This is a genomic window from Corynebacterium sp. HMSC063G05 (genome assembly GCF_001810555.1).
In the GTDB taxonomy this organism is placed as follows: domain Bacteria; phylum Actinomycetota; class Actinomycetes; order Mycobacteriales; family Mycobacteriaceae; genus Corynebacterium; species Corynebacterium jeikeium_D.
The window spans coordinates 173,015-287,619 of sequence record NZ_KV801849.1; the positions used below are offsets into that span (position 1 = coordinate 173,015).

General features: G+C 57.8%; 92 protein-coding genes, 2 tRNA genes, 1 other RNA gene and 2 pseudogenes. 51 read left to right on the forward strand and 46 right to left on the reverse strand.

The genetic code is table 11. From position 1 onward, the window contains the following. Nucleotides 1–226: 226 nt before the first annotated feature. On the forward strand, nucleotides 227–1,816 hold the full coding sequence (locus HMPREF2751_RS05245) for a DEDD exonuclease domain-containing protein (protein ID WP_049170245.1): 1,590 nt from the start codon (nucleotides 227–229) through the stop codon (nucleotides 1,814–1,816). Here HMPREF2751_RS05245 and trpD read toward each other — a convergent pair. After that, nucleotides 1,813–2,880 (reverse strand): anthranilate phosphoribosyltransferase, encoded by a 1,068-nt coding sequence (trpD, locus tag HMPREF2751_RS05250; RefSeq protein ID WP_049170243.1) that lies wholly within the window; start codon nucleotides 2,878–2,880, stop codon nucleotides 1,813–1,815. The two genes, HMPREF2751_RS05245 and trpD, sit on opposite strands and share 4 nt — an antisense overlap. Before the next feature lie 537 nt (nucleotides 2,881–3,417). Between trpD and HMPREF2751_RS05255 the strand changes: the two genes are divergently transcribed. The 5 genes from HMPREF2751_RS05255 (at nucleotide 3,418) to HMPREF2751_RS05275 (ending at nucleotide 9,725) form a co-directional block, all read left to right on the forward strand. Continuing rightward, nucleotides 3,418–4,032, forward strand: a complete 615-nt coding sequence (locus tag HMPREF2751_RS05255) for an aa3-type cytochrome oxidase subunit III (RefSeq protein WP_088611596.1) — start codon at nucleotides 3,418–3,420, stop codon at nucleotides 4,030–4,032. Between the two features lie 75 nt (nucleotides 4,033–4,107). Further along, nucleotides 4,108–4,998 carry a cytochrome bc1 complex diheme cytochrome c subunit gene (locus tag HMPREF2751_RS05260; protein WP_016423027.1) on the forward strand — a complete coding sequence of 297 codons (891 nt, stop codon included), beginning with the start codon at nucleotides 4,108–4,110 and terminating at the stop codon, nucleotides 4,996–4,998. Next, the gene (locus HMPREF2751_RS05265; protein ID WP_049170241.1) at nucleotides 4,995–6,206 is read left to right on the forward strand and encodes a cytochrome bc1 complex Rieske iron-sulfur subunit; all 1,212 of its coding nucleotides are present in this window, start codon (nucleotides 4,995–4,997) and stop codon (nucleotides 6,204–6,206) included. Before HMPREF2751_RS05260 ends, HMPREF2751_RS05265 begins: the two co-directional genes overlap by 4 nt. Next, nucleotides 6,203–7,831 carry a cytochrome bc1 complex cytochrome b subunit gene (locus tag HMPREF2751_RS05270; protein WP_016423029.1) on the forward strand — a complete coding sequence of 543 codons (1,629 nt, stop codon included), beginning with the start codon at nucleotides 6,203–6,205 and terminating at the stop codon, nucleotides 7,829–7,831. Before HMPREF2751_RS05265 ends, HMPREF2751_RS05270 begins: the two co-directional genes overlap by 4 nt. Nucleotides 7,832–7,997: 166 nt before the next feature. After that, the gene (locus tag HMPREF2751_RS05275) at nucleotides 7,998–9,725 is read left to right on the forward strand and encodes an ABC-F family ATP-binding cassette domain-containing protein (RefSeq protein ID WP_049192933.1); all 1,728 of its coding nucleotides are present in this window, start codon (nucleotides 7,998–8,000) and stop codon (nucleotides 9,723–9,725) included. A 163-nt stretch (nucleotides 9,726–9,888) separates the two neighbouring features. On the opposite strand, the gene HMPREF2751_RS05280 is transcribed toward HMPREF2751_RS05275, so the two are convergent. Beyond that, nucleotides 9,889–10,335 carry an aa3-type cytochrome oxidase subunit IV gene (locus HMPREF2751_RS05280; RefSeq protein ID WP_016423031.1) on the reverse strand — a complete coding sequence of 149 codons (447 nt, stop codon included), beginning with the start codon at nucleotides 10,333–10,335 and terminating at the stop codon, nucleotides 9,889–9,891. A 35-nt stretch (nucleotides 10,336–10,370) separates the two neighbouring features. Further along, the gene (locus HMPREF2751_RS05285) at nucleotides 10,371–11,546 is read right to left on the reverse strand and encodes an aa3-type cytochrome oxidase subunit II (protein ID WP_049190506.1); all 1,176 of its coding nucleotides are present in this window, start codon (nucleotides 11,544–11,546) and stop codon (nucleotides 10,371–10,373) included. 500 nt (nucleotides 11,547–12,046) lie between these two features. On the opposite strand from HMPREF2751_RS05285, the gene asnB reads away from it, so the two are divergent. Continuing rightward, nucleotides 12,047–13,972 (forward strand): asparagine synthase (glutamine-hydrolyzing), encoded by a 1,926-nt coding sequence (asnB, locus tag HMPREF2751_RS05290; protein ID WP_049192931.1) that lies wholly within the window; start codon nucleotides 12,047–12,049, stop codon nucleotides 13,970–13,972. A 178-nt stretch (nucleotides 13,973–14,150) separates the two neighbouring features. On the opposite strand, the gene HMPREF2751_RS05295 is transcribed toward asnB, so the two are convergent. Then, on the reverse strand, nucleotides 14,151–14,492 hold the full coding sequence (locus tag HMPREF2751_RS05295; RefSeq protein ID WP_005512007.1) for a HesB/IscA family protein: 342 nt from the start codon (nucleotides 14,490–14,492) through the stop codon (nucleotides 14,151–14,153). 309 nt (nucleotides 14,493–14,801) lie between these two features. On the opposite strand from HMPREF2751_RS05295, the gene HMPREF2751_RS05300 reads away from it, so the two are divergent. From HMPREF2751_RS05300 to HMPREF2751_RS05315, 4 genes are all read left to right on the forward strand, one after another. Continuing rightward, nucleotides 14,802–15,566 (forward strand): DUF3043 domain-containing protein, encoded by a 765-nt coding sequence (locus tag HMPREF2751_RS05300; RefSeq protein WP_016423034.1) that lies wholly within the window; start codon nucleotides 14,802–14,804, stop codon nucleotides 15,564–15,566. 11 nt (nucleotides 15,567–15,577) lie between these two features. Then, entirely contained in the window at nucleotides 15,578–16,171 is a 594-nt protein-coding gene (locus tag HMPREF2751_RS05305; RefSeq protein ID WP_049190511.1) for a bifunctional adenosylcobinamide kinase/adenosylcobinamide-phosphate guanylyltransferase, read from the forward strand. Nucleotides 16,172–16,273: 102 nt separating this feature from the next. Next, nucleotides 16,274–17,311, forward strand: coding sequence for a nicotinate-nucleotide--dimethylbenzimidazole phosphoribosyltransferase (cobT, locus tag HMPREF2751_RS05310; protein WP_070595624.1), 1,038 nt, complete (start codon nucleotides 16,274–16,276; stop codon nucleotides 17,309–17,311). A 5-nt stretch (nucleotides 17,312–17,316) separates the two neighbouring features. After that, a complete protein-coding gene (locus tag HMPREF2751_RS05315) occupies nucleotides 17,317–18,189 on the forward strand; it encodes an adenosylcobinamide-GDP ribazoletransferase (RefSeq protein ID WP_070549814.1) in 873 nt (290 codons plus the stop codon). 569 nt (nucleotides 18,190–18,758) lie between these two features. Here the strand turns inward: HMPREF2751_RS05315 and HMPREF2751_RS05320 are convergent. Continuing rightward, nucleotides 18,759–20,636 carry a vWA domain-containing protein gene (locus HMPREF2751_RS05320; RefSeq protein WP_070566889.1) on the reverse strand — a complete coding sequence of 626 codons (1,878 nt, stop codon included), beginning with the start codon at nucleotides 20,634–20,636 and terminating at the stop codon, nucleotides 18,759–18,761. Between the two features lie 489 nt (nucleotides 20,637–21,125). Further along, nucleotides 21,126–22,241, reverse strand: a complete 1,116-nt coding sequence (locus HMPREF2751_RS05325; RefSeq protein WP_070595626.1) for a branched-chain amino acid aminotransferase — start codon at nucleotides 22,239–22,241, stop codon at nucleotides 21,126–21,128. 222 nt (nucleotides 22,242–22,463) lie between these two features. Between HMPREF2751_RS05325 and HMPREF2751_RS05330 the strand changes: the two genes are divergently transcribed. The 7 genes from HMPREF2751_RS05330 (at nucleotide 22,464) to HMPREF2751_RS05360 (ending at nucleotide 33,185) form a co-directional block, all read left to right on the forward strand. Beyond that, nucleotides 22,464–24,002: a leucyl aminopeptidase gene (locus HMPREF2751_RS05330; RefSeq protein WP_083304413.1), complete on the forward strand. Its 1,539-nt coding sequence runs from the start codon at nucleotides 22,464–22,466 to the stop codon at nucleotides 24,000–24,002. Nucleotides 24,003–24,175: 173 nt separating this feature from the next. Then, entirely contained in the window at nucleotides 24,176–26,206 is a 2,031-nt protein-coding gene (gene sucB / locus HMPREF2751_RS05335; RefSeq protein WP_070595627.1) for a 2-oxoglutarate dehydrogenase, E2 component, dihydrolipoamide succinyltransferase, read from the forward strand. A 569-nt stretch (nucleotides 26,207–26,775) separates the two neighbouring features. Further along, a complete protein-coding gene (locus HMPREF2751_RS05340; protein ID WP_070595628.1) occupies nucleotides 26,776–28,401 on the forward strand; it encodes an inorganic phosphate transporter in 1,626 nt (541 codons plus the stop codon). 152 nt (nucleotides 28,402–28,553) lie between these two features. Further along, nucleotides 28,554–29,357 (forward strand): lipoyl(octanoyl) transferase LipB, encoded by an 804-nt coding sequence (gene lipB / locus HMPREF2751_RS05345; protein ID WP_070595629.1) that lies wholly within the window; start codon nucleotides 28,554–28,556, stop codon nucleotides 29,355–29,357. A 9-nt stretch (nucleotides 29,358–29,366) separates the two neighbouring features. After that, nucleotides 29,367–30,425 (forward strand): lipoyl synthase, encoded by a 1,059-nt coding sequence (lipA, locus tag HMPREF2751_RS05350; RefSeq protein WP_049192902.1) that lies wholly within the window; start codon nucleotides 29,367–29,369, stop codon nucleotides 30,423–30,425. Nucleotides 30,426–30,518: 93 nt separating this feature from the next. Next, on the forward strand, nucleotides 30,519–31,298 hold the full coding sequence (locus tag HMPREF2751_RS05355) for a DUF4191 domain-containing protein (protein WP_005511046.1): 780 nt from the start codon (nucleotides 30,519–30,521) through the stop codon (nucleotides 31,296–31,298). Between the two features lie 267 nt (nucleotides 31,299–31,565). After that, nucleotides 31,566–33,185 (forward strand): aspartate:alanine exchanger family transporter, encoded by a 1,620-nt coding sequence (locus tag HMPREF2751_RS05360; RefSeq protein WP_180802898.1) that lies wholly within the window; start codon nucleotides 31,566–31,568, stop codon nucleotides 33,183–33,185. Nucleotides 33,186–33,187: 2 nt separating this feature from the next. On the opposite strand, the gene HMPREF2751_RS05365 is transcribed toward HMPREF2751_RS05360, so the two are convergent. After that, a complete protein-coding gene (locus HMPREF2751_RS05365; protein ID WP_049192901.1) occupies nucleotides 33,188–33,706 on the reverse strand; it encodes an RDD family protein in 519 nt (172 codons plus the stop codon). Between the two features lie 404 nt (nucleotides 33,707–34,110). On the opposite strand from HMPREF2751_RS05365, the gene glnA (HMPREF2751_RS05370) reads away from it, so the two are divergent. From glnA (HMPREF2751_RS05370) to glnA (HMPREF2751_RS05380), 3 genes are all read left to right on the forward strand, one after another. After that, entirely contained in the window at nucleotides 34,111–35,547 is a 1,437-nt protein-coding gene (gene glnA, locus HMPREF2751_RS05370; protein WP_048732575.1) for a type I glutamate--ammonia ligase, read from the forward strand. 937 nt (nucleotides 35,548–36,484) lie between these two features. Next, complete coding sequence (locus tag HMPREF2751_RS05375) at nucleotides 36,485–37,657, forward strand: ornithine cyclodeaminase family protein (protein WP_049170206.1); 1,173 nt, start codon at nucleotides 36,485–36,487, stop codon at nucleotides 37,655–37,657. 72 nt (nucleotides 37,658–37,729) lie between these two features. Continuing rightward, complete coding sequence (gene glnA / locus HMPREF2751_RS05380) at nucleotides 37,730–39,187, forward strand: type I glutamate--ammonia ligase (protein ID WP_048732579.1); 1,458 nt, start codon at nucleotides 37,730–37,732, stop codon at nucleotides 39,185–39,187. Between the two features lie 235 nt (nucleotides 39,188–39,422). Here the strand turns inward: glnA (HMPREF2751_RS05380) and HMPREF2751_RS05385 are convergent, their stop codons facing one another. From HMPREF2751_RS05385 to HMPREF2751_RS10745, 6 genes are all read right to left on the reverse strand, one after another. Beyond that, nucleotides 39,423–40,073, reverse strand: coding sequence for a hypothetical protein (locus tag HMPREF2751_RS05385; protein WP_141747438.1), 651 nt, complete (start codon nucleotides 40,071–40,073; stop codon nucleotides 39,423–39,425). Nucleotides 40,074–40,172: 99 nt separating this feature from the next. Continuing rightward, nucleotides 40,173–41,108 carry a hypothetical protein gene (locus tag HMPREF2751_RS05390; protein ID WP_070595631.1) on the reverse strand — a complete coding sequence of 312 codons (936 nt, stop codon included), beginning with the start codon at nucleotides 41,106–41,108 and terminating at the stop codon, nucleotides 40,173–40,175. Nucleotides 41,109–41,253: 145 nt separating this feature from the next. Then, on the reverse strand, nucleotides 41,254–41,445 hold the full coding sequence (locus tag HMPREF2751_RS10735) for a hypothetical protein (RefSeq protein WP_141747440.1): 192 nt from the start codon (nucleotides 41,443–41,445) through the stop codon (nucleotides 41,254–41,256). Further along, nucleotides 41,409–41,744, reverse strand: a complete 336-nt coding sequence (locus tag HMPREF2751_RS05395; RefSeq protein ID WP_168164775.1) for a hypothetical protein — start codon at nucleotides 41,742–41,744, stop codon at nucleotides 41,409–41,411. The genes HMPREF2751_RS10735 and HMPREF2751_RS05395 overlap by 37 nt, the downstream gene beginning before the upstream one ends. 209 nt (nucleotides 41,745–41,953) lie before the next feature. Beyond that, nucleotides 41,954–42,250: a hypothetical protein gene (locus HMPREF2751_RS10740; RefSeq protein ID WP_141747443.1), complete on the reverse strand. Its 297-nt coding sequence runs from the start codon at nucleotides 42,248–42,250 to the stop codon at nucleotides 41,954–41,956. Between the two features lie 506 nt (nucleotides 42,251–42,756). Further along, nucleotides 42,757–43,314 carry a hypothetical protein gene (locus HMPREF2751_RS10745; protein ID WP_141747445.1) on the reverse strand — a complete coding sequence of 186 codons (558 nt, stop codon included), beginning with the start codon at nucleotides 43,312–43,314 and terminating at the stop codon, nucleotides 42,757–42,759. A 191-nt stretch (nucleotides 43,315–43,505) separates the two neighbouring features. Here HMPREF2751_RS10745 and HMPREF2751_RS05410 point away from each other — a divergent pair, with 191 nt between their 5' ends. Further along, entirely contained in the window at nucleotides 43,506–43,832 is a 327-nt protein-coding gene (locus HMPREF2751_RS05410) for a helix-turn-helix domain-containing protein (protein WP_070595635.1), read from the forward strand. 489 nt (nucleotides 43,833–44,321) lie between these two features. Here HMPREF2751_RS05410 and HMPREF2751_RS05420 read toward each other — a convergent pair whose 3' ends face one another. Beyond that, nucleotides 44,322–45,452: a DNA cytosine methyltransferase gene (locus HMPREF2751_RS05420; protein WP_083304414.1), complete on the reverse strand. Its 1,131-nt coding sequence runs from the start codon at nucleotides 45,450–45,452 to the stop codon at nucleotides 44,322–44,324. A gap of 34 nt (nucleotides 45,453–45,486) precedes the next feature. Here HMPREF2751_RS05420 and HMPREF2751_RS05425 point away from each other — a divergent pair, with 34 nt between their 5' ends. Together HMPREF2751_RS05425 and HMPREF2751_RS05430 are read left to right on the forward strand one after the other, a co-directional pair. Next, nucleotides 45,487–45,780 carry a helix-turn-helix transcriptional regulator gene (locus HMPREF2751_RS05425; RefSeq protein ID WP_083304415.1) on the forward strand — a complete coding sequence of 98 codons (294 nt, stop codon included), beginning with the start codon at nucleotides 45,487–45,489 and terminating at the stop codon, nucleotides 45,778–45,780. Beyond that, nucleotides 45,767–47,428, forward strand: a complete 1,662-nt coding sequence (locus tag HMPREF2751_RS05430; protein WP_070595638.1) for a hypothetical protein — start codon at nucleotides 45,767–45,769, stop codon at nucleotides 47,426–47,428. The genes HMPREF2751_RS05425 and HMPREF2751_RS05430 overlap by 14 nt, the downstream gene beginning before the upstream one ends. 49 nt (nucleotides 47,429–47,477) lie before the next feature. Here the strand turns inward: HMPREF2751_RS05430 and HMPREF2751_RS05435 are convergent, their stop codons facing one another. After that, nucleotides 47,478–47,810 carry a hypothetical protein gene (locus HMPREF2751_RS05435; protein WP_070595639.1) on the reverse strand — a complete coding sequence of 111 codons (333 nt, stop codon included), beginning with the start codon at nucleotides 47,808–47,810 and terminating at the stop codon, nucleotides 47,478–47,480. A gap of 236 nt (nucleotides 47,811–48,046) precedes the next feature. On the opposite strand from HMPREF2751_RS05435, the gene HMPREF2751_RS05440 reads away from it, so the two are divergent. The 5 genes from HMPREF2751_RS05440 to HMPREF2751_RS05465 all read left to right on the forward strand — a co-directional run bounded on the left by HMPREF2751_RS05440 (nucleotide 48,047) and on the right by HMPREF2751_RS05465 (nucleotide 53,061). Then, entirely contained in the window at nucleotides 48,047–49,096 is a 1,050-nt protein-coding gene (locus tag HMPREF2751_RS05440) for a DNA cytosine methyltransferase (protein ID WP_070595640.1), read from the forward strand. A gap of 18 nt (nucleotides 49,097–49,114) precedes the next feature. Beyond that, nucleotides 49,115–51,211 (forward strand): ATP-binding protein, encoded by a 2,097-nt coding sequence (locus tag HMPREF2751_RS05445; RefSeq protein ID WP_141747447.1) that lies wholly within the window; start codon nucleotides 49,115–49,117, stop codon nucleotides 51,209–51,211. 378 nt (nucleotides 51,212–51,589) lie between these two features. Next, complete coding sequence (locus HMPREF2751_RS05455; protein ID WP_070595643.1) at nucleotides 51,590–51,784, forward strand: PspC domain-containing protein; 195 nt, start codon at nucleotides 51,590–51,592, stop codon at nucleotides 51,782–51,784. A 51-nt stretch (nucleotides 51,785–51,835) separates the two neighbouring features. After that, nucleotides 51,836–52,126 carry a PspC domain-containing protein gene (locus HMPREF2751_RS05460; protein WP_070595644.1) on the forward strand — a complete coding sequence of 97 codons (291 nt, stop codon included), beginning with the start codon at nucleotides 51,836–51,838 and terminating at the stop codon, nucleotides 52,124–52,126. A 308-nt stretch (nucleotides 52,127–52,434) separates the two neighbouring features. Continuing rightward, nucleotides 52,435–53,061, forward strand: a complete 627-nt coding sequence (locus tag HMPREF2751_RS05465; protein WP_070595645.1) for a hypothetical protein — start codon at nucleotides 52,435–52,437, stop codon at nucleotides 53,059–53,061. Nucleotides 53,062–53,162: 101 nt separating this feature from the next. Here the strand turns inward: HMPREF2751_RS05465 and HMPREF2751_RS05470 are convergent, their stop codons facing one another. Together HMPREF2751_RS05470 and HMPREF2751_RS05475 are read right to left on the reverse strand one after the other, a co-directional pair. Next, nucleotides 53,163–53,780: a DNA-3-methyladenine glycosylase I gene (locus tag HMPREF2751_RS05470; RefSeq protein WP_070595646.1), complete on the reverse strand. Its 618-nt coding sequence runs from the start codon at nucleotides 53,778–53,780 to the stop codon at nucleotides 53,163–53,165. 52 nt (nucleotides 53,781–53,832) lie between these two features. Next, the gene (locus HMPREF2751_RS05475) at nucleotides 53,833–54,750 is read right to left on the reverse strand and encodes a 2-dehydropantoate 2-reductase (RefSeq protein ID WP_070595660.1); all 918 of its coding nucleotides are present in this window, start codon (nucleotides 54,748–54,750) and stop codon (nucleotides 53,833–53,835) included. Between the two features lie 261 nt (nucleotides 54,751–55,011). Between HMPREF2751_RS05475 and HMPREF2751_RS05480 the strand changes: the two genes are divergently transcribed. The 9 genes and pseudogenes from HMPREF2751_RS05480 to HMPREF2751_RS05515 all read left to right on the forward strand — a co-directional run bounded on the left by HMPREF2751_RS05480 (nucleotide 55,012) and on the right by HMPREF2751_RS05515 (nucleotide 68,383). After that, complete coding sequence (locus tag HMPREF2751_RS05480) at nucleotides 55,012–57,132, forward strand: glucose PTS transporter subunit IIA (protein ID WP_049189584.1); 2,121 nt, start codon at nucleotides 55,012–55,014, stop codon at nucleotides 57,130–57,132. 65 nt (nucleotides 57,133–57,197) lie between these two features. Further along, a pseudogene (locus HMPREF2751_RS10905) lies at nucleotides 57,198–58,013 on the forward strand (PRD domain-containing protein); the annotation flags it as partial. Nucleotides 58,014–58,190: 177 nt separating this feature from the next. Beyond that, complete coding sequence (locus tag HMPREF2751_RS10910) at nucleotides 58,191–58,457, forward strand: HPr family phosphocarrier protein (RefSeq protein ID WP_224433282.1); 267 nt, start codon at nucleotides 58,191–58,193, stop codon at nucleotides 58,455–58,457. A gap of 88 nt (nucleotides 58,458–58,545) precedes the next feature. Continuing rightward, nucleotides 58,546–60,237 carry a phosphoenolpyruvate--protein phosphotransferase gene (gene ptsP / locus HMPREF2751_RS05490; protein WP_049189586.1) on the forward strand — a complete coding sequence of 564 codons (1,692 nt, stop codon included), beginning with the start codon at nucleotides 58,546–58,548 and terminating at the stop codon, nucleotides 60,235–60,237. Nucleotides 60,238–60,705: 468 nt separating this feature from the next. Continuing rightward, nucleotides 60,706–62,109, forward strand: a complete 1,404-nt coding sequence (gene brnQ / locus HMPREF2751_RS05495) for a branched-chain amino acid transport system II carrier protein (protein ID WP_070595648.1) — start codon at nucleotides 60,706–60,708, stop codon at nucleotides 62,107–62,109. A gap of 80 nt (nucleotides 62,110–62,189) precedes the next feature. Next, complete coding sequence (locus HMPREF2751_RS05500; protein ID WP_049189588.1) at nucleotides 62,190–63,434, forward strand: dicarboxylate/amino acid:cation symporter; 1,245 nt, start codon at nucleotides 62,190–62,192, stop codon at nucleotides 63,432–63,434. A gap of 123 nt (nucleotides 63,435–63,557) precedes the next feature. Then, complete coding sequence (gene thrC, locus HMPREF2751_RS05505; RefSeq protein ID WP_070595649.1) at nucleotides 63,558–65,006, forward strand: threonine synthase; 1,449 nt, start codon at nucleotides 63,558–63,560, stop codon at nucleotides 65,004–65,006. Between the two features lie 135 nt (nucleotides 65,007–65,141). After that, nucleotides 65,142–66,878: a thiamine pyrophosphate-binding protein gene (locus tag HMPREF2751_RS05510; protein ID WP_246823156.1), complete on the forward strand. Its 1,737-nt coding sequence runs from the start codon at nucleotides 65,142–65,144 to the stop codon at nucleotides 66,876–66,878. An 86-nt stretch (nucleotides 66,879–66,964) separates the two neighbouring features. Further along, the gene (locus HMPREF2751_RS05515) at nucleotides 66,965–68,383 is read left to right on the forward strand and encodes an MFS transporter (protein WP_371325899.1); all 1,419 of its coding nucleotides are present in this window, start codon (nucleotides 66,965–66,967) and stop codon (nucleotides 68,381–68,383) included. Between the two features lie 29 nt (nucleotides 68,384–68,412). On the opposite strand, the gene HMPREF2751_RS05520 is transcribed toward HMPREF2751_RS05515, so the two are convergent. The 3 genes from HMPREF2751_RS05520 to HMPREF2751_RS05530 form a co-directional block, all read right to left on the reverse strand. Continuing rightward, nucleotides 68,413–70,626, reverse strand: a complete 2,214-nt coding sequence (locus HMPREF2751_RS05520) for a hypothetical protein (protein WP_070595651.1) — start codon at nucleotides 70,624–70,626, stop codon at nucleotides 68,413–68,415. Between the two features lie 98 nt (nucleotides 70,627–70,724). Next, nucleotides 70,725–73,907 carry a bifunctional [glutamine synthetase] adenylyltransferase/[glutamine synthetase]-adenylyl-L-tyrosine phosphorylase gene (locus HMPREF2751_RS05525; protein WP_070595652.1) on the reverse strand — a complete coding sequence of 1,061 codons (3,183 nt, stop codon included), beginning with the start codon at nucleotides 73,905–73,907 and terminating at the stop codon, nucleotides 70,725–70,727. Nucleotides 73,908–73,971: 64 nt separating this feature from the next. Then, nucleotides 73,972–75,312, reverse strand: coding sequence for a glutamine synthetase family protein (locus HMPREF2751_RS05530; protein WP_005511085.1), 1,341 nt, complete (start codon nucleotides 75,310–75,312; stop codon nucleotides 73,972–73,974). Between the two features lie 140 nt (nucleotides 75,313–75,452). Between HMPREF2751_RS05530 and panB the strand changes: the two genes are divergently transcribed. Together panB and HMPREF2751_RS05540 are read left to right on the forward strand one after the other, a co-directional pair. Continuing rightward, entirely contained in the window at nucleotides 75,453–76,262 is an 810-nt protein-coding gene (gene panB / locus HMPREF2751_RS05535) for a 3-methyl-2-oxobutanoate hydroxymethyltransferase (RefSeq protein WP_224783789.1), read from the forward strand. A gap of 30 nt (nucleotides 76,263–76,292) precedes the next feature. Beyond that, nucleotides 76,293–78,116: a CYTH and CHAD domain-containing protein gene (locus HMPREF2751_RS05540; RefSeq protein WP_070595653.1), complete on the forward strand. Its 1,824-nt coding sequence runs from the start codon at nucleotides 76,293–76,295 to the stop codon at nucleotides 78,114–78,116. Between the two features lie 10 nt (nucleotides 78,117–78,126). Here the strand turns inward: HMPREF2751_RS05540 and HMPREF2751_RS05545 are convergent, their stop codons facing one another. Next, a complete protein-coding gene (locus HMPREF2751_RS05545) occupies nucleotides 78,127–78,330 on the reverse strand; it encodes an SPOR domain-containing protein (protein WP_016423068.1) in 204 nt (67 codons plus the stop codon). A gap of 263 nt (nucleotides 78,331–78,593) precedes the next feature. Between HMPREF2751_RS05545 and HMPREF2751_RS05550 the strand changes: the two genes are divergently transcribed. Further along, the gene (locus HMPREF2751_RS05550) at nucleotides 78,594–79,757 is read left to right on the forward strand and encodes a galactokinase family protein (protein ID WP_048732617.1); all 1,164 of its coding nucleotides are present in this window, start codon (nucleotides 78,594–78,596) and stop codon (nucleotides 79,755–79,757) included. 10 nt (nucleotides 79,758–79,767) lie between these two features. On the opposite strand, the gene rnpB is transcribed toward HMPREF2751_RS05550, so the two are convergent. From rnpB to cobC, 5 genes and pseudogenes are all read right to left on the reverse strand, one after another. Then, nucleotides 79,768–80,232: RNase P RNA component class A (rnpB, locus tag HMPREF2751_RS05555), an RNA gene on the reverse strand. Nucleotides 80,233–80,291: 59 nt separating this feature from the next. Further along, nucleotides 80,292–80,957, reverse strand: a pseudogene (locus HMPREF2751_RS05560) (histidine phosphatase family protein); the annotation flags it as partial. A 24-nt stretch (nucleotides 80,958–80,981) separates the two neighbouring features. After that, on the reverse strand, nucleotides 80,982–81,725 hold the full coding sequence (locus tag HMPREF2751_RS05565; protein WP_016423071.1) for a zinc ribbon domain-containing protein: 744 nt from the start codon (nucleotides 81,723–81,725) through the stop codon (nucleotides 80,982–80,984). Nucleotides 81,726–81,730: 5 nt separating this feature from the next. Next, complete coding sequence (locus tag HMPREF2751_RS05570; protein WP_049192886.1) at nucleotides 81,731–82,918, reverse strand: Nif3-like dinuclear metal center hexameric protein; 1,188 nt, start codon at nucleotides 82,916–82,918, stop codon at nucleotides 81,731–81,733. Nucleotides 82,919–82,987: 69 nt separating this feature from the next. Further along, nucleotides 82,988–84,121, reverse strand: a complete 1,134-nt coding sequence (gene cobC, locus HMPREF2751_RS05575; protein ID WP_070595654.1) for an aminotransferase class I/II-fold pyridoxal phosphate-dependent enzyme — start codon at nucleotides 84,119–84,121, stop codon at nucleotides 82,988–82,990. Between the two features lie 35 nt (nucleotides 84,122–84,156). On the opposite strand from cobC, the gene HMPREF2751_RS05580 reads away from it, so the two are divergent. Together HMPREF2751_RS05580 and HMPREF2751_RS05585 are read left to right on the forward strand one after the other, a co-directional pair. After that, nucleotides 84,157–84,837: an HAD hydrolase-like protein gene (locus tag HMPREF2751_RS05580; RefSeq protein WP_049192884.1), complete on the forward strand. Its 681-nt coding sequence runs from the start codon at nucleotides 84,157–84,159 to the stop codon at nucleotides 84,835–84,837. A gap of 68 nt (nucleotides 84,838–84,905) precedes the next feature. Beyond that, entirely contained in the window at nucleotides 84,906–85,409 is a 504-nt protein-coding gene (locus HMPREF2751_RS05585) for a low molecular weight protein-tyrosine-phosphatase (protein ID WP_369707166.1), read from the forward strand. Here the strand turns inward: HMPREF2751_RS05585 and HMPREF2751_RS05590 are convergent. Further along, nucleotides 85,406–85,987 carry a GtrA family protein gene (locus tag HMPREF2751_RS05590; RefSeq protein ID WP_042388795.1) on the reverse strand — a complete coding sequence of 194 codons (582 nt, stop codon included), beginning with the start codon at nucleotides 85,985–85,987 and terminating at the stop codon, nucleotides 85,406–85,408. The genes HMPREF2751_RS05585 and HMPREF2751_RS05590 overlap by 4 nt on opposite strands. 136 nt (nucleotides 85,988–86,123) lie before the next feature. Between HMPREF2751_RS05590 and HMPREF2751_RS05595 the strand changes: the two genes are divergently transcribed. Continuing rightward, complete coding sequence (locus tag HMPREF2751_RS05595; RefSeq protein ID WP_049170162.1) at nucleotides 86,124–87,110, forward strand: SURF1 family cytochrome oxidase biogenesis protein; 987 nt, start codon at nucleotides 86,124–86,126, stop codon at nucleotides 87,108–87,110. On the opposite strand, the gene HMPREF2751_RS05600 is transcribed toward HMPREF2751_RS05595, so the two are convergent. The 4 genes from HMPREF2751_RS05600 to HMPREF2751_RS05615 form a co-directional block, all read right to left on the reverse strand. Further along, nucleotides 87,107–88,066: a cobalamin biosynthesis protein gene (locus HMPREF2751_RS05600; protein ID WP_222865368.1), complete on the reverse strand. Its 960-nt coding sequence runs from the start codon at nucleotides 88,064–88,066 to the stop codon at nucleotides 87,107–87,109. The two genes, HMPREF2751_RS05595 and HMPREF2751_RS05600, sit on opposite strands and share 4 nt — an antisense overlap. Before the next feature lies 1 nt (nucleotide 88,067). Further along, nucleotides 88,068–88,673 (reverse strand): zinc metalloprotease, encoded by a 606-nt coding sequence (locus HMPREF2751_RS05605; RefSeq protein WP_141698021.1) that lies wholly within the window; start codon nucleotides 88,671–88,673, stop codon nucleotides 88,068–88,070. 72 nt (nucleotides 88,674–88,745) lie between these two features. Continuing rightward, a tRNA-Val gene (locus HMPREF2751_RS05610) sits at nucleotides 88,746–88,817 on the reverse strand. Between the two features lie 123 nt (nucleotides 88,818–88,940). Further along, nucleotides 88,941–89,351 carry a DUF3052 domain-containing protein gene (locus HMPREF2751_RS05615; RefSeq protein ID WP_070595655.1) on the reverse strand — a complete coding sequence of 137 codons (411 nt, stop codon included), beginning with the start codon at nucleotides 89,349–89,351 and terminating at the stop codon, nucleotides 88,941–88,943. A 276-nt stretch (nucleotides 89,352–89,627) separates the two neighbouring features. On the opposite strand from HMPREF2751_RS05615, the gene aceE reads away from it, so the two are divergent. Together aceE and HMPREF2751_RS10625 are read left to right on the forward strand one after the other, a co-directional pair. Then, nucleotides 89,628–92,384, forward strand: a complete 2,757-nt coding sequence (gene aceE / locus HMPREF2751_RS05620) for a pyruvate dehydrogenase (acetyl-transferring), homodimeric type (RefSeq protein WP_070546218.1) — start codon at nucleotides 89,628–89,630, stop codon at nucleotides 92,382–92,384. Beyond that, a complete protein-coding gene (locus HMPREF2751_RS10625; protein WP_083276308.1) occupies nucleotides 92,384–92,749 on the forward strand; it encodes an acyl carrier protein in 366 nt (121 codons plus the stop codon). The genes aceE and HMPREF2751_RS10625 overlap by 1 nt, the downstream gene beginning before the upstream one ends. On the opposite strand, the gene HMPREF2751_RS05630 is transcribed toward HMPREF2751_RS10625, so the two are convergent. The 4 genes from HMPREF2751_RS05630 to HMPREF2751_RS05645 form a co-directional block, all read right to left on the reverse strand. Further along, entirely contained in the window at nucleotides 92,725–93,348 is a 624-nt protein-coding gene (locus tag HMPREF2751_RS05630; RefSeq protein WP_070546216.1) for a DUF3145 family protein, read from the reverse strand. The two genes, HMPREF2751_RS10625 and HMPREF2751_RS05630, sit on opposite strands and share 25 nt — an antisense overlap. Before the next feature lie 267 nt (nucleotides 93,349–93,615). After that, nucleotides 93,616–94,470, reverse strand: coding sequence for a serine hydrolase domain-containing protein (locus HMPREF2751_RS05635; protein ID WP_070546250.1), 855 nt, complete (start codon nucleotides 94,468–94,470; stop codon nucleotides 93,616–93,618). Nucleotides 94,471–94,480: 10 nt separating this feature from the next. Then, nucleotides 94,481–95,863, reverse strand: coding sequence for a dicarboxylate/amino acid:cation symporter (locus tag HMPREF2751_RS05640; protein WP_048732641.1), 1,383 nt, complete (start codon nucleotides 95,861–95,863; stop codon nucleotides 94,481–94,483). A 317-nt stretch (nucleotides 95,864–96,180) separates the two neighbouring features. Beyond that, entirely contained in the window at nucleotides 96,181–97,824 is a 1,644-nt protein-coding gene (locus HMPREF2751_RS05645; protein WP_083295715.1) for a DHA2 family efflux MFS transporter permease subunit, read from the reverse strand. A 257-nt stretch (nucleotides 97,825–98,081) separates the two neighbouring features. Here HMPREF2751_RS05645 and HMPREF2751_RS05650 point away from each other — a divergent pair. After that, a tRNA-Ile gene (locus HMPREF2751_RS05650) sits at nucleotides 98,082–98,155 on the forward strand. A 20-nt stretch (nucleotides 98,156–98,175) separates the two neighbouring features. Here HMPREF2751_RS05650 and HMPREF2751_RS05655 read toward each other — a convergent pair. Then, a complete protein-coding gene (locus HMPREF2751_RS05655; protein ID WP_048732776.1) occupies nucleotides 98,176–98,742 on the reverse strand; it encodes a thymidine kinase in 567 nt (188 codons plus the stop codon). Between the two features lie 94 nt (nucleotides 98,743–98,836). On the opposite strand from HMPREF2751_RS05655, the gene HMPREF2751_RS05660 reads away from it, so the two are divergent. Next, nucleotides 98,837–99,841 carry a PfkB family carbohydrate kinase gene (locus HMPREF2751_RS05660; RefSeq protein WP_069359224.1) on the forward strand — a complete coding sequence of 335 codons (1,005 nt, stop codon included), beginning with the start codon at nucleotides 98,837–98,839 and terminating at the stop codon, nucleotides 99,839–99,841. A 78-nt stretch (nucleotides 99,842–99,919) separates the two neighbouring features. Here the strand turns inward: HMPREF2751_RS05660 and HMPREF2751_RS05665 are convergent, their stop codons facing one another. The 9 genes from HMPREF2751_RS05665 to HMPREF2751_RS05705 form a co-directional block, all read right to left on the reverse strand. Continuing rightward, nucleotides 99,920–100,552, reverse strand: a complete 633-nt coding sequence (locus tag HMPREF2751_RS05665; protein WP_070595656.1) for a MusI family membrane protein — start codon at nucleotides 100,550–100,552, stop codon at nucleotides 99,920–99,922. A gap of 115 nt (nucleotides 100,553–100,667) precedes the next feature. Next, nucleotides 100,668–101,564, reverse strand: coding sequence for a carbohydrate ABC transporter permease (locus HMPREF2751_RS05670; RefSeq protein WP_042389412.1), 897 nt, complete (start codon nucleotides 101,562–101,564; stop codon nucleotides 100,668–100,670). A gap of 18 nt (nucleotides 101,565–101,582) precedes the next feature. Then, complete coding sequence (locus HMPREF2751_RS05675) at nucleotides 101,583–102,428, reverse strand: carbohydrate ABC transporter permease (RefSeq protein ID WP_016423090.1); 846 nt, start codon at nucleotides 102,426–102,428, stop codon at nucleotides 101,583–101,585. 179 nt (nucleotides 102,429–102,607) lie between these two features. Continuing rightward, the gene (locus HMPREF2751_RS05680; protein WP_088611979.1) at nucleotides 102,608–103,891 is read right to left on the reverse strand and encodes an ABC transporter substrate-binding protein; all 1,284 of its coding nucleotides are present in this window, start codon (nucleotides 103,889–103,891) and stop codon (nucleotides 102,608–102,610) included. Between the two features lie 525 nt (nucleotides 103,892–104,416). Then, on the reverse strand, nucleotides 104,417–105,628 hold the full coding sequence (locus HMPREF2751_RS05685) for a DUF4032 domain-containing protein (RefSeq protein ID WP_172620277.1): 1,212 nt from the start codon (nucleotides 105,626–105,628) through the stop codon (nucleotides 104,417–104,419). 81 nt (nucleotides 105,629–105,709) lie between these two features. Next, on the reverse strand, nucleotides 105,710–106,846 hold the full coding sequence (locus HMPREF2751_RS05690; protein WP_069359226.1) for an ABC transporter ATP-binding protein: 1,137 nt from the start codon (nucleotides 106,844–106,846) through the stop codon (nucleotides 105,710–105,712). A 97-nt stretch (nucleotides 106,847–106,943) separates the two neighbouring features. Next, nucleotides 106,944–108,218, reverse strand: coding sequence for a PhoH family protein (locus HMPREF2751_RS05695; RefSeq protein ID WP_042388806.1), 1,275 nt, complete (start codon nucleotides 108,216–108,218; stop codon nucleotides 106,944–106,946). A gap of 169 nt (nucleotides 108,219–108,387) precedes the next feature. Beyond that, on the reverse strand, nucleotides 108,388–109,824 hold the full coding sequence (locus HMPREF2751_RS05700) for an FtsX-like permease family protein (RefSeq protein ID WP_070546208.1): 1,437 nt from the start codon (nucleotides 109,822–109,824) through the stop codon (nucleotides 108,388–108,390). After that, nucleotides 109,821–110,546, reverse strand: coding sequence for an ABC transporter ATP-binding protein (locus HMPREF2751_RS05705; RefSeq protein WP_070546206.1), 726 nt, complete (start codon nucleotides 110,544–110,546; stop codon nucleotides 109,821–109,823). Before HMPREF2751_RS05705 ends, HMPREF2751_RS05700 begins: the two co-directional genes overlap by 4 nt. 117 nt (nucleotides 110,547–110,663) lie before the next feature. Between HMPREF2751_RS05705 and HMPREF2751_RS05710 the strand changes: the two genes are divergently transcribed. The 3 genes from HMPREF2751_RS05710 to HMPREF2751_RS05720 all read left to right on the forward strand — a co-directional run bounded on the left by HMPREF2751_RS05710 (nucleotide 110,664) and on the right by HMPREF2751_RS05720 (nucleotide 113,810). After that, the gene (locus HMPREF2751_RS05710) at nucleotides 110,664–111,455 is read left to right on the forward strand and encodes a sensor histidine kinase (protein WP_083301589.1); all 792 of its coding nucleotides are present in this window, start codon (nucleotides 110,664–110,666) and stop codon (nucleotides 111,453–111,455) included. Then, nucleotides 111,455–112,168 carry a LuxR C-terminal-related transcriptional regulator gene (locus HMPREF2751_RS05715; RefSeq protein ID WP_049170138.1) on the forward strand — a complete coding sequence of 238 codons (714 nt, stop codon included), beginning with the start codon at nucleotides 111,455–111,457 and terminating at the stop codon, nucleotides 112,166–112,168. Before HMPREF2751_RS05710 ends, HMPREF2751_RS05715 begins: the two co-directional genes overlap by 1 nt. 121 nt (nucleotides 112,169–112,289) lie before the next feature. After that, complete coding sequence (locus HMPREF2751_RS05720; RefSeq protein ID WP_049170136.1) at nucleotides 112,290–113,810, forward strand: acetaldehyde dehydrogenase ExaC; 1,521 nt, start codon at nucleotides 112,290–112,292, stop codon at nucleotides 113,808–113,810. Between the two features lie 186 nt (nucleotides 113,811–113,996). Here the strand turns inward: HMPREF2751_RS05720 and HMPREF2751_RS05725 are convergent, their stop codons facing one another. Further along, nucleotides 113,997–114,434, reverse strand: coding sequence for a hypothetical protein (locus HMPREF2751_RS05725; RefSeq protein ID WP_049189609.1), 438 nt, complete (start codon nucleotides 114,432–114,434; stop codon nucleotides 113,997–113,999). Nucleotides 114,435–114,605 lie beyond the last annotated feature (171 nt).

Consider the following 114,605-nt stretch of genomic DNA (forward strand, 5'->3'; position numbering starts at 1 on the left):
CAACTAGACACTCCCCCTATAGCGGAATAATAACAGTTTGATAAACGTGTCACTACCTGGCATTTTGAAGTCCGCCGAGAACTTTACACTTAATGCCTTAAAGTCGACACATTTTTATCGCGGGCTCAAAACGTGTTTTATGTCACACTCCAGCTTGCAACAGCTCAATTTGCTCAAGTTTCACAGTTTTAACACCACTAGGAGCGCTCAGCATAGGATTATTGACGTGGATTCAGGACAACAGCACTTCCCTCTCGAAGGCACCGTCGATGATTCTCTTTTCAACACCACCTTTGTCGTCGTAGACCTGGAAACGACCGGATTGAAGGCCAAAAACGACCACATCATTGAAATTGGGGCCATCAAAACCCGTGGCGGTAAGACAATTGGCACCTTTTCCAGCTTCATCGACCCCGGTATGGAGATCCCTGACCACATCACATCTCTGACCGGCATCACTACCGCCGATGTTGAAACCGCCCCACAGCTCGGCACAGTTATTACTCAGTTCCTCGAATTTGCCCGGGGAAGCGTCTGGGTTGCGCATAATGCCAAGTTCGATATTGGATTCCTCCGCCAGGCTTGCACAGATTTGGGCCTAGATTGGCCGAGCCCCAGTGTCGTAGACACCCTCACGTTGGCGCGTCGCGTCCTCGACCGCTCACAAGTTGGCAGTTTCAAGCTCTCACAGCTCGCACGGTACGTCGGTTCTCCGAATCGCCCCACCCACCGGGCGCTTGACGACGCAATCGCAACCGTCGACGTCCTTCACTACCTCGTGGAGAGACTAGCTGGCGATGAAGTACAAACAGCGTCCGAGCTAGTGCACTACTCGCCCACCGTCGCTCCAGAGGTTCGTGCTAAACGGCACCTTGCCGATGGAGCTCCGCACACCCCTGGTGTCTATGTTTTTCGGTCAAGAAATGACGACCCCTTATATATAGGTACAGCTCTCGATTTGCGACGTAGACTTCTGCAGTATTTCAACGGTACTGATTCTCGTCGCAAGATTACGGAAATGGTCTCTCTAGCCGAACGCGTCGAGATCATCGAGTGCCCGCACGGCTTCGCTGCAGAAATTCGCGAGGCTCGTCTGATCTCTGCACTCCGTCCGCCCTACAACCGACAACGCACCGAACCAACCCGCGGCTGGTACATCGTCCCCACTAGCCCCGGTCGGCCTGCCAAGATTAGCCGGGCAGTCACCGACGCCCGCAGCCTAGGTCCTTTCCGCACGCGCGACACCGCTACTGCCATCCGCGACAGGTTCTCCGCGCTTAACGACGACTTTGCGATAACAACCGCTCAGATCTCCACCACCGGCGCAGACGAGATCGCAGACATGATTGCAGAGATATCAGCACTTGCCGAAGCACACCGCTTCCAACGCGCGGCAGTGCAACGTGACCGCGCCGCGGAGTTCATTATCAGCTTGGACAAGCAGCAGCGCCTGAGCATGCTTGCAGCCATCCCATCTCTGCAAGCCGCTTTCCCCGATGGCAATGGCGGCTGGCATCTAGCGGAAATTCGCTACGGCAGGTTGGCCGGCGCCAGCACCGCACCACGTGGCGCGGAAATGAACTACATCATCGAGCTCATGGAGAGTTCAGCCCAAACAGTCACTCCAGATGATTCCTTATATAAAGGAGCATCGATTGATGAACTCAGTATTATCTGGAAATGGCTGCAGCGCCCGGAGGTACGAATAAAGCCCACCGGAGGCGAGTATTCCTACCCTAGGTTAGGCGCAGGAAAATACCTTCAGTGGGCAATTGACGCGCAGCAAGCACGTCGTGAAGCGCGACGCGAACCTTAACCCTTCATCGCCGCGGTAAGGATGTCCAGGCACAGCCCCGACTGGAGCGTTTCCTTGACCTCTTCAATGGAGTCGGCCATAGCTTCCTTTAGTGGACGGCCACTCAGACCACGCGAAATGGCGATCGCGGCAGCGGAGTTAAGGATGACTGCATCGCGAATCGGACCTTCGAGTTCGCCAGCCCAAATGCGACGTGCAACATCAGCGTTGTAAGCGGGGTCACCGCCACGCAGCGCGTCAATTTCGGAGTACTCCATGCCATAGTCATGTGGATCGATGACATCTTCGGCAACTTCTCCGTTTTCCACAATAAAGACCTTGGTGGGACCAGTAACGGTAATCTCGTCGAGACCATCGCTTCCGCGAACCACCAAAGCGCGCTGACCACGGCGGGCGAAGGTGTCCGCCATCGTCTCCATCTGATCTTCGAAGGCACAGCCAATCAAGCTCGCCTGCGGGCGTGCTGGATTCGTCAGCGGCCCCAACAGGTTGAAGACTGTCGGAACCGCTAGCTCCTTACGCACCGGTCCAGCGAAGCGCATGGCCGGATGAAAGCGAGCGGCAAAGAGGAAGCGCACGTAGAAATCCGGATGTTCCGGAGAAGTAACGAGACCGTTCTCAATGTCGATGCCAAAGGCCTCCAGCATGTCAGCTCCGCCCGACTTCGAAGAAGCCGCGCGGTTACCGTGCTTGAGCACCGGCACACCACTGGCAGCGATAACAATCATGGACATCGTGGAGATGTTGACGGTATTTGCGCCATCACCACCGGTGCCGACGATATCGACTGCTCCACGCTCAATAACACCGGCGAGCTGTGGATCATGAACTGGGCGGGCAAATGAAAGCATGCCTTCAGCCGCAGCATCGAGCTCGGCAGCCGTAATCCCCTTGGCGAGGAGACCGAAAGCAAACGTTGCGGTCTGCACGTCTCCGGAAGCACCAGACATGATCTGATCCATGGCGAATCGAATGCCCTCACCGGAAACTTCGCGGCCAGCGCCAATCGTGGAGAGAACATGGCGCCAGTTCTCGACCGCCCTCTTATCGCCGATCTCGCTCATCGCCACTCCCTTCCACTAGATAGTCAAGTCTGTACCCGTACAGTATTAATACAACTGCACCTAGGTACTACTGGTTATCCGGTCCACCAGGTGCACCACATCACAGGGCTTTTGAAAAATCCCACCGTGATGTACGTAATAAGACAAGATACCTCCCCCATATATCCAGCGCATCACCAGGTCCACCTTTTGCGTTCGCCGAAAATCTCACCCCCATTGGGGCAACTGGAAAAATACGATATTAAATAGAGCCGAACCTGCGATAAACTAACCGACAGCTGATGCCGCAGTATCGCAAACCCAGGTTCACCGGAAGTGAACCTGGCAGTCCAGGGGGGATGGACACCGCGCACCTCGGCACAACAAAGCCCTCGAATTCACCCGCGTCGGATAAGGACACTGGAAAGTTCCCAACAGGGGGAAAAATTAGTGAAATTCTCAGAAACCTTTTCTCGCGACCTGGGATTTTAGGAATTTTTATACAAAAACGGGGGTTGCAACGTGACTACTCCTTAAGAACAGTACATACTGTTAGTTGTGACGAGCGCAGTTGAAAATCAAGGTATGACAGCACCACGTCGTGCTGCGACACTGAACCGACCGAATATGGTCAGTGTCGGCACGATTGTGTTCCTGTCTCAGGAATTAATGTTCTTCGCCGGTCTGTTCGCGATGTACTTCGTGTCACGCGCGAACGGCCAGGGCGATTCGTGGGATTGGGGTACCGGCCACCTCAATGTCCCGTACGCACTATTGATCACCGTGATCCTAGTGTCGTCTTCGTTCACTGCCCAGTGGGGCGTGTTCGCGGCCGAGCGTGGCGACGTTTTCGCACTCCGTAAGTGGTACGCACTGTCTACCGCCCTGGGTGCAATCTTCCTCGTCGGCCAGGCTTACGAGTACTTCACCCTGGTTAGCCACGGTCTGACCATTCAGAACTCCATTTACGGTTCGGTCTTCTTCATCACCACCGGATTCCACGCAGCCCACGTCCTCGCGGGTGTGCTGGCTTTCGTTGTGGTGCTTATCCGTACCTCCAAGGCGAAGTTCACCCCGGCACAGGCCACTGCTGCCATCGTGGTCTCGTACTACTGGCACTTCGTCGACGTCGTGTGGATTGGCCTGTTCATCACCATCTACTTCATCCAGTAGGCCGTATTGGCCGTCCTTTGTTTAGTACGGCCTACAGCCCATCCACTTTCCACGAACAGTCTTAAAGGGAAAAAGATGGAAAACACTACCTCCGAAACCAAGGACACCACGTCCTTGGCTGCGGCCCCGAAGTCAAAGGGCCGCCGCAAGATGCGCCGTACTGCCTCCGGCATTATGGCTATGGCTCTCGCCCTCACCGGCGCGGGCTTCCTCGCTAATGCTCTGACCCCTGATGCACAGACGGCTACTGCTCAGCAGGATGAAGCCGCAATGATTCAGCAGGGCAAGGAGCTTTACGACGTTGCTTGTATTACTTGTCACGGCGCCAACCTTCAGGGCGTTAAGGACCGCGGCAAGTCGCTGATTGGCGTCGGCGAAGGCTCGGTTTACTTCCAGGTTCACTCCGGTCGTATGCCGATGCTCCGCAACGAGGCTCAGGCAGCACGTAAGACCCCGCGTTACTCCGAAGAGCAGACGCTGGCTATCGCAGCCTACGTCCAGGCTAATGGTGGCGGCGCCGGCATCGTCCGCGACGAGGACGGCTCCATCGCTATGGAGTCGCTGCGCGGTAAGAACGCCGGCCCGAACGGTGAGCTTGACAAGGCTGACGTTGCTCGCGGTTCCGAGCTGTTCCGCCTGAACTGTGCATCCTGCCACAACTTCACCGGTCGTGGCGGCGCACTGTCCAGCGGTAAGTACGCACCGGTCCTGGATCCTGCAAATGAGCAGGAAATCTACCAGGCAATGCTGACCGGCCCGCAGAATATGCCGAAGTTCTCTGACCGCCAGCTGTCTGCTGACGAGAAGAAGGACATCATCGCCTACATCAAGAACGCCAAGGAAACTCCGACCCCGGGTGGTTGGGGCATTGGTGGCATCGGCCCAGTTGCTGAGGGCCTTGTCATGTGGATTGTAGGCATTGTCGCTCTCGTAGCGGCCGCTCTTTGGATTGGATCCCGCCGATGAGTAATAACGAAAACAAGAAGTACAGCTCCGAAGAGCTGTCGAAGATGAGCAATGCGGATCTCGCTCGTCTGGGTGCTGAACTCGATGACGTGACCATTGCTTACCGCAAGGAACGCTTCCCGATTGCCAACGACCCGGCTGAAAAGCGCGCGGCTCGTGGTGTCACCATCTGGCTGGCACTGTCGGTCATTCTTGGCCTGGCATTCATCGCCATCTACCTGTTCTACCCGTGGCACTACAAGGGTCACGGCGAAGAGGGTCTGTGGTTGTACACCATGTACACCCCGCTGCTGGGTATCACCATCGGTGGCTGCATCGTCACCCTGGGTATTGGTGCAGTTAAGTTCACCAAGCGCTTCATTCCGGAAGAAATTTCGGTTCAGCGCCGCCACGATGGTCCGTCCGAAGAGGTCGACCAGAAGACCATCGTTGCCCTGCTGAACGATTCTTGGCAGACCTCCACCCTGGGTCGTCGCTCCGCTATCAAGGGCCTCCTTGGTACCGGCGCCGTCCTGGCTGGTATCGGCATGATCCTTCCGCTTGGCGGCATGATTAAGAACCCGTGGAAGCCACGCCACGACGTTGACGTCACTGGTGACGGCACCCTGTGGACCACCGGCTGGACTCTCGTCGAGAAGGGCCACAAGGTTTACCTGGGTCGCGACACCGGCGCTATCGCTGAAGAGGGCGTACACGGCTACACCACTAAGGGCGTTTCCCGCCTGGTTCGCCTCCGCCCAGAGGACCTGTCCGCAGGTTCCATGGAGACCGTCTTCCCTCTTCCGGAGGAGGACGTCAACGACGGCGACAAGTACTCCAAGGATGCTGATGTCTACGAGGCACACATGCACTCGATTCACGGCTCCCGCAACTCGGTCATGCTGATCCGTCTGCGTTCCCAGGACGCTGAAAAGGCAATCCTGCGCAAGGGTCAGGAAGACTTCCACTACGGCGACTACTTCGCCTACTCGAAGATTTGTACACACATCGGTTGCCCGACTTCTCTGTACGAACAGCAGACGAACCGTATTCTCTGCCCATGCCACCAGTCGCAGTTCGATGCACTGCACTACGGCAAGCCAGTCTTCGGTCCAGCTGCTCGCGCTCTTCCAGAGCTGCCGATCAGCGTTGACGAAGAAGGCTACATGTACGCAGAGGGCAACTTCATTGAGCCCGTCGGTCCGGCATTCTGGGAGCGTCAGTCATGAGTAATCCAACGAAACTAGCAACCGCTGCTAAGAATATGGATGACCGCTACACCCTGTCTGGCGGCATGCGTAAGCAGCTCAATAAGGTATTCCCTACCCACTGGTCCTTCCTGCTGGGCGAGATTGCACTCTACTCCTTCGTAGTCCTGCTTTTCTCGGGTGTTTACCTGACTCTGTTCTTCGACCCGTCGATGTCGAAGGTCATTTACGACGGTGCCTACGCGCCGCTCAACGGTGTCGAGATGTCTCGCGCCTACGAGACCGCCCTGCAGATCTCCTTCGAGGTTCGCGGTGGCCTGTTCATTCGCCAGATTCACCACTGGGGTGCTCTGCTGTTCGCCGTGTCCATCATGGCGCACATGTTCCGCATCTTCTTCACCGGCGCATTCCGCAAGCCGCGTGAGGCTAACTGGGTCATCGGTTCCATCCTCCTGCTGCTGTCCGTGGCAGAGGGCTTCATGGGTTACTCCCTGCCGGACGACCTGCTATCCGGTGTTGGTCTGCGTATTATGTCCGCAATCATCATCGGTCTGCCGATTATCGGCACCTGGCTGCACTGGATGATGTTCAACGGCGACTTCCCGGGTGACATGATTATCCCGCGCCTGTACATTGCACACGTGCTGATTCTCCCGGCCCTGCTGCTGGGTCTGATTGCCGCTCACCTGGCTCTGGTCTGGTACCAGAAGCACACCCAGTTCCCTGGCGCAGGTCGTACCGAGAACAACGTCGTCGGCGTTCGTATTCTCCCGATCTTCGCAGTCAAGTCCGTTTCCTTCGGCCTGATTACGTTCGGCTTCCTGGCGCTATTCGCTGGTATCTTCCAGATCAACGCAATTTGGAACCTTGGCCCGTACAACCCGGCGCAGGTTTCCGCTGGTTCCCAGCCGGATATCTACATGCTGTGGACTGACGGTGCTGCCCGTGTCATGCCGCCGTGGGAGCTCTACTTGGGCTCTTACACGATCCCGGCAGTCTTCTGGGTCGCCCTGCTCTGTGGTGTTCTGGTTGTCCTGCTCTTCGCTTACCCGTTCATCGAGGCGAAGATCACCGGCGACAACGCCCACCACAACCTGCTGCAGCGTCCGCGCGACGTGCCGGTTCGCTCCGGCCTGGGTGCCATGGCTTTGGTCTTCTACACCCTGCTGACTCTGTCCGGTGGTAACGACCTGATCGCATACCACTTCCAGATCTCGCTGAACGTGATGACCTGGGTTGGCCGTATCGGTCTGATTATCCTGCCTCCGATCGCTTACTTCGTCACTTACCGAATCTGCATCGGCCTGCAGCGCTCTGACCGCGCTGTCCTGGAGCACGGCATCGAGACGGGCATCATCAACCAGCTGCCTGATGGTTCCTTCATCGAGGTCCATCAGCCACTGGGTCCGGTCGACGAGCACGGCCACGCCGTTCCGCTCGAGTACCAGGGTGCTTACGTCCCGAAGACCATGAACGAACTGGGTGCCGCTGGTAGCCCGGGTCGCGGTAGCTTCTTCAGCCCGGACTCCCCGGAGATCGCCGAAGAGGCAGCTCGTATCGAGCACGAGAACCACGAGCAGCAGGCTCAGATGTTCCGTGACCTCGAAGCTCAGAACGCTGAAGAGCGTCGCCAGCTCGAGCAGTAAAATTCCGCGGTAGGTTTTCTACTGCGCTCAAATAAGACCACCCCGGTCCGCATCCACTTCGGATGTCGACCGGGGTGGTTTTTGTTACCCAGATTCTTCCGATTTCGCCTTGACCCCACATATGTCGGATACCAAATCTGCTGTTTACCAGTACTAAAATGGACATATGTCTACCAGTCCCTCCCCCACCACCGATCTTTCGAGCAACGCCACACAGCTTGTCGCCAACGGTGTCAACTTCGACTACGAGGCCACGCCTGTTTTGCGCGATGTCTCGCTCACGCTTTCCGACGGCGATGTCCTCGGTCTGGTTGGAGACAACGGAGCCGGCAAGTCCACTCTTCTTTGGCTGCTGTCGGGTCGTCGTCGGCCCACGAGCGGTACGGTGACTCATATTGGCACGCGTGTACTCGGCTCTCAGGAACTGGAAGCTCCTTTCGACTCCACGGTGCAAATGCTTATCGATGAAGCCCTCGGCCCCTCGAAACGTCGTTTAGCGGAGTTAGAAGAGGCAGCTGAGGCGATGGCCTTAGCAGAGACCCCAGATGAGTCTAAGGCGGCAGAGAAGGCGTATTCGAAGGCCTTCTCGGACGTCATGGCTCACGATGACTGGAACGCCGAACATAATGCGGAGATTGTGCTCGACCATCTCGGCCTGACCGGTTCTGCTCCGGACGGCGCTCCCCTGACAGAGCAACTAACCACGGAGATTTCCGGCGGGCAGCGGGCGCGGTTGGGGCTCGCGATTACGCTCATTCGAAAGCCAGAGATTCTGCTTCTCGACGAGCCCACCAACCATCTCGATGAACGCGGTCGCCAGCTCGTGATTGACACCATCCAGAACCACCCTGGAGTGGTTGTGGTGGCAACACATGACCGCGACTTCCTGGATGCCGTTTGTACTGTAATTGGAGACTTGGTGCCGGGGCGCCCTGGTATTGGGCTGTTCCGTGGTAATTACTCCGACTACGCGAAGCACCGTCGCCACCAGCGTGAGCTATGGGAGCACCAGTGGCGCTCGGAGGAGCATGAACGCAATCGGTTGGAAGACACCATCGAGAATGGCGCTCGTGAGATCTCACCGGGTCGGGAAATGACGGACAATAACAAGATGGCTTATGACCGCCGTGGCGGTCGTGTAGAGCGGCAAATCGCCCGCCGCGTGCGTTCGGCTAAGCAGCGGCTGGAGGAACTCATTGAGGAAGGTGTGGAGCGTCCACCGGCACTACTGGGCTTTGATGCCCCGTTGACCGCACCCCTACCGACCAAGCGCGCTGCTTCGGGCAGCGATGAAGATTTTCACATCAAGATGCGCGGTGTGGTCGTCCCAGATCGAATTCGGGTTGGTTCACTGACTATTCGTCCCGGCGACAAGGTCGTGATCACCGGCCCTAATGGGGCCGGCAAATCTACTTTGTTTAAGACGATCATGGGGCAAGTTGAGACGCAGGCTGGCGAGGTGCGTATCGGCGAGAACTGTCGAGTAGCCATGCTGGCTCAGGAACAAGACTGGGAAAACCCAAAGAAGTCCGCCCGTGAGTTGTACGACCTTGCGCCCAATGCCCGCGTGCCTCTCGACGACTTTGGATTGCTTAGCCCTGAGGATGCCAATCGACCGGTAGGAAGCCTCTCCATCGGCCAGCAGCGCCGGGTGGCGTTAGCGTTGGTCGTAGCCAATCCGCCGGAGATCTTGCTGCTCGATGAGCCTACGAACCATCTGAGTGTGGATCTAATCGAGCAGGTCCAAGACGCGATCGCATCTGCAGAGGGCACAATTATTGTGATTACCCACGATCACCGCATGATCAACTCGCTCGAAGCGCGTCATCTGCAGGTGACTGACGGTGAGGTCATCGAACTACCTAAGGGGCAGAAACCCGTCGAATTCGCTTGATGCGGAATCATATATTGACTACAGATCCTAACCGACGAGGTAACACCAGTTAGGAATCCCCTCCCACTCGCCCAAACAAAAAAGTCTCTCCCACTAACGCCCTTGTTAGTGGGAGAGACTTTTCGGTTATCTACGACTGTGGTTCAGTCTGATTGCACTCGGACTAGTGCTTCTCCGGCGGAGTGATGTACTGAGTGTTGAGCTTGGTGCCGGAGACGATCAGAATTACCGCGCCAAGGACAATCAGCCAGTAGGCCATGAATGCGATGCCGTAGCCCATGAGGAGGATGCCCATGGTCATCACGAACGGCCAAATCGAGCTAGCGGAGAAGAAACCGAGGGTACCTGCACCGTCGGCAATCTCTGCCTCTTCGAAGTCGGCCGGGGTGATGTCGGAGCGGCGCTCAGTGAAGTGGAAGTATCCACCGAGCATCAGAGTCATCAGAGCTGCGAGGACCAGGCCGGTTGCGCCAGCCCACTCGAGGCGACCCTGGCTTTCGTTGATGACGTTACCGGTGTCCTGGAGGTACTGAGTGCCGAAGATGTAGACGACAGCCATGAACCCCAGGAACACGGTAAGTCCGTAGAAGAGCTTTGCTGCAGACTTCATTTGAGAACTTCCTTTAAGTAAGAATCTTGCTGGGTTTACTTGGCGGTCGCGTTCAGGTCAATGGTGTTAGCACCACGATCACCCATGTCGCGGGTGTCGACACGACCGGAGTTGAACGGCGAAGTGGAGACTGCGAATGCCGGCTCACCGATGTGCTTCAGAGCATCAGCGTTAGTAGCTTCTGGGTTCTCCTGGCGGAACTTGATGTACTCGGTGAATGCCTCACGGGAGACAGCACGAATCTCGAAGTTCATCATTGCGTGGTAGGTACCACACATCTCGGCACAACGGCCAACGAATGCGTTCTTGACCTTGTCGCTCGGGTTGTCCTCTGGTCGGTTGGCAATCTTGTCCGAGTCAATCTTTTCGATCTGGAAGACACGGTTGGACTTGTTAGCCTCCGGGTGCGGGAACACGTCGCGCTTGAAGAGGAACTCCGGAACCCAGAAGGAGTGAATCACGTCAGCGGACGCGAGGTCGAACTGGATTGCAGTGTCTTCCGGAACAACGAGGACCGGAACCTCTTCGGTGGTACCGAGGGTCTCAATCTCGTCGTAGTGCAGGTAGTCGAGGCTCTCCTTGGAGCGTCCGTGAACCGGGTGCTCCTTCTGCTTTGCGCGATCCTCAGCGGACGGAACCTCGTGGCCGCCCTCGGTGAAGAACTGCTCATCAGCCGGCTTCTCAATACGGCCGTTGTATTCCTCGCCGCCCATCAGGTCAGCGGAAATGTTGGCGTAACCGAACTTCCAGTTCCACTGGAAACCGGTGACGTCGACGGTAACTTCCGGATCCTTATCCAGGGCAGTGACCTTGTCCTGAGTCTGAACCGTGAAGAAGAACAGAGTCATCACGATCAGAATCGGGAGAATGGTCAGAGACAACTCAACCGGAACGTTGTATGCAGTCTGGCGCGGGAACTCGCCCTTGCCCTTCTTTTCAGCCTTCTTAGCTGTGAAGTTTGCCATCGAGTAAAGGGTAACGCCCCAAACGATGATGCCGATAATCCAAGCTGCAACCCAGGTCCAAACCCAGAAGTTACCCATGGACTGTGCTTCCGGGGTCACACCTTCCGGCCAACCAAAGCGGAGCAGCTTGAAGAAGCCGTTCTCCGGAGGATTAACATCGCAGCCGGCAAGCAAGGCTGCGCTACCGGTGGCAACGCCGAGGACGCCGAGCTTACGGGCGACTCCGAACTTTCTACGCTGATTCACGTGTGTCTGCCTTCCTGATCCACACAATTTTCGATAACCGATTAAGGTTTCGTCCTACCCAAGCAGAGTAGTCGATTCTTAAGCTTTCTCCACAATAAATATGGCTGTGGGGTGCCTTTGAGTATATCTGCCCTAATAAAATACTGAGAAAGACCCGCCTATCGGGGGTGGCATTCTCACCAGTTACACCCTGTTGACGCTCCTAAGTCTATGAATTTTTTAGTGTTTGTGCCACGCGCTGACGCACACACCGTCCCGCGCAACCTTGCCCCGAGCCCTAGACACGGCAAACTCAGACATTCTCGCTTTTCCCCAAAAGGCATTAAAGTAGGTGCAGCATTTCTATGTGGCGCCAATCTGGGGTTCAACCCAGCTACTCAGCCACGCGGCGGTCCTTCACGGCCACCGGTTAAGGCGACAACCAGTCGCGCTGAGCCGCTAGCTACGGAGCCGTCGAAAATCCATTAAGTGACACTAAGCGAAAGGTGCGCGCACGAAGCATGTGTGGTCTTCTCGGAATCCTGGCTGCAAATTCTGACGCAGCGGAGCTCGTTCCCGTTGTCGAAAGGGCCCTGCCCTGCATGCGGCACCGCGGCCCTGACGATGCAGGCACGTGGCACGATGAGGACGCAGTTTTCGGCTTCAACCGCCTATCCATTATTGATATTGCCCACAGCCACCAACCGCTGCAGTGGGGACCAGAGAATCAGCCGAATCGTTACTCCATGACCTTCAACGGCGAAATCTACAATTTCGTCGAACTTCGCGAGCAGCTGGAGAAGAAAGGCTATGCCTTTAATACCTCCGGCGATGGTGAACCTATCGTCGTTGGGTTCCACCACTGGGGAGCGGACGTCGTAAAGCACTTGCGCGGCATGTTCGGCATTGCCATTTGGGACAGCGTCGAGCGCAAGCTTTTCCTGGCGCGCGATCCGTTCGGCATTAAGCCGCTCTACTACGCCACCACAGAGCGTGGCACAATTTTCGGTTCTGAGAAGAAGTCCCTGCTCGAAGCTGCGCCGGAGATGGGCATCGATGCGAAGAAGCTGAATAAGCGCGCACTGGAGCACTACGTCGATCTGCAGTACGTTCCGGAGCCGGAGTCGCTGCACACTGACATTGTTCGTCTGGAGTCGGGTTGCACTGCCATCGTTACGCCTGGTGGCGAAGTTAAGCAGACCCGCTACTTCAAGCCGAATTTCCCGATTCAGCCAGTGGCTAAGGGCGCTGAACAGGATGTTTTTGACCGCATTGCCCGTGCGCTGGAGGACAGCGTCGAGAAGCATATGCGTGCCGACGTCACGGTGGGCTCGTTCCTGTCGGGCGGTATCGACTCCACTGCGATTGCAACTTTGGCTAAGCGCCACAACCCGAACCTGCTGACGTTTACCACTGGCTTCGAGCGCGAGGGCTTCTCCGAGGTCGATGTGGCTGCCGAGTCCGCCGCCGCCATTGGCGTCGAGCACATTGTGAAGGTCGTCTCGCCGGAGGAGTTCGCCGGGGCGATTCCGAAGATTATGTGGTACCTCGATGACCCGGTAGCTGACCCTGCACTGGTGCCGCTGTACTTCGTGGCCGCAGAGGCTCGTAAGCACGTTAAGGTCGTACTGTCCGGTGAGGGCGCAGACGAGCTCTTTGGTGGTTACACCATTTATAAGGAGCCGCTGTCGCTGAAGCCGTTCGACAAGGTTCCATCTCCCCTGCTGCGCGGTCTGGCTAAGGTCGGCGAAGCTCTGCCAGAGGGCATGCGCGGCAAGTCGCTCCTGCAGCGAGGCACTACTCCGCTGGAACAGCGCTACTACGGCAATGCTCGTTCCTTTAACTTTGAGCAGCTGCAGGAAGTGCTGCCGTGGGCCAAGAAGGAATGGGACCACAGCGATGTCACTGCGCCGATTTACGCGCAGTCTGAAGGCTGGGACCCGGTGACTCGGATGCAGCACTTGGATCTGTTCACCTGGTTGCGTGGCGACATTCTGGTCAAGGCGGACAAGATCACCATGGCTAACTCCCTGGAGCTGCGCGTGCCGTTCCTCGACCGTGTGGTCTTCGACGTTGCACAGACGCTGCCGGTGGACATGCGTGTTTCTCACGGCACCACCAAGTACGCACTGCGTCGCGCCATGGAGCAGATTGTTCCGGAGCACGTGCTCAACCGCCGCAAACTGGGCTTCCCGGTGCCGATTCGCCACTGGCTGGCAGGCGACGAACTGCACGGCTGGGCCGAGGACATCATCCGCGAGTCCCAGACCGATGAGTTCATTAATAAGGACGCCGTGCTCAAGATGCTCGCCGAGCACCACCCAACCGAGCGCGACCACTCCCGCCGCCTCTGGACCATCCTTGCTTTCATGGTCTGGCACGGCATCTTCATCGAAGACCGCATTACTCCGGACATCGAGCAGCGCGACTACCCCGTCGAGCTCTAGCTCGCTTTACGACGGTCCCCGCGCCTCAACCCCATCCTGCCCCGGCAGGCTGCCACCATAGCTGGGGCAACCAATAGAAAAGGCTCGGACCTCACTCAGTTAACAAGAGTGAGGTCCGAGCCTTTTACTATCCGACGCTTTTCACAGCGTCTGCTGACAGCTCTGCTCAGCTAATGACTTAGTTGAAGGAGTCACCGCAAGCGCAGGAGCCAGTGGCATTCGGGTTATCGATGGTGAAGCCCTGCTGTTCAATGGTGTCAGCGAAGTCGATGGTGGCACCGGACAGGTACGGAACCGACTGGCGATCAACGACCAGCTTGACGCCACCGAAAACTTCGGCGACATCGCCGTCGAGGCTGCGGTCATCGAAGTAGAGCTGGTAGCGCAGGCCGGCACAGCCGCCCGGAGCCACGGAAATACGCAGTGCCAGGTCGGTGGCACCTTCTTGGTCCAGAAGTGCCTTTGCCTTGGCAGCCGCAGCTTCGGTCAGGGTAACGCCAGTGCTCTGAGCAGTAGTCATAGCGCGTGTCCTCCTTGTTGAAGTGTTTAAGTATGCGAGTCGACCCCAAGGTCGGCTACGTCATTATTTATCACAACCTTACCGACCAGTCTTTAATTCCCAATTCTGGGTTCTCTTTTTCTTTCTCTTTTTCGGAAGTCTCTTTTTGCCGCCACATCGCAACCACACCACGGCTTCCCACGCCACAAGCGCACTCTTCCCGCCTGCCCCTGCGGCGGTCATCCCCAAAACCTCGCCCTTGCCCCGTCCCTGCCCCTCAACCTGCAACCTAATTAGGGAAGCACCTTGAAGACCTTATAATCTGGGGTCGTGAATCTACCGTGGAAAAAGAATGACAAAAAGTCCAAGGCAGCTGAGGCAGCTAACGCTGACGCAACCAACGCCGGAGACGTAGCCACCGACGCGACCGCATCCAGCGGGGCCAAGGGCACCGCTTCGGAGTCTCAGCAGCCCGAGAAGAAGCACAGCGGTGCTTTTACTCCCAAGAAGGGGCGCCCCACTCCGAAGCGCAACGAGGTTGAGCGCGAACGCGGCATCCGCCGTGGCCCGGTCGAGGCGCCGCTGACCGCTAAGGAAGCTCGCCAGCGCCGCAAGGAGCTCAAGGCTTCCATGTCCAAGGAAGAGCTCAAGGCCGCCAAGGCACGCGAGCGAGCAGAGCGACGTGAGCAGCGTCGCATTGCCGACGAGCGCATGGCCGCCGGCGATCCGCGCTACATGCTGCCACGCGACCAGGGCGCTGAGCGCAAGTTTGTCCGCGACTGGGTTGATTCCCGTCGCTTCCTCGCTAACGTGTTCCTCCCGTTCGCGCTGATTCTGCTGCTGATTATGATGATTGGCACTTCCCTGCCGAAGCTGGCCAACATCGCATCTCTCATCGCGATGGTTCTCATCATCGCCCTGATTATCGAGGGCATTTACATCGGCCGCCGTGCCATCAAGTTGACGCGTGAGCGCTTCCCGAAGACCACCGAAGGGGCCTGGGGACTGGGCTTCTACGCTTACTCCCGCGCTTCTCAGCCGCGTCGTCTGCGTACTCCGCGTCCGCAGGTCAACATCGGCGACGAAATCAAGTAGCCTCATCTGCCATGCGCACTTTGGTTCTCGGTGGCGCCCGCTCAGGCAAGTCCTCATGGGCTGAGCACGAGCTGCTGGCCACCGCCGCAGCCTCAACCGGCGGTGCCTCAGATGCTGCAGCCTCAACGGTGTTGCATTACATCGCAACAGCACGGCCCTGGCCCGGTGATAGCGATTTTCACTCCAGGGTCGAGGAGCACCGCATTCGTCGTCAAGCACAGGCAAAAGAGCACGGAGTGGCCTGGCACACGGTTGATGACGTCGATGCGGTGGAAGCTCTCGCGTCGCCGGAGCGGCGCATGCTGCTGGACGATGTCGGCACCTGGCTGACGCACATCATCGACGCGCAGGGGCTGTGGGAGGCGCCGAGGGGCAGCGTCGCGCCGTGGACGCACTCGCTTGTCGACGCCGTGCGCAACTTCCCCGCAGATTCCGACCTGTTCATTGTGTCGCCCGAAGTGGGCTTCGGTGTCATTCCCGAACACCGCTCAGGGCGGCTTTTCCGTGATGAAATTGGCCTTCTCAACCAACAGCTCGCAGCTGTCTGTGATCGTGTTGTCCTAGTTGTGGCTGGCTGCCCCATGGAAGTCAAGGCGGCGAACTAGATTCACTCCACGCCGCTTCCCCTATGACGGTCTGCCTAGCAATGCGAATAACTGTGCACCAATGGTCGGTAGACAAATCGTTTTCGGGTAGCGTTTGAGAGTATGAACGCGGATTATTTTGGACCGGTAGCACGCCCTGACGAAGAGACTGAACAGGCCGCCCGCGCGCGCCATGAGCAGTTGACTAAACCCGCAGGCTCACTTGGCCGGTTGGAAGAACTCGGCATTTGGATTTCGGCGTGTCAGGGAGAATGCCCTCCGCGTGACCTGGACGATTGTCGTGTTTATGTCTTCGCTGGTGACCACGGTGTTGCCCAGGGCGGGGTGTCCGCGTACCCGTCCGAGGTGTCTATTCAGATGCTTGCCAATATCGAGGCAAAGGGTGCCGGCGTGAACGCTATCGCTGACATCGCGGGAGCCACTGTTACCGGTGTGGACATTTCCCTCGACCACGATGCCGAAGGGCCATACCGTATCCGTCGCAGCTGTGGTTCTATCGACCGCGAGGATGCGATGAGCGAGGAGGAGGTCGATAAGGCCATCCGCACGGGCATCGCGATTGCCGACGCCGCCGTTGATGAAGGCGCTGACCTGCTCATTGCCGGCGACCTGGGCATCGGAAACACCACTCCAGCCGCGGCGCTGATTGGTGCCGTGACAAACTCCGAACCGGTGGTCGTCGTCGGCCGAGGCACTGGCATTGATGACGAGGGGTGGAAGCTCAAGGTCGCTGCCGTACGCGATACCATGTTCCGCGTGCGTCGCCTGCGCAATGACCCGGTTGAGGTGCTCCGTCGTATTTCCTCGCCGGATATGACCGTGATGGCCGCGTTCTTGGCGCAAGCAGCGGTTCGTCGCACTCCTGTGATTTTGGACGGAGTGGTTGTCACATCCGCTGCTCTGCTGGCTGACCAGCTCGCTCCGGGCGCCCGCGATTGGTGGGTCGCCGGCCACAAGTCGGCAGAGCCCGCGCACGCGCTTGCCCTTCGACACCTGGATAAGGAACCACTTCTCGAATACGGGATGCGTCTTGGCGAAGGCTCCGGCGCCGTCGCTGCCCTACCGCTGGTCAAGTCCGGCGTATCGGTCCTGCGCAACATGGCTACTTTCGCCGACGCAGGCGTAAGCACCAAGGACTAATCGACTTGTCCGACAAAGCCGGCCCGTCTCGCCAGGACAACCTCGACGGCGATCCCTCTGCTCACGGCAATGCCGTCGCTGAGGCCATCACCACTGCCCTGTCCTGGCTCACCATCCTGCCCTTCAAAGGCGCGAGCGTGTTCGACCGCATCACCGGCCGTCGCGCCATCGCCGCACTGCCAGTAGCTGGGCTCGTTCCTGCCGCGGGTGCAGTTCTCATCACGGCGGCGCTGTTCGCAACGTCGTCGTCACGCACGCCCACGCTTTACGACGTCACCCCGATCCTCGGCGGCACCCTGATTATGGTGGCGGCACAGATGTTGACCCGCGCGATGCACCTGGATGGGCTGGCGGATGTGGCGGATGCCCTCGGCTCGTATAAGCCGCCGGAGGGGGCGCGGGAGGTGCTGCGCGATCCGAGCACCGGCCCAATGGGCGTGGGCTCCATCGTGCTGACGATGTTGACGACGACGACTGCTTTTGCCGTGATTGTGGCTAGTGTGCTGTCGCAGTGGTCTGCTGGTCAGATGTGGCCTGGTGTGGTTGCGCTGTGCTTGCCTTTTGTAGCCTCTCGCGCGGCAGCAACGACTGCCTGCTGGCGCGGCTTTCCGCCTTTTTCGAACAGCGGCTTCGGCTCTCTGACTGCCGGTACTCAGTCCACAGTCACGGTGACCTGCTGGTGGATACTGCTGCTCGCTGTGTCGGGCTGGGTGGTTGGGCTCGTGGGCGTAGTCGCTTGTGCACTGAGCTTTGGCGTTACACTGCTGCTGACGCGGCATTGCGTGAAGAGGTTTGGCGGAGTCAACGGCGACGTGTTTGGTGCGGTCATTGAGATAACGTGCGCTGTCTGTGCCGTGGCACTTGCCATAGGGTTCTAGCAGGGAAAATGCGCGCATTGCCCCCGTTGGGGTTTTCTTTAAAAAGAACTATTGACGGTCGCTTTGACGCGGACGTATTCTGAGGGCACACCGCCGGGAAGGCGGAGTACAGGAGGCTCGTTTCGGGGCTCGCCCAAATTATTTTGCGCCGACCGTTTGCCGGGGCGCCAAGAACGAGCACACCTTCTAGCCTCCCAGCTAATTAAAAAAGCGCGTCCCGCCGCAGCGATGCACGGGACGCGCTTTTCTTTGTTGGGGTGACACTCCCGGGGTTTAGGTTCAGTGGGGTTTGGGTTCAGTGGGGGCTAGTGACTGCGGTTATGTTAGCGACAGCGGGCCAATGCGAGTTACTGACTGCGTTTATGTCAAAAATGGTCCGAAAAATGGCTTGAAAGTGTCATAAACTCACACAGTTTCACATCTGCAGCCCATAATTCTTGGAGTTGTCAGTTCTTGCGGCTAAGTAGCAAAAAATGTGCCCGCCAGCGATACGCCAAGCGGACACAATTTTGCTGCCTTCCCCACCCTGCCCCCCCCCTGCTCAGGAACTTCCTGATCTTACGGTTTGTCTACTCCTTGCGCTTCTTGTTCTGGTAGACGATTGCGCCGGCAATGCCGATAAACACGGCGACCACTGCTACAACGGTGCCAATGACCAACGGGCTCATGCCCTCATCTTCCATGTCCGACGAGGATGCGGATGCCTGAGAATCCGTATCCGAGGAGTCAGATTCATTCGACGCATCTTCTGACGAGTCCTTTGACGTTTCCTGTTCCGACTCTCCCTTGGCCAGAATCGGCTTATCGGATGGAGTCGGGCCGTTCTTGTCAGTCGGTCGCCAGTCAGGCCCCTTAGTTGGCTTGTTGTCCAGGAGGAATGCGAGCTGGAACGGCTGATCGATGCCACTGACCTCTTCATCCGGGCGATAGTTAGCCATTCGGACAGTCGCGTAGTAGTAGCCGGCGTTGGCTACAGGTCGTCCTCCAACATTAGATTCTCGGTTGTTGTATTCGACCGGACGATCTGTTGACAAGTTCAGGTCCTCGGAATCCTGATAAAAGTGCATTGTTCCATCCGCAACGGAAACCTCGAACGGATTCAGCAGGGCAACTCCCATGGAATCGGCATTATCGCGCTCCGAATTTCCAGTGCGGGCAGCAATCACTGGTCGCTGACCCCACTCGACAGGGATCTTGTAGAACTTCTGTTCACCGGGCACGATTGTGTCAGAGATGGTATCCCCAGATTTAACTTCCGGCGCTTGGGCTGCGTTATTGCCACCGTTTACGGGCTTGGCCTCTCCAAAAGTGGCCTTTTTGTAGGCTTTGTCGCCGGTCGAAGAAGACCGCCCCTCATTTAGCTTGCCAGCATCCTGCTTCTTCAGGACTGGCTCAAACTGGACGCTAACCTCGACCTTCACCGGTTCATCACGATAGTCCGCTACTGAATCACCGTCATAGACCCACACGTTATTTGCGACGAGCCACTTGGTTTGATCGCAACTGGATTCGATGCGGTCACTATCCCATGCAAGAATGCTTGCATCAGCCGAAGTTGGAGTCCACGAATCGGCACTAGCTTCGGCGCCAGTCAGCGACCCCATACGACCGTCGTCCTGGCATTTTCCGCCAGTTTCATTGATGATTTCGTCAACTTCAGTTCGGACATCCTGCTGGCCTTTACCCTCAGCATCGATATTCGCTAACACCTTTGAGGTAACAATCGCGTTGTGTCCCTTCGGCACTGCGATTCGGTAGTAGAGCGGGGTGCGATCGTGCTGGGCAACCTCTGGCACCAGCGTCGTCTGGTACTTGCCCTCGCCGAGCCATTTCGCGCCTTCCTTAGTCTCGGAGAACTCGAAAGGAGTACCCGTGGTTTCGTAGCCCTGCACTGACCGCTGAGTCAAGAACTTCATGTGGTCTGCAAGCTGGGTAGCATCGTCCGCAGTCATGCTCTGTCCACCGGATACCTGCGCAACACACTCCAGCTCAGCGCGAGCTTCTTCATCGACCTTGAAGCCCACTGTGTGAATCGTCAGGCCAACACCCTGCCCTGCCAGTTCCTTCGCAACCTCACACACCGGTGGCGGCGCGCAGGTGTCGATACCGTCAGAGACCAAAATAATTGACCGCTCACCGTCTGGGCCAAGCTCATCAGCCGCCTTACGCAGTGCATTGCCGATCGGCGTGTAGCCCTGAGCTTCCAACCCGGCAATCCTGCTCTTCAGGCCTTCTTTGTCGACCTTTTGGACAGGCGACAGCACCTCGATGTCCTGGCAACCACGTTCGCGGTTGGATTCATCACTGGATTCGCGCTGGCCATAAACCAGCATGCCAAGCAGCGCATCATCCGGGAGGGAGTCAATCAGCTCCGTGGATGCGCGCTTTGCCGCATCGAGGCGGGTGCCTCCGGCGTCGTCGGCAAGCATCGAACCAGACAGATCCATGATTAGCTCTGCTTTTGCTTCGCCCGTACCCCCTTCGCCCGTAGGAGCGGGCTGTTCCACCCCGGACGGTGGCGGCGAATCTTGGGCTGCCGCCACCGGAGCCGGAATCGCACTAAACCCAATCGTCCACGCAGCCAACAACAGAGTGACGACGATGGTTACCCTTAGGCGCTTTGAACTACTTGACGAAAAACTATCTTTAAAAAAGTCTTGAACTACCACCATCACAGCGCCTCAAACTGTTTTCCCAACTACAAAAATCAATCGTGTTGGTAGTTTTTCACAGTGACCCCGGTCACGCTAGAGGTGTTTTTAACGGCTAAACAAATGCCGCCTGAACAATTCATGAACCATGAGAAAATCGCACAGCCGTTGGGGAGCCAGCAAAGCAAAAACGCAGCCCCTGAACAGCGAATACTGAACAGGGGCTGCGAAAGTACTAATTCTAGTAACCACTATTAAATTTTTCTTAGCCGACCTACGCCGAAACTAAGCCTCAACGAGCTTGTAAATCCAACCGTGGGTATCCTCAACCTCGCCGTGCTGGATACCGGTCAGGCGCTCGCGCAGCTTCATAGTCCACTCGCCCGTCTCGCCGCCGTTGACCTCAAACTCGCCCTCAGCGGACTTCACAAAACCGACCGGGGTGATGACTGCAGCGGTACCGCAGGCGAATGCCTCGCTCATAACACCGGAGGTGGCATCATTCTTCCATTCCTCGGTGGAAATGCGACGCTCCTCGACATTCATGCCCAGATCCTGAGCAGCCTGCAGCAGCGATGCCCGAGTAATGCCCGGCAGCAGCGAACCAGACAGCTCTGGAGTCACCAGCCGAACACCCGCGTCAGCATTCTCATCCGGGTAGATGAACGCCAGGTTCATGCCGCCCATCTCCTCGATGTACTTGCGCTCGACAGCGTCCAGCCACACAACCTGGTCGCAGCCCTTTTCCTCTGCCTGCTGCTGAGCCGCCAGCGAAGCTGCGTAGTTACCTGCGAACTTCGCAGCACCGGTACCGCCCGGCGCGGCACGCACGTACTCGTGGGAGATCCACACGGTCACCGGGTTAATACCACCGGAGAAGTACGCGCCAGCAGGTGAAGCGATGAGCAGGAAGGTGTAAGAGTTCGACGGGTGCACGCCCAGGGTGCTCTCGGTGGAGAACATGATTGGACGCAGGTACAGGGATTCTTCGCCACCAGCTGGCGGCACCCATGCTGCATCGGCTTCAACCAGCAGGCGGATTGCCTCGAGGAAGGTCTCCTCCGGCAGCTGCGGCATTGCAATGCGGTCAGCGGAGCGCTGGAAGCGACGAGCGTTCTGCTCCGGGCGGAAAGTAACAATGGAACCATCCGGCATGCGATACGCCTTCAGTCCCTCAAAAATCGACTGCCCGTAATGCAGGACCGAAGAAGACGGCTGCATTTCAATCGAACCGTATGCCTGCAGCTTGGCGCCATGCCAGCCTTTGTCTGCAGTCCAGTCAATTCGGACCATGTGGTCGGTGAAGTGCTTACCGAAACCAGGGTTGGCCAAAATCTCCTCGCGCTCGGCATCAGAGAGTGGATTCGGGTTACGTTCGATTGCAAATTCCAAAGCAGACATGTCTTTCATCCTAAACCGTCGAGGATCGAGTCGTATCAATACTCGCCCCCGAAAGACCGTGTTAGTCAGGGCAATGTCAGCGTCGCGGGCACTAGGCGCGGGTACATTCCAATAGTCGTGGCGCTGGCTCGTCAGTCCGCTGTCCAGGGGTGAAGGACACGAACCGGCAAATAGGGATACGGTGGTGTACCACATAGTACGACTACAAGGAGATGCAACTACATGTCAGTCCCCGCTAACAATGATTCGGCACAGCTCGGCGCCTCTCGCAACGCCGCTGTTTTGTCCAATTACCTGCCGGCTATCGGCACTCGCGTGGTCATCGCTGCCGACAACTCTCTGCCCGCGGACGCCGACGCGGTTCTCGTCGCGCTTATCGACGGCGAGGATGGCCTCGAGCTGGTCGCACCCGAGGCCATCGGTTCGGTTGCAGAGCAGCTGCTCGCCTCCTTTGAGGCAGTCTCCGCCAGCGCTAAGGCCGAGTCCGTGACCACCATCCCGGCTCCTGCTGGCCTGGATGTCGACAGTGTCACGGGCGTTGGCGTGGGTTCTGAGGACCTGGATGCCGAGGACATCCGCCGTGCCTGCGGCGCCGCTGCGCGCCGTATGACCAAGGCCAAGGTGGTCTTTAACACTCTCGGCGCCATCGATCCGCAGGCTGCAGCCGAGGGCTTTGCGCTGGGCGCTTACGCTTACTCCGGTCAGAAGAGCGACGAAGAAAGCAACGAGGCCACCCAGAAGGTGGTTGTGTTGGGCGCTGATGACGACGTCGTAAAGCGCGCTGCAGCGATTGTGGATGCCGTTGCCACCGCGCGTGACTTCGTCAATACAGCATCGTCGCACCTCTACCCCGAGACGTTTGCTGACGCTGCTGCAGCGCTAGGCCGTGACGCGGGGCTCGAGGTCGAGGTGCTTGACGACGACGCTCTGCGCGCCGGCGGTTTCGGAGGCCTCAATGCCGTGGGTGGTGGATCCTCGCGCGGGCCGCGCCTGGTGCGCCTGATTTGGAAGGGCGATGAGTCGGCAGAGAATTCGCTGGGCCTGGTCGGTAAGGGCATCACCTTTGATACTGGCGGTATTTCGCTGAAGCCGGGCGCCAGCATGGAGAACATGATCTCCGATATGGGCGGCGCTGCGGCTGTTATTGCCACAGTCGTCCTGGCTGCTCGCCTAGGCGTATCCACCCCAGTGACCGCAACTGTTCCAATGGCGGAGAACATGCCGGGTGGTAAGGCGTACCGTCCGGGCGATGTCATTACGCAGTACGGCGGTAAGACCATTGAGATTCTGAATACCGACGCTGAGGGCCGCCTCGTACTCGCAGACGCCATTGTCCGCGCCTGCGAAGACAAGCCGACTCACCTGATTGACACCGCTACCCTGACCGGTGCGCAGCTGGTCGCTCTTGGCGAGCGCACCCCGGGCGTCCTGGGTAACGACGAGTTCCGTGACCGTGTTGCAGAGCTGTCTCAGAGCATTGGTGAAAATGGTTGGGCAATGCCGATTCCAGTTGAGCTAGCAGAGGCGCTGAAGTCGCCGGTGGCTGACCTGCGGAATGTCACGAACTCTCGCTTTGGCGGTATGAGTGTTGCAGCTGCATACCTGCGCGAATTCGTTGGCGAGGATGTTGAATGGGTTCACATCGACGTTGCCGGTCCGGCCTTCAACACCACCGGGGAGTATGGTTATACCCCGAAGCGGGGCACTGGTGTTCCGGTTCGGACGATGTTCTCTGTGATTGAGGATTTGGCAACGAAGTAGCCGGTCATCCGACTGCGTCCCGCCCGGCTGGAATCATGGCTGGAATGAGCTATTCCAAGCACCAGTCGAAAGCGGGCGCAGCCCACGGGGCAAGCAGAGTTTTCAACCTGTAAGCTAATTTGTAATAACCGTCTTAAAACGAGATTTCTTAACTTTTCGAGGAGTGCACAAACATGGCGACCTCTATTGAGATGCCGGAGCTCGGTGAATCAGTTACCGAAGGCACCATTACCACCTGGCTGAAGAAGGTCGGCGACACCGTCGAGGTCGACGAACCGTTGCTCGAGGTTTCCACCGACAAGGTCGACACCGAAATTCCATCTCCGGTCGCCGGTGTTCTCACCGAGATTCTCTTTGAAGAAGACGACACCGTCGATGTTGGCGAGGTCATCGCAAAGGTCGGCGAGCCGGGCGAAGAGCCGGAAGGCGCTGACGATTCCGCTGAGGAGACCGAGGAAGAGGCTCCGAAGGAAGACGCTGAAGAGCCAAAGAAGGAAGCACCGAAGGCCGCCTCCGGTTCCGCTACTGACGTTGAGATGCCGGAGCTTGGCGAATCCGTCACCGAAGGCACCATCACCACCTGGCTGAAGAAGGTCGGCGACACCGTCGAGGTCGACGAACCGTTGCTCGAGGTTTCCACCGACAAGGTCGACACCGAAATTCCTTCCCCAGTCGCAGGCACCCTGCTCGAGGTCCTCTACGACGAAGACGACACCGTTGACGTCGGCGAAGTCATCGCTCGCGTTGGCGATGCAGACGCTGCTCCGGCTGCCAAGGAAGAGGCTGAAGAGGCATCTGCCGCAGTCGAGAAGGACGAGGAGCCAGTAAAGGCTAACGAGGAGACTGAGGAAGACTCCACTGACGTTGACGCTGGCGACGCTACTGACGTTGAGATGCCGGAGCTCGGCGAATCCGTCACCGAAGGCACCATCACCACCTGGCTGAAGAAGGTCGGCGACACCGTCGAGGTCGACGAACCGTTGCTCGAGGTTTCCACCGACAAGGTCGACACCGAAATTCCTTCCCCAGTCGCAGGCACCCTGCTCGAGGTCCTCTACGACGAAGACGACACCGTTGACGTCGGCGAGGTCATCGCTCGCGTTGGCAGTGGCCAGCCAAAGAAGGCTGCACCGAAGAAGGAAGCTCCAAAGGCTGAATCCAAGCCGGAGCCAAAGAAGGAAGCTCCAAAGGCAGAGTCCAAGCCGGAGCCAAAGAAGGAAGAGCCGAAGAAGGAGACTCCGAAGGCTGAGGCTCCGAAGGCTGAATCCAAGCCTTCCGCTAACAAGGACGTTCCTTACGTCACCCCGCTGGTCCGCAAGCTGGCTGACAAGCACGGCGTTGACCTGACTAAGGTCGAGGGCTCTGGAATCGGCGGCCGCATTCGTAAGCAGGATGTTCTGCGCGCTGCCGAGGGCGGCCAGGAGACTACTGCTGAGTCCGGCTCCAACTGGTCCACCAAGGGCGTTCGCCCTGAGCTCGCTGAGCTGCGCGGCACCACCCAGCGTGTCAACCGCATCCGCGAGATTACCGCTGCCAAGACCCTCGAGTCTCTGCAGACTTCCGCACAGCTGACCCAGGTCCACGAGGCCGATATGACTGCCATCTGGGATTTGCGCGCTACTAAGAAGGCTGAGTTCGAGAAGAAGCACGGCGCAAAGCTGACCTTCCTGCCATTCTTTGCAAAGGCAATCGTTGAGGCTCTGGTCAGCCACCCGAACGTCAACGCTTCCTGGAACGAAGAGACCAAGGAGATTACCTACCACGAGCAGGTCAACCTGGGTATCGCTGTCGATACCGAGCGTGGTTTGCTCTCCCCGGTCATCCACAACGCTCAGGATATGTCCCTGCCGGAGCTGGCTGCTGCTATTGCGGACATCGCAGACCGCGCTCGCAACAACAAGCTGACCCCGAACGACCTGTCCGGCGGCACCTTCACCATTACCAACATCGGCTCCGAGGGCGCTCTGACCGACACTCCGATTCTGGTTCCGCCGCAGGCCGCAATGGTCGGCACCGGCGCGATTAAGAAGCGCGCAGTAGTCGTCACCGAGAATGAGGCAGATGCCATTGGTATTCGCGCCATGGTCTTCCTGCCAATTACCTACGATCACCGCCTGATCGACGGCGCTGATGCAGGTCGCTTCATGACGACCGTTGTTGATCGCCTCGAGGTTGCTAACTTCGAATCGGATTTGCAGCTCTAAGCAGCTTGCTCCCGTCCTGGGGTAGTAGCGCCGCGGGAAGCTAGCTGGCTTGCTAGCAGGAGGTTCTACCTCTTCCCTGCCCGCGTTAGTCGCACTTTGCGGCTGACGCGGGTATTTCTTTTGCCGCATTCGTCCCGCAGTTGAACCTAATCAGCGATTCCTTCAAATGCGCAGGCCCCCTATTCTTGGCTAGTGCTCAGATTTCACGTAGCCACACATAGCTAGCAAAGGCTCCATCGGCACAAAGAATTAACGTGCTGTTATTGCGCCGTTAAGCCATTAGCAGACAGCGGGAGGGTCGAACCGAAAGCAAAGCTGCAAGTAGCAAATGCGCATACTTTTTGTCCTGCCGAAATGCGAGAACACCACACACCCCCGCACACAGTTCCGGCTATCGCTTTCAGCTACACCGACGAGAGCTGAAGATAGCGATAATTAAATTCATTATTTGTTAACCTCGCCGTCACCTAGTTAGCAATTAGCCTTTACCAATCTAAGAAATCATTAGACAGCAGGCTTCTTTGGCGTGCCTATTTTTGCTCTCTGTACGTAACTTAGAAAGGTGGAGCATGTCCTCGGCTCCAGCGAATACTAGTTCGTCGACCGGGACCACATCATCTGAGCAATCGAGCTCCTCAGATAAGTGGTGGCACCTCTTCTTCGGCGGGCTTCTCGCAATCAACATCGTAATTTTTGTCTTCTGGGCTTATGACTTTGTGGGCCCGCAGGCAAATACGGCAATCCTTCTGATTACCATCGCGTTCGCCGTCTTCATGGCGTTCAACATCGGCGGTAACGACGTTGCTAACTCCTTCGGTACTTCAGTCGGTGCCGGCACCCTGAGCATGAAGCAGGCGCTTGTTGTCGCTTCAGTCTTTGAGGTTTCGGGCGCCGTCCTCGCTGGTGGCGAGGTTACTGACACCGTCCGTTCCGGCATTGTGGACCTGAACGCAATCCACGGTTTGGACCCGATGGAGTTCGCCTTCATCATGATGTCCGCGCTTCTCGGCGCGGCAGTGTGGCTCCTCGTTGCCACCCGCATGGGTTGGCCAGTCTCCACTACCCACTCCATCGTCGGCGGTATCGTCGGTGCCGCACTGACGGTCGGTTTCATCACCGGCAAGGGTGGCTGGAGCATGGTCCAGTGGAATCAGATTGGTCAGATCGCCGTTTCCTGGGTCCTCTCTCCGCTCCTCGGCGGTTTGGTCGCGTTCCTCCTGTTCGGCGGCATTAAGAACTCGATTCTCGTCTACAACGACAAGGCTTCCAAGCAGCTGCAGGCCATCCACCAGGAAAAGGCGGACCTCAAGGCGCAGCACCGCGACGACTTCGAAAAGCTCCCTGAGCACGATCAGATCTCGTACACCAACGCGATGCTTCGCGACGCGACGACGATGCGTGACAACGACTGGACTCCGGATGACCTGGAGTCTGAGTACTTCCGCAAGCTCGTCCACATCGAATCCAAGGTTGATGATGTCCGCGCTCACCGTGCGCTGGAAGCTTGGGTTCCGGGTCTAGCAGCCCTGGGCTCTATCGTCATCTCCGCGATGATGCTGTTCAAGGGTCTGAAGAACCTTCACCTAGGGCTTTCCAGCCTGGACAACTTTCTGATTATGGGCATGATCGCCACCGCAGTGTGGCTTGCCGTTTACATCTTCGCGCGTACTTTGAAGCGTCAGGATTTGGATCGTTCCACCTTCCTGCTGTTCAGCTGGATGCAGGTCTTCACCGCTGCTGCGTTCGCTTTCTCCCACGGCTCGAACGACATCGCTAACGCGCTTGGCCCGTTCGTGGCAATTCTGGATGTTCTCCGTACCAACGAGATCTCTTCCGAGTCTGGTGTTCCGCTGGCAGTCATGACCACCATGGGTGTCGCTCTCATCTCCGGTCTGTGGTTTATCGGCCGCTTCGTTATCAAGACCGTCGGTTCCGGCCTGACTGAGATCCACCCAGCATCGGGTTTTGCCGCAGAGCTTTCCGCTGCTGTGGTCGTTATGATTGCTTCCCTGCTGGGTCTGCCGGTTTCTTCCACCCACATTCTGATTGGTGCCGTTCTCGGTGTCGGTATCGTTAACCGTGCCGCTAACTGGAACCTGATGAAGCCGATTGGTTTGGCCTGGGTTATTACCCTTCCGGCCGCTGCAGGTATCTCGGCAATTACCGTTTCCATCCTCCGCGTCGTCTTCGGCTAAGCCCACAAAAGCACGCCACTTTTACCCCGGCGGTCACTTTCTAGTGACCACCGGGGTATTTTTACGTCTGGTGCTATCCAAGTAAGTCTGGCGCTATCCAAGTAACAAGGATTCTGAGGCTCACAGAATTTCGGCGTATCCTATAGGCCACCATGACTGCCCCAAGAAAACCTTTTACTCGCGCAGATAAATCCATTCGGGAATCAAGCTCCGACATCGAGATTCAACATCTCGGCCTTGTCGACTACGAAGAGACCTGGCACCTACAGGCAGACCTTGCTGCCAAGCGTGCGAAAGACCTAATTCCAGATCAGGTTCTCGTGCTTGAGCACCCGAGTCTTTACACAGCAGGAAAGCGCACCCAGCCGGAGGACCGTCCTACCAATGGGTTGCCGGTCGTCGATGTCGACCGCGGTGGCCGCATCACCTGGCACGGCCCGGGCCAGCTTGTGATGTATCCCATCATCAAGCTCGCTCAGCCGGTCGATGTGGTGGACTACGTCCGCAGACTGGAAGAAGCCCTCATTCAAACCGTTCGCCGAGCTGGCATCGCGGCTGCTGGCCGCATCGATGGCCGCTCGGGGGTATGGGTTCCCGCATCAAACGGACTGAGCGACCGAAAGATTGCGGCACTGGGAATCCGCGTGACCCATGGTGTAACCATGCACGGACTCAGTCTGAACTGCGACAACTCTATGGAGTTCTACAACTACATCATCCCGTGTGGCATCTCCGATGCTGGAGTGACCACCCTATCCCGGGAGCTTGACCGAGATGTTAGCGTGTCAGAGATGACAGAGCCGCTTCTGGCAGATTTGCAAGATGCTTTGGAAGGCCGTTTGACCGTTGCCGACCATTCCTTCGGCTCCGCGCCCGACCCCACGAAGGACCTGCCACACCGGGTGAAGCACAACTCCACCACCGGCATATTCGAGTACTCATCAACAAAAGAGTAGGATGAAACTGTGACTGTTAAGCCAGAAGGACGTAAGTTACTGCGCGTCGAGGCACGAAATGCCGAGACCCCTATCGAGAACAAGCCCCGGTGGATTCGCAACCAGGTTCGTCCGGGCCCCAGCTACAAGGACATGAAAAACCGTGTCTCGGGTGCCTCTTTGCACACGGTCTGTCAGGAGGCTGGCTGCCCGAACATTCACGAATGTTGGGAAGACCGCGAGGCCACCTTCCTCATCGGCGGCGATAAGTGCACCCGCCGCTGCGACTTCTGCCAGATTAACTCAGCCAAGCCCGACCCATTGGATAAGGATGAGCCGCGTCGTGTTGCGGAATCCGTCCGCGAGATGGGTCTTCGTTACGCCACTATCACCGGTGTCGCCCGCGACGATCTGCCCGACGGTGCATCCTGGCTCTACGCTGAGACCTGCCGCCAGATCCACGAACTCAACCCGAATACCGGAGTCGAGCTCCTTGTCGATGACTTCCGTGGCGACGAATCTGCAGCACAGCAGGTCTTCGATGCCAAGCCTGAGGTTTTCGCCCACAACGTGGAGACGGTGCCTCGTATCTTCAAGCGCATCCGCCCCGCATTCCGCTACGAGCGTTCCTTGGAACTCATCACTCGCGCTCGCGAAGCTGGACTGGTTACCAAGTCCAACCTCATCCTGGGCATGGGCGAAACCTATGACGAGATCATCTCCGCTATGCAGGATTTGCACGATGCCGGCTGCGATATTCTGACGATTACTCAATACCTCCGCCCCACTCCACTGCACCATCCAATTGAACGTTGGGTTAAGCCGGAGGAGTTCGTCAAGCTCTCCAAGACCGCTGAAGAGATGGGCTTTGCCGGCGTCATGTCCGGCCCGCTGGTCCGCTCTTCCTACCGCGCTGGACGGCTCTACGCCCGCGCACTGGCGCACCGCGGTCAGGAACTGCCGGCGCATCTGTCCGCGCTTGCCGACGACAACGACAACAACCTCGCGCTTCAGGAAGCCTCGACTCTGCTCGACCGCTATGGCGCATCGGAGGATACGCCAGTCACTTCGGCTATTCCGGCTTCCTAGAGGCTGACGGCCGCAGCGCCGTCGTAAAGCGAAACGGCGCTACGGCGCGGTCTATTGCCTAAAACTACATCGCATGCCCTAAAGTTGGTGATTATGGCGACCAATGATGCGAAAGAAATGAAGAAGGCGAACCGCGCCGCCAAGCGCGCTCAGCGTAAGCAGACTCGTAGCCAGATGTGGCAGGCGTTTAAGCTGCAGCGCTCGCGGGACAACAAGCTCGTGCCTTACATGGCGCTGGGCTTCTTCGGTCCAATTATCCTGCTGTTACTGCTTGGTCTGCTCATTGGTGGAGTCTGGCCCTGGGTTCTGACGATTATTGGTATCTCGATCGGCTTTATGGTCGCGATGTACATCTTCTCTAAGCGTCTTGAGGCGTCCTTCTACACAGAGGCGGAAGGCCAGGCCGGCGCTGCGGCGTGGACGCTGGACAATATGCGTCAGGGCGTTGGCTATGTCTGGCACGTCAAGACCGGTGTTGTCGCTAATCAGCACATGGATGCTGTTCACCGTGTTATTGGTAACGCCGGTGTTGTGCTGGTCGGTGAAGGTGATCCGAACCGCGTCAAGCAGATGATTGCTCGTGAAAAGAAGTCGCTGGCACGCATTGCGGGCGAAGCTCCGATTTACGACATGATTGCTGGTAGCGACGAGGGCCAGGTCCCGCCGAAGAAGCTGCAGCGCGAACTCATGCGTTTGCCGCGCAACCTGAATAAGGATCAGGCTAACGCTCTGAATGAGCGCATCCAGTCGATGGACCGTATTCGCGATGCGCGCGCGAACATGCCCAAGGGTCCAATGCCGAAGGGCGCTAACCCACAGGCCGGCATGAACCGTCGTGCGCGCCGTGCCGCCAATCGCGGCAAGAAGCACTAGAGGTTTTAGCTAGGTTTCACCAGGGTCGGTTGCTCGGGCAACCCACCGAGGGGCAATCTAGGTTGAAGCAGAAAAAAGGGGCTTTCGGGCCCCCTTTTTTTGTGCTTTAAAGCTTTAAAACGATGCCTAAAGCCATGTCTTCACACACAGTTATTGATGTCTTGTTGAAGTGATTGCTCTCACTTATCACGCTGTCAGCAAAGGTCGTATCCTTGCTGGAAACAATGCTTAATGAAGATTACTGCTAGTTGTGCCACCATGGGATATGTGCAACTCTTGGCTGAAAATGAACTCTTAGCGCTTCTAGTGATTTTGTTTCTTGGCCTGGCAATTGGCCAGATCAAGATCTTCGGCTTCAAGCTTGGCGTGGCTGCCGTCCTTTTCGTCGGCCTTATCCTCGCGACTATTGAGCCGGAAATTCAAATCTCCCCGTTGATTTACATCGTGGGCCTGGCATTATTCGTCTACACCATCGGGCTGGAGGCGGGCCCCGAGTTCTTCAGCTCGTTACGCTCGCGCGGCATCAAGCACAACCTGTTCGGCATTGGTGTGCTCGCAGTTGTCACCATCGAGTCTTTCCTGCTGATCAAGTTTTTGCCTATCGATCCGGTGGAAGGCGCAGGCGCCTTCACAGGCGCCCTGACCAACACCCCGGCTATGGCAGCAATCGTCGATGCTCTTCCTAGCCTCATTTCGGATAAGGGCGAGCTGGCCGCTGCGCACGATATGCCGGTGATTGGTTACTCCCTGGCCTACCCAATCGGCGTGCTGGCAGTGATTGCTTCTATCGGTATTATGTCGAAGGTCTTCCGCGTCGATCACGACCAGGAAGCTATTGACGCAGGTGTTGCCGCGCTTCCGCTGCATACTCGGGACATCAAGATTCTCAAGGACGACCTGCCTTCCATCACTGACCTTCCGTCGAAGTTCGGTTTGGACATTACGGTTTCACGCATTGAGTACAAGGGCCACCTCTACATTCCATCACCGGGTGACACTGTCTCCGTCGGCGATATTATTTCCGTCGTCGGTACAGAGGAAGAAATTGCTCGTGCCGCCGAGTACCTTGGCGAGCTTATGCCAGGCGATCCGACACACGACGGTCGCCTGGACTTCCGTCGCATCTTCGTCTCTGCATCTGACGTGGTCGGTGTCCCCATTGCGGAACTTCAGACTCGCATGGACGGCATGATCATTACGCGTATTCGCCGCGGCGACCACGACATCGTCGCAGAGCCAAACATGCGCCTAGAGCTTGGTGATCGCGTCCGCGTAGTTGCACCGCCAGAGAAAATCAAGGACGCAACAAAGTTCTTCGGCGACTCTTACAAGAAGCTTTCCGACGTCAACCTCTTGCCCCTCACCCTTGGGCTTACGCTGGGTGTCTTGGTGGGTCTCATCAAGATTCCGCTTCCGGGCGGCAGCTCGCTCGCCCTGGGGTCCGCTGGTGGTCCACTGGTTGTGGCGCTGATTCTGGGTGCTGTCGGTCGCACTGGCCCGTTGGTTTGGCCTATCCCCTACTCGGCCAACCTGGCGTTCCGCACCATGGGTCTAGCACTGTTCCTGGCTGGTATCGGCACCACTGCCGGTAAGGGATTCCAGGCTGCGTTGTCTGACCCGGCATCACTGACAGTTCTGGGGCTTGCCGCCATCATCGCGTTTAGCTCCGCACTGTTGACCCTCATTGTCGGTCACCGTGTGCTGAAGATTCCATTCGGCCAAACTGCGGGTATCCTCTCGGGCTTGCAGACTCACCCGGCAGTGCTCTCATACGTCAACGACCAGGCCAAGAACGAGTTGCCGGCAATGGGATACACAACGGTGTATCCAATGGCCATGATCATGAAGATTATTCTCGCCCAGGTCCTGGTCGTGTTGGTGCTATAGCGCTAACCCAAAATGACGGCCGTGCCAGTGGCACGGTCGTGCATGCCGCGCATATCCGAGTCGGTGATTGCTGGCGGCAGCAAGAAAAGAGTAAGCAAGCTGCGGAAGAAGGCACGAACAAAGCCAACTCGCTCGCTGGGCTTGTCCACGCGAGCGACACCCATCTTCATCATCCACTGGCCCGGAGTGCGGGCGAACAGCCAAACCGACACCGTGCCAATAATGAGGAAGACAACTGGCGAATAGGTCGCAAGGAATGACTGCCAGGCGATAAACGAATCCCCGAACTGGTCAATCTGCGCCTCGCTCGGGCCGAAGAACATCGAAAAAGCGCCGGCAATCATCAAGGAAATAATCCAGTCAATGAGAATGCCGCCGACGCGACGCATCAACGTCGCTTGCGATCCTGGGCCATCGGGGGCAAGACCCAATGCCTGGCCGGGATAGTCCGAGAGCTTGTCCGGATTATCGAACTCTCCCGGAATCTGAGGGCCATCTAGCCAACTGTGCTTTTCTTCCATGGGTTCATAGTCTAATGCAGCAATCCGGCTATCAAATCACGGGCTGGGACAGCCATTCAGCGCGTGCGGGGGTAATCCGGGGGCGATGTTGCGTCGCCTTTTCCATTTTCTTATCAGCATGGGAGCTAAAGGCGCGTCGTAAAGCGTGTGTGACGCGAATGCGCAGGATATTGCCGTGTTTCCACAAACAGATAACTTACTCCCTATTTGCGTAACCCATTCCGTATTGGCGAATTCCTCACGCGCCATGCCAGAAATTCGTGGTTCTAATTCCAGAATGAATGCGTGGTTCGTTAAGCTTGAAGGCGTCAACCGGCCAGTCCTTGACAGCGCGGCAGGTGCACGAAACAGCGTGCAAGAATTCCCTGCTGCGTACTAAACAAGGCCAACTAAGGAGACCGCACATGTCCTTCAAAACTCCCGAGGAAGTAGTCGCGTATATCAAGGAAGAGGGCGTCGAGTTCGTAGACGTCCGCTTCACGGATGTTCCCGGCATCGAGCAGCACTTCACCATCCCGGCATCCGCATTTGACGAGGACGCGATGGCCGAAGGCCTGGCATTCGACGGTTCCTCGATTCGTGGTTTCACTTCCATCGACGAGTCCGACATGGCACTGCTGCCCGACCTGAGCACCGCGCGCATTGACCCGTTCCGCAAGGCAAAGACTCTGAACGTCAAGTTCTTCGTCCACGATCCGTTTACCCTCGAGCCGTTCTCCCGCGACCCGCGTAACGTCGCGAAGAAGGCGGAGGAATACCTCATCTCTACCGGCATCGCCGACACCTGCTTCTTCGGCGCTGAGGCGGAGTTTTACATCTTCGACAACGTCAAGTTCGAGACCGACACCAACCGCGGCTTCTACGAAGTTGATTCCATCGAAGGCTGGTGGAACCGCGGCAAGGACCAGAACCCGGACGGCTCTGCAAACCTGGGTTACAAGACCCGTCTGAAGGGCGGCTACTTCCCTACCGCTCCGTACGACCACTACCAGGACCTGCGCGACAAGATGTGCCTGAAGCTCGCTGACGCCGGCTTCGACCTGGAGCGCGCCCACCACGAGGTCGGCACTGGTGGCCAGCAGGAGATCAACTACAAGTTCAACACGATGTTGCACGCTGCAGACGACCTGCAGACCTTCAAGTACATCATCAAGAACACCGCCTGGGAAGAGGGCAAGTCCGTCACCTTTATGCCGAAGCCGCTGGCTGGCGACAACGGCTCGGGCATGCACGCTCACCAGTCGCTGTGGAAGGACGGCAAGCCGCTGTTCCACGATGAGGCCGGCTACGCAGGCCTGTCGGACATCGCTCGCTGGTACATCGGCGGCATCCTGCACCACGCAGGTGCGGTACTGGCCTTCACCAACCCGACCCTGAACTCCTACCACCGCCTGGTCAAGGGCTTCGAGGCTCCGATTAACCTGGTCTACTCGCAGCGCAATCGCTCTGCCGCTGTTCGCATTCCGATCACCGGCTCCAACCCGAAGGCAAAGCGCATCGAGTTCCGCGCCCCGGACCCGTCGGGCAACCCGTACCTTGGCTTCGCTGCCATGATGATGGCCGGACTGGACGGCGTGAAGAACCGCATCGAGCCGCACGCTCCGGTCGACAAGGATCTCTACGAGCTCCCGCCGGAGGAAGCCGCCGACATCCCGCAGGCTCCGACCTCTCTCGAGGCCGCACTCGAGGCCCTGCGCAACGACCACGAGTTCCTGCTCGAGGGCGATGTCTTCACCGAGGACCTCATCCAGACCTACATCGACTACAAGTACGAAAACGAGATCGAGCCGGTTCGCCTGCGCCCCACTCCGCAGGAATACGAAATGTACTACGACTGCTAAAGTTTTCGCTTCACGACGGCCACAGCAAGCAGCCCCCATTGCTCCTAGTGGCCGCCCAACAAGCTTGGTAGATACCGCCTGACCACAGTAAATGTGGCCAGGCGGTTTTTCGTTGCGGCCATGCTGACTGCGGGTGCCTGGGCCCGCATACGCGCGCGTATGTGAGCACGAATTTGTGCGCGGTTCCGGGCCACTCCCCTGAACAGGGCCATACACCACCACAAAAGGGCCGCGACTCCTGCACGAGTAGAGTTGCACGCTCTCCGCCCCAGTCTTATCGATGCAATATTCACTTGTCGATGCGCTATAGCGTGGCCATAAGTGAACAGCGCATCGACAAGTGACAGGGTGGGGAGGATACCGTGCGCATAAGTGCCGGACAGCCGTCGACAAGTGAAGGAAAATCATCGATAGGTGCCAGAAAATTGGCCATACGTGCGAGGGTGGCGCTAGGGACAACACGAGGGACGGATGCGAGGGACACCGCAAGGGGGCGGACACCAAGAGCGGATGGGGCATGCTGCGAAGGTAGGATGCCAGGCAATCACGCCCGTTGAACCAGAAATGTGTCGCAACTTAATGACATGTGACAAAGTTCATAAACATTGATGCGTGGGAGGATAATTCACTCATCTGTAATCGTTCTCAAAAAGTATCAATTGTGCATGTCGAAGTAGTTATTACGGGCAACTTATTGACGGAAGTTGGGCTCTGTCGCTGTGACCGTCGTAAAGCGGGAATGTCGTGCTGAAAACTGCGTAAACGCCCCTACGCTGTGGTTTTTCCGTATGGTGGTACGCCATACCCCTCGGAAATGGCGACTCGAGAGCCCACGCCGAGGCGATTTGATTGATTCTGGAGAGCATGCATCTGGAATAACTTAAGCCCAGCCGCCGCATAGGGTGGCCGATGAACATTAAGAAGGATTTGAGCATTCTTGACTAACGAAAACGCTGCCAACCCAGAAAACTCAACTCGCATTGATTTTCTCTACCTCAGCGAACCTGACATGGTTGAAGCTGGTGTCACGGATTTCGCCAAGTGTGTTGAGACCATGGAAGAAACCCTGATTCTGCTGGCCGACGGCGACTACCGGATGGCCGGCGCTTCCGCTAACTCCCACGGTGCCCAGATCAACTTCCCGGATAACCCAATCCATGAGGGTATGCCGGCAAATGGCCCTGACCGTCGTTTCATGGCAATGCCCGCTTACCTCGGTGGTCGCTTCAACGGCGCAGGTGTGAAGTGGTACGGCTCCAATGCCGATAACCGCCAGAACGACCTGCCACGTTCGATCCACCTGTTCATTCTCAACGATGCAATTACGGGTGCCCCGAAGGCTGTCATGTCGGCAAACCTCCTGTCGGCCTACCGCACTGGCGCTGTTCCGGGTGTCGGCGTCAAGCACCTGGCCGTCGAAGACGCCGAGGTCGTTGGCATCATTGGCCCGGGTGTTATGAGCCGCACCATTCTCGGCTCCGCTATGTCGCAGCGTCCGAGCATTAAGAAGGTTAAGGTCAAGGGCCGCTCCCAGGCTTCGACCCAGAAGGCTGTGGATTGGATTAAGAACGAGTTCCCGCAGCTGGAAGAGGTCCGTATCGTCGAGACCGAAGAAGAGGCCATCCGCGACTCCGACATCCTCATCGCCGGCACCTCGACTTCCTCCGATGGCCCGTCCGGTTTCCCGTACTTCAAGAAGGAGTATCTGAAGCCCGGCGCGCTGCTGCTCATGCCAGCCGCTGCACGCCTCGACGACGACTTCGTGCGTTCCGACGACTGCAACCTCGTCGTTGACTACACCGGCCTGTACGAAGAGTGGTTCAACGAGAACGGCCCAGACGTGACCTATGAGCGCTTGCTCGGTATTCCGGGTAACCGCTGGTGGGACATGAAGGAAGAGGGCACTCTTCCCGCCGAGAAGCTTGTCAACATTGGCGATATCGCTTCCGGTAAGGCCCCGGGTCGCCAGAACGACGAGGAAATCTTCTGCTACTCCATCGGAGGCATGCCAGTCGAGGACGTCGCCTGGGCCACCGATGTCTACGACAACGCCCTGGCAAAGGGCATCGGCACCAAGCTGAACCTGTGGGATGTTCCGCTGCTGAAGTAGTAGTGACCAGTAATTTCAACACCACGATTAGTAAGCTCAACAAGCTAGACGCGAAGTAGGCGAGTTTTACCAATGGGTAAGTTCAAACCCAGCAGTGACCAGACAACTCCGGAAGGAATCCAACGATACATCCGGGACAATGACATTCGCTGGGTAGACGTCCAGTTCACCGACGTTCCCGGCATCGAACAGCACCTAACCGTTCCGGTATCCGAGTTTGATGAGGACTCAGCCTACGAGGGCCTCGCCTTCGACGGATCGTCCATTGCGGGTTACACCTCGGTGGATAACTCCGACATGATGCTGCTGCCCGACCTGGACACGGCTTTCATCGACCCGTTCCGTAAGTCGAAGACGCTGAACATGAAGTTCTTCGTCCATGACCCGCACACCCGCGAGCCATTTAGCCGCGACCCGCGCAATATTGCCCGTAAGGCCGAGAACTACCTGAACGAACTGGGCTTCGCCGATACCTGTAATTTTGGCGCTGAGGCAGAGTTCTACATCTTCGACTCCGTCCGCTACGACTCCAGTTCAAACAAGTCATTCCACGAGGTGGATTCGGTTGAGGGCTGGTGGAACTCCGGGGTGAAGGTAAACCCGGACGGATCGCGCAACCTCGGCCACAAGGTGCGTACCAAGGGCGGCTACTTCCCTACTGCTCCGTATGACCACATGCAGGATCTTCGTGACGAAATCGGCGAGCACCTGCAGGATGTTGGCTTCCATGTTGAGCGCTCCCACCACGAGATGGGTTCGGGCGGTCAGCAGGAGATTAACTATCGTTTCAATACTCTGCTGCACGCCGCCGATGACATGCAGACTTTCAAGTACGTGGTGAAGAACACCGCCAAGTTCAACCAGAAGTCCGCTACCTTCATGCCGAAGCCGTTGGCCGGCGATGGCGGCTCTGGTATGCACATCCACCAGTCACTGTGGAAGGATGGCAAGCCACTATTCCACGATGAGAACGGCTACGGTGGCCTGTCCGACATGGCGCGCTACTACATTGGCGGCATCCTGAAGCACGCCGGTGCAGTCCTGGCTTTCACCAACCCGACGATGAACAGCTACCACCGCCTGGTTCCGGGATTCGAGGCTCCCGTCAACTTGGTCTACAGCCAGGAGAACCGCTCGGCCGCCATCCGAATCCCGATTACCGGCGCAAACCCGAAGGCCAAGCGCATCGAGTTCCGCGCTCCGGACCCGTCGGGCAACCCGTACTTGGCTTTCACCGCCGCAATGATGGCTGGTCTCGACGGCATCAAGAACCGTATCGAGCCTGGCAAGCCGATTGACAAGGACCTCTACGAACTGCCACCAGAGGAACTCAAGGACGTCCCTACCGTCCCGCATTCGCTGGAGGGTGCGCTGAAGGCGCTGGAGGAGGACCACGAGTTCCTGCTCGCCGGCGATGTCTTCACACAGGATCTCATCGACGCGCATATCCGCTACAAGTTCGAGCAGGAGATTATGCCGGCACGTCTGCGCCCGACGACGCAGGAGTTCGAGCTCTACTACGACTGCTAGTACGCACGGCATATTTGCACAACTGACCTGCGTTTATTTGTATAACTGCTAGGCAGAAGCGAACCCCTCGGCTTTTCGGCAGAATTGTCGAGTGGTTCGCTATTTTCATACCCAATTTAGGCGGTTTTCAACTCGATTTACCCTGTTTTCACCCGCTCCTTCTGCAAAATCTGGTGCCCGACCACGGCTTCTAGGCCACGGCCTCCTGGTAAGTTCCAGGAGGCCTCGTGACCTCTTATGCGGCTTCGCCAATCTGAAACGGGCCTTCGCGCCCCGCAATGCTCAGCATGTCCTCGCGTGCCCGGCCTTTACGCGAGCGCCCGCCCCGAGGTGGCCTTGGACCAGGCCCCTCGTCTATTTGCCTGCGCAGGTAATTTATTGCAAGCAAAGCGTTAGTTCCAGCAACAGCCAGACCAATAAAGAACAGGAACGCAGCTATGCCTCGCATGTACCGCTTAGTGCGTTCACCCTTGCCGATAGCGACCATGCTCTTCATGCTGTGGTTACGTGCTTCAACGAGGTTGCGGGCTTTGCAGTAGAGCTGTTCCCACTCCCCGGTGTAGGCCGGTGGTCCTTGCTGGGCGTACTTGTGGAAGCGGTCATGCTCGTGGATACTCACCAGTACCGAGGCTTGGGAGCAAATCTTGCCGGAGGTATTCACCTTGTCCAGGACGTGCTGTGGCAGTGGCATGGGTGGCTGACCCAACGCGGTTTTCTTGGCTACTGCTTCGTGCGATTGTTTGTTGCCGGCCCGAAGTGGGCAGAGCACCTTGCCGGACAGTGCTGGGCAATGGAAGCGTTGGGAGCCGTCAGCGCGTGTTTCTTTAATCGGAAGTTGTAAGGCATTTCGCCGAGCGTGCTTCGACTCGCGCTCAGCGTCGGTCATGTCTTTGTTCTCGTGGTCAGCCTTAGGGTGAAGTGGGGCCTTGAACGCTGCAATGCACGGGCAATAGGGCCGCCTGCGACTTGGGTAATACCCTCCACGTCAGCAGTAATTCCGAGGGCTTCTTCTCTGTCTGGGAGGTCTCCAATATGGCCCCAAGCGTCCAAGCGCGTTGGGCGTTGGTAGTTGTCCACCGCAGCACCGGGGGGAGTAAATGCGGTCACCGACGAGGTAGCGTCGTGGCAGGCCGGATTTTCGGAACACTGCAATAGCGAGCCGACCGTTGAACCCTACACGACGGCCAGGCTTATCGAGAGCTACGCCAACAAGGGGAGCCGGAATATCTTCGCCAAACCGACCGCCGGTGGCCACAACAAGCGTTGCGTCGAGGCCGAAGACACGCTTTTCAGTCACCGTTACGCCCGGCGCGTCGCCGTTATGGTCACGTCCGCGGCGGCACCGGCCCACGCCCGGTTGTGTCGGCATGATTTTGCTCTTTTTGGTGGTGCCATAGGTCAAAATGTCAATGACGGTCGCGTCGAGAACCAGGTCACCAAGGTACGTCTCGAACACATCGTCACCGAGGAGCCGAGCGGACGCTACGGCCAGTAGGGAGCCGAACACGGACCCGCGCATATTACGCTGTTTAATGAACTCCGGGTCGCGCGTAGCCTTAATGGCGTACGAGACCTCTTTTTTCAATCGCTCCCGCATCGGGGTTTCCGGGTACAGATTGAAGCAGGAAATCACCCGCCACTGCAGCGTATTGCGGTAGCGGTGGGACCACTGCTTGTAGGTGCCACGACGAAAGTCCTCGGTGCGCAGGCCAATAGCGTCCCAGTCTTTCTTGTCGAGGCGTCTGGCGAGATTATCGGCGGTGACCGAGAGGTTCATGGGTAGCTGCATGAACACCGGCAACAGCGCGAGAATGAGCGCTGCCCGCACGGAAATGTGAGACGGGCGCCTGCCAGGTCCTTTTGCTTGCTTGTCTCCCGCGTACCATTCCTCGCACTGTTCGAGCACATCGGAGGTGTCCACAATGCGCGCAGTAATGTCAATGAGGTCAAGGCTGACTTTTCCCTTGTCTGGCAGGGTAATGAGCTTTCAACCTCTTCTTGTGTTTCGTGGTGCTCATGTGGCTCACCTCCTTTCTTCGTGTTGGTCAGTGTCGGTTTCGTGTTCGCTAGTTGTTAGTGACCAGGCGCAGCGCGGGCCGGCGAGTCGTGGTCTCGGTGCCGTCCGGGTTAACCGCGCTGTGCTTGCCACGTAGAAGCTCTCGCGCCTGCGGCCCTTCGGTGTCCACTTCCCGCAGCCAGGATGTGAAGTGCTGGAGGGAGGCTACGCCCGCAGCGAGTGCGACAACAGCCTCAGGCACAAATTCACGAAACGGCCAACGGCCCACGTCGTGCGCAGTCGACGGGAGTCCAAGCGGACGTGTTCGGGCTTGCCAATACGTGTCGAAATGGCGGCCACAGACTCGGTGGTGGCGTGGGCGCGTTGCGGAAACAGCACCAATGAATTGCAGGTCGGCAGCGCGCGCACTTGGGTACCAACAACCTGCTCCCATTCAGCACGTACCGGCACGGTTCTCGTCCCGGCACCTCGGTAGCCACGGGCGGTGACAAGAACACCGGCAGCGTCAATCGTCACGTCGCTTCGGGTAAGTGTGGACATTTCTTTCGAGCGCAGTCCCGCCCCTAGCCCCAGTGCAAGGTAGGTGCGTGCGCCCGCGCGTTGGTAGTCGGTACCTAGCGAGTACGACCACTGGACGAGCTGGCTCTACTCTTTCACCGTGTAGGGTGCGTCGGGGGCTTCGTAGCCATAGGCGACGGTAGCGTCCCCGAACGGCCACTCGGGGTTGAGTTTTCGCCCCAGAGCTACGATTACGGGGCGGCGTGCGCCCTTGACACGACTCGGCCAAGGGCTGACACCAATGGCGTACTCAATGGTTGCCGGGGACAGCACACCTTCAACGGTGAGCTGCGCCCCAGGTGTTCGACGGCAATGATGGCCGTCCAAGCGAGTGCGAGCGTGTCGTTGCGTAGCGACTCCGCAGACACGACCGCTGGGGCGAGGTAGGCAAGAGCAAGTGGGCGGACAAAGGGTGCGACGATCTGCCACTGCGCAGCCGAAAGTACGCGTGGTCGGTAGTCCCGGACAATGCGGGCAAAGTCAGGCATGACAAAACTTTCGTCTGCCAGGTGTCTCGTCTGGTGCCAACTGCACGCTCAATGGTGGACGAGGCGGCAGAGGTGGTGGTGCAGTAGGAAAAGGTCTGGCACGAAACCAGAAACGGTGTTTTTTGAAATAAACGCACCAGGCCCGCAGGGCCACTGACCAGGCCCAATGACATGGGCCGCCACTTCCAGGGGCGCCGAGTCATGACTTACCTCCTACAACAAGGCGCAGCCGTGGACGCAAAGCAGCCCGCTCGACAGTGCTCACGTCATAGCGAAGCGCCAGGTCGCACGTGCCCCCGTAACTCGTCGACGCCTCTAGCGCCCAGACTGCTACATAGCGCCCAACAACCGCCGCCACCTGGGGGGGGAAGCCCACCTCGTCTTGAAGCTGCGCCACGGCCCACGTTTCGCGAAACACTGTCGACGACACGTTCACCCAGGAGGGGAACTCGACACACGCAAACGGTACGTTGGTCTTCACCAAGCAACCGGGCAACTGCGACAGGCTAGTGAGCGCCTGTCGAAACCTCAACGCGGGCAGTCCTCGTCTCGTCGCCCACCCGTACCCATGCACCATGAGGATCTATGACGCTGCCCTCAATGGTGCGAATGATGGACATGGGCAACTCCAGCCCAAATGACAGCGCAATGGTTGCCACAACGTTCCGCTTCCGTGCTGTCGCCGAAATGGTGGTTGACCACCGGAAAACCGTGTTACGTTGCTGCGGTGACAAGTACGTGGTGGGGCGTGACAGCACTGCCAGCTGGCGTGTCGGCGGTGTGCAGCGGGCGTACCCCCAATGCTCATGCCCCAGCCAGCGACTCACAGCAGCCAGCCGCGACTCGTAGGTTCGTTTCGTTCCCGCCGGAACACCCGACACTGAAGCTACCCACCACCACACCAACTCGCGGCAAAACAGGCCGTCAACCCCAGCATGTGCTCGGCTTAGATCAGCTCCCGTGGCGGCCGCCGACTCAGCTACATAACGTGCAAGCAGCGCACCAATGCTCGCCAGCTCTCGCGCATTACGAATACCGTCCCGTCCGCCGGTACGGTGAGCCACGTCAACTCCCAAGACCAGCAACCGGCGTACATGCACCAGCACTTGCCGTTTAGCTCCGCGACGGGGCAATAGCGCTTCGCGTGAGCAAGCAGCTACATGTAGGTGCTGGTTTCGTGAACCTGAGTCATTTACGCCACCGCCTTCGGGCGTGGCGACGAGAACTGACTCTCGTCAGCATTTAGCGTGAAAGCATGACCGACAACGACGCCTACGCAGGTAAGGCCGCGAAGGAGCTGTACCCCGGCTGGCCGGACAGTCGATTGCCCAAGCTGGAGTCGGCCCACCAAGTCATTGAGGACCTGGCTGCCAATGTCTTTCGTCGCTACCGCAACTACACGCTCAAAGAGTTCGCCGAAGACACTGGCGTGAGTGCGTCGACCATTTCTGATTTGACGCGCGGTAATGCGTGGCCGAGTGCATTGACTGTGGCGCGACTGGAGGTGGCGGTGAGGTACCCGTTGTGGCCGAGAAAACATGTCCATACCCCAAGCCGAAACCACGGGATGGCAAACCCATAAGATTCCGCAAAAACTCTTACGGTTCTTCGGCCCCTGACACCCAGGCGCCCCTCTACGACTTACCAGCTCATTCCGCTATCGCGTTTCCGTCCGGTATACCGGACTACATCTCCCTAACCTGCACTGTTTAATTCCCACCCTGACGACTCCAGCCGCTACAGTGGAAGCTATGACCACGGCCCGCCACCCCAGGGCGCGGGCGCACCTCACGCCCCTCCCCCCCCAACGCGCACTACCCCGCCTGGCCGAACGGCCCCACCTGCGGCGGCGCCGACGCACCCGTGCAGACCTTCGTTGCGAACCTCGCCGCGGTTGTTGAAACGAACCTCACCGCGGGATTCTCCCAAGCAGAACTATGCAGGCGCGCCGAGGTCGTCAAGGCGACACTGACGAAGATTCTCCAGGGCGCAGTGTGGCCCGATTCGCGCACCGTGGCGAGGTTCGAGACGGCTGTGCAGCAAAGGCTGTGGGTGGGGCCGGCGTAAGCACCTAGACCTCAATCGCTTCACGCACAACGCTGGCTACTGCGAAACCAAGCAACGGCGGAACTGCATTGCCAATTTGACGGAAACGCGCTGACTGCCTTCCCTGCCACGGAACATCCCGAGGGAAAGTCTGCAAGACCGCAGCTTCCTCAACGGTGAGGCGACGCATCCTCGCAGTGTCGGGTACGTCAGAAAGCGGCTCTTGGTTTTCGTAGAAAAGCCGACGATGGTAGTTTTCGACCCAAGCTTTCCCTCCGTCTAGCTGGTCGAGATCGACAATCGGAGTGCGATTGCCTCCCATTGAGGCGGGCAGTGTCTGCGATGGCTTGTCCAGATTGATGACACGCCCCTGGCCATTGAAGAGCATCCCGGCAAAAGGAGATTTTCGCAACACTGGTTTCTTGGCGAGAGTGATCTTCGCCGTGCATAGGCTGTCATTTCCGGGTTCTCCTGCCGGAGGGAGCGTCAGCAAGGCAGCACGCGCGGACGGCGGATTTTCTTCCGTTGGAGGTTTCGGCCAATTGAGTTCCACCCCATCAACTGGAGTTCCAATCAAGAACATTCTTTCTCGGGACTGTGGCACCCCCCAGTGAGACGCGTTAAGCACAACTAGGTCAACTTTGTAGCACTCGCCCGCTTTTTCTTTGAGGGCTTCGATGATGTCTGCCCACCGCCGATTTCGTGCAAGAGCTGCAACGTTTTCCATGATGAAGGCTCGTGGTTTGATCGTCGAAACGATACCCAGAAAGTCAAAAACATGCTTTGATCGTGGGTCATCGGGGTTCATGAGGCCAGCAACAGAGAAGCCTTGGCATGGTGGACCGCCGACGACCAGGTCAGCCATCCCTGGGTAGAATTGGCCACTGAGTGACCGAACATCAGCGGAAATGGCGGTGTGGCCTTTGAATCGGGCTGCGGTTTCCCCCCATTCAGGGTCTTTTACCTGAGATAGCATCGCGTGCGTGGCAACGGCATCCGGGTCAATGTCGTTGGCGAACACTGGGCGAAAACCTGCTCTAGCGACTCCCAAATCTAGCCCTCCGGCACCAGAGTAGAGCGAAACGAATGTCGGCCCGTCTAGCCCATTTGAGGGGTGAGCGCTAGGTGTATTTGTCATAACCCAGCACGCTATCATGCGCTGGCGCTTTTAGCTCATCTACCCTACCGCTATGCCTGAAATCCCCTCCCTCGAATTCGACACCATGCTCGCGCAGGAGTTGTGTCAGAGGCGAAAGAGGCTAGGGATGTCCCAGACCGCTCTTGCCGAAGAGCTGGGAATTGACCAGACATCAGTATCAAAAATTGAAGCCGGTGCGCGTCGAATTAGCGCGCACACCGCCTTGCGATGGCTTGTAACTTTGGGCACAACGGCAGACGAAGCTGGAGCAGTCCTTGCCCAGCTGTGGCACGAGTCGGGTGCTGAATCAAAGAGCCTGTGGAGTCTGGCTGATGACCATAACTGATTACGCGTTTTACCGCGCGGTAGCCAGTCTTCAACTCCCCATACCGGATGAAAAACTCGACGAGGCCTGCACAGCGATTTTCCAAGCGATTTCGGGAACCGAAAAGATACAACACGCAGAAGATGCTGCCATCATTCTCAGTGACTCCATCGAAGAATGGGCATTGACCTCCACTGCGCCCCCGGTGCTTAAGAAAGCACTTGCCGCTGGCTTAGGAGTTGGCAACGACAGGTTCTCCCTTACCAGCGATGAATACCTCAAAGCTTATGCGCGGCTGCGCAATGGCGGACGAGATTGGACCCCTCTTGACCATTCGTCTTCGGTGCTTTTGCTATCTCGCGCACGCCTGATTCTCGACTTTGTAGCAATCAAGAAGTTCTCCGGGGCCCATATCTCACAGGTTTTCGCCACGACTGAAAAAGCGCTCCTCGTCCATTACAACGCCATTCATGCCGTAGCCCAATCAAAGGGGTTGGACCCCAGTCTCGACAAAGGTAGGGCTGGCGAAGAATTGTGGGGCCAGGACACTGCCCGTTCGTCGGTACTTTTCGCCGACTCGAATGAAGACGAAAGCTGCGTTATTGCAGGTGAGTTAATTTCACAATGGGCGCCAAGCATGGGAGAAAGCTGCGCTCTTGACCTCTTGCACCTAGCCAAAGGTGTCACATCAGATACCACGAGTGACCCTAAATGGCCGTATATCCAGATGCTGCACTGGTGTGTATTGTCGCAAGAGTTTTTCGATCACCCGCCCACCTACTTGTACGAGTTCAGCCCCCGTTCAACGCTCTTTACCGAAACCATTTGCGGAAAATACGCGGCAGCTACTGGAAACCCGATTCTCAACAATGCTAAAGCGGTAGCGAAACTCGACCATAGTTGGGCGATGAACCGCAAAGCGACCGAAGCTCACTCCCTCGTCAGCTTGCTCGAAACCATCGAATCCCTCCCTTACCAAGCACGCCGGGAAGTCTGCCGCGTTATCCGTGCGTGGATTGCCCGAATCATCAGTTTGGCGCAAGTTGACTCGACCGAACTTCCCACCTCGCTTTATCTCGATGACTACCTTGCCTTGACCCACTACATCTGCGACAACGAAACATATACTTCGGGTGTCATTGAGCAACGTGTGGTCGACGCACTTGGCATGGTCCATTACGCCAAGCCCGGCTGGAAGCCAAGGGGAATTGGCGATAGCGTCAACGCCTCGAACATAAGCAGGAAGAAACTCGGAGACATTGAGTTCGCCAACATTGATGCTCGCATAGCCATTGCTATCGAAGCACACGGGGGCGTGTTGACCGCGCCTTATGTCGCGGCCCACCACAAGTCACTTGTGAGAATCGTTCAACAAAGGCTTGATGATTCTTGGCTTGCTATTGACGATGCCGACAAATGGACGATCAAGGTAGTTTTTGTCGGCCATGGAATAGACCCCGACTTGCCTACTTCGGATTCAATTCTCGGGGTCAACGTCATATACGACTACATGGACTACCACGATTTTGCCCGCACCGCCCTGTCGGAAGCCGAAGAATCCGACCTAGAATCAGCATTTGAGCGTTACCTCCGAAGTGCGCTTAACAATCGTACCGTAAGGCAAAGCGCCCGCGACCGCGCCCTAGCCATTATCGAAAGCACGCGATAACCTCCCCCAAAGGTCTTCACTTTTGATCCGCGAGACAGACCGGAAGCAATTACTTGGGTATGATGCCCGGCATTGTGTCAGCGACTTCAGAGACATACATGTAGGCAGGGGTATCTTGCGTGAGTGGCTGACGGTTGATGTTGAGGATAACCGCCGAAGCATCCACGTCCCGGATAGCCGTAGAGGACTCGCAACGGGTAGCCTCGTTACGGAAGGCGGTACGGCCCGGCGGAGCGAAGAGCGTGACGGAATCGAACGTAACGACCGGCTCCATGTCGGCAGCCTCGTTCATGGGGTCAAGTAGGTCGCCGTCGAAGAAAATCTCCAGGTGTACAATGTCGCTAGCAAGCGGACGGAAGACGGAGAGAGCGAAGTGTTCCATAACTACCAGGCTATAAAGGATGAGTTTGCCTGGATTGAAAAACTGGAACGATGAGCAGATTCTTTAACTGTTTTTCAGAGGAAGCACATAGGATGTGACTAGTAAAAGAACGAGATGGAATACTCAGCGGTACATTGGCTTGACGTCTTGTACGTATAAGAGCACCAGTTCGGTTGGCTAAGCGCACTCGACCTCCCAGTTCAGAGAACAAAAGCAATTTCGTTAGGAACCACGCAATGAAACTCCGCAGCGTTGATCTTTTTTGTGGCGTAGGTGGGTTAACTTACGGAACCAGTTCGACCGGCATCGAAGTAATTGCAGGATATGACAATGATGCCAAAAGTAAGCTGGCGTACGAAGAAAACAACCCCGGCACAAGGTTTATCCCTCAAGACGTTGCGCTGATCCAGCCTGGAGAAATATCATCCCTGTACCCTAAAGACACCGACGTTCGAATCCTTATGGGATGCGCACCTTGCCAACCGTTCTCAACATATAATCGGCAGCCTCGAAACTCTCCAGCGAGAAGCTCAAAAATGGAGCTTCTTAGCTACTTCGGTATTCACATCAAAGATGTCATGCCTGAAATCATCTCGATGGAAAATGTACCTAACCTAGCCAAGGAACCCGTATTTGGACAATTTGTCGACCTTCTTACAGAACTCGGTTACCACATCGACTGGAAAGTGGTGAACGCTGCACACTACGGCGTACCCCAGTCTAGGAAGCGACTGCTGTTGTTAGCGTCCAGACTCGGGCAAATTTCACTGTTGCCCCCTACCCATGACAAAGACAACTTTATTACTGTCCGGGATAGAATCGGTCGACTTCCAAAGTTGGAAGCTGGCGAGACTCACCCAACAGATAATCTCCATCGCTCACGTTCCCTAACTGAACTAAATTTGAAACGCATTCGCGCTTCTAAACCTGGTGGAACGTGGAAAGATTGGCCTAAGAATCTACTGCCGGAGGCCTACTTAAAGCCGTCAGGGCAATCATTCAAATCAGTGTACGGGCGACTGCAATGGGATCAGCTTTCGTCAACTATCACGACTCAGTTCATTGGCTATGGTTCGGGGCGATTCGGACACCCTTCACAAGATCGAGCGCTGAGCTTGAGAGAAGGAGCCCTTTTGCAGACCTTCCCCGAAGAATACATTTTCGTACCCAAAGACACCGGAAGCGAATACCATGTTCAACCAATCGCTACTCAAATAGGGAATGCTGTCCCGCCACGGCTAGGTGAAGTGATTGGAGAAAGCATAAAAGCCCATTTGAACATCTGATTGGGCTATTCTTTGACTATGGATAACCTCGGACCAATCGAATTTCACACAGCTAATACTGCGGCAACACATCTGGGCAGAAAGCTCTACACAAGTTCTCCGTCGGCCCTTGCGGAACTAGTTGCGAACTCCTACGACGCCTACGCTGACCACATTTGGATCGAACTTGATTCAAAAGCCCGGCGCATTGTTGTAGCAGATGATGGCATTGGGATGTCTTTTCCTGCCGTTAAGAAGCAATATGCTCGTATTGGCCATCCAAAAGAACCAGTAGCAATTCCAAACGGAAAACCTGAACGCAACCCAATGGGAAAGAAGGGGATTGGAAAACTCGCATCTTTTAGTCTTGGAGACACCTATACCGTCTACACCAAGACCCAAAACGATCCAAAATGGATCACTTTCGACCTATCTTATGCGCAAATGGTGAGCACGGCGAATGAAAAATCCTACGAAACAGAAGCCACACTCCTAGATGCCTTACCAGAAGAGATCTCCACCCCGGGCATAAACTCCGGCTTTATAGTAGTAATCCAGAACCTAAGAAGGAATATTACTAAGTCAACTATTGATAATCTGAAAGTGCAGTTGACCAGAAGATTTTCCATTAGTCATTCAAATGTGCAAATCACGGTTAATGGAGACGAGGTAGATCTCTCTCCTTCCGAATTGCTTTATACGCATATCCAAGCGGTTAATTACGTCGGTCATACGCGCGAAGATATTGAGGAAATGTTTCCCAAGGCCAGAGATATTCAAGAGTACACCCCTCAAAAGACTGCTGGATCTCTCACCCCTGAAAACCTAAATGAACTGGCCGAAAAGAAAGTTAAAGCATGGTTAGGTGTGGTCGACAAACCCAACCGATTGACCGAGCTTAGCCTTGGGGGCGTACTTGTTTACATTAACGGAAAGATCGCAGACGAGGATTTACTCAAATCAAACAAATCAGCCCAAATGGGTGGACGCTACGTGACAGGCGAAATCACCGCCGACTACCTCAATTTACAGCCCGAAGACCCGATAACATCGTCTCGACAAGGCCTCGATCAATCAGACGGGAACGTGGCTTTGCTAATAGAACTCGCGGAAGCCATGCAAAACAGAGCTATCCAACAATGGGACGCTATTAAGCACGAGGAAGTCCGAAAGCGCCTGCCCGAGCGCGTCAAGGAAGACGAAAAGTATGTCAATTGGGAGAAGAAGCTTTCACCAAAGCAAAAGCAGTTCAATAACAAGTTGTTGCGATTGATGGGAACTTTTGAAGACTTCGAAAATGATGACTGGATGAAGGATGAGGAGAAGATATCGTTCTTGAACAGCATCACCACTTTGGTAGAAAGCCTCGAACTTCGGGAAATCTCACACTATCTTCCAGAATCTGTGACAGACCAACATCAGTTACTCTCCCTAGTGACCAAGTACCTGGGCAATGTCGCCAGGCAAGATCGCTGGCAAATGGCTGATGCAGCCGCTAAGCGGTTAAATGCTATCAATCAGCTACAGGAGTTAGTCAACAAGAAAAAAGAGTTTGAAAGCGCATTTGAAATCTGTTTGTTTGAAAACCCATGGCTGCTCAATCCCTTTTGGAATCGAACTGGAAAATCAGATGATCAACTCAAAATAATGCGCCAGCATTTTGCGAGCCTTCAAGATACATCTCAAGGAAGGGACAAACGCGGGTTCATTGATATTTATGTCGAAGTTGCGGAAAAAGAGCTGCCAGTGATAGTGGAACTCAAACGACACGATGGAACTGGACATTCAGCGCCGCGAAATATCACCAAAGGCCAGGTCTCCGACCAAATTGACCACTATCGCAAAGGCTTGTTTTCGAAGCTGCCTTTAGAGAAACAAAGGGGGAGGGATTTCGGCGATATTCCTGCTATTTTCATCGCCCCAGGAAACTCCATTCGAGCTGACAACAAAACTGTCGGATTAAGTCTCACAGATATCGAGTCGCTACTCAAAGATAATATCACTGTAAAAACGTACGAACAGCTACTTGAAGAAGCGCGCGCCTCTTATCAAGACTTCTTTTTAGCTCAAAGAGGAAATGAAGATTTACCGTATTTTCGATTTGATCTCGACACGGAAATTCAGAACGAGGAATGACAATGTATAGCACTTCGGGTAGATGCTCGCCCCCCCCCGGTCAGCGATTGCGCTACCCCAAAGTGCCGTCAAAAAAGCTGATGAGCGGAGTTCGGCCGACATATCAAGACGCGTTGGGTAAGTGCCCCTCCGCCGTGGGAATTGGCGGGGAGGTTTCGTGGGAAACTCTGACCTGGGGGTTTACGTTCGTGCAGGTCAGGGAGTTGTTCAAATGTGCCCGCGCGCAGCAAAAACTCGCTTGACGACGCCCACACCGCTACCCCACCTAACCATCTTGGGGTAGCGGTGCTTTTAGCTGGGGCATGCTGTTTTAGTCGGCACATTTAGTAGAGCCAGCACCACTGCGAACTAAACGGATCAGGGCTACCCTTGAAAGGTATGAACAACAAGTCACTGACCCGTTCCACCAATAACAAAATGGTTGCCGGTGTGCTCGGTGGGTTCGCTGAGTACTTCAACTGGGATGCGACTTTGCTGCGCGTTATATTTGTCGCGTCTTTCCTGATGCCGGGCCCGCAGTTTCTTCTCTACATTGCAGCATGGATTATCATGCCGAAGGAAACTTACGCATAAGCGCAATCAACCGGAAGTACTTAAATATCCATACCTTGGAGTATTTATCTAATGAGCGATGCCGCTCCCGAAAAATCCACCAAGAAAATTTACCGCTCGCGTAATGACCGCCTCCTCGGTGGCGTCCTCGCAGGAATTGCGGAAAGCCAAGGTTGGGATATCACTTTCACACGAATGGTCTACATCATCCTTCCCTGCGTTGGATCGATGCTTGGCTGGAAGATTGGCGCTGGATTCCTCGCTCTTTACCTCTTGGCCTGGTTCGTCCTACCAGATGGTGAGTACACGCTTGACGACGAGGCCCGCGGCTCCAATCCCGCAGGGAAAGAAAATAAGCAATAAATGTCAAGCTTAATAAGATTGATACCTATCCGTTACCCGGAACGTCCTCACCAGCACTATTCCAATTTCGCAGTCACGCAAAATCGGTAACAAATAGTGAACAAAGTGCACAGATTCACGTCATTTGACTTGCGCAAGTCTCAGAATTACCTAATGTTCTTTCTGTACGGCTTTGAAGCCACGCCCTCTTCCGATGCCTGATATTCAAAAGAATTGTCATTTTCTCTTTGAATTTAATTCGGGCAAATAGTGGAAGATGCCAATAATTGAATAGGTAACTTAGTTAGCTCTCAAGAAAGTGGTTTGAAATGCAGAACAAGAAGATGACCCGTATCGCTACCGCAATCGTCGGCTCCGCCGCTCTTCTCGGCGGCCTGGCTGCATGTTCTTCCGATGATGCACAGGATGCTGCTAACAACGCCAAGGATCAGGCTGGCCAGGTAGCAACCGACGCCACTGATAAGGCTGGCGACGCTGCTGACGGCGCCAAGGATAAGGCTGGCGACGCTGCTGACGGTGCTAAGGACAAGGCTAACGAGGCTATGAACGGTCTGGGTCTGGGCGACGCTGCTGGCGAGGATGTGGCAGAAGCTGACCTGCCTGAGTCCATCACCGAGGCAGCTTCTTCCTTCACCTCCCCGTACGGTACTGAAGCTGGCGAGTTCAAGTCCGCTAAGAAGGTCGGCGACGCAGTTGCCGCTGAATACGAGAATGTCACCTTCGTTGAGTCCCCGGAGACCAATGGTGCACAGCCACTGATTGGTAAGATTCGCGAGACTTGGGTCGCCAACGGTGCACTGGAAAACGAGATTGGTCTGCCGACCGCTCCGGAGTCCGAGATTGAAAACGGCTGGGAGCAGCCGTTCACTAAGGACACCATGAAGTGGACCTCTGAGGACGGCCAGAACTACACCGACTCCTACGAGAACAAGTAGTTCTACGCCGACCGGTAGATTATGAGCGTGCCTGACGGCACGCTCTTTTTCTTTCCCCTTAGCTAGTCACATTCCCCACTCACCTAGTTTCCCCCACTCACCTAGTCAAAAACGCCAGAGGCCCCACGTCGATGTGCGCCAACAATGTTGATATCGACAATCCCTACGGCAGCCATTGATGCAAAGACCGTGGTGGGGCCTACGAACTTAAAACCGGCTTTCTTCAATGCCTTGGCAAGCGCCTTGGACTCTTCGGAGAAGCTGGGAACCTCTTCGATTGAACGTGGCTCCGGAGACTTCTCCGGCTTAAACGACCACATCAGCTCGGCTAAGCCGCCGTTTTCACGCAAGGCAATAGTCGCGGCGGCGTTATTGATTACCGCGGTAATCTTCCTGCGATTCCGAATGATCTGTTCATCACTCATCAGTCTTTCGACGTCTTCGTCATCGAAATCAGCAACCGCATCGGGGTCGAAGTTCGCGAAGGCTTCCCGAAACGCGGGCCGCTTCTTCAGAACTGTCTCCCACGACAGTCCCGCCTGAAATACTTCCAGGCTGAGCCGTTCGAATAGTCCTTGCTCTTCACGCACCGGCATCCCCCACTCGGTATCGTAATAGTCTCTCAGCAGTTCGCTGTGAGCAGCCCATGCCGGTCGAGCCAATCCATCCTCACCGATGATGAGCCCATTGTTTTCCGTGTAGTCCGATCCAATTTTCATCAGTCTTTCCAATCCCCCAATTCCGGTTTGATTTAACTGCGCGCCGCAGCTGTTAATCCTTGTGGTTCTGTTGACGCCCAACCAGAGCGCCATACACCAGATTGAGTGTCGGTGTTTCCACTGACACCTTCTGCCCCATCCGGCGGATTGCGCCAATCTGAGCATCGAGCTCATTGGCAAGGCCTTCGGTGTAGTCACGCTGCATCGACGAGGTGTTGTCGTACCCCTGAGCATCAGTAAAGGCCAAGGTCCGCGACACGATGTCCTCTGTCAGCGCGACACCGCAGGCTCGACCAACTGCTTCAGTTTCTTCAAACATCCGCGTCAAGCTGTCGCGCATTTCCGAACGCAAGTAACCAATCGGGCTATCAGCCAGGGCGCCTAGTGCACCGAGGTTAGCCACGAACATCGCTTTTGCCCAGATATCGACCCAGATATCCGGGAGCTGTTCGCCACCGAGCCCAGCCGTGTGCATTGCCTCGATAACTGCCCCGACCAGGTCATTAGTGGAGCCATCGAATGTGCCGATGTTCAGGCTCATCGGTCCTGGGCGGAAGGTAACTTCCGCCGGGCCAGTGTGGATAAAGAAACCGCGGATAACACCCGGGAACACCTTGTCCTCACCGAACCGCCCCGCTGCCAAATAAGGGATTTCCACCGAGTTATGGGTGGTCACAACCGCGGCTCCAGCCGGAACTTGTGGGAAAGGATCGTTGCCCGGCAGCGCCTTGGTTGCTGCAATCACAACATCGACGTCGACGCCATCGGCAGTGAGTTCACCCCAATTGTCGGCTGCTTTGACGGGGATAATGCTGCGTTCCCCGTGCTCGTCGATAAGCGTGAGCCCCACCTCACGAAGACGTGTCAGGGTCTCGCCGCGGGCGAGAAAGACAACATCATAACCCGCTTGCACGAGGCGACCGCCAAACCAGCCGCCCACAGCTCCTACACCTAAAACTCCAATCCTCATAGCTGCCACCTTACGACTTCCGTGTTGAGCGCGAAGGAAGTTGCATTCGGTTGTCCACAGGCAATCCAGGCTATCCCCAAATGTGAAATTTGAGCTTGAATTACTACCTTGTCAAAACTATGTAAAGCGGAGTAGGGTCGAAGTTAATAGATATCAACCCAGGGTTGTTACTCTTTTGAGGCAAGACCTGAGGCCCACAGTTTGTGGCGCCTCGGGTCTTTTTGCGTTTAACGGCCCTGCTTACTGTGAAGGAAGGTCACGATGGGGTCGTCAAAAGATTCCAGCGCGAGGGCAATAGTTGAAAACCTCGGTGGACCCGGAAACATCACAAGCATGACGCACTGTGCGACGCGTCTGCGTTTTGAACTCGGTGATGTCTCCAAGATCAACGAGGACAAGATTGACAAGGTGCCGGGCGTACTCGGTGTCGTTCACCAGGGCGATAACCGCTACCAGGTCATCTGTGGCGGTGGCGTCGAATCGATGTACACGGCCATTAAGCACCTACCGGAAATGAAGGGTGCCGGCGCAGTCGCCACTAAGTCCGACGCAGACGTTAAGGCAGAAGCTCGCTCGAAGGCACGCGGCAAGTACTCCTGGCTGGACAATTTCTTCGAGTACCTCTCGGATTCCTTCCGCCCAATCCTGGGCGTGCTGTTGGGTGCATCGCTGATTATCGCGATTGCGGCTGTACTCGACGGCCTGAACATCGTCGACTTCCGCGCTGAGGATAAGTCCGCCACCTGGATTTTCGTCGATGCCATGTGGCGCAGCGTCTTCTACTTCCTGCCAATCATGGTCGCCTACAACGCAGCGAAGAAGCTGCGGGTAGATCCATGGCTGGGCGCAGCCATCATGGCTGCCCTAATGACGCCGGAGTTTATGAGTCTGCAGGATACCGATCGCTTCTCGGACACCATCAAGACAGTCAACGAGGAACTCGGTACCGAAACTTTCACCGCCAACATCTTCGGCCTGCCAATGCAGCTCAATGACTACGGCGGACAGGTCTTTGTACCGCTGATCATGGTCGCCATCCTGGCAGTGGTCTACCACGGTTTGAAGAAGATCTTCCCGGAGAATGTGCAGATGGTCTTCGTGCCGTTTATCTCCATGTTGATTATGATTCCGCTGACCGCTTTCCTCATCGGCCCACTGGGAATCTGGCTGGGTAACGGCATCGGCTCCGGCCTGGCATGGATGAACTCGAACGCACCGTTTGTGTTCGCAATTCTCATCCCGATGCTCTACCCGTTCCTGGTGCCACTGGGTCTGCACTGGCCACTGAATGCGCTGATGCTGGTCAATATCCAGACTCTCGGCTACGACTTCATCCAAGGCCCGATGGGTGCCTGGAACTTCGCCTGCTTCGGAGCAACTGCCGGTGTGCTGGTTCTTTCCATGCGCGACCACGACACTCAGATGCGCCAAACTGCAACGGGTGCACTCGCTGCCGGTCTCTTCGGTGGTATCTCCGAGCCGTCCCTCTACGGTATTCACCTGCGCTTCAAGCGGATTTACCCGCGCATGCTGCTCGGCTGTTTCGCCGGCGGTCTGACTATCGCCATCCTGTCGGCTCCGTTCGGTGGTGTGACAACCAACGCCTTCGTCTTCACCTCCCTCATCACCACTGTCGTGTTCAAACCGATGTGGGTCTACCTGATTTCCGTCGCCGTGGCATTCTTCGTCGCCATGTTCGCCATCATTCTCACCGACTACCGCACGCCGGAAGAGAAGGCTGAGGCCGAGGCCGCACGCGCCGCAGAGCTTGACGACGAACCCAGCGACGCCACCCCACACGCTGCCACCAGTGGCTCCGATTCGGCTCCAGCTGAGGCTTCCGGTGACGCTGGTACCAACGCCGAGGCTGCCGCACCGGCTGCTGCGGCAGCTGGCGCCGGTGGTGTCGCAACTGCCGTTGATACCAAGCCTGTACAGGTGCAGGCCCCGGTTGCCGGTGAGGTTGTCAGCCTTGCTGAGGCCGGCGACGCGGTCTTTGCCTCCGGTGCTCTCGGTGACGGTGTCGGTATCAAGCCGACCAGTTCTACCGTGGTCGCACCCGTATCGGGCACGTTGATGACTGTGGCAAAGACCGGTCACGCCTTCGGTATTAAGACCGATGACGGTGTAGAGGTACTCGTCCACGTCGGTATCGACACGGTCAAGATGGCCGGTGAAGGCTTCGATGTCCAGGTTTCCAAGAAGCAGCACGTCGAGGCCGGCGATGTTCTTGCCGAGGTCGATTTCGACAAGGTCAAGGAAGCTGGCTACCCAACCACGACACTGATGACCATCACCAATACCAAGAAGCTGACCAAGGTTTCCCCGGTCACCGGCATCTCCGTCCAAGCCGGCGACACGGTCATCGAAGTTCAGCCATAATTGATTTCTAGAAGGCATACCGGCCTGAAATCCCTCAACTTATGGAGGAGTTCACGGTTACCGACATGGAAATCCTGAGAGTATTCAATAACAACGTGGTTCTGGCCAAGGACGCGACCGGCGAGAAAATCATCACCGGCCGCGGCATTGGCTTCAAGGCCCGCCCGGGGCAGCCGGTTGATTCGAGCAAAGTTGTTCGCATCTTTGTCCCAGCGGAAGGCCGTGATCCGGACCATATTGCCACGATGCTCACAGAAATTCCGCTGGCTCACATGACTCTTGTGACCGATGCGGTAACCGCAGCCGGCCTGCCGGAATCAATGACGAAGAACGCTTCCCTCCTTGTGGCGTTAGCCGATCACATTGGTTTCGCCATCATGAGGGCAGCTAACGGGCAGCGAGCAGATTACCCGCTGCTCGCGGAAGTCAGCCAACTTTATAGTGAAGAATACGCGCAGGCGCAGGCGATTTTGTCGCATATCAATCGCGCTCTCAATGACCGTCGTATAGCACCATTGCCCCGTTCCGAAGCAGTGGCTATTACGTTGCACCTGGTCAACGCCGGGTTTGCCACGGGTGATTTGAGCTTCACCTACACCATGACGGGCGTCCTGCAGCAGCTGCTCACAATCATTGAAAGTGATTTTGGCATCACGCTGGAGCCAGAGACTGTCAATGTGGGGCGCTTCATCACACACCTGCGCTACCTGTTCGTCCGGATTGCCAAGCATGAGCAGTTGAAAGATCACTCCTCCGCTATTGGCCAGGCCATCCGTGACTCCGCCCCAGAGGCGTTTCGCTGCGCACAGCGTATCTCCGCAGTCATTGAACTGCGTCTGGGGTCGGGGTTGACGGAAGACGAAGTTTCCTACCTCACCCTGCACATTGCACGCATTGTGCAGGCAGCGGCTGTATCTCCCACCGCCTCCAGGGTTTCCCGGAGCGTTCGCGACGTTGATGCTAAGCAAGCACCAGCGGGCGGCGCACCCGCGGTGGGATGTACAGGCACTGTGCCTGAGTCAGAAAATTTCACATATTCGACCCGAAAGGATTCAACCATGATTACTCGTACCGCTACCATCGGTTCCTCCGTAGGCCTGCACGCTCGCCCGGCTTCCCTGTTCACTCAGGCTGCTGCTGAGTACGACTACGACATTGTCATTTCCCTTGACGACGAAGAGGCCGATGCCGCCTCGATCCTGGAGGTCATGACCCTCGGCGCTAAGCACGGCGACGAAGTCACGCTGAGCTGCGAGGACGACTCCGCAGCTGCAGCTCTGGACGAGCTTGCAGCCATGCTCGAGCGCGACCTTGATGCCGAGTAAGCCCAGCTAGAACGCTCCTGGATAACACCACGGCACACCACGACCGACGAGTATCCCCGCAGAGGTCCCGAAAAGGAGATCGGAAGCAATGAACGAGCAGCACACTGTCATCTATGGCATCGGTGTCTCGACCGGTACGGCCAGCGCTGAAGTAGTAAAGGTACTCCCCGCCCCGGGAGTTGATACTCAAGAGCCGTCGTCGACCGATCCCGTCGCCGATGGTGAGCGCGTCCGCGCGGCGATGGCCAACGTCGCAGAGTCGCTGAAGAAGCAGGCTGAGCACTCCAGCCCGCAGGCACGCCCGATTCTGGAGGCCACTGCGCAACTGGCTTCCGACAGGGCGCTCGCCAAGGCCGTGGTGAAGAAACTCAAGGCGGGCTCCGGCATCACCCAGGCCGTTCACGATGCCGTTGAAGACTACGCGCAGCTCCTAACCAGTCTCGGTGGCTACATGGCTGAACGTGTCACCGACCTCTACGATGTTCGCGACCGCACAATTTGCGAGCTGCGTGGCCTGCCAAAACCGGGCGTCCCGGATGTCTCCACCCCAACTATTCTGCTTGCCGACGATCTCGCGCCCGCCGAAACCGTGGGTCTTGACCCCGGGTTGGTCGTAGGCATTGCCACCGCCGGTGGCGGGCCGACCAGTCACACGGCTATCCTCGCAGCACAGCTGGGCATTCCAGCCGTCGTTAAGGCGAAGGGCGTCATGGAACTCGAGGCCGGTACCTTCGTCGCCATTGACGGCGGCGCCGGTGAGGTAATTGCGAATCCGACCGCCGATGAGGTCGCCGCGTTGGAAGAGCGCGCTCGACGCCGGGAAGCAGCCCTGGCGCAGTCTGTGGGCGCAGGCAAGACCGCTGATGGGTACCCCGTGAATCTGCTGGCCAACATTGGTACGGCGGAGGATGGTGAGTCTGCAGCAGCGCAGGACAATGAGGGCACCGGCCTGTTCCGTACTGAGTTCCTTTTCCTCGACCGCGACAAGGCTCCGAGTTTGGAGGAACAAACGGAAACCTACACTCGTGTGCTGAAGGCATTCGGTGAGCGACGCGTGGTTGTGCGCACGCTGGATGCGGGTGCGGATAAGCCGCTGAGCTTTGCCGACCTAGGCGAGGAAGAAAACCCGGCGCTGGGTCGCCGCGGACTGCGCCTGTCGCAGGCTCGGGAAGATTTGCTGGATACGCAGCTGGATGCACTCGCCGCTGCGTTTGACGCCACCGGCCGTAAGGCTGACCTGCGGGTTATGGCTCCGATGATCGCAACGGTCGAAGAAACAAAGTGGTTTGCAGACAAGGCACGGGAGCGTGGCCTGCCGAAGGTCGGCATCATGATTGAGGTCCCCGCAGCAGCAATTCGCGCGAAGCAGCTGCTGTCCATTGTGGACTTTGCCTCCATTGGTACTAACGACTTGTCGCAGTACACTATGGCGGCCGACCGTATGCAGGGGGCTCTGGCGGATCTCCTATCGCCATGGCAGCCGGCTGTGCTGCAAATGATTAAGTCCGCATGCAAGGGCGGCAATGCTACCGGCAAGCCCATTAGTGTCTGCGGTGAAGCCGGCGGTGACCCGCTGCTGGCACTGGTCCTGGTGGGACTCGGCGTGAGCTCGCTGTCCATGGCTTCCAAGAAGGTGCCGGCCGTCCGCGCCGCTCTCCGCCTCCACGACCGCGCTACCTGCCAGCAGATGGCAGCATACGCTGTCGATGCCGAAACTGCAGCCGATGCGAAGGCCGCAGTGACCGCGCTGGTGGATCCGAAAGTGAAGGATCTGCTGTAGAGCAGACGGAATTAGTACTAAGCCTGGCGTACACACGCTGTCAGCGTAAACGTGTGCGCCAGGCTCTTTCTCTTTTGTTCGCTGCCCCATCACAGGCAGCAAACTTTCTGGGAAATTTCTTGATTTTCCCTCTCTCGAACGCCCCATTAGGATAAATAGAGTGCCTTCGTCGGCACCACCAACGCCGTCGAAGCCCCTTAATAATTCAAATAAAGACGGCTCATACAAGCCGCAACTTAATTCACGCATCAGGCTCCACCCAGCCCGTGAAAATTCACAATTTCACATTAAGAGTGTCAGTTTTCGACATCGTGGCCTTTCATCTACATGGGCACACGAACTGCAATTGCGCTGCTGTAACGGGCGTTTGCGCCACCGCAGCACAGGCAACAACGGCGTCGCCACAGCAGCTTGCAGCATCGCCCTTGACCTTACGGGCGACACTAATTTAGAAAGAACACAATTCTCATGACCAAGTCGAGCGGAGTGGAGTCCCTGAAGTCTTTCGCTTCCATTATCGTTGTTACAGCTCTCATGCTGTTTTCGATGTTCTTCGGCGCGGGCAACCTCATCTTCCCGCCGAAGCTCGGAGTGGATTCCGGTACCAATTTTGGCCCCTCAATCACCGGCTTCCTGCTCACCGGTGTGGCGTTGCCAGTTCTGGCCATCATCGCCATCGCCATTTCAGGCAACAACCTGCGTGACCTAGCGTTTCGCGCAGGCCGCATCTTTTCCTTGGGCTTCCCGGTAATCGCATACCTTTCCATCGGTGCTTTCTACGCTCTGCCGCGTACCGGTGCCGTGTCGTACGAAACCGGTGTCCAGCCGATTTTCGGCAGTGATTCACTGGCCGTCGCTGCGGCCTTCTACTTTGTTTTCTTCGGTATCGCCTTAGCACTTGCGTGGAATCCGAATGAAATTGTGTCCAAACTGGGCAAGATCCTCACCCCGGCTCTGCTAATTCTCTTGGTTGTATTGGTTGGAATGTCGGCATTCAAATTCGATGCCGCTCCGGCTGCGCCAATTGAGAAGTACTCCTCTACCCCATTTGCCTCCGGCCTGGTCGAGGGCTACCTCACAATGGACTCCATCGCCGGCCTGGCATTCGGCATCATTGTCATTTCTGCCCTCCGCGTCAGCGGTGTCCCAGAGGGCAAGCGTATGGTTCGCGGCACAATGATCTCAGGCCTGTTCGCCGGCATTTTGCTGGCCATCATCTACTTGGGTCTGGGCTATGTCGGCCAGGTGCTGCCGAATGCCGCCTCCTTCGATAACGGCTCGGGCATTCTCGCAGAGGCTTCCAAGCTGGCCATGGGCCAGGTCGGACAAATCATCTTCGGCCTCATCGTTCTGCTCGCATGTATGACCACGGCTGTCGGCCTGATTGCCGCCACCAGCGAGTTCTTCAACCTGCTACTTCCGGGCATCAGTTACAAGGCATGGGCGATTATCTTCACGGTCATGTCCTTCGTAATGGCAACACAGGGGCTGTCTCAGGTACTGGCGATTGCCGCGCCAATCATCACCTTTATTTACCCGCCGGCTATCACTCTGATTGCACTGACTCTTCTCGACCCGGTCATTTCCTACTCCTTCAAGCTGCATTACACCTACCGCCTGGGCGTCTGGGTTGCCACCATCTGGTCGGGTATCTCAGTACTCTCCGGTTTGGGTGTCGGTGGTTCTGCTTTGGCGGACTTCCTCAGTCTCGTACCTGGTCAGACCATCGAGTTCGGATGGTTCCTGCCGACTCTGGCAGCGACGGTGATCGGATACGCAATTGACGTCGTCACGCGAAAGCAGCGCGCAAATCGCCCGGCGAGTGTGCTTGCCGACGAGACCGTTGCAGAAGAGGTAGCCGAAAAGGCGTAAAACCACACCCGGTTATTTGCGTTGCATAACGTAAATACCGCACGCTAGAGAAGTAAATTCCATCCGAACAAGGATTGACTATGAGTACCCGAATGCGTTTTACGCAAACGCTCCTATTCCGCGTTATTGTCGCGATTATTCTGGGCATTGTCTGCAGCTTTTTCTTCCCGGAATGGCTGGCTCGAATTTTTGTCACTTTCAATGGCCTCTTTGGTAACTTCCTGGGCTTCTTTATCCCGGTGCTGATTTTTGCCCTCATCACGCCGGCGATTGCCAGCCTGGGCCGCGGCGCCGGAAAGTGGCTGGGTATTACCACTGCTATCGCCTACGGCTCGACGGTGTTCTCGGGTCTATTGGCCTACGCCGCCACCCAGGGGCTCTACCCTTGGCTGCTCGGCGCTGACCAAGCCGGCGCATCGGTGGATATTGATGAGGGCGCGCTGGAGAGCTTCTTCAATGTGGAGATGCCACCGCCGTTTGACGTCATGACCGCCCTGTTGCTGGCTTTCACGGTCGGTGTGGCGATGACCACCGTGAAGTCGGACTCGCTCTACCGCGGTGCGACGCAGCTGCGCGACGTGATTATGAAGATCATCTCGGCGTTTATCATCCCGCTGCTGCCGATTTACATCTTCGGCATGTTCCTGTCTATGGGCATGAACGGCAACCTGACCACGACGCTGTCGATGTTCTTCAAGGTGCTGCTTCTGGCAGTCATCGGCACCGTGCTCCTGTTGGCAATCCAGTTCTCCATCGCTGGCGCCATCGCTGGCCGTAGCCCGTGGACGTCCCTGAAGAACATGCTGCCGGCTTACGTCACCGCACTCGGCACCTCCTCCTCGGCCGCTACCATTCCGGTGACGTACAAGGCCGCGCTGAAGAATGGTGTCTCGGAGAAGGTCGCTGGCTTTACCGTGCCACTGTGCGCAACCATCCACCTGGCCGGTTCGATGATGAAAATCACGCTGTTCGCATTTGCCGTGATGTTCATGGCGGACAAGCCGCTTTCGCCGGGCATGGCCATCGGCTTCATTCTCACTTTGGGTATCACCATGATCGCGGCTCCGGGCGTTCCAGGTGGCGCAATTATGGCCGCGGTCGGAGTGCTGCAGTCCATGCTGGGCTTCGATCAGGAGCAGGTCGCTTTGATGATTGCCGCCTACATCGCCATCGACTCCTTCGGTACCGCATGTAATGTCACTGGAGACGGTGCAATTGCCATGATTGTTAACCGCTTTGCCAAGGATGATGTCATCGACCGTTCCGAAGAGCTCAGCTTCGACGCTGAAGAGGCCAATTCCGCATCTTCCACAACCGAGGCCTAACTGGCTTCGGTGCATATGTAAAAATTAAAGAAAACATCCACCGGTCAACCCCGTCGCAATCTTTCAAAAGGCCTTCTTATGGGCCGATGCGGCGGGTGTTGGCATACATGTAAGGGGCCCGCCTTGGACTTCATTTCGACTCGCGACCCAGAGCGCACGCCGCACAAGTTCTCAGGCATTCTCCTGGGAGGTCTCGCTAACGACGGTGGCCTCTACCTGCCGGTCGAGTACCCACAGGTTGACGATGCCACTTTGACGCGTTGGCGCTCCGTGCTTGTCGACGACGGTTACGCAGCCTTGGCTGCAGAGGTCGTCAGCCTTTTTGTGGACGACATTCCACTGGAGGATTTGCGCGGTATCTGTGCACGGGCGTACACCTACCCGAAGTTCTCCGATCCGGATATTGTGCCGGTGACGAAGCTGGAAGATCAGCTCTACATCGGTCACTTGTCCATGGGCCCCACAGCGGCATTCAAGGATATGGCGATGCAGCTGCTCGGTGAGTTCTTCGAGTATGAGCTGGCTCGTCGTGGCGAGACCCTGAACATCCTCGGCGCCACCTCTGGTGACACGGGTTCCTCGGCCGAGTATGCAATGCGCGGCCGTGAGGGAATCAGCGTGTTCATGCTAACTCCGGCTGGTCGAATGACCGCGTTCCAGCAGGCTCAGATGTTTGGTCTGCAGGATGCCAACATTCACAACGTCGCCCTCGACGGTGTCTTCGACGATTGCCAGGACATCGTTAAGGCCGTCTCCGGTGACTTGGAGTACAAGGCCAGCCGCCACATTGGTGCAGTCAACTCGATTAACTGGGCTCGCCTGATGGCTCAGATCGTGTACTACGTCTCCTCGTGGATTCGTGTCACTGGCGGCAACGGTGCTGAGGCGAACAACGCGCAGAAGGTCAGCTTCAGTGTGCCGACCGGCAACTTCGGTGATATTTGCGCCGGCCATATTGCGCGCCAGATGGGTGTGCCAATTGACCGCCTGATTGTGGCTACCAATGAAAACGATGTCTTGGATGAGTTCTTCCGCACGGGTGCCTACCGCGTGCGCAGCGCTGCGGAGACGCAGGCTACCTCTTCCCCATCGATGGATATCTCCCGCGCGTCTAACTTTGAGCGTTTCATCTTCGATCTGCTGGGGCGCGATGCTGAGCGCACTGCAGACCTCTTTGGTGTCAAGGTCAAGGAGGGCGGCTTCTCGCTTACTGCTGATCCAATCTTCCCAGAGGCTTCTGCCCAGTACGGTTTCCTCTCCGGTCGCTCGACTCACGCTGACCGCGTCGAGACCATCAAGGACTGCTGGGAGCGCCTAGAGGTCATGGTCGATCCGCACACCGCTGACGGTATTCACGTCGCCCGCGGCCTGGTAGACCAGGTATCCACCCCAATCGTCTGCCTGGAGACCGCCCTGCCGGTAAAGTTCTCCGAGACCATCCTGGAGGCCACCGGACGCGAGCCGGATTGCCCGGAGCGTTTCGCGGACATCATGAATGCCCCGCGCCGCGTTACCGAGCTGCCGAATGATGTCGATGTGGTGAAGAAGTTCATCGACGACAACGTGGCTTAAAACCGGGCATAGCCCAACGTCACCCCCATCCGCGCAGCAGCGATGTGGAATAGTGCCCTCTTTTTTAAGGGCAAACGGCATTATCTTGGGCTATAGGGCTGTTATTACCCCCGTGATTACCTCACAATTGTTCACATGAGTTTCACTCGAGTTAATAGCCGTCCTATGCCCCACGCGCCCGCATCTTCCCCGCAGGAAGGTTCCCAAAAGACAACCACGGTCTCGCGGGCGCTGGCCGACACACTGGCCCAGCACTGCGACCACTGCTTCGGTCTCATCGGCAACGCGAACTCCCACTTCACGTCAGCCCTTACTGAATCGGGATTCGGCTACTCCTCCGTCCGACACGAATCGGCTGCTGTCGGGGCCGCCGATGCCTTCCACCGTGCAGGCGGAGGGCTTGCTATCGCGACCGCTACTTGCGGCGCAGGATTCACCAATGCGCTAACCACTCTGGCCGAGGCCCGAGTAGCCCGTATTCCGCTGATTTTTGTCGTCGGCACGCACCCGGAACGCCCACGTCCCTTTGACCTTAATCAGGCGGCGCTCCTCGACGCCCTCGACGTCTGTCATCGCACCGTTACTCCCGAGTCCGCGCTTGACGACGCAAACTTTGCGGTCCAGCACGCACTGAGTTCTCGGCAGCCTGTCGTGCTGCTGCTCCCCTATGACATCCAAGAAGCACCGATTACGGCATCTGCGTCTGAAACACAGTCGACTAATCAGGAGCATCTGCACACCGGCCGACCAGAATGGTTGGAGTCAACTGTCGCGTCGCTGGCCGAGGAACTGCAAACTGCCCGTCGCCCACTCATTATTGCTGGTAGAGGTGTGCTGCTCTCTGATACCGCAGAGCTAGTCCGCCGCATCGGGGACAGCGTGGGGGCACTGTTTATGCACTCAGCGATGGCTCGTCATGTGCTTTCCAGTCCGTGGCAGATTGGCACCGTGGGCGGTTTTGCGCACGCGTGGCAGGTGGAGCTAGCTCGACAGGCCGATGTGGTGCTGTTCCTGGGAGCAAGCTTCAACGCTTTCCAAAACCGTGGCGGCAACATGTTTGCACCGGACGCGAAGATTATCCAGGTTGTCGACGAGCCCCATCCCGCTGCTCAGCCGTCGGTGACACCGCTATTGGCTAAGTTGGAGGAACTTCTGCCCGTACTGGCAGAGCAGCTGGAGAAGTCCCGGGGGTCGTCGTCAAGCACATGGCGTGCGGAGTTGAAGACACTGCCGACGACAGCGGAGGTCGAGTCGCTGACGTGCGCGGATGGCCGGTTGGATCCGCGGGCGTGCCTGCAGTATCTGAATCGTATCCTGCCCAATCAGCGCGCTGTGTGTACTGACGGTGGCCATTTCCTGGGGTGGGTTCCGAAATATCTTGATGTGCCTGGTCCGCAGCAGCAAGTGATTGTGGGCACGGCGATTCAGTCAATTGGTTTGGGCATGGGGTCACTTGTCGGCCTCGCGGCGGCACGCCCCAAGGACTATTGCGTGCTAGTCGCCGGTGACGGTGGCGGCACGATGGGTATTGCGGATTTACCTGCGGCGATTGAGCAGCTGCGGCGTGGTCGTGGCGGTTGCGTGGTGTTCATTAACGATGCTGCCTATGGCGCGGAGCTGCACCAGTTTGGCGATGTCGGGTTGGACACCTCGTCCATGGAGATTGCCGACTACGACTTCGCCGCAGTCGGACGTGCCTATGGCGCTCACGGTTTCAGTGTCGGCGAACCTGAGGACTTTGCCCAACTCGACGCCTACTTCCATGACGTTTCCAACTCCGATGAGGCTTCCGTTGCCGTAATTGATTTCAAGGTCTCACGGCTGGTGGTCGCGGACTTCGTGAAGGAAGTTCTGGCTAAGGCACAAAGGTAGTTTGCCGCAGGCATGATCGGGGCCATCTAGGCCCCGGTGCGACCCCTCTTCAGGCCGGTTGGTTGATGGGGTCTACAATATGGCGAGTGGTAAAGCAGCGTAACGGTAAAGATCAGATTTCATCAACAGATCAGCCCGCCACCGCAGTGGCAAAGGACCCGCGCGAGCATGTCACTGGTCGCGCGATTGCCGTCTGGCTGGCGGCGCTGATTACCTACATCGTTGCCATCGTCGGCCGCACCTCCATGGGTGTCGCTGGCGTCGAGGCGCTCGATCGCTTCCATATCAACGCCTCCCAACTCGCGCTGTTCACCGCCGTGCAGGTTGGCGTCTACGCCCTGGCGCAGATTCCGACGGGCATCATCATTGACCGCGTCGGCGCCAAGAAAACGATGGTCGTGGGCGCACTGATCATGGCACTGGGCCAGGTCATCATTGCGTTCACGACATCGTATCCGCTGGCTGTCATTGCTCGTGTGTTCATCGGCGCCGGCGATGCCACCGCATTCCTCGGTGCTATGCGGCTGCTTCCCGCGTGGTTCCCACTGCGCGTCACTCCGCTGTTCACGCAGCTCACGGCTGGTCTTGGCCAGCTCGGCCAGTTCATCTCTGCGGTCCCGTTCCTCGCGATTCTGCACGCCGCGGGGTGGGTGCCCGCGTTCTTGTCGCTGAGCACCGCGGGTCTTCTCATCGCTATCGTAGGCATGATCGCGCTTGCCGACGTCCCGGAGAACTCCTCCACAGCCAAGATGTCACTTCGTAAACGCCGCGCCGCCGAGAAGGCCGCGAAAACGGCTGCCGATGGCGGAGCCTCTGCCGCAGCCGATGAGAAACTAACTATCGGCCAGACTCTGAAGATTGTGACCACTCACCCGGTGTGCTGGCAGGGTTTCTTCACTCACTGGACTGGTTTGATGCATCAGTGCATCTTCACATTGCTGTGGGGCATGCCTCTGATGATGCTAGGTATGGGTCTTAAGCCCTCCGAGGCCAGTGTGGTGCTGGTCGTTAACACGCTGTCAGTAATTATCGCCGGGCCGTTGATGGGCATGGTCTCGGCACGCACCGGCCGCGACCGTATCAAGGTTGTTGTCGCAATCGCGTTTATCAACATGGCCGTCTGGCTTGTGTTCCTGGCACCGAGCAACCCACCAGCGTACTGGGCAATTATCGTAGTCAACATCCTAATGGCCGGTCTTGGTGCAATGTCCAACTTCGGCTTTGACTCAGTGCGCGAAGAGGTCGATCGCAAGGTACTCGCCACCGGCACTGGGTTGGCGAATATGGGCGGTTTTGTGGCCACCATGCTCGCTGCACAAGGTGTCGGCTTCCTGCTGGATATTGCAGCTCCCGATGGAAATTACACCTGGGAGACCTTCCGCATTGGCTGGTTGGCTGTCGTCGGTGTGTGGGTGATTGGTTTCGTTGGCCTGCTGGTGGCAAAGCGTGCGGCGGCACGCTTTGTCGCCCAGCAGAGCCGTTTTGAGCTGGAACCTACGGAGTAGGAACTACAGGAAGTCGAGAGACGGAGCGGCTAGAACAGCGAAAGCTGCTCTGGTCCTTCCAGTCCCTCCGAGTCATCCGAGTCCTCCGATCGCCCAGAGGAGTCTGCGCGGCCGCTATCCGCCGTGCGTTCGCTGCCATCGGTCTGAGCACCATGGGAAGCGCGCTCACCGGTGTCAGTTTCGGAGGCTGCGTTCTCCGGGACGTCGTCAAGCGAAGGCGTTGATGCTACGGCCTCACGCTCATACATTTCCTGCAGCTTCTCGGTCTTGGTAATGCGGACTAGCTCGGCGTAGATGACCAGCTTCATAGAACTATTGACCAGTGGCCCCAGCTGGGAAAACAGGACATCGACGTCGCCGTCAACCGCGAGGCAAGCGCGACGCAGGCTCTCCTCGGAAACAATCCAGCGAGAAGTTTCCGCGCAGGTTTCGCGGTCGCCGATGAAGTCCAACGCGAGGGCAACCTGGTTGCTGGCGACGCCATCCAATGTGGCAGCCAGGCGCTCGTTAGGTGCGGCATCCTTGAACAGGCGGGCAATCTGGACTGCCTCCGCCGTCGGCACCTGGCCAGCGGCATACTCAGCGATGAGTTCGGCCATGCGCTGAGCACCGACGTGCTGATCAGTCAGCCAGATGTCGTGCAAGGCATACATGATGGCCATGGCTTGCCAGGAGGCGTGCCCATGATAGAGAATGCCCAAGATGCCGGCCTGCTCCAGCAGCCAACCGACCATCGCTTCCCCATCGGCGCCATTGCGAGCGCAGAGGTTGTCGACATTCCAAGCCATATGCCCTTCGACGCAGCAGCCATAGAACTTCTGATCTTCCTCCAGCTGCGCGGCCAGTGACACTACTTCACGCGCGGCATACGGGTAGCCGTAGGCAAGGGTGGCATGCGACAGATCATCGACCCCCATGGTCACCCACGGAAACTCGCCGTGCCACGGACCGCGACCAACGAGGAAGCCCGCCGCGAGATACGCCCATCGGGTCGAAGCATCGGCGTTGTACCAGTACTGCAGTGCGCGCGGCGTCGGATGCCCGCTGTCAGCGTGAATCAATCCCGCGTTGACCAGCATCTCCACAATCCAGGGTGCTGCGAAAGCACTCGCCCCTATTGACGCTGCGAAGTCCTGAATCCACAGCAGGCTCGATTCCTCATACATGTGCAACGGATCCTTCAGGCGCCCGTCGCCGCTGCCCGCAGCATCCATAAACGCCGAAGCAAACGCCACCGCAGCCACCGAAGCTTCGGTCAATTCCTTTGACTCCAGCGTTGCCGGGAAAGACTCCGTCGGATGCGGCTTACGAATCGACCACATGTCGCCCTTGAGCGCCAGCGCGACTGCACCCACCAGGCGGGCAACCACTGTCGATTCGTTGCGTGCTTCCGATTCTTGCTCAAATGTCGGCATCGCCGGTTCTTCTAGCACAGTCAGCAGCAGACGCTCTTCGGCCCAGCGCACCGCGTCGGCACGTAGTTCAGACCACATATAGGAGGGCAAGTACTTCTCGTCGGTTGCCATCCAGCGCAGCTCATTGCGAATATCCACCGGAGCTGTCATCACCAGAGCCCGCACCTTCACCGGATCGCAGAGGAAGCCTGCAATGTGCTCCACCTGGCGAGCCTGCAAATTTCGCACCGTTAAATCGCTGGCGTTCAGAGCTCGCGATGTGCCCTCTCCCGGCGCGTTATCCGGCTCCAGCCCCATGCGCTCCATACGGCGACTCAGCACATCCGCTGGCATATTCGCCACCAAGTCGGCGACGCGGAAGCTGAGGCTCGGTTCCGCCGGGAACACCTCCGAAATATGTGGCGGCACATGCCACACGCCCGCCGGTTCCTCCCACACGAGCCCCTGGCGCTGGCCACGGCGTAGCACATGCTCAAGCTGCTGCTTGCCGACGCGACGACGCTTGCGGTCAACGCCCTTCGGCGTATCGTGCGCCATCACGTCCGCATCCGATGCCCAATAGGCCACTTCTGTGAGGGTATCCAGCGATGCGGAATCCTCCAGAATATGAACCAAGTGCGCCACATCGAGAACATCGGGATCACAAAAAGACAGCGCCGTATGCGCTGAATCCTGTGACATCAGCAATTCCACCGCCTCTTGCCCAGCAGCTGAGGTATCAGCGGCTGGGCACGTGCGGCTCAATAAAAAACGCAGGTCAGTGCCATCGAGGTTGAGAATGAAATCCTCATACCTAGGGCGTACCGAGTAATCGACGTTGCGTTCCATAGCCCACCATTATGCCCGGTCGCCGTGCTAAGACAAAGGCTGCACCCCGCTGCCACATATTGAGCCTCGCAGCGAGGTGCGGCAGACCTCTGCCCGGCCTACTCGTGGTCGGGGTTCTCCTCACCCCAAAACACGCGATTGACGACACGGCTGGAGTGACGAGTCAGACGCAAATAGTGCTCAATAAAACCGTTGGAATCCGATGCTTCCCACCCCGCCGCACCTGCGACCTGAGTCAGCTGACGCCCCGGCTGTGGCAGCTGATCCGTGCGTTTACCACGCGTGAGCACCAGCGCATTGCGAGCATTCGTCGCCATCAGCCAGGCATCCCGAAGTGCGTCGGTATCTTCCGCATCTAGAATTCCGCGGTCTTTCAGCACTTCCAGACACTCCAACGTCGAAGTGTTGTGCAACTCCGGCACCTCGTGGGCATGCAGCATGGTTAGCAGCTGCACAGTCCATTCAATATCGGTCAGTGCACCGGAACCGAGTTTGGTGTGGGTACGCCGATCAGCTCCGCGAGGCAGCCGCTCGGAATCAACACGCGCCTTCATACGACGGACATCGCGGACCATCTTAGCATCAGCTCCGCCCTGTGGGTACCTCAGCGGATCGATGGCCTTAAGGAAGCGGGTGCCCAGGTCTTTGTCGCCGGCAATCCAGGTAGCCCGTAGCAGTGCCTGAATCTCCCAGGTTTCACCCCAGCGCTCGTAGTAGGTCACATAGGAATCCAGGGTCCTGACAATCGGGCCCGAGCGTCCTTCTGGGCGCAGGTCCACGTCGACCTCCAATGGCGGGTCCTGGCTTGGCTTTGCCAGCCGACGACGCAACGAGTCACAAATCCTGGTTGCCCACTTGACCGCCTCGGAATCGTCGACAAGCGGCGCTCCATCGGCGTCCTTGCGGGGTTCACAGATGAACATCACGTCGGCATCGGAGCCGTAGCCCAGTTCAGCACCGCCGAGTCGCCCCATACCGATTACGGAGATAACGCCCGGGACCTCCGAGTCAGGATGCTCCAGCGACCACGCACGGATTTCGGCGGCCAGGGCAGCTTCGAGCACGTTGTCCCACACCATCGACAGAGAGTGACAGACCTCTTGCACATCCATCAGTCCGAAAAGATCCGCGGAGGCAATTCGCGCGAGCTCTGCACGGCGCAACGCACGTGCCACACCAATGGCCTTAGCTGGACTGTTGTGTCGGGCAGCCGCTGCGACCAGCGCACGCCCGACTGCATCGGAGTCGGTATTCAGAAGCTTCGGCCCAGATGCACCGTCGCCGAACCGTTTAATTACGTCCGGCGCACTCATAATCAGATCAGACGCGTACGGCGAAGAACCGAGCACACGCATCAGCCGTTGGCCGACGACGCCCTCATCGCGCAGCGTACGCAGGAACCACGTTTCGTCGTGGAGCTTCTCAGAGAGCTTGCGATAATTGAGCAGACCCGCGTCGGGGTCTGGCGTCGACGATAGCCACTCCATCAGCGTCGGTAGCAGCATCGCCTGAATACGCGACTTGCGCGAGGTGCCCGCCGCCAGCGCAGAAAGATGCTCGTAGGCGCGATCCGGGTACTGATAGCCCAGCGCGGCCAGCTGGCGCTTTGCCGCATCGGCCGATAGCTGCAGGGTTCCAATGTCCTGCTCCACCACGGAGTTCAGCAGTGGACGGTAGAAAAGCTTGTTGTGCAGGGAGCGGATCTGTGAGCTGGCCAGTCGAACCTGCTTGGCCAGCGGTTTGCTGGCATCGGTGCCGCCCTCACCGACGATGCCAGAGGCGCGACCGAGCCACTGAAGAGCTTCGGTGTCGTCGTCGGCAGGCAACAAATGCGTCCGCCGCATCTTTTGCAGCTGCAGGCGGTGCTCCAGCAGACGGACGAACTCGTAGGCGTTAATCAGCGCGGCACCGTCTTCGCGACCGATATAGCCAGCCTCGACAAGTGCGTCGAGTGCCATCACAGTTGGCAGCACGCGGAGGCTATCGTCATAGCGACCGTGAACCAGCTGCAGCAGCTGCACCGCGAACTCGACATCCCGCAGACCACCGCGACCGAGTTTGAGCTCTCGGTAGCGAAGCTCTTCGGGGACGTTTTGGACCACGCGGGCGCGCATGCGCTGAACATCATCGACGAAGGATTCCCGCTGAGAGGCGGTCCACACCATCGGGGCCAGAGCATCGATGTATTCACGGCCCAGCTCGACATCGCCCGTCATCGGACGCGCCTTCAGTAACGCCTGGAACTCCCAGGTTTCGGCCCAACGTTTGTAGTAGGCGACGTGGGAATCCACGGTGCGTACGAGTGCACCCGACTTGCCCTCCGGGCGGAGATTCGCGTCGACCTCAAAGAAGCAGTGACAAGAAATCCGGATAAATTCGCTGGCCAAACGGGTGGCTCGGGCATCCGCCGGCTCTGCGACGAATATGACATCCACATCGGAGATGTAGTTCAGCTCTTCCGCACCGCACTTACCCATGGCGATTACGGCCAGGCGTGTTGAGACCGGCGACGAAGGAAAGACCTGTTGCACCGCGACAGAGAGCGCAGCCGTCAACGCCGCATCCGCCAAATCGCTAAGCGCCTCCGAGACCTGACGGAATGGGACTTGTGGCTGTCCCGGACGGCGAGGACCCCGTGGGTACGTGCCAGCCAAGTCGTAGCACGCAATACGCATGATCAAGTCGCGGTAGGCGCACTGCATCGCAACTTCGGCCTCACGGCCGGTTAGCTTCGCACGGTACAAACCGGGGCCTTCAAGCGTGGCGGGCGCAACGACGGGGTTGCGATACTCGGGATCCTCCTGCTTTTCCAGACTGGCCTCATCAGTGAGTTCGATGACCTCGGGCACAGCCCCGACGCTGGAGAGCATCTCGCGGAACATGTCTGCCTCAGTTGGAAACTCAGCTTGGAGCAGAACCCACTTTTCTGGGTGTGCAACCAGGTGATCGCCCAGTGCACTCGAGCCGCCGAGCAGCGCAAACATACGCGTACGTAGCGGCACCTGCTCGCGCATGGCTTCATCGAGACCGGACCAGGTGGCCCAGTTCTCCAGCTTTCCCTGCTGCTCCAGCTCGTCGAGAGCGCCTTTCAGCCGCACTAGCGCCATAAGCGCCAGCTTGGGGTCGCTGGCTCCGGCAAGACCCCACAACAGATGTAGGGACTCCTCGTTGTACCACCCCAAATCTTCCAGGTCAGCCCGCGTCCGATCGTCGTTACGCAAGCCCAGCGCTGCGGGCCGCGGCACTGATTGGCGAGATGTGCGAGGTCGATTCATCACCATTGAAACTGGTCACCCAAAAAAACAAATTAAAGACGAAAAAGGAAGGGGGGGCGGTACGGGGAAACTAGTAATCCAGAGTTGTGCGCAGCTCCCACTGCGTCACCTGACGCTGGAACTCGCGCCACTCGCGCCACTTATTGAGCAGGAAGAACTCGTAGACATGGTCACCGAGAGCATCGGCCACCAGATCGGAGCGTTCCATCTCCTGCAGCGCCACCTCCAGGGATGTCGGCAAATCGCGGTAGCCCATCGCACGTCGTTCCCGCTTGGTCAACTCGGAGATGTTGTCCTCTGCCTGCTCCGGAAGCTGGTAACCCTCCTTAATTCCCTTCAAACCAGCGGCCAAAATCACCGAGTAAGCAAGATACGGGTTACAGGCCGAGTCCAAGGAACGAATTTCCACCCGGCGCGAATGTGCCTTACCCGGTGAGTACATGGGCACACGCACGAGAGCCGAGCGGTTGGCCATGCCCCATGTCGCGGACGTCGGAGCCTCATCGCCAAATGCCGTGCGCTTGTAGGAGTTGACCCACTGATTGGTCACAGCGGAAATTTCGCTGGCGTGAGTCAGAATGCCGGCAATGAAACCCTTTGCGGTGTCGGAGAGCTGGTTTTCATCATCCGGGTCGTGGAATGCATTAGTGTCCCCTTCAAAGAGGGAAATATGAGTGTGCATGCCATTGCCCGGCAAATCCTGGAAAGGTTTCGGCATGAATGTCGCCTGCACACCATTTTTCATTGCAATCTGCTTAATGATGTAGCGGAAAGACATCACGTTATCCGCCATAGTCAGCGGGTCAGCGTAGCGCAGATCGATTTCCTGCTGGCCCGGCGCGTTTTCGTGATGGGAGAACTCCACAGGGATTCCCATGTCTTCCAACACCGTGATCGCTTCTTGGCGAAAGCGCGGTGCGCGGTCGTAGACCGCCTGGTCAAAGTAACCGCCATTGTCCGTTGGCACCGGCGGCTTTCCATCAGTAGCCAGACTCTCTACGAGGAAAAACTCAATCTCCGGGTGGATGAACGCGTGGAAGCCCTCGTCGGCAAGCGCCTTAATCTGGCGGCGCAGCACCTGGCGTGGATCTGCCCACGACGGCTGCCCGTCGGGCATGACAATGTCGCAGAACATGCGCGCGGACGTGATTGTGTCTTCTTTATGTAGGCGCGGCATGACCTGGAACGTCGAGGGATCCGGCTGCGCAATGGTGTCAGCCTCGGAGACGCGGGAAAAGCCCTCTACCGCGGAGCCATCGAAACCGATGCCCTCTTCGAAAGAACCCTCGAGCTCAGCCGGTGCGACGGCAACGGATTTCAGATACCCCAAAATATCGGTAAACCAGAGGCGGATATAACGGATATCTTGCTCTTCGATTGCGCGGAGGACGAATTCCTGCTGACTGTTCATACTTTCCAACGTTACCCAGGTGCCCGGATTCGCGGTACACATTTTGACCATCCGGCGTGGCTAGCCAACTGCCGCGCCCGTGTCATAACCGCTGCCCTCGTGGCCTCGAATTGCGGGTGACTATGGCATGCTCTATTGACATGAGCGGAAAAAAGATTCGTCTGAATAATCTGGCCGAATGGAAGGCTGAGTCTCGCCCCTGGGCAATGCTGACTTGCTACGACTACTCCACCGCGCGCGCTTTTTCCGCCGCCGGTGTCGAGCTGCTGTTGGTCGGCGACTCTGCAGCAAACGTTGTCTACGGCTACGACACCACCACCGAGATCTCGCTGGAAGAAATGATCCCGCTTGCTCGCGGTGTCGTCCGGGGCGCTGGCAACGCACTTGTGGTTGCCGATTTACCCTTCGGCACTTACGAGGCCTCCGATGAGCAGGCCGTGCTGTCCGCCGCGAAGATGATGCGCGAAACCGGCGCACACATGATCAAGATCGAAGGTGGCGTGCGTATCGCCCCGCGCATCCGTGCGCTGGTCAACGCCGGCATTCCGGTCATGGCGCACATCGGTTTCACCCCGCAGTCCGTCAACGCGCTGTCCGGTTTCAAGGTCCAGGGGCGCGGTGCGGGGGCGGACCAGCTGCGTGCCGACGCCCATGCGGTAGCCGATGCTGGTGCCGCGGCCGTGGTCCTTGAGATGGTGCCTGCGGATCTGGCCACCGAGATTACCCGCGAGCTATCCATCCCAACCTGTGGCATTGGCGCTGGTAACCAGTGCGATGGCCAGGTTCTCGTCTGGCAGGATGCCTTTGCAGTTCCGGCCGATGGCCGCAGGCCGTCGTTTAGTTCGGTGTTCGAAGAGGTCGGCGAGATGCTGACCAAGGGAGCGAAGCAGTATGTCGACCAGGTGCACTCCCGCGAGTTCCCTACTGAGGCGCAGAACTTTTCGGGTTAGCTCTTCGATTCGGGGGTAGAATTAGTGGTTATGGCATCTAAGTCTGGTTCTAAGTCCAAAACTCCAACTGCGGCGTTGGAGGTGGAATCTAAGTTCTCAGCTACCCCAGAAGTGGTAGCCCCATCGTTCGATTTCGTTCCACAGGTTGGCTCCACCACCACTGAGGTGCGAAATCTCTCCGCGATTTACCTGGACACGGCGGACCTGCGTCTGACCCGGTCCAAGCACACTCTGCGTCGCCGAACGGGCGGCCCCGATGAGGGGTGGCATCTGAAGGCGCCGGGTACCGGCGGTCGCCTCGAATATGGCGTCGGCCTGGAAGAGGGCTCTGTTAACGGTGAAGGCCGCGATGCTGACTACATCGTGCCTACCGAGTTGCTTGCTCCCGTGCGCGCAATTGTGCGCAATCACCCGCTGCAACCAATCGCGCAGGTAGACAATGAGCGCCACGTCACCACGGTGTTTGCCCTCGATGGCACGCCCATGGCGGAGTTTGCGGATGATCACGTCACGGCGACTTCCTTCCTCGATGGCGGCGAAACCACTACCTGGCGTGAGTGGGAGATTGAGCTGCTCGGGGATTGGGCAAATCACCCGGACGGTAAGGCCGTAATGGCAGCGATGTCCAAGGTCGCTGAGGTGGCTGGCGCCGTGCCGTCGGAAAGCCCATCGAAGTTGGCGACGGCGTTGGGTGACTCCATCGACTCCGCTCCCCTGCCGCCGGTTCCAGCGAAGCTGCCGAAGGGCACTCCGGGGCGCACTGTGGTCGATGCGCTGGCCGCTAACGTGGCCAAGATGGTCGAGTACGACCCGAAGGTACGCCGCGATGAGTTCGACTCGGTGCATCAGATGCGCGTCGCCACTCGCGAGCTACGCAGTCACATGCAGACCTTCCACGGCATTGTTGTGGGCGATAAGGTCGCTGAGCTGGAGAGCAACCTCAAGCAGCTGGCGGGTGTTCTCGGCGTGGCTCGTGACGCTGAGGTCGTCGCTATGCGCTGGGAAGAACTGCTGGCCAATCGCGAAAGCGCCGCTTTGGGCGAGGAGCTGCGCGCGAACCTTGTCGAGGATGTCCAGAAGGACTACGAGCGCGCCCATCACCGCGTTATTCTCGCGCTGAATTCCGGCGAGTACCTGCAACTTCTCGACGATCTCGATGAGTTCCTCGCCAATCCGCCAATTGCCGCAAATGCGGACGAGGCCGAGGCTGGGGAAAAGAAGTCTAAGAAGAAGGATGATTCGCTTGTCGACGGCGCGGAGGCCGCAGACTCCGAGGATACGTCGGCAGCTGGTTCCGAGGTCGCGGCTGAGGCTGATACTGCAGCCGCCGATGCAGCAGCTTCCACGACCTCAGACAAGGCCGCACCGGAGAAGGTAGCGGCACCGAAGGAACTCGACACCACTGCGGTGCTGCTCGATCACCTGCGCAGCGCGTTTTCGAAGTTCCGTCGTCGCCACAACCTGGTACTCGATGGCCGCGAGGATGCTGACCTGCCAGAGGCAGATCTGGACGAGCGTTACCACGATGTCCGCAAGGCTGCGAAGAAGCTCCGCTACAGCGCGGAAGCTGCTCAGAACGCGGACCTGCCGACCGAGAAGCTCTACGCTGCCTGCAAGAACCTGCAGTCAGTTCTCGGTGACTTCCAGGACACCTGTACTGCGCGCGACTTCGTGCTGGCTCGCGCTAAGCGTGCCTCCCGTGCGGGCAGGGACACCTTCGGCTACGGCGTGCTTTACCAGATGGAGTACTACGACGGTCTGAAGGCCCTGACTGAGTACGACGATGCCGTGGCAAAGGTTTTCAAGGCCTTCCGCAAGATGGAAAAGAAGATTAAGAAGGGCAAGAAGGCCTAAAGGCAAAGCCTTATTTCTCAGCTACGCCCCAGTCGTCATCTTCTTCATCCCAGTCGTCGGCCGCCTTGTTGCGCTCGGCGACTTTTTCCATGGCAGCGCGGGCTTCCTCTTCGGAATCGTAGGGGCCCATTCGGTCGTCCCAACCGGTTTTCTTCCCCTGAAACACCGTGCCCGTCGACGGCTGGTAGTACCACTTACTGCTGTTGTCGCTCACGATTTTTCTCCTCTTCCACATCGAGAACATGTCGAGTTATCAAGCGGTTCTGCCACCGCCAACTCCACACATAAGCAAACTTGCAGAGAGGCAACCATTTGCCTGCCATGTGCGCTGCGGCGACATAAAATCCCAGTATATAGGTTTGTCACTGTCCCCCGACCCGGGTATTATCGACGGAATTGTTCACCTTAGAACACAAGCGTTGAACGCGAACACTGCACACCAGCACTATGAGTCCGATCTCTGGAGAGGTTTCACCCATGCCCGCCGCACCCGCTGTCGTAAACGACGTCTTCGATGCCGTCGGTTCCAATGCTTCAGTTGCATACGCCCCGGGTTCCATCAACCTGTTGGGTGAGGACTGCGCGTCCTCCGGCGGCATGCTCCTAGCCACCGCCATTCCGGCCTATGCTGCGGTCGGTATCGAGGAAATCGACGAGCAGCAGCTCATTGTCGTGTACAAGCGCGAAACTACCAAGATGGATTTCCCGGATAGCGTCCCCGCCGCTTTTTCTCAGGTGCCGACCGCTGTCGCGGCTGCCATTGTCGCATTGCAACACTCGCTGCATCTCGTTCCGCGCAACAGCAACGGCCTGAAGGTCACCATTGCCTCCACCATCGCGCCAGGTCGCGGTTTTGGAGAGATTCCGGCAATTCAGTGTGCTCTCGCGCTGGCTCTCAATGCGCGTTTTGGCGACCGCGATGATGTGCCCACCCGCACGCGTATTGCCACCGCTATCCACGAGACCATGGTGCAGATTAAGGGACAGTCGTGGCCGCTGTACCCCTACACCACGGCGCTGCGCAGCCGCCCGGACAGCCTACTGTGCATCAACCACTCCGATGAGGCAGTCACGCAGACGGCGTTCCCGCAGTCGTTGGCGCTGACTGTCGCTTACTCCCCCGATGTCACCGGCGGTTCGCCCGACGAGGAGCGCTACGAGTTCTTCCAGCAAGCCTGCGCCGCTTTTGGCGTGCCGACTCTCGCTAGCCTCCCCGACTCACAGGAGCGGGTCGCGGACTGGGTGCGTGCTCGTCACGAGGTGCACCCGGACGACGAAGACATCCCCACCATCGGCCGTGCCATTCAGTGGCTTGACGAAGCCGACGCATCCTCTGACCGTGCCCGCGCAGTCATCGGCCACATCCGTCACAGCGATATTCAAGCAGCCATCGCAGGGGTTTCGCGCGATGTCAGTGAGCGTGGCTCCGCGCCGTCGGCAAGCTCTGTGCTGGGGCAGATTGCCGAGCTGACCGACACCATTGACTGCGAGAAGATTGCCCGTTGTGCGCCGTGCCCGGGTGCGTCGCTGGTGATGTGGTCCCACGTCGACGATGCCGATCGGATTGCCTCCGCGCTTAACGACGGCGGTTCCGAGACCATCCGTGTGGAGAACACTGCGGCCGGCGCGGTGGTCGAGTAAAAAGCTTGTGTGAACGAGTCGGCCTATGAGCCGGATTCTGTCCCTCGGCGCTCCTTTCGGAAAGCGCCGGGTGGCGATCATCCATCTCGGTCTGCCATTGCTGACAGCCTGAAGCAGCACACCCGCGAGTATCGGACGGGCAGCCCTCAAACACTCGCGCACGCGCACGACGAAGCATGCGCGATTTTGCCTTGCTCCTGGTGGGGTTTACCTAGCCGGTGCAATCACTTGCCCCGCTGGTGCGCTCTTACCGCACCTTTTCACCCTCACCGGATCTCCACAGCTTTACGTCAAAGACATCGGCTGTGCGCCCGGCGGTCTATTTTCTGTGGCACTATTCCCGCAGGTCACCCTGGGTTGCTGTTAGCAACCACCATGCCCAGTGGAGTCCGGACTTTCCTCGACAGCGGCCTGGACACACTCTGTAAAAGAGGCGTCCGGTTCCGTTAACTGCCGCGATCACCCGGCCGGCTCGCTCGAATGGTTAGTGTACCCGCCACAACCGCAATTCAAATAACCCGCCGTGCTCGGCTGCTAACCACGCAGGTAGCTGGTGTCGTTAATCAGCCGCACTGATGTCGGCCCATCTGCGTAGAACTCCGCGATGGAGAGGCTGGCCAGGTCCAAGTGCAGGCGAGTGAAGATTTCAAAGCCGCAGCCGAGCCCCTGGCGCAGCAGCGACTTGATTGGTGTGACATGGCTGACTACCAGCACATCCGAGGCACCGAATTGTTGAGCGATGCGCTCACGCGCGGCGCTCACTCGGCTATCGACCGTGCGGAAATCCTCCCCCTCCGGTGGCGCCACGGCCGGATCCGCAAGCCAGGAACTGTGCAGCTCAGGGGTGGCGTTGTGAGCCTCGGAGAAAGTCATGCCCTCCCACTGCCCAAAGTCGGTCTCGCGCAGATCCTCTTCAACGTGGATGTCCAGCCCGAGCGCTTTGGCTGCCGCCTCTGCTGTCTGCTGTGCACGACGCTGTGGAGAGGCCACAATCGCCGAGAAACTCATGTTGCCGCTATCGACCAACGTCGCCAGGTGACGTGCTGCCGCTTCCGCTTGCTGTCTGCCCACCTCTGTCAGGTCGGGGTTCGAACGACTTCCCGAGTACTCCCGGCGAATCGACATTGGCGACTGCCCATGGCGCAGCAGCACCAACCGCGTGGGATCCGTAGTCGCACCCGTCCAGCCCGGCGCGCTATCGCGCTTGTCTGCAGCCTGGCTCATTTACGCGCCTTTCACCGCTCCCAGCGTTTCCGCACGCACAATCATCGCGCCACATTCAGGACAAAACGTCACTTCTTCCGGCGCAAGCGTGGTGAATTCATGCACGGTTCCTACATCGAGCTCCATGAAGCAGGAACCGCAGGTGCGTCCGTTTAAGCGGGCAACGGGGATCCCATTAGCAAGCGCTAGACGACGGTAAAGCTTGGCTGCCGAACCATCAATGAGTTTGTCAGCCTCTTCGATTCGGGTCTCTGCGATGGAAATGCGCGCAATGAGGTCAACCTCGGCGTCGTTAAGCCTTTGCTTGGCGGCGACGATGTCATCGTGCGCCTCGTCGGCGTCGTATTCGTGCTCAGCGTCGACCTGATAGGCCTCCTGCATGCGCTCGTACTGCTGGAGTTCCTGTTCAGCGCGTTCGCGGCGGCGCTTGGTGGAGCGCAGGTCATGCTCGAGGTCACGGCGCGTGGATGCGTCTTCTGCGGCACCGAGCGACAGACGATCAGCCTTTTCGCGGGCTTTCAGCTTGTTGATGTCCGATTCCAGCTTGGCAATATCGCGGCCGATATCGGAGGCGCTGAGCTTGGAGCGCGCTGCCTCACTGGCCTGACGGCTGTGCTTTTTGCGCAGCTCCTGCAACTCGGCACGCTCGGGCAGAACGTTCTGGCGGGCGGTGAGCCCATCCAACAGAGTTTGGTTTTCCGCCTTTTCCAACATCGCAACTTGGATTTGTGGACTAAGCCTCATGGTCTTCACTTCCTTGCCTGTGTCGACGATTCTGCCACTGTCCAGGGATCGGTGCGCACCTCAAGGACCTCGGTCGCGACCCCGAGCCTCTCGGCCAGGATCTCTGCGGCCTGGTAGCACCAGGGGAACTCGCTGGCCCAGTGAGCCGTGTCCACCACGCAGAAGTCCGCGGTTCGCAGTGTCTCATCGACAGGATGATGCCGCAGGTCAGAGGTAACGAACGCATCGACGCCCATCTTTGCCACAGTGTCCAGGAAAGAGTCACCTGAACCAGATGCGACGGCAACCGTGCGAATCATCCGCTCCGGATCGCCTGCGCCTCGCACGCCCCATGCCGTTGCGGGCAGGCGCTCAGCCACACGGGCGACGAATTCCTTAAATGGCATCGGCGTATCCAGCGTGCCCACTCGCCCAATGCCCACAGCCTGCTGCGGATCCAAGCCGGTGGCCTGATTGTCCACGATGTCGAAGGCAGGCTCCTCATACGGATGCGCTGCAACGAGAGCCTTGACAATCGCCGCGCGCACGGACCGTGGCGCGACCATCTCCAGGCGTACTTCCTCGACATACTCAATCTGCCCCTCGGCACCGATGAAGGGATTCGCCCCGCTCAGCGGGCGGAACTGGCCGCGGCCGTTAATGCGAAACGCACAGCTGTCGTAGTCGCCGATAGTGCCCGCGCCCGCCTCAAACATGGCTTGCGCGACCTTATCGACGTGATCTGCCGGAACCTTCACTGTCCAGGTATCCAAGCCGGGAGCCGGCTGCGGAGCTAGCGGCGCACCCGGTTCAACTCCGAGAACCGTGGCCAACTGGTCGTTGACACCCGGTCGGGCGCTGTCAGCGTTGGTGTGCGCTGCAAAGAGAGCCACACCTGCCCGAATCAGCTTATGAATAATCCGACCCTTCGGTGTATCCGCCGCCACGGAATTCACACCACGCAGAAGCAGCGGATGGTGCACAACGAGCATCTGAGCACCGGAGGCAATCGCGCGATCTGCAACCTCGTCAGTGCAGTCCAGCGCCAACGCGATGCGACGCACCTCATCCTGCGGGTCACCGCAGATCAGGCCAACTTTATCCCAGCTCTCCGCCAGTGCTGGCGGGTAGGCCGCGTCCATCGCCGCACGCACGTCGGCAACGGTCACCACCGTGTTATTGCCCTCGGCACGGGTCTGCGCAGAGTCCGTCATACATCCATCCCTTCAACATGCATTTCTCTCCAGCTTCTCTTCCAGCGTAGTGAACTCTGCCCCGACCCATCAGTTCTGCGACAGCAAATCCGATACTTCCGCAATAAGCCGCCGCACACTCGTCTCGTCCCGCACAGCCAGCCGCCACCACGAACCGTCCAAACCGGCGAAGGTGTCGCAACGCCGCACGGCTACTCCGCGCGCAGCGAGCCGCTGTCTCAGGCGCTCGTGCTTGACGACGTCAACCTCCGCAGCGCCCGGACCATCATGCGTGCTCAGGGCAACCCCCGGGCGTGCCAGCACAAAGGGAGCCTTGGAATCCAACACCTGCCAGCCGGCGGCTACTAACAGCTGTGTCATAGCCTCGCGCTGCTGACCAATCTCAGCGCGGATTTGTGGCAACAGCTCTGCCTCGCGACGCGCGATTGCCGCCATAGCGGTAAGTTGCAGCGTGCCCAGTGGCCAGTGCGGACGCAGTCGCCCCAACTGCGCCAGGAGCTCAGGGGTTCCCAGCGCGTAACCACAGCGCAGGCCTGCGATTGCCCAGGTCTTAGTCATGCTGCGGAAAACGATGACATTATCGGGGATACTGTTCGCTTCCCCCGGCCTGCAATCAGCTAGCGAGCACCGCCGAATAATCTCACCATCGGCGATGTCCATAAATGCCTCATCCACGACCAAGATCCCACAACGGCTGGCGAGCCCCCGCAGGTCATCCGCTGAATGAGCAACACCGGTGGGGTTAGTCGGATTGCCGATGATGACCATCCGACCGTCAAGCTGCTGGGAATGCGGGGAGGAGGCGTTCTCGTGGACGTCGGCAAGCGTAGGCGTGAGCGTGTACGGCGACGGTAGTACCAGCGAATCCACCCCGACTCCCGCGGCGCGGAACGCGGCTTCAGGTTCGGTGAACTGCGGCTGGACGATGGTGGCGGGCAAGCCCAGGTGCGGCAAGAGCGAAAAGCCCTCGGCGACGCCGTGAAGAAGCAGAACCTCGTCGGCGCTGCGATTGTGATTGGCGGCGATGGCGGCGCGGACGTCGGCATCGAGCTGCGCAGACGGATACGCGGCAAGTTCTCCAAGGGACGTGGCAAGCGAGTCCTGCAGCCACTGCGGTGTGGTGCCGTGAACATTGACGGCAAAGTCCAGGTCAGCGCCATGGGCGGCCTGATCGCCGTGATAGCGCAGCGGGTCGTCTAACATGCCATCCAGCCTAATGACCTTTTAGGATGAACAATATGTCCACTGGCCATCGTCCCACTGTCCTTATTGATGTCGACGGCACCATCGCCGATTCTCTCCCCGCAATCGCACATGGATTCCGCCTTGCGTTGGAGGCAATTGACCACCCACTTCCGCCCGAGAGCTTTATCAACACGATCCCAGGCCCGCCAATGGTGGAGACACTCGCATCCCTCGGGCTTTCCGACGAACAAGTCGACCGAGCCTTCGCTGTGTACATGGAGCATCAACACGCCGGTGCTTGGCAGCGTGCCGAGATGTTCCCCGGCTGGCCGGAGCTCCTGCGCGATTGGCGGGCAGCTGGTGTCCAACTAGCCACTGCGACTTCCAAGGGCGACTACTTCGCCCGTAAAACCTTGGACAATTTCGGGCTTCTCGACGCCTTTGACTTCATCGGCGCCGCCAGCGACGACGGCTCACGACAGACAAAGACCGAGGTCATTGAGTACACGCTCAAGGAGTTGGGCATTGAAACCGATGAAGCAGTGCGTCCGCACGGTTCGGTCGTAATGGTTGGCGATCGCATCCATGATTTTGAGGGCGCCGCACAGTTCGGCATCCCCGCCATCGCTGTTAAATGGGGCTACGGCTCGGAATCTGAGTGGGCATCGGCAGCGGCGGTGGCGTCGTCGCCTGGGGACCTGAATCGTGTTGTGCGGGAAATGTTGTATCTTTAAGACTCGTCAACGATTAGTGACAATCCTATTTTTATTTTCCGAGAAGTTTGGTTTTGCCTATTATGCTTATGAACTCGTCGCATCGTACTGAGTCCGTGTACGTCGTGTTTGTCTGCTCCGGAAATATCTGCCGCTCCCCCATGGCTGAAATCATCGTCCGTGACGCGGTTGAAGCCAATGCGCTTGCCGACGATGTCCTGCTCGCCTCCTGCGGAATCGGCGGCTGGCATGTCGGCGAACCCGCCGACGAGCGAGCGCAAGCCGAGCTGGAAAATGCTGGCTACGATCCGAACCACACCGCGGCACAGCTGGGCGATGAGCACATGGATGCAACGCTTTTCATCGCCATGGATGAATCGCACATCAATGGTCTACTCCACGCTGGCGTGCCAAAAGAGAAGATTCGCCTGATGCGTTCCTTCGACCCGGCATCCCCGAAGGGGGCCGTCGTGGCTGATCCTTACTACGGAGGTCCGGAGGGATTCGTCCGCACTCGAAACGAAATTGAGGCCGCGACGCCGGGAATCATCGCATGGTTGCGTGAGACTCTGGCGCTGGCCTCTGAGCGTTAAGGTTTCAAAACAACCTTTTCTTTTGTTTTGCTGGCATTGCCCCGGTTTCGAAACGCCCAAATCTTATTCAAGATGAAGTTAGCGGGCGTACCCAAGATGACGCCGATGAGGTTTGCCCAGTAGAGGCGGTTTCTAAAGCCGGTGGAGTCGTCGAAAATATCCACCGGCAGTGCCAGTGGCGAGGTGGGGTTAGTCAGCAGCGTGATGACAACCAGGTTCACAATCAGTGCTGAGATACCTGCAAATAAAAACGGGAAGAACTGTCTAAACCAGTTCGGGCGATTGTCAGTTCGGAAGGTCCAGGACCGGTTGAGCTGGAAGTTCCAGATGTTAGCCACGACAAACGCCAGAGTTGCATAGACGTGGGAGTAACGGATATTCCACCGCGTTCCGAACAAGTTCATAAACACGTCGTGCTCATTGGTGCCCAGACTGAGGCCCAACTTGCGGGCAATAATCACGACAATCAGGTTGACAACCACACCTGTGCCGCCGACCAGGCCGAACTTGATGAACTGGCGCGAGACTGTGCTGAAGCGGCGTGAAGGCGAAGATTTCGCTGTTTGCGTGCCCACCACGACACCTCTCTTTCCATCTATCCCCGGGTAGATTCCCCGTCAAATACGCTCAAATAACTTTACCCGAAGTTCACTCAATCTCCGCACCGCCAATCACCTGCCGCTCTAGTGCCATCCACACCACCGGGTAAGCTCAATGAATGTGTTTAAGAATGTGCGCCAGTTTCTGACCCCTGGATGGGTTCTCACTGCCATTGTCGCCATTGCGTTTTCCTATCTCGCATTTACTGTTCTGGCTCCGTGGCAGTTGGGTAAGAACACCGCGACGCAGCATCGCAATCAGCAGCTTGAGCACTCATTCGAGCTCGACCCCGTAGATGTCAATGAGCTAATGCCCAAGGGCAAAGGGTTCGTCGAGGGCAACGAATGGCGTCGCGTTACCGCCACCGGGTCCTTCCTACCGGATACCCGCGTGCTATTGCGTAACCGCCCGGTCAATGGAGCCCCCGCCGTCCAGGTACTCGATGTCTTCGTCGCTAACAATGGCGAAAACTACCTGGTCAACCGCGGCTTTGTACGCCCGACAGACTCCAGCACCCCCAATGTTGAGCCAGCCCCGAAGGGCACCTTGACTATCTCGGCCTTTACCCGCCGAAACGAGATTCCCGCCGAGACCGCCCCAATCCCCGGCACCCCGCCGCAGGTCTACGGAATCAACACCAAGGAAGTGTCCGAGCTAGTCGACACCGAACTCAACCCCGATTGGCTTCAGCTCTCGGACAAATCCGATGCCGTCATCGAGGCCATTCCACTGCCCACTCTGGAGTCCGGCCCCTACCTCTCCTACGGCATTCAGTGGATTTTCTTCGGCGCTCTCGTGCCGCTGGCCGTCGTCTGGTTCATTCGTGCTGAAATCGTCGAGCGCAGACGAGACCGCGCGGAGCAAGAGGAGATGGCTAAGAACCTCCGCGATGCCGAAGCCGCGGAACCAGTAGATGACGCTGATGACTCTGAGGACGCAACACCCGAATCGGACGATGCCACCACTCCCACTCCTCCGCAGGCTAAGTCCGAAGAGGATCGCGCCGCCGAGCTGCACCGCCAGCGCATGGCGCAACGCTACGGCAACACTGGCCACCGCGCCGCAGGTTACCGCGACAACCGATACGACGAACGCTTCTAGCTCGCAGCTCGCGCCTTCGCGTGCCGGACGCATCCGGCCACAACCACAGCTCCCGCACAGCTGAGCGCAACAATATTTTGCACTCGCTTGCTCAGCTCAGCTGCACGCCGAACATCCGCCACCGCAGGCGCCCGGCCACCGCCCAGCACTGGGCGCATCTCCACACCGCTGAGATACACCGTCTTACCACCCAGCTGCAGCCCCAGCGCGCCGGCCGCACTCGCCTCCACAACGCCCGCGTTTGGACTTGGATGGTTGCTGGCATCTCGTTGCCACGCTGCCAATGCTTGACGACGATTCGGGCCCGCAACCACAGTTGCGACAGCTGTGAGCCTGGCGGGGAGGAACCCGGCGACGTCGTCAAGCCGTGCACTGGCCCACCCGAACTGGCGATAGCGGTCATTGCGGTATCCGACCATCGCGTCAAGGGTATTGACCGCTCGATGAGCAACCACACCAGGAGCTCCTGCAATGGCTCCCCACATGAGTGTGCCGGTGACTGCGTCGGAGGTATTTTCGGCGAGCGATTCGACGGTGGCTCGGGCGATCCCATCAGCGTCGAGCGCCTCTGGATCACGCGAGCACAGCCACGGCACAAGCTCTCGGGCAGCATCGATATCTCCGGCGGAAAGTCGGTCGGCCATACGTTCGCCCGTGCGGCGGAGGGTAGTGCCGCCGAGCGATGCCCACGTGGTGGCAGTCAGTGCGAGGGTCGGGGCGACTGTACTGACTGCGGCGGTAAGCACTACCGGTGCGGCCACTGCGATTGTGGTGAAAGCTACACCGCGCGCCTTGGAATCGGCATAAATTCGGCGCTCAAGTTTGCTGACGGCCTGCCCGTAGATTGCCACCGGATGGTGATTGGTGGGATCTGCGAAAATGCGGTCAAGCGCATATCCCGCAGCGATGGCTGCACCGCGTCGCCAGAGGCGTCGACTTCTGGCTTTTATACGCAATTTAATCGAACTGTCCCTGCAGAACGGCTACGACATCGAGCGGAGTGACATGTGCTGCCGGATGACGGTGCGAAGATGCAGCCATCAAGGTGTAATCACAGGTGTGCCGGATACCGAGTAGGTGCCCAAACTCGTGTGCAAGCGTGCTGCGAATTGCATCAGGATAGAGTGTGGAAGTAACGAAAACCGTCATTTCTTTACTAATTTCCGATGCAGAAGCCAAAACGTGCGAGTTCGGCTTAGGCACGTAGCGAACGCTCACGGTATCCGAATCAGCTTTGTCTTTGGTCACTTCCCGGAGCACGACCTTGCCACCGAGCTTTTCATTCCACTCTTGGGCAGCAGCGTCCAGCTGCGCGCGGTACGGAAAGTCTGGAGCAACAACGTAGTCCAGGGTGCCGTCGGCAAGGTAGGAAGGCATCTTGTCGGAGAGATGGAGAATCGATGGATCCTCCACCGGCTCGCCTGCATTTGCGGCTTTGACCATTGCCTTACAGGTGGCAGCGTCGATTACTGGTTTACCGTCTCCTCCAATTGCGTAGGCCTGTGGGCCCGCAAGTAGAGATCCGGCAACAATGATGGTTACTAGCGATTTTGTAAAACGCACAGACCGGGAGTTTAGCACAAACAAAAATCCACCCGGATTCTCCATTACAAGAATCCGGGCGGATTATGTCTGTGCGGCGAGAGGGTTTCGAACCCCCGACCGCTGGTGTGTAAAACCAGAGCTCTACCGCTGAGCTATCGCCGCGCTGCTGCGAAACTTTAACACACGGCAAACATAGATTGCCAATTGCGCACTACACACAGCGTTTATGCAGATTATTTCAATAGCTCGGCTAGTAGCCGATTCAAACGGGACAGCGAAAGCCGGCTAGCTAGAGCGCTGCACCAGGCAATTGCCCTGCCAATCCCCCAGACGAAGCGCCGAGGTGTTGGAGAAACCTGCCAGCTGTGCGGACTCGTCAATCACACCAGGATCAATGGCACCCGGCCGACCAGCACCCGGCGTGAGCAACCAAACGCGGCCTTCATCCTCCAAAGGGCGGGAAGCATCCACAAGACCATCGACCAAGTCGCCGTCTTCTTCACGCCACCACAGCAATACGACGTCGACAACCTCATCCGTGTCTTCGTCGAGCAGGTCTGCATCCAGGAAATTCTCGACCGACTCACTGATTGCTGAGTCACAGTCCGTATCCCAGCCAACCTCCTGGACTAGCTGACCTTCCTTGATGCCGAGCCTGCTCGCATATTCATGAGCAGCGCCTGTGGCGTTGACCACTTCCCTTTTCCTCCTCTAGAAAAAATATTCAGCTCGATTTTTCGAACTATGTGGAGAAATTTTACCGCTCAAATACATTTTTCACAGCTGCAAAATAAGAATTTCCCCAAAAAGGTGCAGTTTTCGCAGTGTTCTTCGCAATGTTCGTCGTAAAGCCGACCGGATTGTTCGGTGAAAGCGTGTGCAAGAAACGGCTAGGGGCACAACAAACGATTCAGACGTAGAGTGGAGAAAAATAACCTTTGCCTTTCCTTCAGGGACTGAAAGGAGCTCACAATGTCCGATACCTCGTCGGGTACGCCACAAGCCCACTCTGATGAGTCAAACTTTGCCCTTATCCGTGATGGGGTCGCCTCCTATCTCACGGATGCAGATCCTGAAGAGACCAAGGAGTGGCTTGAGTCTCTCGACGGACTGTTAGAAGAGGCAGGTCCGGAGCGCGCACGTTTCCTCATGCTGCGCCTGCTGGAACGTGCCACGGCAAAGCGCGTGGCTCTACCGCCGCTGACCTCGACAGACCTCGTCAACACCATCCCAACTGAGATGGAGCCAGAATTCCCAGGCGATGAGGACATTGAGCGCCGCTACCGCAAGTGGATTCGCTGGAATGCGGCAATTATGGTCCATCGCGCACAGCGTCCGGGTATCGGCGTGGGCGGACATATCTCCACCTATGCGGGCGCCGCACCGCTTTACGAGGTCGGCTTTAACCACTTCTTCCGCGGCAAAGACCACCCAGGCGGCGGTGACCACGTCTTCTTCCAGGGCCACGCTTCGCCGGGTATGTACGCCCGCGCATTCCTAGAGGGGCGTCTGACCGAAGAGGACCTCGACGGTTTCCGTCAGGAAGTCTCCCTCGGCGAGGGCAATGGCCTTCCCTCCTACCCGCACCCGCATGGCATGCCAGAATTCTGGGAGTTCCCGACGGTGTCCATGGGCCTTGGTCCGCTCAACGCCATCTACCAGGCACGCTTCAACCGCTACCTGCATGACCGCGGCATCAAGGACACCTCACAGCAGCACGTTTGGGCCTTCCTCGGTGACGGCGAAATGGACGAGCCGGAATCTCGTGGCGCCATTCAGCATGCGGCGCTGAACAACCTGGATAACCTGACATTCGTCATTAACTGTAACCTGCAACGCCTCGACGGTCCGGTGCGCGGCAACACCAGCATCATCCAGGAGCTGGAGTCGTTCTTCCGCGGCGCTGGTTGGAATGTCATCAAGGTCGTTTGGGGCCGCGAGTGGGACGAGCTCTTCGCTAAGGACAAGGACGGCGCACTAGTCGACCTGATGAATAAGTTCTGCGATGGCGATTACCAGACGCTGAAGGCTAACGACGGCGCTTGGGTGCGCGAGCACTTCTTCGGCCGTGACCCGCGCACTGCCAAGCTGGTCGAGGACATGACCGACGAGGAGATTTGGAACCTCCGTCGCGGTGGCCACGACTACCGCAAGATTTACGCTGCCTACAAGAAGGCCTTGGAGACCAAGGACCAGCCGACCGTCATTCTGGCGCACACGGTTAAGGGCTATGGCCTCGGCCATAACTTCGAGGGCCGCAACGCGACCCACCAGATGAAGAAGCTGACGCTCGATGATCTGAAGCTTTTCCGCGATAACCAGCGCATTCCGATCTCCGACGAGGAGCTGGAGAAGGATCCCTACCTGCCGCCGTACTACAACCCGGGCCCAGAGTCCGAGGAAGTGCAGTACATGCTGGAGCGCCGCAAGGAACTCGGCGGTTTCGTGCCGGAGCGTCGCACTAGCTACGAACCACTGACAACGCCAAAGCCGGAAACCCTGAAAAACCTCCTCAAGGGATCAGGTAAGCAAAAGGTTGCCACCACTATGGCGACGGTGCGTGTTTTCAGGGACCTGATGCGCGATAAGGATCTCAAGGACCGCTTCGTGCCTATCATCCCTGATGAGGCCCGCACCTTCGGCATGGACTCCTGGTTCCCGACGCTGAAGATCTACAACCCGCACGGCCAGAACTACACTCCGGTCGACCATGAACTGATGCTGTCCTACAAGGAAGCGAAGGACGGTCAGATTCTGCACGAGGGCATTTCCGAGGCGGGCTCTGTGGGGTCGTTTACCGCTGTCGGCTCGGCGTACGCCACCCATGGCGTGGCCATGATTCCGCTCTACATCTTCTACTCGATGTTCGGTTTCCAGCGCACGGCTGACTCCATCTGGGCTGCCGGTGACCAAATGTCCCGCGGCTTCCTACTCGGCGCTACCGCCGGTCGCACGACGCTGACAGGTGAAGGCCTGCAGCACATGGACGGTCACTCCCAGCTGCTGGCAGCTACGAACCCGTCCGTGGTCTCCTACGACCCAGCATTCGGCTACGAGATTGCTTACATCGTCTGCGACGGTATCGACCGCATGTATGGTCCGGAGCGCGGCGAAGATGTCATTTACTACCTGACTATCTACAATGAGCCGACTTCGCAGCCGGCTGTCCCGGAAGACCTCGATGTCGAAGGGCTGCTTGGCGGTATCTACCGCTTCCGCAAGGCTGAGGGCGACAAGCATGTCAACCTGCTGGCTTCCGGCATTGGCATGCAGGAGGCGCTGCGCGCCGCGGACATCCTGGAAGACTACGGTGTGGCTTCCTCGATTTACTCGGTGACTTCGTGGAATGAGCTGGCTCGCGATGGACACGAGCGTGACACTGAGCGTCTGCACAACCCGGCTGAAGAGGTCGAAGCCGCCTTCGTAACCCGCCAGCTGTCCGACACCGATGGGCCGTTCATCGCAGTGACTGACTTCCAGCGTGCGGTCCCGGAGCAGATTCGCAAGTGGGTTCCAGGTGACTACACCGTCCTCGGCACCGATGGCTACGGCTTCTCGGATACCCGTCCGGCCGCTCGCCGCTACTTCAACTCCGACGGCGAGTCAGTCGCTGTTGCGGCCCTGGCCGCACTGGCACGCGCTGGCAAGCTCGACAAGAGTGTCGCCCAGGAAGCAGCTGAAGAGCTGCAGATTACCGATCCAACCGCAACCACTCAGGACGCTGAATAATGACCTCTAGCCTTGGAGATCAGCTCAGCGCCCTACTGGGCACACAGGTCACCGGCGCCGGTGACGCTGACGATGCCTCACCCAATGCAGCGAACGCGGGCTCGAAGAAGGGTTCCGCCGACGCTGACCTGCCCGCAGGTCTTCACGGCGAGGTCGCGGCAATCGTCAAAAAGATGGCTAACGACGAGGTGGAGTCCCTAGAGCTCTCCACTTCGCTGACCGACTACGGCTTTGACCGCTTGAGCGTCGTAGAGTTGGCTGTCCGCTGTGAGGAAGAGCTGGGAGTCCGCATTGAGGACGAGGACATTTCCTCGTTTAAGACCCTTGGCGATGTAGTTGACTACATCGCCGCCCGGCGCGGGTAGAGCTGCAGCACGTTAGCTGCCTCTACCCCACCGAGGTCTGCGTTGCCAGCGGTCGAGTTGCCGCTGGCACTGTCGGGTCCGGCAGGGGTGGACGTCGTAAAGCACTCTTCGGGGGCGTAGCCTGCCGTCATCATGCGCATCGGCTCTAGCACGCGGTCCCACGGCCCGCCGATGGCCGCGTCGAGGGTTCCTTCGATGTCGCCGCCGCGTGCCATGATGGAACGCAGCGCATCTTCGTTGACCACGATGTTTCCGGCGGCATCGGTCTGTCCGGCGAAAGTCCCCAGCTGCGGGGTATGACAGTAGCGCATGCCATCGATGGCGTAGCCGTCATCATCCACGGCTGGGTCTTGCGCCAGCTCGAAATAGAGGCGCGGCCACCTAGCCAGGTTGTCCACCAGTGTGGCGATGGTGTCAGCACTTGCAGTGAAAGGCACCTCGGCGCACAAAGTGGCATCCTGGTCGGTCGCACGCCAAATATCCCGGCCTGGCTTAGTGCCATCGGGCATGCTGAGTCGGGCCAGCGCCCACGTGATGTGTGGTTGCAGCGGCCCTGGCATGCTGTGAATCCACAGGACGCCTGAAAGTTGGGTGCGCATAGACGAAGGTCCTCGGAAAAGTTGCGGTCAATTGGTGTAAGACGAGATTCGTCTTCCCCTACGAACTCATCCAACGACACTTGCCACACTGCAGAAAAAGCACTGCGGTAAAACAACACTTCTGAGGTTTGCGTTGCACGTGTTTATGATTGTTATTTCCGAGACGGCTGCTGGCAACCCTCAAGTTGTCCTTAATCCCCCAGATGTGATTTAGCGCTGAGACGAAAAATCGGCGCCGCAGCCGACGCCGACTTAGCTCATATCCCCTTAACCTTTAGCGTGTTCTTCCAGTTCACGCCATAGTTCGTCGTTGAAGTCAGTCCACAGCGGCTTGGCCCATTCGCCGAAAGCTCGGTCGGTCAAGGCGATTGCCGCCCGCCCGGTTGGACGATGAAGCCACAGGAACGTGCCCGCCTGCCCGAAGTGGCCTGCGACATCCTTGGGCATCGAGGCGCCAAACCACAGCCCCTGCTTGGAATCGGGGTGCCCGAAAATCTCAAAGCCCAGGCCCCAATCGGCCGGACGTTGCATTCCATAGCCCGGCACGACACCATTCAGGCCCGGGAACTGCACGGTCAACGCTTCGGAGACGGTACCTGGGTGCAGGAAAGTCGGGGTGAAGATCTCATCGACGAAGACCATGAGATTAGCGACACTGCTACGCGCGCCATGCCCTGCCGAGCCATCCAGCACGGAATCTGACATCCCCAGCGGCTCAAACACGGCCTGGCGCAGGTATTCACTAAACGGCATGTCTGCCTCCGCAGCGATGGCATCGGCGATGATTTCAAAGCCCGCGGAGGAGTAAATGCGCCGCTCCCCTGGTTCTTTTTCCAGCTCACGGCTGGCAAACCTCACCCCGCCGGCGTGCGCCAGAAGGTGACGCACAGTCGCGCCGTGACCGGGTGGCGTGAGCTCTTGGTCGAGCTCCACCGCGCCCTCCTCGACGGCCACAAGCATGCCCACAGCGGCCAGTAACTTGGTCACGCTAGCGAGCTCAAAAACGCGACCGCTATCACCGTGGGTATGCCAACTGCCATCGTCGGCACGCACGGCAGCCGCGACCGTGTCAACTGGCCACTGATCAACTTGCGCAAGAACAGAGGGCTTCCAAGAAGTCATGTCCTCAAGACTACGCAAGCGTGGCGGACTCGGATTTTTCGGCGGAATCGGACTTCTCAGCAGGCGCGTCTGCAGACTCGTCGTCCGACTCGTCGGCTGGCGACAGGTCGGCGTTGGCGCTGGCGTCCCACTCGTCCTTATCCCAGATTCCCGCACGCTTTGCGACGACCAACGGGACCACGGCCTGACCGGTAACGTTCACCGCAGTGCGGCCCATATCCACGATCGGCTCGACAGCCAGCAGGAGGCCGACACCGGCAAGTGGCAGGCCAAGGGTCGACAGGGTCAGGGTCAGCATGACGGTAGCGCCGGTGGTGCCAGCAGTTGCAGCCGAACCGATGACGGAGACGAAGATGATGAGCAGGTAGTCCGTGAAGTCCAACGGCACACCGTAGAACTGCGAGACGAAGATAGCCGCGATAGCCGGGTAAATGGCGGCGCAACCATCCATCTTCGTGGTGGCGCCCAGCGGTACGGCGAAGGAGGCGTACTCATCCGGTACTGCCAGACGACGGGAGACAACGCGCTCAGTGACCGGCATGACGCCCATAGACGAACGGGTGAAGAAGCCGAGCGAGGTCACTGGCCAGACGCGACGGAAGAAGTCGATTGGGCTAATGCCATGAATCTTCAGCACAACTGGGTACACAACTGCGATGACCAGGAACAGACCAATGTAGATGGCAATGGCGAACTTGCCCAGGCTGCCGAGCGCTTCCCAGCCATACTCAGCGACGGCGTGGCCGATGAGGGCTGCGGTACCAATTGGTGCCAGACGGATGACCCACCACAGGACCTTCTGCACGATGGTCAAAAGAGAGCCGGAAAACTCGATGAATGGCTCAGCCTTCGGGCCAACCTTCACTGCGGCGACACCGAAGACAATCGCGATGACCAGCAGCTGCAGGACGTTGAAGTTCAGCGAGCCGGATACAGCACCGTCAGATTCGCTGATCTTCACGCCAAGGCCGAGGAAGTTCTGCGGGACGATGCTCTGCAGGAATCCCCACCAGGAGCCCACGGAACTCGGCTCCTGAGCTGCCGAGGCATCCACGCCAGAGTTAACGCCTGGCTTGATGACCAAGCCCAGCACGATGGCGATAACCACCGATACAAAGGATGTAATGGCAAACCAAATCAGCGTCGAAACAGCCAGCTTGGCTGCACCTGCGACCTGACGCAGGTTGGCAATCGACACTACGACTGCGGTGACCACCAGCGGTGGGATGAGCAGCTTCAACAGCGTGACGTAGGTACTGCCGACCTCGTCGAGCGCTGTGCGCAACGAGGAGTCATCGCCAGTACTGCGGGCCATGAAGCCCAAAATGAGACCAATAATCAGGCCATAGACAACTTGGGCACCGAAGCCGGTCGCCCATTTAAATTTATTCACTTTTCCTCCTGGATATTTCTTTCTCTGAAAACACTTGTGCCGCGCCTTATGCCGTCTGACAAATGCGCGCGACGGGATCCGAGGCCGCTGAGCTCAGCCTCGAAGAGACAGGCGCAGCGAGGCGGAAGCTCCGAAGTGTTTAGCGACAGGAGGAAGTGGAGATTCGGCCGTAATCGAGCCAACGCCGCTTTGTGAGCATTTTCATGTTGGTCATTTCTATCTAGCAAGTCCGGTTAAGAGACAAACGATAAGACTGCCACGATTGATGTTGTGACACCAATTTCCAACACGGCCCCTCACCCGAATATTCCACATCGCTAATTCGATTTCTCAGCCTGCCTGCGCAACTGCAGTACCTTCAGCGAGCAGAGGAAGCCAATAGTCAACGCGCCGACAGCGGAATACAGCGCAAACTGCGTGGCATGTGCAAACGCATTTGTCAGCGGCACCAACACACCGTCGGGAGCACCCTGCGCACGCAGACCAATCAGCATCGAGCCAGCGGAATCCTTCAGCCCCTGCCCCATCTGCTCCAGGCCCGGCGACAGCTTCGCGATCTCACGATCCAGCCCAATCGTCAGCGCCATACCACCGAGCGCAGCACCGAGCGCCGAACCAATCTGCCGAATCGTCGACTGCGTTGCCGATGCCTGCCCCGACAGCCGCACCGGAATATCACCAAGCACCAACGAGGTCAGCTGCGCCGATGCCAGACCAAGACCCAGACCGTAGACAATCAATGCAAACACAACCAGCCACAGCGGCAGGTCAACGCGCTCTTCGGCCGCCAACTGCAGCGAACCAAAGACCTCGAGACCAAGGCCCACAATCACCACACCGGCCGGGGTAATCCGAGCTGCCAGATGACGCGCCATGGCACCTGCGAAGAACGCACCGAGAGCCATTGCTGCCAGGACCAGGCCGGTTGCGATCGTCGATAAGCCAATCGCCGACACCAGGTAGAGCGGCAGCACGAAGACCAGCGCGAACTCACCCACCGCGACAAGCATCGCCGTGGTATTCCCCCAGCTGAACGTGGCGTAGGAGAACATCGACACGTCCAACAGCGCAGGATCCGCGTTCTTCCGACGACTGTTTTCCCACAGCACGAAAGCGACAAGCACCACCGCACCAACTAAGAGCGTGACGACGGGTGCGGAGGGAAAAGCAAACCCTATCTTGGCGCCTTGAATGATGCCGAAGACCACGGCACCAAAGCCAATTCCAGACAACACCAGGCCAAGGACATCGAAGCGACCCGCGCCATTGGTATCGCCTGCGGTGTTCGGCACCCAGCGCAGCGCAAGGACGAAAAGCACGACGGCGATGGGCACGTTGACCCAGAAGATAGCTTCCCAACCAGCAAACTGCGTAAGCACGCCACCCAGGAGTGGGCCGACTGCTGCAGCACCAGACATGACCGCACCCCAGATGCCGAATGCGGTGGCACGATCTTTATCACGGAATAGTGCGTTCACGCTGGACAGTGTTGATGGCAGAATGCACGCGCCACCAATGCCTTGGATGACGCGGGCAATGACCAGTGGCGCCAAGGCTGTGGAAAGTGCGGCCACGACGGAGCCGACCGTGAAGATGACCAGACCGACGAGAAAAAGCGTTCGACGGCCGAAGCGGTCGCCAGCGCGGCCAGAGGTCAGGAGTAGTGCGGCGAAAACGACCGAGTAGATCGTGGTAATCCACTGCGCGCCCACGATGTCAAGGCCCAGCTCCGAAATGATGGTCGGCAATGAAACACCAACGATGGTGCCGTCCAGGACAATCATGCCGAGGCCAACCGCGAGCACGAGCAACCCCCACCACCGCTGTGGCGAGGCCCCGAACTCAGCAATCTGATCCTCGTTGGCGATTGCCATGACGGGGGTGCCCTTCGCTTTCGCTGTGGCACCGGTTTGTGCGTCGACTGAGACGTCGGCGCTGCTCAAGGAAGGTTTTGTACTCATAGGATTAATGCTAGAAGTGTCCTAGGGCTGATTCATCAACCGAAAGTCGTAACTTTGCGGAAAGATCAGCTTCGTTGAGAACGGGGATTACCTTCGTCGACACGGAAACACTTAGCTTCATTGAACCCACGCAATGGCAGCCGAACCCGCTGGGTATAGGGCTTTTATCACCGCACGGTGGCAGATTGCTATGATGCTATGAGGTTTTGGGCACTGGTTCATAGTGCTTAATTGTCACTTCACAATGCCCAATCCTTGCCCCTATAGCTCAGTCGGTTAGAGCAGAGGACTCATAATCCTTTTGTCCCAGGTTCGAGCCCTGGTGGGGGCACTAAAAACTCTGGGCTCTACTCACGCCCATTTACCCGACATCCGGTTGTAGCAGCTGGCGCATAGGGAGATGTACTTCGGCGCTTCGAGTGCCTCAATTTCCACGGTTTCGCCGTCGAGGATAATGCTGCCGTCCGGATTCAACCGTGCAGTAAAGATGGCCTTCTGCCCACAGGTGCAAATTGTCTTGATTTCCTCAATGGTGTGGGCAACTTCGAGCAAGCGCTGGGAGCCTGGGAAGGCATGCGTGCGAAAGTCGGTACGCAGACCGTAGCAGAGCACCGGAGTACCGCGAAGGGTAATTCCCAGCAACTGATCGACCTGGTCAGGGGTAAGAAACTGTGCCTCATCGATGATTAGACAATCGTAGCCGTCGGCAAGCGAGGAGAGGTCATCGCCATCGTGGATGAGGTGCGCGCGTTCCGCGATTCCGATGCGGGAGTGCACGTCGCCGTCAGCCAAAGTATCCACGGCCGGCTTGGCGATCAACGGCCGCATATCGCGCTCGCGGTAGTTGTGGGCGACGCGGAGGACCTCGATGGATTTTCCGCTGTTCATGGTTCCGTAGCGGAAGTACAGTTTTGCCATAGCCATCGATTGTAGGGCATCGATTCGCGGGCTCTGACGGCTGTAAACTCGGGCCGCCAACACGGATTTGAATTCCCGACTATCCTTTATTTTTATGCAGCCGATTCCTGACCTGAATGAGAATCCAACAGTTGTTGTATGTGGATCTATCCACCTAGATACCTTGGTACAGGTCGATAGTGTCCCCGCAGAAGGTGGCACGCTCATCGTTGATGACGGCACGAATATGCTGGGCGGCAAGGGCGCTAACCAGGCCGTTGCTATCGCTTATGACGGCGTCCGTGCGATCATGGCCGGTACGGTTGGTGAGGACCGCGCAGCGGATTTCGTGGTCGAGGAACTCAACGCACACGGCGTAGATGTCCACTCCATTCAGACGTCCTGGGATTTGCCGACCGGCAGCGCTTTCGTCGCAACGAACCGCAAGGGTCGCCCGGTGATTTTTGTCCAGCGCGGTGCCGATGCGCTAACCGACCCCACCGATTTCGTCGACGAGTTCGCATCAGCGGATGTCGTGCTCGCGCAGGGCGAGCTCCTTCCGGAAGCAACTGAGGCCATCGCGTCCGTCGCATCCATGTACAGCGCGCGACTGGTGCTGAACCTCAATCCGGTCGTAACCGTTACACCTGCCCTGATTGACCATGCAGATCCGCTGATCGTCAACATGAAGGGCGCCTGGGAAACAATCCGTCGCCTGGACATCGCCGAAGGAATCCGCGCTACCGACTACCGCGCACAGCTCGAGGCGCTTCTGCAGTACTGCCCCAGTGTCGTCATGCTCCGGGGCGACCACGGCTGTCTCTTCGCACAGCACTCCGACGGTCTCGACGACGAGCCGACAATCTACGAGCACCCCGCGCTCAAGCTGCCAGAGGAGAAGATTGTCGACGGCACTGGCTCCGGTGATGCGTTCGTCGGCACGCTCACCGCGGAACTGGCTAAGGGCACCTCGCTTTACGACGCCGTCCCCCTGGCCACCGCAGCAGGCGCAGCAGCTGTACAGGCGGTCGGCGCATGCTCCGCTTTTGCACGTCGCGAAAAACTGCTGGAGATGGTCGAGGCGGAGGATTTTCCCCCTGTGAAAGAGTACGCGGGCTAAGGGTCGTCAGCGGCCTGGTGTGCGAGCTGGCACCGATTAAGTCAGTGCCAGCCGGGCCAGTGGGGCCAGCGGGAGAACCTACCCAGCATTGTCTGGCAGAACGGGCTCAAGCGCCAGCATCACCAAGTACCAACTCAACGCGTACCCGATGAGGAAGACATAGGTAGCAATCGCGTAGATTTTCGCCGGGAAAAAGAATATGGCCGCGGGCACGATGAGAAGCGCCAATACTGCGAGCGCAGTCCGCGGCAGGTTTTTGACGGTCATGCTGGTGGCCGTTGCCAGGGTTCGGCGGAGCGACGAGTGACCGTCGGAAAGCGAGCACAGCGAGTAGACCCACGCGGTAATTCCCAGCAGTATTAGCGCCCCGGAGGTAACTCCTGCGGCGAAGATCAGGCCGACAGTGCCGAGGTCCGCGCGGGAGATAACGTAAAACTCATAGCCAATGCCACTGGCGAGAACCAAGGTGAATAGCCACCACACGGTTGGTGTGCGCCAATTGTCCAACAGTGCGCGCAAGAAGCGCCGTACGGGCCTTGAGCCTTCGTCACGGACCATGTCGCGAGCGACTACTACTCCAGCGCGAGTTGCGGCGCCTGCAGTGACTATCGGGATGGATGCGACGATCATCAGCAGGTTGATGATTACAAGGTCTGCTAACAGCGACCAGGCTGCGTAGAGCTTTGTATCGGTGCTGAAAAATCTATCCACGGGTTCATATCCTAATAAAGGCTGATTAACAGACGAAAGCCTCAACCTACGCGGTTGAGGCTTTCGCTTTCGTAAAACGCGGTGCTTGGCGTCCTATGCGCTAACGCTTAGGCAGCTATCCCTTAACGGCACCCGCAGCAACACCCTCGATAATGTGCTTCTGGGTGGCGACGTAGAAAATCACAATCGGAATGATTGCGAGCACCAGCATTGCCATCATCGCGCCAAGGTCACGGTTACCGTTGGAGCCAACGAAGCTCTGCACGACAACCGGGATGGTCTTGTACTTAGTAGACAGGCCAATGACCAGGTACGGCAGCAGGTAGTCGTTCCATACCCACATAGCGTTCAGAATGGCGACAGTCACTGCAGTCGGCTTGAGCATGGGCAAAACGATGCGGAAGTAGTTCTGCATCGGAGATGCGCCATCAATCATCGCGGCTTCCTCGATGTCAATCGGGATGGACTTGATGAAGCCGGCAAACATGAAGACCGACAAGCCGGAGCCAAAGCCCAAGTAGAGAACCACGATGCCGATTGGGTTGTTCAAATGCAGCATGTCGGCGATCTTGACGGTCGGGAACATCACCATCTGGAACGGGATGACCATCGAGAACACAAACAGGTAATACAGCAGCGAGGTCCACCACGTCTTCACTCGCGTGATGTAGTAAGCCGTCATCGCAGAGAAGAACACAATCGCAATAACCGAGAGGATCGTGATGACAAAGGACCACACGATCGCCCAGCCGAAGCCCTCCTTCATCAGGCCGACGGCGTAGTTTTCGAACCCGACCCACATGTCACCTAGTGGCAGCTGGAAGGGGTTATCTGAAATTGCGAACTTGGACTTGAACGAGTTGAAGATAATGAACGCGATTGGCCCCAAGAACACGACGGTCAAAAACACCAGAATCGCGTAGATGATGACCTTAGATACGCCTCCCACCTTGGCCTCGTCCTGCTTAGCGGGCTTGGCCTTGGGGAGCTTGGTGGCCGTTTCAGTGGTCATTGCAGCGTCGACAGACATTTATGCCTCCACTTCCTTGCTGCGAGTAGCACGCAGCTGCAGCATCGCGATCGCTACGACCACGACGACGAATATTACTGCCTTGGCTTGACCAACGCCCTCCACACCAATTCGGTTGAACATGGTGTTGACGATGTTCAGAGCAACCATTTCTGTCTCTGAACCCGGCGCACCATTGGTCAGGGCCAAGTTTTGATCGAAGAGTTTGAAAGTGTTCGACAGAGTCAAGAAGAGGCAAATGGTAATCGATGGCATGACCATCGGGATAGTAACGTGCCGCAGAATCTCCCAGCGTCCGGCGCCATCAATCTCCGCAGCTTCGATGAGCTCCGGTGGGACATTCTGCAGACCGGCAATATAGATAATCATCATGTAACCGACCAGCTGCCAGTTGATGAGGATGATCAGACCGGCGTAACCGAACTTCCAGTCGGACACAATCGTCGTACCGTACGATGCCAGCACGGCGTTAATCATCGACTGCCAGGTATAACCGAGCACGATGCCACCGATAAGGTTCGGCATGAAGAAGACTGTGCGGAAGAAGTTCGTGCCCTTCAGCTTGCGCGTCAGAATCCATGCGATCCAGAACGCGAACAAGTTCACAGTAATGATGGAAACAACAACCACCATGAGAGTGAATCCGAAGGAGGCGACGAAGCCCTCGCGCTCACTAAAGGCCTTCTGGTAGTTCTCGATACCAACCCACTGCGCATTAGTGATGGTTGTGAAGTCAGTAAATGATAGGAAGAAACCGATAACGAACGGCACCAGGAACGCGATTGCAAAGGCAATCAGCGTGGGTAGCACGAAAATTGGGAAATACTTTTTCAATGTTGCTTGCATCTACAACACCGCTCCTAAAGCTAAAGGCGGAGCCCGGTGCCTCGAGACCGGTTTAACAGGTCACCGAGCCCCGAGCTCCGCCTTGCCATTGGATGAACTCATTCCGTCGGTTGTTCATGCGCGAGAAGCTTTCGCTTCACACTCACCGATGGAATGGATCACCATTGATTTGCTGGTATTTAATTGTTCGGAGATTCCGCATTCCAGCTGTCGGCGAAAGTCTCGACAACCTTGTCCCACGGCATCTTTCCGGAAGCGTACTGCGCCAGCGCTGCGCCAAAATCATCCTTGAACTGCTGCGACGGGAAGTACTGGAAGTCCCACGGGATGGTGGTCAGGTCCTCGTTCTCAATTGCTGCGGCCACTTCCTTGGCCAGCGGGTCATTCGGAGTGTCGGCTTCAGTGAAGTTCTGGAACGGAGCGATGAATCCGAGATCCTCGACGACGTACTTCTTGCCCTCATCGGTGTTGAACAGCCAATTGACGAAGTCCTTCGTTGCCTTTTGGGAAGCCTCCGAAGCCTTGGAGTTGACCGTCAGGTAGTTCTCAGTACCAACCGAGATGCCGGTCTTATCCTCGTCCTTCAGGCCCATGTACATAGGCATGAACTTAATCTTGTCCTGCTTGACCACGTTGCCGGAGACATCGTTGATCTGGGACCATGCCCAGTTGCCATTCTGAACCATAGCGGCCTTGCCCTGGGCGAATTCCGCCATCGAGTCGGACACAGCCTTCGACGGGGCCAGAGTCTTTTCGACAGTGGAGTTATTCAGGTACAGATCAAAGAGGTTCTTGAACTCCTTGTTGTACTTGAACTTCACATCAGCGGTTTCCTTGGTGCCAAGGTCCTCGAATTCATAATGAACCGGTCCGTTGGCCAAGTGTGTCTGCCAGCGCCAATCCTCACCGGATGCAAGCGAGGTGGAAGCGAAGGTGCCGGAAATCCCCAGCTTGTCCTTCTTGGCCTGCATGTCCTCAGCAACTTCCTTCAGCTTTCCGAAGGCCTTAATCTCGTCGATGCTCTTGGCCTTGGCATCGGGCAGCGCGAAGTACTTGTCCATGATCTCTTCGTTATAGATCAGGCCAAACCCCTCGACTGCAAACGGGACGCCGTATACCTTGCCGTCCTCGCCCTTCAGCGGCTCGATGCCCTCGTTGAGGTTTTGTGCGATCTCAGTGTCAGACATGTCTGCCATGTATTCCTGCCAAGTACGCAGGCCCGCCGGACCATTGACTTGGAACAGTGTTGGCGCGTCCTTTTTACCAATCTCGGCCTTCAGAGTTTGCTCATAGGAATTCGAAGCAGCAGTAACGACCTTGACCTGGACACCAGTCTTGTCAGTGTATGCCTTCGCAATCTTCTGATATGCGGCATCCTGCTCCGGCTTGAAGTTAAGGAAGTAGACACCACCATCTGCAACCGCATCATCACTCGAGCACGCAACCAAACCAGCGGTTGCCATCAGGCCTGCTGCACACAGAGCTGAAAGGCGCTTGAAGTTCTTCACTATATTTTCTCCCTTGAGAAGAAAGGCCACTTCAATGGCATCCTCCGAGCAATTCGGACGAATATTTGCCAGCAGCCGTGGCCTAATTGGATTATCCCGCCCTGCGGCTAGAAGTAGCCTTTCATGCGAACTTCGACGCCACCCACGCGGGTATTCGGTCTCACCAAAATCTTACTTGACCAAAACCAATTTAGGTTGGCCTTCAGCCAGCTGTGAACAAATGCAAAGGAGAAAAATAGCAAAAGCTCTCGAAAGCACACCTAGAATTTGAGCTGTTTTCGAGCTGTTTTCGCTGAACAGAGCCGCCTACCGGCACCAAAGTAAGCACCTGGCCGCGACAATCACACGCAGACCCGACAACCACCCGACCACCAAAAGCACCCCTGTTTGGCGTGAATGTATATTTTTATAATATCCTGGCGAGTCGTTTACTTGTCACTTTTGAAATAATCGTACGCTCGACAGTCTGCTTCTAGAGAGCTACTCGACCTCATCGCTCGCCGGAAGATATACGGACTCGTCGCGATGCCCGGGCAACACTCGGTCTACGTAGCTCTGCACCGCTTCTTGAAGCGGCACATCCGCACGGCGTTTTTCTGCCATGTACCAGCGATGCTCCAAGACCTCGTGGAAAACCTGCGCATCCTGCAGCCTTCCACGCAGCCCCTCGGGCACAGCCAGGATTGTGGCCTCGAAAACTTCACGCAGCCATCGGTGCGCAACCTGCTCTAGCGGAACCCCTTCAAGACCTTCCGCCAACCGAAAGGTCTGCATACTATTGAGCATCCGCCTCGCTTGCCGTTCTTGAACATCCAACCCCGTCAGTCGCATTAACTGCCTATGGTGATGCCCTGCGTCAACCACTCGTGGTCGGAACACAACGCGGCCACCATCACTGGTGACTTTCAGCTCGCCAACATCGAAACCGAGGTCGTTGAGCCTGCGAATCCGCTCATCGACAAGCCAAGGCTCCTCAACACCAATAGATTCTTCCCCCGTCAGCTCTTGCCACAGGTCCTCATAACGCTCAATAATGCGCCTACCCACCGCAATTACGTCCAACTCAGGATCGAGGAATCCGCCGGCCTGCAGATCCATGAGCTCTCCGATGATGTTGGTATGGGCAACGTCAACGTCGTAAAGCCTGCGGGAATCTGAGAGTGTGCCTTGCAAATCTCCCGTTTCCGCGTCGACAAGGTAGGCGGAGAAAGCGTCTGCGTCACGACGAAACAACGTGTTCGACAGCGACACGTCGCCCCAGTAAAAACCAAGGAGATGTAACCGAACTAGCAGGACTACCAGCGAGTCAATCAGGCGGACCACAGTTTCGCGGGTGACCTGTTGAGAAAAAACTGCACGATACGGCAGCGAATACTCGAGATGTTCTGTGACGAGTGCCGCAGTTAACGGTTCGCCATCTGGATCCTTGCGGCCAGTAATGACCGCGAGCGGGCGAACCGATGGAGCACCGAGCCTGACCAGGTCACGCAGCATTCGATACTCATGATGAGCAGTGAACTCACCAATTTCTTTCACTGCAATGACGCGGTCATCCAAGTTGACGAATCGAACAATGTGCCGCGAAATTCCCTGAGGTAGGGCGGCCAACAAATCGTCTGGCCACTGTTCCAGAGGTATATGCCAAGGAAGGCGCAAAAGCTTTGAAGCCACCGTTGTCGCGGCTATTTTCATAGTTTCCGACACGGTGGCTCCTAAAACTGTCTTACTGTCCCACTGCCCTACCAGCTACTCATTTCATCTAAACGAAAGAGTTTAGGCCGGAAGGCGCATACCAGTCGACTTCGAGAACAGGTGCAGCATGCCCGGACGAATCTTGCCGTAAACTACCGAGCCCAACTGCGGCGCGGTGCGCGGGGCGGTACGAATAACCACCTGACCGTGTTCCTCTTCGTCCGGGTTAGAGGAAGATCCGGAGCTCAATGCTCCGCCACCGACGAGATCGCCATACATGAATGCATCGGAGCCCAATTCCTCGACCAAGTTAACCTGCACCGGAATGACGTCATCGCCCGGCCCCTCGACCAGGTCGAATGCCTCCGGACGGAAGCCCACGATAATCTGGTTCTGATCCTCCGGCACGATTGCAGCAAGTGTGGCTTCCGGCAGCTTAATCTTGGCCTCACCCAACGTGGCGTAACCATTAGAGACGTTGAACGTGCCCAGGTTCATCGCAGGCGAGCCAATGAAGCCCGCGACGAATTCGTTTGCCGGGGTTTCGTAGAGTTCCCGCGGGGTACCGACCTGCTGCAGAACACCGAAGTTAATGACCGCGATGCGGTCGCCCATGGTCAGCGCCTCAGTCTGGTCGTGGGTGACATACATGGTGGTCACACCCATCCGACGCTGCATGGCCGCAATCTGAGTACGGGTTTGAACACGCAGCTTCGCGTCCAGGTTCGACAACGGCTCGTCCATCAGGAACACCTGCGGCTTGCGCACAATCGCACGCCCCATTGCCACACGCTGACGCTGACCACCGGATAGAGCCTTAGGCTTACGATCCAGGAACTGAGTTAGATCCAGGGTCTTCGCAGCTTCTTCGACACGACGGTCAATCTCGTCCTTGTCCACACCAGCAATCTTGAGCGCGAAGCCCATGTTCTCGCGCACCGTCATATGCGGGTACAGGGCGTAGTTCTGGAAGACCATCGCAATATCGCGATCCTTGGGCGAGACATTGGTCACATCACGATCTCCAATGAAAATCTTGCCCTCATTGACCTCTTCCAGACCGGCAAGCATGCGCAGTGTTGTGGACTTACCACAACCGGAGGGGCCCACCAGAACCAGGAACTCGCCATCGGCAATTTCCAAGTTGAACTTGTCCACAGAAGGCTTCGTCGCACCAGGGTAAATGCGAGTGGCATCAGCAAAAGTCACAGTAGCCATGTGAATACAAACCTTTCATCGGCAGGTACGTGCCGAACGATCCGAGTGAAAGTAACCGCAGGAACAGCTCCTACGTATCTGCCTCACAAGCTTACTCTTAATCGAGTAGTCCCGTAACGAGCTCCGCAATCTTCGAGCGCTCCGAGCGCTTCAGCGTGATGTGTGCAAAAAGCTCGTTGCCCTTGAGTTTTTCAATCACCGCCTGCACGCCGTCATGGCGGCCGACGCGCAGGTTGTCACGCTGCGCCACATCGTGCGTAAGGATGACTCGGGAATTGCTACCAAGACGCGACAGCACCGTCAGCAGTACGTTGCGCTCCAGCGACTGTGCCTCATCGACAATCACGAAGCTGTCATGCAGGCTACGACCGCGAATGTGTGTCAGTGGCAGTACCTCCAGCATGTCGCGCGAGGCAATCTCATCCATCACGTTGTCTGAAACCAATCCCTCCAGGGTGTCGTAAACAGCCTGCGCCCACGGGTTCATCTTTTCGTCCTCACTACCTGGCAGGTAGCCAAGGTTCTGACCACCTACCGCGTAGAGCGGACGGAACACCACAATCCGGCGATGCAGTCCGCGCTCCAGCACCGACTCCAGTCCCGCGCACAGCGCAAGCGCCGACTTACCCGTACCGGCTCGGCCGCCGAGGGACACAATCCCCACCGAGTCATCCAACAGCAGGTCAAGCGCCACACGCTGCTCCGCCGACCGCCCCTTCAGGCCAAACGCCTCCGTATCGCCCCGCACAAGCTTGACGACGCCCGGGGCGCTCACCCGTGCCAGCGCAGACTGGCTACCAGCGCTGAGCTGCACGCCGCAGTGCAGCGGCTGATCCTGGATCTGCTCGAGCTCAAGGAACCCATTGGCGAAGAGACGATCAATTTCCTCCGGGTCGACGTCTACTTCCACCATTCCCGAGTACCCAGTCAGAACGACGTCCTGGGCGCGGTAATCGTCGGCAGGCAAGCCGACCGCACCAGCCTTGACGCGAAGCGGAATGTCCTTGGTGACCAGCACGACATCATGTCCATCGTGCTGAAGATTAAGGGCGCAAGCGAGAATGCGGTGATCGTTTTCGGCGGTGCGGAAGCCTGCGGGAAGGATGGAGGGATCGGAGTGGTTGAGCTCAATATGCATAAACCCGCCAAGATCATTGGCGGGCACAGGCCGGTCCAGGTGGCCGTAGCGGTAACGCAGCTCTTCGAGGAAACGGAGCGCTTCTCGGGCGAACCACCCCAGCTCTGGGTGGTGGCGCTTGGCCTCCAACTCACTCACCACGACCAGCGGAAGCACAACTTGGTGCTCATCGAACTTCTTGGTGGCGTGGGGATCGGACAGCAGGACCGAGGTATCAAGCACGTAGGTACGCATGCCCTCAGGCTAAAAGTCAGAGGTAGAAATTACGTGGTTGTGAGATGAATGCTTGGTTATCAGATGAACCACAGTTGGTTACAGGCTCTAATCCTCAAGTTGAACCCTAAGGAACTGGCCGAGCACCGAGCACCACTGCCCGGCCACTCCACTGCCCTTTTAATGGCGACTAGTCGTTATGGCGAATCTGTCGACCCAGCAACTTGTGGCGAAGCGGATCAACCGCCAAGGTCACAGCGCCAACTGATACAACTCCCACGAGGTACGCCAGCGCAACAACAAGTGAGCGTTGACCAAACGTGATTTCGTTCGCAATCGGGCCGAACATGGTGGCTCCCAACAGCGCACCCATAACAAAGCCGAAGATGCTGGTCGCAAGCATGGGAAAGAATGTCTGCTTGAAAGTGACCGTGCGGTGGAAGCTGATTGGCGTCCCGATGAAGTCCAGCGCCTTTGTCAGCGATGCCTCTTCATAGACGGCTGAGGCCTGAGTCAAAAGCGTTGACACCAGCAACAGAATGAAACCGATTACGAAAGTGATAGTCACACCGGTTGCAATATCGTGCGCGAATGTGACATCTGCAACCTCTTCAATCTTGTCTTCGCCAGGCACCATCATTGTGTAGCCAAGCAGCAGAGACAGGAAGGCCATGGAACTTACTCGACGCCACGATTCCTTAGCGTTAGTCGCGACTCGTCGCGTCGCCACAAAATCACTTGAAGTACCGAAGAAGCTGGAGATGCGGGCAACAAGCTGGATAAAGAAAGGCGCCACCAGGCCAATTGCCCAGACCATCAGGTACATCATCGCTGCGACACCAAGCGTGGCAGTGACGGTTCCACCCGCGATATTGGAGTTGGCAATCACGTATAGGACGATCGCACCGATAACAACGGCCACAATCATGCGCCAAGCCTTCATCGACTTGGGCACTTCCTTGCGGCTAACGCCGAGTGGTGAAATCATCACCCTTCGCAAACCAACCACAGCCGCATAGAGCGCGAGGAGCACCACGGCAACCCAGACCAGCGGGTAGCCCCACCAGGGCAGCAACATGTCCCAGGTATCCAGGTAGTCATTGTCGAACTTGATTATCGCCCAGAATGGCGCAGTGGCCACCGACAACAACGTGCCCACGACAAGCCCTACAGCTGCCAATACGAGGGTTTCGATAATCACCATGCGCGTAACTGCCCCGTTAGACAGACCAATCAAGCGCAGAGTTGCCAATCGCTGCTCACGTCCTGCAGCGCCAAGCACCGCCGACTGTGCCACGAGCGAAACCATTGCCGGAATCACAAAAACACAGGCCACGAGTGCCAGCTGCAGGTACATCTCGCCCTGACCTTGATTCATGTAATCCTCGGGTGTTGGGTTCGGCGGCAGCTTTGGCTCAGCCTGCCAACGGCGGTAAAACATCGCCGTGCCACCGACGACGACCAACGCCAACCAGGTACTCACGGTCATGGCCACCACGGACAATGCGGACAGCCAGCCGTTTCCCGAATGGGATTCACGCCCGGCGCGCTGCAGCCGCGTGCTCAAGTCCGCTAGTGCGCCGGTAGGAATTCTCTGGGGTTTTGTTGCTTCAGTTACGGTGCTCACTTTGTAACCTCCGCTCCTGCCAGCATGCGGTCGTCGTGAATCAGGCCATCGCGGATCTCCACACGTCGACGACACCAGTCGGCCACCTTCACATCGTGCGTGACCATCACCAATGTCGTGCCAGTCTGCTCCACCAACGCGGTGAGCTGCTGCATGACCTCATGGCCTGTGGACTGGTCCAGCGCGCCAGTCGGCTCATCGGCGAAGATGACACCTGGCTCGCCGGCCATCGCGCGGGCAATTGCCACACGTTGTGCTTGACCGCCGGACATCTGTCCTGGGCGACGGCGCGTGAGGTCCTTGAGCCCCAGGCGGTTGAGGACATCGTCGGCAAGCGCGAGTGACTTCGAGCGCTTCTTGCCCTGCAGAATCATTGGCAGAGCAACGTTTTCCCTGGCAGTCAGCTCGGGAAGGAGCTGGCCATCTTGGAAAACGAAGCCGAAGTCGTGCAGGCGGAGGGCGGAGCGGTCGGCGTCGGAAAGCGAACTGATCTTTGTGTCACCGAAGATGACGTCGCCGTCGTCCGGTAGCAAAACGCCGGACATGCAGTGCAGCAGCGTGGACTTACCAGAACCTGACGGTCCCATGACTGCAACCGTTTCGCCGGGCTCAATGGTCAGCGAAATGCCGGTGAGAACGGGAGCGGAATTGTAGGACTTGGTGATGTCGCGGATACAAAGTCGTGCGTTTCTGGGGCTGTTGTTCTCTGTCATGGCACTCATTTCACTCGCACGGAGGCGATTTCAACACCGTGCCCACTTTCCTTTTGCGGTAGTGCTAGGTCTACCATGCCGGAAATTAATTCCTCCGCACACAGAGCTTTCGTACCATGGGAAACTATGGAGCTGAAGGATTATTTCCGCAAATATATCGGCGCGAACCGTCGCGAAAAAGCGCATAAACGCAGCTACGAGGAATCCGCCGCCGCCCGCATCGCCGAACTTACCGCTTCACGACGAACAATTGCCGAAGCCTTTGAGATTGAACGTCGCCGCATTGAAAATGACCTCCACGACGGAGCTCAGCAATACATTGTTGCGGCTTCAATGAAATTAGGACTTGCGGAATTAGAGGCCTCCAATACTGGCAATGAGGAACTAATGCAGCTCCTGTCGGAAACGCGCGGCCATTTGGAGGATGGCCTGCGGGCCTTGCGGCGAACAGTCCATGGCATCCATCCGCAGGTGTTGCGCGATCGCGGACTGCAAGCGGCTGTTGAGGAAATTGCTGAAGGATATGGCCCTCACGTTGTTGTACACACTCCCTATCCGCTGCCGGAATTGGAGGAAAGCGTGCTCGCCGCGGCATATTTTTTCTGTGCAGAAGTGCTGACAAATGCAGCAAAATATGCGCCGAATGCTCCTGTTTCTGTGCTGCTCACCTCAGATCAAACACTGAATATTTCAATTACGGACCAAGGCCCAGGTGGGGCAAAATTGGGGCGCGGATTGCGGGGCATGAAAGAGCGCCTGGCCACTTTTGACGGTGCGATGACCATGCACTCTCCCGAAGGCGGGCCAACGCAGGTAATAGCCAGAATTCCCTTGATGCTAAATCGCTGGGAATCGGGCATTGGAGAAATAGAAGGCATGGATATGGAAAGCGTGGAGAAGAAAGGTGCGGCGAAATAATGAAAATTGTCATTGCGGATGACTCGGCACTCCTGCGGGAAGGAGTCGCGGGGCTCGTCGAAAAGCGCGGACATGAAGTGATTGCGATGGTCGACACTGCGCACGGTCTGGTGGCGGACATCGATGACCGGTTTGACGACTCGGGCGAGCTGCCAGACCTGGTGATTACCGATGTGCGCATGCCTCCGAAGATGAGTGACGACGGCCTGCGGGCCGCAGTGGAACTGCGCGAGCGTTATCCGCAGCTGAATGTCATGGTGCTGTCGCAGTATGTGGCGCCGGCGTATGCGCGTGAGTTGTTCTCGCCGGGAGGTGCTGGGGTTGGTACTGGGGCCGGCTCAAGTGGCAGCAGCTCGAGTGGCGGGACCGGGTATCTGCTCAAAGACCGCGTTGGCCAGGTGCTGGACTTCTTGGGTTCGCTCGAGGTCGTCGCAGGTGGTGGCGTGGTGATTGACCCTGATGTGGCGACGGCATTGATGCAGTCCGGCAAATCGGGGCTAGCCAGTTTAACGGCGCGCGAACGCGAAGTGCTCGAGCTGATGGCACGCGGCAAGTCCAATAAGCAGATTGCCGATGACCTCGTGCTTTCCGGGGCGGCGGTGGCGAAACACGTGTCCAACATCTTTATGAAGCTGCATCTGGAGCCCGGCGAGGAAAACCGCCGTGTGCGGGCAATTTTGGAATTTCTCACGGCGACGTCGGGGCAGATTTAGGGTCGGCAGCAATCGCATCTCTCGCAAAAGCGATGAAAAAATAAGTGTTGATTATGACACGAGTCACAATTTAAAGTTGGCTCATACGTTTGTTGTTTCCCTATAGAAAGGACGTGTCTACATGACTGTTTACGCCAACCCCGGCACCCCCGATGCAATCTTCACGTACAAGGAGCAGTACGAAAATTTCATCGATGGTAAGTGGACACCTCCAGTAGACGGGCAATACATGGACAACTCCACCCCGGTTACGGGCGAGGTTTTCTGCCGGGTTCCGCGGTCTAACGAGAAAGACATTGAGCTCGCTCTCGACGCCGCGCACAAGGCGAAGGACTCCTGGGCCTCGGTTCCTGCGGCCGAGCGGGCGCTGATCCTCCACCGCATCGCGGACCGTCTGGAGGAAAACCTTGAGAAGATTGCCGTCGCCGAGACCTGGGAGAACGGCAAGGCCATTCGCGAGACCCTCGCCGCTGACATCCCGCTCGCAATCGACCACTTCCGCTACTTCGCCGGGGCCACCCGCACGCAGGAGGGGCGCATCTCACAGATTGACGACAACACGGTCGCCTACCACTTCCACGAGCCACTCGGCGTCGTCGGCCAGATTATCCCGTGGAACTTCCCCCTCCTGATGGCCGCATGGAAGATCGCCCCGGCCCTCGCCGCCGGCAACTGCATCGTACTCAAGCCAGCAGAGCAGACCCCCGCGTCGATTCTCATGCTCACCGAGATTATCGCCGATTTGCTTCCGGACGGCGTTCTCAACATCGTCAATGGCCTCGGCACCGAGGCCGGTGCTGCGCTGACCGCAAGCGACCGGATCTCCAAAATTGCGTTCACCGGATCGACTGCCGTGGGCCAGCTAATCAACAAGGCAGTGTCCGACAAGATTATTCCGATCACGCTGGAGCTCGGCGGCAAGTCCCCGTCCATCTTCTTCCCCGACGTCATGGACGCCGACGATGCGTTCCGCGAGAAGTGCATTGAGGGCCTGGCCATGTTCGCGTTGAACCAGGGCGAGGTCTGCACCTGCCCGTCGCGAGCCCTGGTCCACGAAGACATCGCTGATGAGTTCCTGAAGCTCGCGGTCGAGCGCGTTAAGCAGATTAAGACCGGCAACCCGCTGGATACGTCGGTACAGATGGGCGCCCAGGCCTCCCAGGAGCAGCTGGACAAAATCTCCGGCTACTTGGAGTCCGGGCCGAAGGAGGGCGCGGAGGTTCTCACCGGCGGCAACGTCGCCAAGCTCGAAGGGCTGGAGGGAGGCTACTACGTCGAGCCGACAATCTTTAGGGGCAACAACTCGATGCGTTTCTTCCGCGAGGAGATTTTCGGCCCGGTCCTGGCCGTGACAACCTTCAAGACTCTGGATGAGGCTCTCGAGATTGCCAACGACACTATCTACGGTCTTGGCGCCGGCGTGTGGAGCCGCAACCAGAATAACGCCTACCGCGCTGCCCGCGGCATCCAGGCTGGCCGTGTGTGGGTGAATAACTACCACAGCTACCCTGCTCACGCAGCCTTCGGCGGTTACAAGCAGTCCGGTATCGGCCGCGAGAATCACTTGATGATGCTCGAGCACTACCAGGAGACCAAGTGCATGCTCGTCTCTTACGACGAGAACCCGACTGGCCTGTTCTAAGAATCCGCCCACTTGGGGCTAGGCGGTTTGTCGATTCCGATTCACGTCCGATGAAGGTGTCGACAACTGCCTCTGCCCCCCCCGAAAAAACGCCCTCCGCACCCGGCAGGTTGCAATGGTCGGCCTTAACCGGACGCACCAGGCGCTGGCGACTCCAAATTTAGAGGCCTAGCTCACGGCCGCCAGCTAGGTCTCTCTTTCTTTCTTCGCTTTCCGGCGCCACCTACACACCCGTTTAATCGTGGCACTGGCGGCCCATCCGCCGATAAATAGTAGCGGGATGTAGAAGAACACGACATAGGCGACGACCAGGCCGTCCTGGCCATCGGGCGGCGTGGTGAGAAATAGGAATGCCAAATCGCCAAGCGCAGCAATTCCTGCGCCGGTAGCTGCTGCGACAATGCTCCGCGCGCTGGTCATCCCCCGGACCGACGAACGATCACCGGCAAAAACAGCTATTGCTCCGACCAGCATTACTGAGACCAGCATGGACACGATCCACGACGCAATTCCTTCGTCGTAGGCGAGATTGGGCTCCGGCAAGATTAGCCCACCTAAAACGCTCCACGCGACCGCGGCGAAAAAGGACGCCAGCAAGGGGCGGGTTATATTGTCGAGCCTCATGCGTCCCAGGTTACGTGAGATGACCTCCAAAAATGCTGAATCTCCCCTCCTCAGTGGAGAATCGAGTCACGCCCACAAGAACAAAGATCTCCGAGCATAAAGTGGGGTAAGGAGAGAAACTGACAACCCCGAAAAATTATGGGCTGCAAATGTGAAACTGTGTGAGTTTAT

Bases quoted from the DNA above. Each gene is read 5' to 3' on its own strand.
- HMPREF2751_RS05465 (WP_070595645.1), top strand. From the start codon at position 52,435: ATGCAGAACAAGAAGATGACCCGTATCGCTACCGCAATCGTCGGCTCC.
- HMPREF2751_RS10740 (WP_141747443.1), bottom strand. From the start codon at position 42,250: ATGCCTGACTTTGCCCGCATTGTCCGGGACTACCGACCACGCGTACTT.
- lipB (WP_070595629.1), top strand. From the start codon at position 28,554: ATGACTGCCCCAAGAAAACCTTTTACTCGCGCAGATAAATCCATTCGG.
- HMPREF2751_RS05480 (WP_049189584.1), top strand. From the start codon at position 55,012: ATGGGGTCGTCAAAAGATTCCAGCGCGAGGGCAATAGTTGAAAACCTC.
- cobT (WP_070595624.1), top strand. From the start codon at position 16,274: ATGAACGCGGATTATTTTGGACCGGTAGCACGCCCTGACGAAGAGACT.
- HMPREF2751_RS05570 (WP_049192886.1), bottom strand. From the start codon at position 82,918: ATGACGGACTCTGCGCAGACCCGTGCCGAGGGCAATAACACGGTGGTG.
- brnQ (WP_070595648.1), top strand. From the start codon at position 60,706: ATGACCAAGTCGAGCGGAGTGGAGTCCCTGAAGTCTTTCGCTTCCATT.
- trpD (WP_049170243.1), bottom strand. From the start codon at position 2,880: ATGAGCGAGATCGGCGATAAGAGGGCGGTCGAGAACTGGCGCCATGTT.
- HMPREF2751_RS05630 (WP_070546216.1), bottom strand. From the start codon at position 93,348: ATGCGCACCCAACTTTCAGGCGTCCTGTGGATTCACAGCATGCCAGGG.
- asnB (WP_049192931.1), top strand. From the start codon at position 12,047: ATGTGTGGTCTTCTCGGAATCCTGGCTGCAAATTCTGACGCAGCGGAG.
- HMPREF2751_RS05670 (WP_042389412.1), bottom strand. From the start codon at position 101,564: ATGACCACTGAAACGGCCACCAAGCTCCCCAAGGCCAAGCCCGCTAAG.
- HMPREF2751_RS10625 (WP_083276308.1), top strand. From the start codon at position 92,384: ATGACCTCTAGCCTTGGAGATCAGCTCAGCGCCCTACTGGGCACACAG.
- HMPREF2751_RS05395 (WP_168164775.1), bottom strand. From the start codon at position 41,744: ATGTCCACACTTACCCGAAGCGACGTGACGATTGACGCTGCCGGTGTT.
- HMPREF2751_RS05435 (WP_070595639.1), bottom strand. From the start codon at position 47,810: ATGGAACACTTCGCTCTCTCCGTCTTCCGTCCGCTTGCTAGCGACATT.
- HMPREF2751_RS05340 (WP_070595628.1), top strand. From the start codon at position 26,776: ATGTCCTCGGCTCCAGCGAATACTAGTTCGTCGACCGGGACCACATCA.
- HMPREF2751_RS05680 (WP_088611979.1), bottom strand. From the start codon at position 103,891: ATGGCAACCGCTGGTTTGGTTGCGTGCTCGAGTGATGATGCGGTTGCA.
- HMPREF2751_RS05530 (WP_005511085.1), bottom strand. From the start codon at position 75,312: ATGAACAGTCAGCAGGAATTCGTCCTCCGCGCAATCGAAGAGCAAGAT.
- HMPREF2751_RS05420 (WP_083304414.1), bottom strand. From the start codon at position 45,452: ATGATAGCGTGCTGGGTTATGACAAATACACCTAGCGCTCACCCCTCA.
- HMPREF2751_RS05520 (WP_070595651.1), bottom strand. From the start codon at position 70,626: ATGGAACGCAACGTCGATTACTCGGTACGCCCTAGGTATGAGGATTTC.
- HMPREF2751_RS05265 (WP_049170241.1), top strand. From the start codon at position 4,995: ATGAGTAATAACGAAAACAAGAAGTACAGCTCCGAAGAGCTGTCGAAG.
- HMPREF2751_RS05580 (WP_049192884.1), top strand. From the start codon at position 84,157: ATGTCCACTGGCCATCGTCCCACTGTCCTTATTGATGTCGACGGCACC.
- HMPREF2751_RS05565 (WP_016423071.1), bottom strand. From the start codon at position 81,725: ATGAGGCTTAGTCCACAAATCCAAGTTGCGATGTTGGAAAAGGCGGAA.
- HMPREF2751_RS05475 (WP_070595660.1), bottom strand. From the start codon at position 54,750: ATGAGGATTGGAGTTTTAGGTGTAGGAGCTGTGGGCGGCTGGTTTGGC.
- HMPREF2751_RS05550 (WP_048732617.1), top strand. From the start codon at position 78,594: ATGCCCGCCGCACCCGCTGTCGTAAACGACGTCTTCGATGCCGTCGGT.
- HMPREF2751_RS05270 (WP_016423029.1), top strand. From the start codon at position 6,203: ATGAGTAATCCAACGAAACTAGCAACCGCTGCTAAGAATATGGATGAC.
- HMPREF2751_RS05425 (WP_083304415.1), top strand. From the start codon at position 45,487: ATGCCTGAAATCCCCTCCCTCGAATTCGACACCATGCTCGCGCAGGAG.
- HMPREF2751_RS05385 (WP_141747438.1), bottom strand. From the start codon at position 40,073: ATGACCGACGCTGAGCGCGAGTCGAAGCACGCTCGGCGAAATGCCTTA.
- glnA (WP_048732579.1), top strand. From the start codon at position 37,730: ATGGGTAAGTTCAAACCCAGCAGTGACCAGACAACTCCGGAAGGAATC.
- HMPREF2751_RS05695 (WP_042388806.1), bottom strand. From the start codon at position 108,218: ATGCGTACCTACGTGCTTGATACCTCGGTCCTGCTGTCCGATCCCCAC.
- HMPREF2751_RS05660 (WP_069359224.1), top strand. From the start codon at position 98,837: ATGCAGCCGATTCCTGACCTGAATGAGAATCCAACAGTTGTTGTATGT.
- HMPREF2751_RS05320 (WP_070566889.1), bottom strand. From the start codon at position 20,636: ATGGATCTGTCTGGTTCGATGCTTGCCGACGACGCCGGAGGCACCCGC.
- HMPREF2751_RS05685 (WP_172620277.1), bottom strand. From the start codon at position 105,628: ATGAAAATAGCCGCGACAACGGTGGCTTCAAAGCTTTTGCGCCTTCCT.
- HMPREF2751_RS05525 (WP_070595652.1), bottom strand. From the start codon at position 73,907: ATGGTGATGAATCGACCTCGCACATCTCGCCAATCAGTGCCGCGGCCC.
- HMPREF2751_RS05305 (WP_049190511.1), top strand. From the start codon at position 15,578: ATGCGCACTTTGGTTCTCGGTGGCGCCCGCTCAGGCAAGTCCTCATGG.
- ptsP (WP_049189586.1), top strand. From the start codon at position 58,546: ATGAACGAGCAGCACACTGTCATCTATGGCATCGGTGTCTCGACCGGT.
- HMPREF2751_RS05275 (WP_049192933.1), top strand. From the start codon at position 7,998: ATGTCTACCAGTCCCTCCCCCACCACCGATCTTTCGAGCAACGCCACA.
- HMPREF2751_RS05325 (WP_070595626.1), bottom strand. From the start codon at position 22,241: ATGTCTGCTTTGGAATTTGCAATCGAACGTAACCCGAATCCACTCTCT.
- HMPREF2751_RS05725 (WP_049189609.1), bottom strand. From the start codon at position 114,434: ATGAGGCTCGACAATATAACCCGCCCCTTGCTGGCGTCCTTTTTCGCC.
- aceE (WP_070546218.1), top strand. From the start codon at position 89,628: ATGTCCGATACCTCGTCGGGTACGCCACAAGCCCACTCTGATGAGTCA.
- HMPREF2751_RS05330 (WP_083304413.1), top strand. From the start codon at position 22,464: ATGTCAGTCCCCGCTAACAATGATTCGGCACAGCTCGGCGCCTCTCGC.
- HMPREF2751_RS05410 (WP_070595635.1), top strand. From the start codon at position 43,506: ATGACCGACAACGACGCCTACGCAGGTAAGGCCGCGAAGGAGCTGTAC.
- HMPREF2751_RS05645 (WP_083295715.1), bottom strand. From the start codon at position 97,824: ATGAGTACAAAACCTTCCTTGAGCAGCGCCGACGTCTCAGTCGACGCA.
- sucB (WP_070595627.1), top strand. From the start codon at position 24,176: ATGGCGACCTCTATTGAGATGCCGGAGCTCGGTGAATCAGTTACCGAA.
- HMPREF2751_RS05690 (WP_069359226.1), bottom strand. From the start codon at position 106,846: ATGGCTACTGTGACTTTTGCTGATGCCACTCGCATTTACCCTGGTGCG.
- HMPREF2751_RS05595 (WP_049170162.1), top strand. From the start codon at position 86,124: ATGAATGTGTTTAAGAATGTGCGCCAGTTTCTGACCCCTGGATGGGTT.
- HMPREF2751_RS05710 (WP_083301589.1), top strand. From the start codon at position 110,664: ATGGAGCTGAAGGATTATTTCCGCAAATATATCGGCGCGAACCGTCGC.
- HMPREF2751_RS05280 (WP_016423031.1), bottom strand. From the start codon at position 10,335: ATGAAGTCTGCAGCAAAGCTCTTCTACGGACTTACCGTGTTCCTGGGG.
- cobC (WP_070595654.1), bottom strand. From the start codon at position 84,121: ATGTTAGACGACCCGCTGCGCTATCACGGCGATCAGGCCGCCCATGGC.
- HMPREF2751_RS10910 (WP_224433282.1), top strand. From the start codon at position 58,191: ATGATTACTCGTACCGCTACCATCGGTTCCTCCGTAGGCCTGCACGCT.
- HMPREF2751_RS05440 (WP_070595640.1), top strand. From the start codon at position 48,047: ATGAAACTCCGCAGCGTTGATCTTTTTTGTGGCGTAGGTGGGTTAACT.
- HMPREF2751_RS05675 (WP_016423090.1), bottom strand. From the start codon at position 102,428: ATGCAAGCAACATTGAAAAAGTATTTCCCAATTTTCGTGCTACCCACG.
- HMPREF2751_RS05460 (WP_070595644.1), top strand. From the start codon at position 51,836: ATGAGCGATGCCGCTCCCGAAAAATCCACCAAGAAAATTTACCGCTCG.
- HMPREF2751_RS05445 (WP_141747447.1), top strand. From the start codon at position 49,115: ATGGATAACCTCGGACCAATCGAATTTCACACAGCTAATACTGCGGCA.
- panB (WP_224783789.1), top strand. From the start codon at position 75,453: ATGAGCGGAAAAAAGATTCGTCTGAATAATCTGGCCGAATGGAAGGCT.
- HMPREF2751_RS05295 (WP_005512007.1), bottom strand. From the start codon at position 14,492: ATGACTACTGCTCAGAGCACTGGCGTTACCCTGACCGAAGCTGCGGCT.
- HMPREF2751_RS05715 (WP_049170138.1), top strand. From the start codon at position 111,455: ATGAAAATTGTCATTGCGGATGACTCGGCACTCCTGCGGGAAGGAGTC.
- HMPREF2751_RS05260 (WP_016423027.1), top strand. From the start codon at position 4,108: ATGGAAAACACTACCTCCGAAACCAAGGACACCACGTCCTTGGCTGCG.
- HMPREF2751_RS05355 (WP_005511046.1), top strand. From the start codon at position 30,519: ATGGCGACCAATGATGCGAAAGAAATGAAGAAGGCGAACCGCGCCGCC.
- HMPREF2751_RS05705 (WP_070546206.1), bottom strand. From the start codon at position 110,546: ATGAGTGCCATGACAGAGAACAACAGCCCCAGAAACGCACGACTTTGT.
- HMPREF2751_RS05540 (WP_070595653.1), top strand. From the start codon at position 76,293: ATGGCATCTAAGTCTGGTTCTAAGTCCAAAACTCCAACTGCGGCGTTG.
- HMPREF2751_RS05720 (WP_049170136.1), top strand. From the start codon at position 112,290: ATGACTGTTTACGCCAACCCCGGCACCCCCGATGCAATCTTCACGTAC.
- HMPREF2751_RS05655 (WP_048732776.1), bottom strand. From the start codon at position 98,742: ATGGCAAAACTGTACTTCCGCTACGGAACCATGAACAGCGGAAAATCC.
- HMPREF2751_RS05585 (WP_369707166.1), top strand. From the start codon at position 84,906: ATGAACTCGTCGCATCGTACTGAGTCCGTGTACGTCGTGTTTGTCTGC.
- HMPREF2751_RS05635 (WP_070546250.1), bottom strand. From the start codon at position 94,470: ATGACTTCTTGGAAGCCCTCTGTTCTTGCGCAAGTTGATCAGTGGCCA.
- HMPREF2751_RS05470 (WP_070595646.1), bottom strand. From the start codon at position 53,780: ATGAAAATTGGATCGGACTACACGGAAAACAATGGGCTCATCATCGGT.
- HMPREF2751_RS05430 (WP_070595638.1), top strand. From the start codon at position 45,767: ATGACCATAACTGATTACGCGTTTTACCGCGCGGTAGCCAGTCTTCAA.
- HMPREF2751_RS05500 (WP_049189588.1), top strand. From the start codon at position 62,190: ATGAGTACCCGAATGCGTTTTACGCAAACGCTCCTATTCCGCGTTATT.
- glnA (WP_048732575.1), top strand. From the start codon at position 34,111: ATGTCCTTCAAAACTCCCGAGGAAGTAGTCGCGTATATCAAGGAAGAG.
- HMPREF2751_RS05510 (WP_246823156.1), top strand. From the start codon at position 65,142: ATGAGTTTCACTCGAGTTAATAGCCGTCCTATGCCCCACGCGCCCGCA.
- HMPREF2751_RS05365 (WP_049192901.1), bottom strand. From the start codon at position 33,706: ATGGAAGAAAAGCACAGTTGGCTAGATGGCCCTCAGATTCCGGGAGAG.
- HMPREF2751_RS05455 (WP_070595643.1), top strand. From the start codon at position 51,590: ATGAACAACAAGTCACTGACCCGTTCCACCAATAACAAAATGGTTGCC.